The following is a 113559-nucleotide window of genomic DNA, read 5'->3' as shown; positions in this document are numbered from 1 at the left end:
CCGGCGGCCGCCAAATCCACGATGCGCAGGCGGATTTGTTCGTACGGCGGCACCGAGGATTCGGTGACGGGTTTCCAGCGGCGCATGATCAGCTCGGCGGCATTCATGGCGTGCTTGTTTCCTCCACCACGGGATCCGCAAATTGGCTCATGTACAGATCGTAGTAGAAACCGTTGTCGGAGAGGAGGTCCTCGTGGGTTCCCTGTTCCACAATCCGGCCGTGGTCCATGACGAGGATCAGGTCGGCGTCGCGAATCGTGGAGAGCCGGTGGGCGATGACAAAGCTCGTGCGGGATTCCCGCAGCCGGTTCATGGCCTGCCGGATCAGCACCTCGGTGCGGGTGTCAACGGAGCTCGTGGCCTCGTCGAGGATCAGGATGCCGGGGTCGGCAACCCAGGCCCGGGCGATCGTCATGAGCTGGCGCTGGCCGGTGCTGAGCCCCGCGCCGTCGTCGGTCAGCACGGTGTTGTAGCCGTCGGGAAGGGCCCGGACGAAGTGGTCCACGTGGGTTGCCTCGGCGGCGGCGGTGATCTCCTCCTCCGTGGCGTCGAGTTTGCCGTAGGCCAGGTTGTCCCGGATGGTGCCGCCGAACAGCCAGGCGTCCTGCAGGACCATGCCGAAGCGGCGGCGGAGGTCGTCGCGGGCCATCTTGGCGGTGTCGACGCCGTCGATCGTGATCCGCCCGGAGTCGATGTCGTAGAAGCGCATGAGCAGGTTCACGAGCGTCGTCTTCCCGGCGCCCGTGGGCCCGACGATCGCGACCGTCTGGCCGGGCTCGGCCACGAGCGAGAGGTCCTGGATGAGCGGCTCGTCCGGGCTGTAGCTGAAGTTCACGTTCTCGAACACCACCCGGCCCTTGGGGTTGGTGATGGTTTGTGCGGGCACGTGGTCGGGGTCCTGCTCCTTCGCGTCGAGCAGCTCGAACACCCGCTCGGCCGACGCGACGCCGGACTGGAGGAGGTTGAACATGGAGCCGATCTGCGCCATGGGCTGGCTGAATTGGCGTGAGTACTGGATGAACGCCTGCACGCTGCCGATCGTCAGGGTGCCGGAGGCCACCTGGATGCCACCGATCACCGCGACGATCACGTAGTTGAGGTTGGAGATGAAGTTCATGGACGGCATGATGATGCCGGAGATGAACTGGGCCTTGGCGCTGGAGGCGTAGAGGCGGTCGTTGGAGACGGCGAACTTTTCAATGGCCGCTTCCTGCTGGCCGAATGCCTTGACGATCTCGTGGCCCGTGAACATTTCCTCGACGTGCCCGTTGAGTTGGCCGGTGGTCTTCCACTGCGTGGTGAACTGCACGCGGGACCGTTTGGCGATCGCGACGGTGATCAACGCGACGATCGGGACCGTGACGAGCGCGATGATGGCCAGGATCCAGGAGATCGAGAACATGAAGGCGAGCACGCCCACCACCGTCAGCACGGAGGTCAGCACCTGCGTCAGCGTTTGGGTCAGCGTTTGGGAGAAGTTGTCGATGTCGTTGGTGACCTTCGACAACACGTCGCCGCGGGACTGCTCCTGGAAGTGCGACATCGGCAGCCGGTCGAGCTTCTCCTCGATCCGCTGCCGCAGCCGGTACATGGCCCGCTGGACCACGCCGGCGGTGATGTAGCCCTGGGACCAGTTGAAGAAGAACGCCACCAGGTACAGTGCCAGCACGCCGATGAGGATCCAGCCGAGCGCGTTGAAGTCCAGGCCCTGCCCGGGCACGAAGTTCATGCCGCCGAGCATGTCCGCGACCTGCCCCTGGCCCTTGGCGCGCAGGGCGGCCAGGACTTCGGCCTTGGTGGTGCCGGCCGGGAAGCCCTTGAACATGGTCCCGGCCACGCCATTGAAGATCACGTCGGTGGCGTGGCCCAGCAGTTTCGGCGCCAGCACGGACAGCACCACGGAGACGGCCGCCAGGATTACGACCCAGGTCATCCGGATCCGGTCCGGCGCCATGAGGCCCAGGATCCGCTTGAGGCTCTTGCCGAATGCGACGGGCTTTTGCGGCGGTCCGCCGGCAGCCATTCCCCTCATGCTCATGCCGCGTGCTCCTGGTCTTCATCGGTCATCTGGGAGGTGACAATTTCCTGGTAGGTCCCGCACCCGGCCATGAGCTCCTGGTGCGTGCCCTGCCCGACGATCCGGCCCTCGTCCATGACGAGGATGTTGTCGGCGTGCATGATGGTGCTGATCCGTTGGGCCACCACCAGGACCGTGGCGTTGGTGGTGACGGGTTTCAGGGCCGCCCGGAGCCGGGCGTCGGTGGCGAAGTCCAGGGCGGAGAAACTGTCGTCGAAGACGTAAATGCTGGGGTCGGCGATGACCGCCCGGGCGATGCACAGGCGCTGGCGCTGGCCGCCGGAGAGGTTGCTGCCGCCCTGTTCGATCGGTGCGGACAGCCCGCCGGGCATTTCGCTGACGAAGTCGGCGGCCTGGGCGACCTTCAGGGCCCGCCACATGTCTTCCTCGGTCGCGTCGGACTTGCCCACGCGCAGGTTGCTGGCCACGTCACCGGAGAACAGGTAGGCCTTCTGCGGCACCAGGCCGATGTTGCCGCGCAGGGATGCGAGCGATACGGCATGGTTCTCGTAGCCGCCCACGCTGATGGCTCCCGTGGTGCGGTCCAGGAGGCGCGGGATCAGGTTCACCAGCGTGGTCTTGCCGCTGCCCGTGGAGCCGACGATCGCCGTCGTCGTACCCGGGGTTGCGGAGAAGTTCAGGCCGGACACCACCGGCGCCTCGGCGCCCGGGTAGCTGAACGCGACGTCGGCGAAGGAAAGCTCGCCGTCAAGTTTGGGCACGGACACTGACGCCGCAGTGTCCCGCACCGACGGCTCGGTGGTCAGCACGGCCTCGATGCGCTCGGCACTGACGGCGGCACGCGGGATCATCATGAACATGAACATGGCCATCATGACGGACATTAGGATTTGCAGGATGTAGCTCAGGAACGCCGTCAGGGAGCCGATCTGCATCTGGCCGGCGTCGATCCGGTGCCCGCCAAACCACAGCACGCCCACGCTGGTCACGTTGACCAGCGTGAAGATCGTGGGGAACATGAGCGAAAGCAGCCGGCCGGCGCGCAGCTGGGAGGCCGTCAGTTCGCCGTTGGCCGTGGCGAAACGCTCCGCCTCGTAGTCGCGGCGGACAAAGGCGCGGATGACGCTGATGCCCATGATCTGCTCGCGCAGCACCCCGTTGACGCCGTCGAGCTGCTTTTGGACCTTGCGGAAGGTGGGGACCAGCTTGCGCACGATCAGCGCGATCGCCACCACCAGCAGCGGCAGCACCACGAGCAGCAGGGAGGACAGCGGGACATCCTGCTTCAGGGCCAGGATGATGCCGCCCACGCACATGATGGGCGCGGTGACCATGAGCGTGAAACTCATGAGCGTGAGCATCTGGACCTGCTGGACGTCGTTGGTGGTGCGGGTGATCAGGGACGGCGCACCGAACACGCCCACCTCCTGGGAGGAGAACGACTCGACCTTGTTGAAGAGGTCGCGGCGGATCTGCCGGCCCACCCCCATGGCCACATAGGCGCTGAAGTAGGTTGCGGCAATGGCACAGACCACCTGGCCGGCCGTGATGAGCAGCATCCAGCCGCCCAGTTGGAAGATGGTGCCGATGTCGCCCTTGACGACGCCGGAATCGATGATGTCGGCGTTCAGGGTTGGCAGGTACAAGGTGCCCAGGGTGGAGAGGAACTGCAGCACCACAATCAACACCAACGGCCCCTTGTGGGGTTTCAGGTTGCGGCTAATCAGACGAAAGAGCATGGATCCTCCCAGCACCATCCGGCCACACGGACCATAGTTCGAACAGGTAACAAACTACTCCTGCCGGAGCCCCTTGTCAGGGCATTTTTCCCACAGCGGAATGGGAGTTTCCTGTGACCGGGACGACGCCGGGCCTAGCCGTAAAGTTCGAACCGCACCATGCCGCCGCCGGTCACCATGGACACCTGCCGCCGGGCCTGTTCCAGCACCGGATCCGCGCTCAATGCCTGAAGATAGCGGCCGTGCTCGGCCAGGGATGCGACGGCCTTTTCCACGCTTTCCGCGTCAACGGCCTGGGCGTGGGTGGGGTGCGGGGAACTGATGGCCACGCGGCCCACATGGTGTTTGGCCAGGCCCTCCTCGAGCAGTTCGGGGAAGATCCAGTCGTTGTCCGCGTCGCCCACGGCATCGAGTACGCACCGGCCCACGGCGCGGTGGTCGGCACTGTTCCAGCGCCCGGGACCCCAATGGTCGGTGTGGTTCAGGGTGAGGACCAGGTCGGGGCGGACCCGGCGGATGTGCCGGGCAAAGTCCCGGCGCAGGCCCAGGCCCTCCTCGATCCGCCCGTCGGGGTGGTCAAGGAACACCAGGTCGGTGACGCCCACCCTGGCGCACGCCCTGCGCTGCTCCTCGGCGCGCAAGGGCCCGGATTCGGCCGGTGGCAGGCCCGCGATGCCGGCCTCGCCGCGCGTGGCCAGCAGGTAGTGCACCTCCTTGCCCACGGCCACCCACTGCGCCACGGCGGCCGCCATGCCGTATTCGGGGTCGTCGGGGTGTGCCACGATCACGAGCGCCCGTTGCCAGTCCTGCGGAAAATCGGAAAGTTCGGTCATTGTTTTTGTCCCACCATGAAGAGCCTTCGGAAGGGGTACACCGTGCCAAATTCGCCGGCCGGGTAGGCCTCGTCCAGGAGGGCCGAATATTCGGTTTCGAAGGCCGCAGCGTCGGCCGGGGTCAAAGCCTGGAGCACGGGGCGCAGGCCCGTGCCGCGCACCCAGTCCAGCACGGGGTGCTCCCCCGGCAGCAGCTGGCTGTAGGTGGTTTCCCAGACGTCCGCCCGGGCGCCGCCGCGCAGCAGGAGCTCGTGATACTGCTCGGGTTCCCACACGGCGTCCCCGTGCCGCAGCACCCCGCCGAGCCGGTCCCGCCAGGTGGGCGACTCCGCGAGCCCGCGCATGAGCGTGTGGGACGGCGAGCCGAAGTTGCCCGGCACCTGCACGGCCAGCCACGCCCCGGGTCGCAGGGCCGCGAGCCAGCCGGCCATCAACTCCTGGTGGCCGGGCACCCATTGCAGGGCCGCGTTGGAGACCACCACGTCGGTGTCCGGGCCGGGCTGCCATGAGCGAATGTCCGCCACCTCGAAGGAAAGATCGGGCGGCGGTTCGGCGTCGGGCTTCCGGGCGGCGGACACCATGTCCGCGGAACTGTCCAGGCCCTGCACTGTTGCGCCGGGCCATCGCCGGGCCAGTTCGGCCGTCAGGTTCCCGGGCCCGCAGCCCAGGTCCACCACCGTGCGCGGGGAATCTGCCGCGATCCGTCCGGTGAGGTCGAAGAACGGCCTGTTGCGGAAGTCGCCGAACTGGACGTATTTGGCCGGGTCCCACGTGAGCTGATTGCTTCCCATGGCGTTATCCTGCCACAGCCGCCGCCCGTAGACTGGGGGAACCATGAATCTTCTTGAACAACTCTCCGGCCTCGATGCAAAAACCTCCAGCGATGACGACGTCCTGGAGGCGTTCCTGGAATGGACCATGGACCGGGGCCTGGAGCTGTACCCCGCCCAGGAGGACGCCGCGATCGAACTGGTCAGCGGCAACAACGTGATCCTGTCCACGCCCACGGGCTCGGGCAAGTCCATGGTGGCGATTGCCGCGCACTTCAACGCCATGGCCCGCGGCGCGGCCAGCTACTACACGGCCCCCATCAAGGCGCTGGTCTCGGAAAAGTTCTTCGCCCTGTGCGAGATCTTCGGCGCCGAGAACGTCGGCATGGTCACCGGCGACTCCTCCGTGAACCAGGACGCCCCGATCATCTGCTGCACGGCCGAGATCCTGGCGAACATTGCGCTGCGGGAAGGCGAGAACGCCGACGTCGGCGTCGTCATCATGGACGAGTTCCACTACTACGCCGACCCGCAGCGCGGCTGGGCCTGGCAATTGCCGCTGCTGGAACTGCCGCAGTCGCAGTTCCTGCTCATGAGCGCCACCCTGGGCGACGTGAGCCGCTTTGAACGCGAGCTGACGGAACTGACCAACCGGACCACCACCACGGTGTCCTCCGGCGAACGCCCCATCCCGCTGCACTACTACTACGTCCAGACCGGCGTGCACGAGTCGCTGGAGGAACTGCTCGCCACGAAGCAGGTGCCCGTCTATGTGGTGCACTTCAGCCAGGCCGAGGCCATCGACAGGGCCCAGAACCTGATGAGCGTCAACGTGTGCACGCGGGAGGAAAAGGACAAGATCGGCGAACTGATCGCCGGTTTCCGTTTCTCCGCCGGCTTCGGCAAGACCCTCAACCGGCTGGTGCGGCACGGGATCGGCGTGCACCACGCCGGCATGCTGCCCAAGTACCGGCGCCTCGTGGAGCAGCTGGCCCAGGCCGGGCTGCTGAAGGTCATCTGCGGCACCGACACCCTGGGCGTGGGCATCAACGTGCCCATCCGCACCGTGCTATTGACCGCCCTGAGCAAGTACGACGGCGTCCGCACCCGCGTGCTGCAGGTCCGCGAGTTCCAGCAGATTGCCGGGCGTGCCGGCCGGGCCGGTTACGACACGGCCGGAACCGTGATCGTCCAGGCACCGGACCACGTCATTGAAAACACGAAGGCCATGGCGAAGGCGGTCGCGAAGTTCGGCGACGACCAGAAGAAGCTCCGCCAGGTGGTCAAGAAGAAGCCGCAGCAGGGCTTTGTCAGCTGGGGTGAGCCCACGTTCAACAGGCTGGCCGAATCCGTGCCCGAGCCGCTGACCTCAAGCTTCACCATCACCCACGCCATGCTGCTGAACCTGCTGGAACGCCCCGGGGACCCCTTCGCGGCCGCCAAGAAGCTGCTCACGGAAAACCACGAGTCCCCCGCCGCCCAGCGCCGGCTCATCCGCAAGGCCCTGGGCATCTACCGGGAGCTGCTGGGCGCCGGCATCATCGAGCGGATTCCCGCGGACGAGCTGGAGAGCGACGGCCGCACGGTCCGGCTCACGATGCACCTGCAGATGAACTTTGCGTTGAACCAGCCGCTCTCCCCCTTTGCGCTGGCCGCCCTGGAACTGCTGGATCCCGAATCCCCCAGCTACGCCCTGGATGTCATCTCGGTCATCGAGTCGACGCTGGAAAAGCCGCGCCAGATCCTCGCAGCGCAGCTCAAGCGGGCCCGCACCGAAAAGGTCGCGGCCATGAAGAGCGAGGGCATCGAGTACGACGAGCGCATGGCGATCCTCGACGAGGTCACGTACGCGATGCCGTTGGGCGAGCTGTTGTTTGGCGCGTTCGAGGTGTACCGGAAGGCCGCGCCGTGGGTGGGCGACTTCGAGCTGAGCCCCAAATCGATCATCCGCGACCTGTACGAACGCGCCATGAACTTTGGCGAGTACGTCCAGTACTACTCGCTGGCCCGCTCCGAGGGGATCGTGCTGCGCTACCTGACCGACGCCTACAAGGCGCTGCGCCAGACGGTTCCGCAGGATGCGCTGCGCGAGGACCTACAGGACATCATCTCCTGGCTGGGCGAGCTGGTCCGCCAGGTGGACTCCAGCCTGCTGGACGAGTGGGAGAAGATGACCAACGGCGAGGACGAAGGACCGGCCGCCGAATCCGTGCTGCCACCGACGCCGCCGCGCCTGACCGACAACCACCGCGCGTTCCGGGTCATGGTGCGCAACGAGATGTTCCGCCGGGTGGAGCTTGCCGCCGACGACGACTTCGAGGCGTTGGGCGAGCTCGACGGCGACAATGGCTGGGGTGCCGATCGCTGGGCCGACGCGCTGGACTCGTACTGGGACGAGCACGAGTTCATCGAGGCGGGCCCGGCGGCCCGCGGCCCGGCCCTGCTGCAGATCACCGAATCGGCCGATTCCTGGAAGGTCCGCCAGACGCTGGCGGACCCGGACGGCAACCACGACTGGTCGATCACGGCCACCGTGGACCTGGAGGCGTCCAACGAGGCCGGCTCCGCCGTCGTCGTGCTGGAGGACTTCAGCCGCATGTAGCGGCGCGCGGGGCGGGGCACTGAAGGGCGCGCGGCAACGGATAAGCTCGTTTCATGAGTTTGATTCGAACCGCGATACCCGCCGATGTCCCCGCCATCCTTGGCATGATCCACGACCTGGCCGTCTATGAAAAAGAGCCGGACGCCGTGAAGAACACCGAGGAGATGCTCCACGCCTCCCTCTTTGGCGACAACCCGCAGGTCTTTGTCCACGTGGTGGACAGCCCCGAGGCCGGCGAGCCCATCGCGGGCTTCGCCCTGTGGTTCCTGAACTACTCCACGTGGGAGGGCAAGCTCGGCATCCACTTGGAGGACCTGTATGTCCGCCCGGAGGCCCGCGGCGGCGGCCACGGCAAGGCGCTGCTGCGCACTCTGGCCGGGATCGCCGTGGAACGCGGCTATGCACGGGTGGAATGGAGTGTTCTGGACTGGAACACCCCCGCCATCGACTTCTACAAATCGCTGGGTGCCGAATCCATGGACGGCTGGCACGTGTACCGCCTGGACGGTGCGGCCCTGGGTTCCTTCGGCGGCACCGCAGCTGCCGCTTCGGAGGCCCGCGCGTGAGCGCCGGTGAGAAGTACGTCATCCGCGGTGTGGGCATGCGCGACCACTGGTTCAGCGCCCCCCTTGACCACGCCAACCCCGACGGTCCCGCCATCACCCTCTTCGCCCGGGAGCTCTTCGACCCGGCCAAGGGCGGCGAGAAGGTGCCGTGGCTGTTGTTCCTGCAGGGCGGCCCGGGCGGTCGCGGCAACCGGCCGCTGGGCCTCGGCGGCTGGCTGGGCGAGGCGGCCAAGAGCTTCCGGATCCTCATGCTGGACCAGCGCGGCACGGGGCTTTCCACGCCCGCCTCGCGGCAGACCCTGCCCCTCGTGGGCGACGTTGCCGCGCAGGCCGATTACCTCGCGCACTTCCGCGCCACCGATATCGTGGCCGACGCCGAGCTGATCCGCCGCGAGCTGGGCTCGGACCCGTGGAGCATCTTTGGCCAAAGCTACGGCGGCTTCTGCGCCCTGACGTACCTCTCTTTTGCCCCCGAGGGGTTGAAGGAGGTGCTGGTCACCGGCGGTTTGGGACCGCTGACCGGTCCGGCCGACCAGGTCTACGAGGCAACGTTTGGTCGCCTGCTGGCCCGCAACGCCGAATACTTTGCCCGCTACCCGCAGGACAGGGAGCTCTTCACCCGGCTCATGCGCCACGTGGTCAAGGTGAGCGAGCACCTCCCCACGGGTGAACGCCTCACCCCCGAACGGCTCCAAATGCTGGGCAACTACTTTGGCGGCAACACCCGGATCGACGCCCTCCACTACCTGCTGGAGGATGCGTTTGTCCCAACGCCCGACGGCGACCGGCTCTCCGACGTCTTCCTGGCCCAGGTTTCCGCTCAGGTGAGCCGTGCGGCCAACCCGCTCTATGCGGTCATGCACGAGTCCATCTACGTCCAGGGCGAGGCCAGCAACTGGGCCGCCGCCCGCGTCCTGGCAGAGCGCCCGGAGTTCCACCCCGACGTGGCCGAGCCGCTGCTGACCGGCGAGGCAGTGTACCCCTGGTACTTCGAGCAGGACCCGGCGCTGGTGCCGCTGCGTGAGCTGGCGGAACTGCTCGCGGCCCGCACGGACGGCTGGGGCGCCCTCTACGACGTCGAACAGCTTGGCCGCAACACGGTTCCCGTGGCCGCCGCCGTGTACTCGGACGACATCTACGTGGACCGCGACATCTCGCTCGCAACCGCCGCCTCAGTCCAGGGCCTGCACGTCTGGGAGACCGCCGACTTCCACCACGACGGCATTGCCGACGACGGCGAGGGCATCTTTGCGCGCCTGCTCAGCGAGGTCCGCACCCCGCAGGGCTAAGCCCCGTCATACGCAAATGGGTCTCGACAGGCTCGACCACCGGTGGTCGAGCCTGTCGAGACCCATTTTTGCCGCCTATGCCTCCAGGGTTTCCTTGGCGGCCTTTGCCTCCGCGGCTGCGGCACGGCCCGCCGGGCTCAGCAGGCTGGCGACGACGGCGACGATGAGCGTGCCGAGGATGACGGCCAGCGAAGCGAACGTGGAGATGTCCGGAACCCAGTGGATCGGGTGGCCGCCGTTGATGAACGGCAGTTCATTCACGTGCATGGCATGGAAGACGAGCTTGATGCCGATGAACGCCAGGATGACGGACAGTGCGTGCTTGAGGTAGACGAGCCGGTCCATCAGGCCGCCGAGCAGGAAGTACAGCTGGCGCAGGCCCATCAAGGCGAAGATGTTGGCCGTGAAGACGATGAAGGCGCTCTGGGTCAGGCCGAAGATGGCCGGGATGGAGTCAACGGCGAACAACAGGTCCGTCAGGCCGATCGTGACGAACACGACCAGCATGGGGGTGAAGATCTTCTTGCCGTCGATCTTGGTGCGCAGCTTGGTGCCGTCGTAGCGATCCGTCATCGGGATGAACTTGCGGACAATCCGGATGATCGCGTTGTCCTTGGCGGGTTCCTCGCCGGCGTCGTCGTGCTTCTCGGTGGCCTGCTTCCAGGCGGTCCACAGCAGGAAGGCGCCGAAGACGTAGAAGATCCAGCTGAACTGCTCAATGACGACGGCGCCCACCATGATGAAGATGCCGCGCAGGATCAGCGCGATCACGATACCCACCATGAGCACGCCCTGCTGGTAGGCGCGGGGAACGGCGAAGCGGGCCATGATGATGATGAACACGAACAGGTTGTCAATGCTCAGGCTGTATTCGGTGACCCAGCCGGCCACGAACTGGCTGCCGTACTCGGGGCCCGTGAATACGAACAGCAGGGCCGCGAAGATCAGCGCCAGGGTCACGTAGAAGCCGACCCACAGGCCGGATTCCTTCATGGAGGGGATGTGCGGGCGCTTCATGACCAACAAAAGGTCGGCGAGCAGGATGATGCCCAAGACGGCAAAGGAGCCGATCTCGAACCAGACGGGCAAAGTAGGCATTGAACACCTTTCAAGGCGTCACGAAGGGACATAAGTCTCTCCGCCACCTTACGGTGACCGCTACACCCGGCGCGGCAACGGTGCCGCACGTGTTGACGTGTATAGCGCTTGGGATACTCCCCTACTTGGGATTAAGCGTACCCGAGATTCCCGGCAGGTGTCGACACGGCTTCCTCCCAGGCACTGCCCGGGCGGGCGAGACCCGCCCGGGCACAGGCAGCTCAGGCGTGGCCAGCCTCGCGCATCTGGCGCAGCTCCTTCTTCAAATCCTGCACCTCGTCCCGGAGCCGTGCGGCCAGCTCGAAGTGGAGGTCGGCGGCGGCGCCGTGCATCTGTGCGGTCAGCTCCTCGATCAGGTTGACCAGGTCGCCGGCCGGGCGTGCCGCCAGCCCGTCGCTGCGGACCTTGGACTTGGCGCCCTCCCGCTTGGTGCGTGCGTCCTCCAGCAGGGCGGCGGTGTCGGCGTCCTCCCTGGCAAGCTGGTCGGTGATGTCGGCGATCTTCTTGCGCAGCGGCTGGGGGTCGATGCCGCGTTCGGTGTTGTAGGCGACCTGGATTTCCCGGCGCCGGTTGGTCTCGTCGATCGCGAACTGCATCGAGGCGGTGATCCTGTCGGCATACATGTGCACCTGCCCGGAGACGTTACGGGCGGCACGGCCAATGGTCTGGATCAGGGACGTGCCCGAGCGCAGGAAGCCCTCCTTGTCGGCGTCCAGGATGCTTACGAGCGACACTTCGGGAAGGTCGAGGCCTTCACGGAGCAGGTTGATGCCCACCAGCACGTCAAAGACGCCCATGCGCAGTTCGCGCAGCAGCTCCACCCGGCGCAGCGTGTCGACGTCGGAGTGCAGGTACTGGACCTTGATGCCGTTGCCCACCAGGTAGTCGGTGAGGTCCTCGGCCATGCGCTTGGTCAGGGTGGTGACCAGGATGCGTTCGTTCTTGGCGGTGCGCAGCCGGATCTCGCCGAGAAGGTCGTTGATCTGGTCCTTGGAGGGTTTGACGATGATCTCGGGGTCGATCAGGCCCGTGGGGCGGATGATCTGCTGGACGTAACCGTCGGCCTTGCCGAGTTCGTACTTGCCCGGCGTGGCCGAGAGGTACACGGTCTGGCCCACACGGTCCAGGAACTCGTCCCATTTGAGCGGGCGGTTGTCCATGGCGGAGGGCAGCCGGAAGCCGTGGTCAACCAGGGTGCGCTTGCGGGACATGTCGCCCTCGTACATGGCGCCGATCTGGGGCACCGTCACATGGGATTCGTCGATGACAAGCAGGAAGTCGTCGGGGAAGTAGTCGATGAGGCAGTGCGGGGCGCTCCCCTGCTCGCGGCCGTCAATGTGCCGCGAGTAGTTCTCGATGCCGTTGCAGAAGCCCATCTGCTCCATCATTTCCAGGTCATAGGTGGTGCGCATGCGCAGCCGCTGGGCCTCTAGGAGCTTGTTTTGGCTCTCCAGTTCCTTGGTGCGCGCGGCCAGCTCATCCTCGATCCGCTTGACGGCCTTCGCCATGCGTTCGGGCCCGGCCACATAGTGCGACGCCGGGAACACGTACATCTCCGTCTCCTCGCGGATCACCTGTCCGGTGAGCGGATGAAGGGTGTAGATGTTCTCGATCTCATCGCCAAAGAACTCGATCCGCAGGGCTTGTTCCTCATACATGGGGATGATTTCCACGGTGTCCCCGCGCACCCGGAACGTGCCGCGGTGGAAGTCGATGTCGTTGCGGGTGTACTGCATGCTGACGAATTTGCGCAGCAGGTCGTCGCGGTTCATGGTGGCGCCGCGGCTCAGCGTCACCATCCCGGAGACATACTCCTCCGGGGTGCCCAGGCCGTAAATGCAGGAAACCGTGGCCACCACGATCACGTCGCGCCGGGTCAGCAGGGCGTTGGTGGCCGAGTGCCGCAGGCGTTCGACTTCCTCGTTGACCGAGGAGTCCTTCTCGATGAACGTGTCCGACTGGGGCACGTAGGCCTCGGGCTGGTAGTAGTCGTAATACGACACAAAGTATTCGACGGCGTTGTTGGGCAGCAGTTCCCGGAACTCGTTGGCCAGCTGCGCGGCAAGCGTCTTGTTCTGCACCATGACGAGGGTGGGCCGCTGCACCTGTTCGATCAGCCAGGCGGTGGTTGCGGACTTACCGGTACCGGTGGCACCCAGCAGCACAATGTCCTTCTCGCCGTTGGTGATCCGTTCGGTGAGCTCCTTGATGGCTGCGGGCTGGTCGCCGGCGGGCTGGAACTCGCTGATGACCTCGAACGGGGCGACGACGCGGTTAATCTCTTGGGCAAGGCTCATGCGGTTAACGCTACCCCCGTTGACCCCGATTGGAACACATGATCGAGAACACCAGGGGAAGGACTCCCCGTGAAATATGCCGGAGAGTTAGCGCACCGCATGTAAAACTAGGGTTTGCATCATCACGTCATCGTCATCGTCATCCACCATGAACCAGAGGTCAGCATGTCATCGAACAACCCGGAAAACCCCTACGGCCAGCCCACCCCGTACCAGCAGCCCTCCTTCACCCAGCCCGCGGCACCCGCGTCACCGTACGCCACCAACGCACCGTACGGTTACGCCGTCCCGGCCGAAGACCCGGGCAAGACTCTGGGCATCGTCGGCTTCATCCTGTGCTTTGTCTGCTCGATCGCCGGCCTGATCGTCTCCATCATTGCCAAGAAGAAGTCGCGCGCGGCGGGCTTCAACAACACGCTGGCCAACGTCGGCGTGATCCTGGGCTGGATCTTCACGATCCTCGGCGTCATCGCCATCATCTTCTACATCATTGCGATCGTGGCCTTGATGAACTCGGGCGCCACCATCAACGGTAGCTACTAGGCAGTCGCAGCTACCAGACGCGGGTACTGCCAACACCGCGGCACCCGGCACCAATGATGCAGGCACCCACCCTTCAGGGGTGGGTGCCTGTTTTTTAGGCTCTCCAGCCGGTGCGCGCCATCCACGCCCGCAGATCGGGCACCATCCGCGCGAACCACGGCTCCTTCGCCTCGGCGTAGCCGGCCGTCGACGAATCTCCGGCATGGTCGGCGGCCAGACCCCGCTTGACCGTCTCATAGGAGGCCCGGGCGCCGAAATCGGCGCGCAGCCAGTCCCGGAACGCAACGGCCATCAGGGCCGCCGGGGAACCGTCAACCCGCACGTGCAGGTTCACGGGACGGCCGGGGTCCGCGGCGTTGTGGAAGCGCTTCTCCCACCGCTCCCCCGCCTTGCCCCCGGCGATGTCGTGGCCGGTGTCCCACCAGTCGCCGTCGCAAGCGGGGAAGCCGGCGACTGCCAGGGCTTCCGCCACGGAATCGGCGTCGGCCAGGGACCTGACCCGCAATTGCAGGTCGATGATGTCCTTGGCGGCAAGCCCGGCCACCGACGTCGACCCGATGTGGTCCACCCCGACGCCGGTGTCGCCAGCCGCGAGTTTGATGCGGGCGGCGAGCCGGGAGGCTTGCGCGGGCCAGGAGGGATCCGGCGCCGCCATGACCGCCGGCCCGTGCTGCGGAGCCCGGCGGCCTTCCGCAAGGTTTTGGGCGAAGGGTTCCAGCCGTTCGCGCCACAACGCGTCAATGGCGGCTATCGCGTCGCCGGGCTCCCCGCCGTTGGCGATGACGACGTCGGCCGCGGCGTAGCGTTGGGCGTCGCCTGCCTGGGCCGCCATGCGGGCGCGCGCATCGCTTTCGCTCATGCCCCGGTTGGCCACCATGCGGGCCAGGCGCTGCTCAGCGGGAGCGTCCACCACCACCACGAGGTGGAAGGCGGCGCCCTGCCCGGTCTCCACCAACAACGGAATGTCCTGGACAACAATTTGCCCCGGCAACGCCGCCGCCTTCAGTTCCCCGGCGGCCGCGCGCACCCGGGGGTGGATGATCCCGTTGAGGGTTTCCCGCTTGCCGGAATCGGCGAACACCAGGGCACCGAGCGCCGGCCGGTCCAGCGAGCCGTCCGGGAGCAGGATCCCGTCGCCAAAAGCGTCCACGATCTCGGCGAGCCCGGCCGTGCCGGGTTCCACGACGTCGCGGGCAAGCTTGTCGGCGTCGATGACCACGGCGCCCAACGCGCGGAACCGGGTGGACAGCAGGGATTTACCGGAGGCGATGCCGCCCGTGAGACCAATCGAAAGCATGCCTCCACCTTAGACTGGATCGGTGAACCTTCCATCCGCCCCGCCCGCCGCGTCGACCGGCCCCGCCACGTACACGGCCCTCGCGCCGGGCCCGGACTTCCGGCATGAGCTGGTCATCAAGCGCTCCCGCTTCATCACGGTGTTGCGGCGGGTCGGGGACGAACCGAGCGCCCGCGCGCTGCTCGGTTCGCTGCGCAAGGAGTTCTACGACGCCCGGCACCACTGTTCGGCGTTCGTGCTGGGACCCGACCGTTCGGCCCAGCGTTCCAATGACGACGGCGAGCCGTCGGGGACGGCGGGCACTCCCATGCTCGACGCCCTCCTGAAGCGTGAAACCCGGCCCGGCACCCGTCCGGCGGCCGACCTCAGTGACGTGTGCGCCGTCGTCGTACGTTATTTTGGCGGGGTCCTGCTCGGCGCCGGCGGGCTGGTGCGCGCCTACTCGGAGTCCGTCAGCTCGGCGCTGGAACTGGCCCCCATGGTGCGCAGGGAGCGGCTGGGACTGTTCACCGTGGCCGTGCCGCACGCCGATGCCGGCCGCCTGGAGAATGAACTCCGCGCCGCCGGCTACGTCATGACCGGCAACAGTTACGGTGCCGCCGAGACCCTGGTTGGGCTTGCCATGGCCGACGACGACGCCGTGATCGCGGCTGCCGTGGCCCGGTTGGCGTCCCTCACGGCGGGGCGGGCCGTGCTGACCGGCGTGGGGACCGACTGGGTGGACGCCCCGCTGTAGCCGCCCTGCCGCAACCACCGTCCGGTGGGCGCCGGAAACGCCAAAGCGGGCCCCCACTTTTCAGTGGGGGCCCGCTTTTAGTCACTTACGTGATGGTGCTTTTCGGAATTAGTTTCCGGTCAGCTTTTCGCGCAGAGCGGCAAGGGCCTCGTCGGAAGCCAGGGTGCCTGCACCGGCATCCGTTGCTGCAGGCTCGGAGGAGTAGGAAGTCCCTGCGGACTCGCCACCCTCGCCGGCGCCGTCAGCGGCTGCGTCTTCAGCGGCGTGCTGAGCAACCTGCTTCTTGTGGGACTCCCAGCGAGCCTGGGCGTCAGCGTACTGCTGCTCCCACACTGCGCGCTGGTTCTCGTAGCCCTCGAGCCATTCGTTCGACTCGGGGTCGAAGCCCTCGGGGTACTTGTAGTTGCCCTCTTCGTCGTACTCGGCAACCATGCCGTAGAGGGCCGGGTCGAACTCGGTGGAGTCGACGTCGACACCCTCGTTGGCCTGCTTGAGGGACAGCGAGATGCGGCGGCGTTCCAGGTCGATGTCGATGACCTTGACGAACAGTTCGTCGCCAACGGAGACAACCTGCTCGGCCAGCTCCACGTGGCGCACGGCCAGCTCGGAGATGTGGACCAGGCCTTCGATGCCGTCTTCGACGCGAACGAACGCACCGAACGGAACCAGCTTGGTGACCTTACCCGGAACAACCTGCCCGAGGGCGTGGGTGCGGGCGAAGGTCTGCCACGGGTCTTCCTGCGTAGCCTTGAGCGAGAGCGATACACGCTCGCGGTCCAGATCCACTTCGAGAACCTCGACGGTGACTTCCTGGCCAACTTCGACAACCTCGGAGGGGTGGTCGATGTGCTTCCAGGACAGCTCGGAAACGTGCACGAGGCCGTCTACGCCGCCAAGGTCCACGAATGCACCGAAGTTGACGATGGAGGAAACAACGCCGGGACGAACCTGGCCCTTTTCCAGCTTGTTGAGGAACGTGGAGCGAACCTCGGACTGGGTCTGCTCGAGCCAGGCACGGCGGGACAGGACCACGTTGTTGCGGTTCTTGTCCAGCTCGATGATCTTGGCTTCGATCTGCTGACCGATGTAGGGAGCCAGGTCGCGCACGCGGCGCATCTCGACCAGCGATGCGGGCAGGAAGCCGCGCAGGCCGATGTCGAGGATAAGACCACCCTTGACCACCTCGATGACGGTACCGGTAACGACGCCGTCTTCTTCCTTGACCTTCTCGATGTCGCCCCAGGCACGCTCGTACTGCGCGCGCTTCTTGGAGAGGATGAGACGGCCTTCTTTGTCTTCCTTCGTGAGGACCAGGGCTTCGACCTGATCGCCAACGGCGACAACGTCACCGGGATCAACGTCGTGCTTGATGGACAGCTCGCGGGAGGGGATGACGCCTTCGGTCTTGTAACCGATGTCGAGCAGAACTTCGTCGCGGTCAACCTTGACAACTACACCTTCGACGAGGTCGCCGTCGTTGAAGTACTTGATGGTTGCGTCGACTGCGGCGAGGAATTCTTCAGCAGTACCAATGTCGTTGATGGCAACAACAGGAGTGGTACTAGTCTTCTCGGGGGTCGTGATGGTCATGTAGTAGGGGCTCCGATGTGGATAGTTGGATTCGCCGGACCCAAGGCAGCGGGCAAATCAATTGCCTGCCGCCGGGCTGGGCCCGGAATTATTATGGTTGCAGGGGTTCCTGCGAATGGTGCACACGCCTCACCCGGGATTGACCGGCTGTAGCCGCCCAAATCCACGCATGACATGCCCATTTAGTCTAGTTGCTTGCGCCAAGGAGCGCAAAAGCTGTGAACGACGGCGATAATGGCGTTTGTGGACAACTCAACCCTGCTCGTCCTGGGCCCCAATGCCTGGGTATTGCTGGCGGTACTGCTGGTGCTGGCCGCCGTGCTGTGGCGCACCGCGCTGGGCCGTCCACCCCTGCAGATGCTGGTGGCGGGGGTTCGCGCACTCCTCCAGTTGGCCGCCGTCGCCCTGGTCATTGCCTGGCTGGCGGACCGGGGCGCCTGGGCCTTCGCGTTTGTTGCGCTCATGTTCGTGGTCGGCGTGTGGACCTCCGGGCACCGGGTGGCTCCGGAGGGAAGGTGGTGGGTTGCCGCCATACCGCTGGCGGCCGGCGTGATCCCCGTGGCCGCGCTGATGTTCGCGGCCGGCGTGCTGCCCTTCAGCGCACTGGCAATCATTGCCGTGATGGGCCAGCAGATTGGCGGCGCCATGTCCACGGTGACGCTCAGCGGGCGGCGCATCCGGGACGAGTTGGTGCTGCGCCGCGGCGAGGTGGAGGCCGCAGTGGCCCTTGGTTTCCAGTGGCCCGCCGCCCGGCTGATGGTGGGCCGGGGCGTGGCCGGGGAGGCCGTGCTGCCTTCCGTGGACCAAACCCGCACGGCCGGGCTCGTGACGCTGCCGGGTGCTTTTGTGGGCATGATTCTTGGCGGGGCCGCACCGCTGGATGCCGGACTCATCCAACTGCTGGTGCTGATCTCACTCCTGGTGGTCAACGCCACCGCCGCCACGGCCACGCTCTGGCTCAGCTGCCGGGGTGCCTGGGTTGCGGCCGGCCGCCTAAACGGCGCCTTCCCCGCTTGTCGGCGGTTTCCGGGCTTATAGGGGGTTTCCCAACCCCCTATAAGCCCGGAAAGCGCCCAATTGGGAGTTGTGCGCCGTTAGGCGAAGAGCGCCGTGCGGCGGAGGGGAAGGGCGGCACCGGCCCGCAGCAATGCGGCGTGGATGCGTTGCTCCAGGATGACTGGATCGTCGAGGTCGGCCCAGCTGATCCGGATGAAGTGCCAGCCCAACTCCATGAGGTCCTTTTCCCGTTGGCGTTCCTCGGCAATCGCCACATCGGTGGGCCGGTAGTCGAAGTACTTGCCCCAACCGTCAAATTCCAGGATCAGCCGATACCGCCGCCATGCAAAGTCGACCCGGTGCGTGCCGTGGCGGGTGGGGATCTCCACCTGCAGTTCGGGCATGGGCAGCCCGGCCGCCGTCAGGAAGACGCGGGTCCGTGATTCTCCGGCCGATTCGCTGCGCGGATCAAGGCGGTCCAGCAGCGTCCGGGCGCGGGCGGCACCGCGTTTTACGTCGCTGGCTTCGAGGAGCTCACCCAGCTCCCCCACGCTCACCCCGGACCGCACGGCGTGGTCGCCGATGATGACGGCACGCTCCAGGTCGAAGAGCCGGGCACAGTCCAGGACGGTCTGCGCCGCCGAGGTCACCGGTACGCGCAATGGCCCCACCCGCACCATCACCACCTGGCCGGCGTCGAGCATTTGTTGGTGCAGGGCTACGGCACCGGCCCGGGCGGAGGTGCCCGGCGGGTAGGCGTGGGTCAGGTGGACCGTGCTCCCGCAGCCCCATGTCCTGAATCCAAGCAGCCGCGCGGCACTTGAATGGCTGTAGATGCCGGCACTGTGCGCCGCGAGGACGTGTCCGATCAGCGTCACGTCGTCCCGGCCCCACGGCGGCAATGCCGCCCACGGCCCCGCCTCGATGTACGCGCCCCGGTGCAGGCGGACGATGATTCCGTTCCGGATCGCTGCTGTGAGCACCTTGTTCGTGAGGCCGGATGCGGCCAGCATGCCGCTGGTGGCTACACCGCGGACGGACGTTGTGGGCCACCTTGATGCGATCTGGAGCGCAAGTTGATGGTTGTTCATGCTCCATCGTGGCGCGACTCCGGCGGCCGTGGCCGGGGTGCGCGGCAAACTGTGGACACCGCGGGCGCCGCCCCCGTTTGTGGAGGACGCGCCGGACGAGGCCTACATACGCGCCTTAACGCCAAATCGGCGCTTTCCGGGCTTGTAGGGAGTTTAGAAACCCCCTACAAGCCCGCAAAGCGCCGACGAGCGGCAAAAGCGCGGCGCCGCCTAGAAGTTGGTGAGGCTGTGGGCCGACACCGGGGAGGCGAAAACGGCGTCGAAGCGCTCAATGCCGCCGGGGGCGTTCTCGGTGAGCCGCCCAGCCGCGGCGAGCGTCCGGGCGCTGACGCCGCCCAAGTACGTGCTGGAGAGCTCGCTGACACCCAGGGTGAGGTCAACCGCGTCTCCGTCCGCGCTCCGGGTAACGGTGGCGGCTCCGCCTGCCGCCTCCACGCGGAATGTTCCCGCGGCATGCCCCAGGGGGTCGGTGACCGCAATCGTGACGACGCCGTCGGCCGCATAGTGCCGGCCGGAGAGGGCCGCCTCGGTGTCGAGGATGCGCAGCCACAGGTGGTCCTCGGTCTCCGTGCGCTTGTAGTCACGCTTGGCCACCATGGCCCATTCGAGCAGGTCCACTTCGGGTGCCATTTTCCAGGTGACGCTGGCGATGAGGTCCAGCGAGCCCAGGAAGTTCCACAACGCCAGATAGGCGTCGTTGGTGGCGGCGAGGAAGTCCACGATCTGGATGGCGGGCTCGCCGGGCTTGTAGGTGACATAGCCGTCCACTTCGCCGTCATCCCCGTAGTGCAGCGCCGCGCGGACGTTCTTGACCGGCGTCATCTGGCCGTAGTTGCCTTGCCCGGAGGCCGACAGCCGGTACATCTCGTGCCGGCCGATCGAACCGTAGGTGGCCGCGTGGACGCGGGCAAACAGCGCATTGTGCAGATCCTTGACCACCAAGGCGTCGGCCACCTCCACGACGCCGCGGGATGCCGCCTCCGGGTTGTGGAAGGCCAGCCCGCCGCGGGTGGAAACCTCCACCACGCAGTTGTGGGTTGCCACGCCGAAGCCGAAGCGTCCGTAGATGACCGCTTCCGACGCCGTCAGCGCGGCCATGGGCAGGCCGTCGGCCTTGGCGCGGGCCAGGTCCGCGGTGATCATGGCGCGGAGCAGTCCGCGGCGGCGGTGGCTGGGCCGGACCGTGACCGCGGTGATCTGGTGGACCGGCAGGAGTTGGCCGCCGCCGACGTTGAGGTCCTTGCGGTGGTACGCGTAGGTGGCAACCGGATAGCCGGCTCCCCAGGCACCCGCCGGGGTTTCCCCGTTGGACAGGTATGCGCCCATGGCCATGCGCCCGTCCAGCTGCTCGAACTCGGCGTACTTCTTGGCCTCCTCGGCGCCGACGGCGTCACCGTAGAAGCCCGCCGCCACTGCCTCGGACCATTGGACGACTTCCCCGGACACCTCCCCGTCCACGAGGCGCACGGGGAAGGTGCGCAGCTCATAGGGAAAGGCCACTTCTTCGTTGCTCGGCGACACTGGTACTTCCTTTGCTGGGTGGGAGCATTCGGCACTGCAGCTACATCGGACCCAGCATTAAATCGGGTCCAAAGAAACCTTGGCAACACCCTACCGGGATCCGGCAAGGTGCTGCCGGATCCCGTCACAAAGCAGATTTAGTGGCCGGCGTCGTTCCAGCTGGAACCGACGCCCACCTGGACCTCCAGGGGCACCAGCAGGTCCGCGGCGGCACCCATCTGGGCGATGACGAGGGCCTCGACGGCGTCGCGCTCCCCCGGCCACACTTCGAGGACGAGTTCGTCATGGACCTGCAGGAGCATCCGGGACTTCAGGCCCTGGGCGTCCAGTTCGCCGGCAACCCCAAGCATGGCGTGCTTGATGATGTCGGCCGCGGAGCCCTGGATGGGTGAGTTCAGGGCAACGCGTTCGGCCAGTTCGCGCAGTTGCCGGTCGGTGCTGGCGAGGTCCGGCAGGTAGCGGCGGCGGCCCTCGATCGTGGAGGTGTAGCCGTCGATGCGGGCCTGGTCGACCACGCCGCGCAGGTAGTCGCGGACCCCGCCGAACCTGTCGAAGTAGTCCTTGACCAGGGTGCGGGCCTCGTCCACGGAGATTTCCAGCTGCTTGGACAGGCCGAAGCTCGTCAGCCCGTATGCCAGGCCGTAGGACATCGCCTTGACCTTGGAGCGCATGGCCGAGGTGACCTCTTCCGGGGCCACGCCGAACACGTGGGAGCCCACGTAGCGGTGCAGGTCCTCGCCCTCGGCGTAGGCCTGGATGAGTCCGGCGTCGCCGGAGAGGTGCGCCATGATGCGCATCTCGATCTGCGAGTAGTCGGCGGCGAGCAGGCATTCGTAGCCTTCCGTGACCACGAACATGTCGCGGACGCGCCGGCCCTCCTCGCTGCGGATCGGGATGTTCTGCAGGTTCGGGTTGTTGGAGGACAGCCGGCCCGTGGCGGCCACGTTCTGGGCGTAGGTGGTGTGGATGCGGCCGTCGTCGGCCACCGACTTCTTCAGCGTCTCCACCATCTGCTTGAGCTTGGACGCCTCACGGTGGGCCATGAGCTGGGCCAGGAACTCGTGCCCGGTCTTCTCCAACAGTGCCTTCAGGGAGGCCGCGTCGGTCGTGTAGCCGGTCTTGATCTTCTTGGTCTTGGGCAGGCCAAGCTCCTCGAACAGGACCTCCTGGAGCTGCTTGGGCGAGCCAAGGTTGACCTCGTGGCCGATCGCCGCGAACGCTGCCGCCTGGGCGGCGTCCATGGTGGCCGTGAAGTCGGCCATGAGCGTCTCCAGGCGTTCCTGCGAGATCGCGATGCCGGTGAGTTCCATCCGCGCCAGCACACCGGCCAGCGGCAGTTCCAGGTCGGTGAGCAGGTGCGCGGCGCCGCGTTCCGCCAGCATCGGGGCGAAGTGTTCGCTGAGCAACAGCGCCACGTAGCCGCGCTGCACGGCGTCGGCGAAGCCGGCATCGCCTTCCAGACCGAGGTCGAGCTGGCCGGAGGACTCCTGGTTGCCGGCGGCAAAGGTGACCTTCAGGTGGACCTGGCTCAGGTCGGGCAGGTCGTAGCTGCGGCGGTCGGGCTGGATCAGGTAGCCGGAGAGCGAGGTGTCGTCGACGACGCCGGCCAGCGACAGCCCGCGCGGAGCCAGCGATTTCAGCGCCTCCTTGTATTCGTGCGCCACCTTGGGGGCATCGGCGTTCGTCAGCCAGGCGGCCAGCGCGGTGTCCAGCTCGGCGTCGGCCTTGCCCAATTCGACCACGACGGCGGAGTCCGCGCGGACGAGCGCCACGGCGACAGCCTCGTTCATGAGCCCCACGCGCTCGCTCAGGACGTCCACGGCGGTCAGGGCGCGCGCACCGGCGGAGGTGCCGGCGTCGAGCCATGACTGCAGCGCGGACGCGTCGGTGACCAGCTGGTGCGCGGGCACCTCGTGGCCCTCGGCGTCCATGACCTCCTCCTCTTCGCCGAAGAGGTCGAAGAGGCGCTTGCGGAGCGTGTTGAACTGGAGGGCGTCGAAGAGCTCCTCCACGGCCTCGCGGTCCGGGGCCTGCAGCACGGTGTCCTCGAGGGCGACGGGGAGTTCCATGTCGCGCAGTAGGTGGTTCAGGTGCCGGTTGCGCTTGACGTCCTCGACGTGGGCGCGCAGCGATTCGCCCACCTTGCCGCCGATGGAGTCGAGGTTTTCCAGGATGCCTTCCAGTCCGCCGTACTGGTTGATCCACTTCGCGGCGGTCTTGGGGCCCACGCCGGGGACGCCGGGCAGGTTGTCGGCGGTCTCCCCCACCAGGGCCGCGAGATCCGAATACCGGTTCGGGGGCACGAAGTACTTGGCCTCCACGGCGGCGGCATCCATGGGCGGGATGTCGGAGATGCCCTTCTTGGGGTAGAGCACCAGCACCTTGTCGGTGATGAGCTGGAAGGCGTCGCGGTCACCGGAGACCACCAGCACGTCCCAGCCGGCCGCCTCGCCCTGCACGGACAGCGTGGCAATGATGTCGTCGGCCTCGAAGCCGTCCACCGAGATGGTGGGGATCTTCAGGGCGGCCATGACCTTGATGATGAGGTCGATCTGGCCGTAGAACTCCTCGGGAGTCTTGTTGCGACCGCCCTTGTACTCGGTGTATTCCAGTGAGCGGAACGTGGGGGTGTCCAGGTCGAAGGCCACCACCACGTGGGTGGGCTTCTGCTGGCGGATCATGGTGATCAGCATGGAGGTGAAACCGTGCACGGCGTTGGTGTGCTGGCCGGTGTCGGTGGCAAAGTTTTCCGGCGGCAGCGCATAGAACGCCCTAAACGCCATGGAATGGCCGTCAATCACCAACAGGCGGGGCGTTGCACCGGAGTCGGTCACAGCGGGAACAGGTGTTTGGGGGGCCGTCTTGGCAGATTCAGTCCAGCCTAGTCATCATGGATGATAATTTCACGCCGCCTCCCTTCACCGATGAACTCATTGCCGCCGGCGTCCCCGAACACCTGCACGCCCAGCTCGCCACCATGGGCGTTGGTGCGCTGGTGGTGAAGCTCGGAATCGTGTTCACCCACATGACGCCGGAGCTCATGACGGCCACCATGCCAGTGAGCGGAAACACGCAGGTGGCGGGCCTGTTGCACGGCGGGGCGCACCTGGTGCTGGCCGAAACGCTGGGCTCCTTTGCCGCCTACCTGCACGCCGGGCCGGCACGCCGGGCCGTGGGCATCGAGATCGGCGCCACGCACCACCGCGCCGTCACCGCCGGCCTCGTGACGGGCACGGCCACGGCGCTGCACCTGGGCCGGACGCTGGCCACACATGAGGTGGTCATGACGGACGACGCCGGCCGCCGGCTCTCCACGGCCCGCATCACGAACATGATCCTGGACGTCTAAGCCGTACGTTAAACGTTCGACGCCGGCACCCGCCTTCCGCTGTAAACGGGAGTCAGGTGCCGGCGTCGAACGTTCAGGCACGGTCCTATTTGTGGAAGAACGGCACAATCAGGTAGATGCCGAACAGGACGGTCAGGCCGCAGACGCCGAAGCAGGCGAAGGCGCCCCACTTGGCGGACTTGTTGGCCGCCGCGGTGCCGTCGCCGCTGAAGGCGAAGAGCCTCACGCCCAGTGAGTACATGGCAACCACAAAACCGGCGCCGACCAAGGTGGTGATGGCAACAACAACAAATGCCAGCCAGTCGATCATTTGTTATCCTCCTCGGTTACGGACACCGCGGGGGCGGCGCTCCCCACCACGGCCTCGTCGACGGCAGGCTTCACAGCAGCCGGTTTCGGAGCGGCCGGCTTCGAGGCGTGTCCGTCCGTGTGGCCCGGCTTCTTCTTGGTCTTCTTCTTGTGCTTGTCCGCGATCTTCGTCGCGTTGGCGTTGACGGCAACGGCCGTCATGGCCTTCAGCACGGCGGTGTCCGCACGGTCCAGGGCTTCCTGGGCGGCGGCGCGCAGGGCTGCCGCCTCCTCGGCACGCTTGGCAGCCTTCTCGGCAACCTTTGCGGCCATGCGGGCCTTGGCGGCGAGGCGTTCACGTTCCTTCTTGTTGGGAATGTGCAAGGCCTCACCCACGGCGTCAACGTCGCTGATGGCGTTGTTGTGGTCAACGGTCTCGCGCTGGGACAGCACGAACATGACCAGGATGGCGCTCAGGCCAAGGACCGCCACGGTGATGAAACCGGCGGTGCCGGCCTTGGAGATCAGTGCGGCCAGGCCGCCGACGACGGCCGCGGCGGGCAGCGTGAACAGCCAGCCGAGGCTGATCTTGCCGATGGCGCCCCAACGGACCGTGGACCCCTTCCGGCCCAGGCCCGAGCCGACCACGGAGCCGGAGGCAACGTGCGTCGTGGACAGGGCGAAGCCGAGGTGGCTGGAGGCCAGGATGGCGGCCGCGGTGCTGGTTTCGGCCGCGAAGCCCTGGGCGGGCTTGACGTCGGTCAGCCCGGAGCCGAGGGTGCGGATGATGCGCCAGCCGCCGGCGTAGGTGCCCGCGGCGATCGCCACGGCACAGGCCGTGATGACCCAGATGTGCGGTCCCGTTCCCGGGGTCTGCATGTTCGAGGCGATCAGCAGCAAGGTGATGACACCCATGGTCTTCTGGGCGTCGTTGGTGCCGTGCGCCAGGGCCACGAGGGAGGAGGAGAAGACCTGTCCGTAGCGGAAGCCGCCACGCTTTTGGGTCAGTTTGTCACCGGAGTCCGGATCCGCGCGACGGGTGATGCCATAAGCCATCTTCGTGCACAGATAGGCCACGCCGCCGGCAATCGCCGGTGCCAGCAGGGCCGGCAGGATCACCTTGGACAGGACCACGGCGAAGTTCACGGCGCCAAAGGACCAGGTGCCCACGATGGCCGCACCGATCAGGCCGCCGAACAGGGCGTGCGAGGAACTTGACGGCAGGCCCAGGAGCCAGGTGAAGAGGTTCCACAGCACGGCGCCCATCAACCCGGCAAAGATGAGTTGGGGGGTGATGGCGACACCGCCGGGCCCCTCGTTGATGATGCCGCCGGAGATGGTCTTGGCCACCTCCGTGGACAGGAATGCACCGACCAGATTCAGGACCGCGGCCAGGGCGACCGCCGTCTTTGGCTTGATGGCACCGGTGGCGATGGGTGTGGCCATCGCGTTGGCTGTGTCGTGAAAGCCGTTCGTAAAATCAAAGAAGAGGGCCAGTGCTATGACAAGCACGACCATGAAGGTGAGATCCACCCGCGGTCCATTTCTATTGGGGGCAAAAACGAAGCTTCGAAAAGTCTAGTCGGAGAAACACCGCGAGCGGCATTGCCGGAACGTGGCGCAGCCGGTGCGCGCGGAAGGCAACCACAGAGAATTCTATGATGATTCGCCACCGCACGGTTAGCCGCGCTTGCCCCACGCCGCCAAACCGGCCGGGCCGGGAACGCTGCCGCCGGGCCCCCGGACGCACTAGGCTTCATGCCAGGCAGGCAAATTCAAGGTGGCCGGCTCTGCACCGGAGCGGGGCCGCCGCGTGAAAGGTGGCACCCCGTGAGCAATTTGGAATCGCGTCCCGAAGAGCTGCTTTGCCCCAGCAATCCGGGCGTCGTGGAGGTCCTGGAACCGCGCAGCGTGCCGCTGGGCGGGCCGCGCGCCATGACGGTGCGGCGCACGCTTCCCCAGCGCAGCCGCTCGTTGATCGGGGCCTGGTGTTTCGTGGACCACTACGGGCCGGACAACGTTGCGGCCACCGGCGGCATGGCCGTCCCGTCCCACCCGCATACGGGTTTGCAAACCGTCAGCTGGCTGTTTACCGGCGAGGTGGAGCACACGGACAGTGCCGGATATCACGCCATGGTGCGGCCCGGGGAGCTGAATCTGATGACGGCCGGGCGCGGCATCAGCCATTCCGAGTACTCGACGCCGGGGACCACGGTGCTCCATGGCGCGCAGTTGTGGGTTGCCCTGCCGGACGGATCACGCTTTGAGGCGCCCGGCTTTGAGCACTACCGCCCCGAGCCGGTGACGGCGAATGGCGCCACGGTGAGCGTTTTCCTTGGCACATTGGCCGGGCAGAGCTCCCCCGTGCGGACCTACTCCCCCTGGTGGGCGCCGAGGTATGCATCGATGCCGGTGCGTCCGTCACCTTTGAGCTGGACCCCGCCTTTGAACACGGTTTCCTGATCGATTCGGGGTCGCTCACGGTGGCCGGTCAGGAACTCGGCTACGGCGAACTCGGGTACGTGGGGCCCGGCCGGCCCGGCGTGACCCTGCAGGCCGGCACGGAGCCGGTGCGGCTGCTGCTGATCGGCGGGACGCCGCTGGGCGAGTCGATCGTCATGTGGTGGAACTTCGTGGGGCGCAGCCACGAGGAGATCGTGGCGTTCCGTGCGGCGTGGCAGGCGGAAATCACCGCTGCCGGGCTGCCGGACGACGCCGAACCCCAATTTGGGCTGCCGGCGAACCAAAGCGATGCCCCCCTCCCGGCGCCGGGCATGCCCACCGTCACCCTCCGGCCGCGGATCAACCCGAACTGACCGCCCCCACGGTCTGTGTTGCAGTTATTCGACGAATAATGCGGTTTTGAGGCGATTTTCGTGCAACAACTGCAACACAGACCAAGCGGGGCGGGCTATGCCTGCTTGAGGCCTTCGCGGACCAGCGGGGCCACCTTGGTGGCGTACAGTTCGATGCTCTTGAGCATGGCCTCGTGCGGGAGCGTGCCATGGCTGTACTTGAGGTCGAAACGGGACAGCCCCAACGCCTTGGCGACCTTGATGATCTTCTTCGCCACGGTTTCGGGTGAGCCGACCATGAGCGCGCCGTCGGGCCCCGCCGTGGCGTTGAACTGGCCGCGGGTCATGGGCGGCCAGCCGCGGTCGCGGCCGATCCTGTTGTGCATGGCCGAGTAGTGCGGCCACAGCTCGTCGAGGGCTTCCTGGTCGGTGTCGGCGATGTGGCCCGGCGAGTGGACGCCGATGGGCTGCTCCGGCTGGCCGAATTCCTTCAGCGCACGGTGGTAGAGGTCGGCGAACGGGGCAAACTGCAGCGGCTCGCCGCCAATGATGGCGAGCATGAGGGGAAGACCGTAGTGGGCGGCCCGGACCACGGACTGCGGGCTGCCGCCCACGGCAACCCAGGACTTCAGCAGTCCCGACTCGGTGTGCGGGTACACCATTTGCTCGTTCAGCGCCGGGCGGGTCTTGCCGTCCCAGCTCACGGGCCCCTGCTTGCGGACCTCGCTGAACAGTTCCAGCTTTTCCTCGAACAGTTCCTCGTACTGGGCCAGGTCAAGGCCGAACAGCGGGAACGATTCCGTGAACGATCCCCTGCCCAGGGTGACCTCCGCGCGGCCGCCGGAGACGGCGTCGAGCGTGGAGAAGCGCTGGAAGACGCGGATGGGGTCGTCGCTGCTAAGCACCGTCACGGCCGAACCCAGCCGGATGTTCTTGGTCTGCCCGGCGATCGCCGACAGCACCATGTCCGGGGCGGAGATGGCGAAGTCCTCGCGGTGGTGTTCGCCGATGCCAAAGTAGTCAAGGCCCAGGGCGTCGGCCAGCTTGGCTTGTTCGACGACGTCGCGAATCACCTGTGCGGCCGGCTTGGGTGCGCCGTCGGCCCCCAGCGTGGTGTCGCCGAAGGTGTCCAGGCCAAGTTCAATCTCAGCTGCTGCCATGGTGGTTACCGTCCATTTCCACTAGAACGCCGGGGTCCTGCAACGCCCGGCAATGAATATGCGTTTGCATCTACATTGCAGAACCGGGACGTAGCGAAAACTATTCCCCGGCGGCCGTGCCGACCAGCGTAGCCTTGCGGCGGTACACGGCCAGGAAGACGGAAATGCGGCGCACGGCCTCCTCGATGTCGCCCACGGAGGGCAGGATCACGAAGCGGAAGTGGTCCGGCGTGGGCCAGTGGAAGGCCGTGCCGTGGCTGACCAGGATCTTTTGGTCCTGCAGCAGGTCGATCACGAATTTCTCATCCGACTCGATCGGGTACAGGGCCGGATCCAGCTTGACGAACAGGTACATGGCGCCGGCGGCGGGCACACAGGACACACCGGGGATGGCGTTGAGGAGCTCGGAGGCCCTGTCGCGTTGGTCGTGCAAGCGCCCGCCGGGCTTGGTGAGGTCGTTGATGCTCTGGTAGCCGCCCAGGGACGTCTGGATGGCGTGCTGGGCCGGGACGTTGGAGCACAGGCGCAGCGAGGCGATCAGTTCCAGGGATTCCTTGAAGCCGGCCATCGCGGCGCGCGGCCCCGACAGGGCGACCCAGCCGGCCCGGTAGCCGGGCATCCGGTACGCCTTGGAGAGCCCGCTGAAGGTGAGCGTGCAGACGTCGTCGGCCAGGGATGCCATGTGGATGTGGCTGCGTCCGTCGTAGAGGATCTTCTCGTAGATCTCGTCCGAGAAGATGACGAGGTCGTGCCGGCGGGCCAGTTCAATGAACTTTTCCAGGATGTGCCGGGGGTAGACGGCGCCCGTGGGGTTGTTGGGGTTGATGATGACGATGGCGCGGGTGTTGGCCGTGATCTTTGCCTCGACGTCGGCCATGTCGGGCCACCACTGGTTGTCCTCCTCGCAGAGGTAGTGGACGGGTACGCCGCCTGTCAACGTCACGGACGCCGTCCACAGCGGGTAGTCGGGGGCCGGGATGAGGACCTCGTCGCCGTTTTCCAGAAAGGCCTGGAGCGTCATGGAGATCAGTTCGCTCACGCCGTTGCCCACGAAGATGTCCTCGACGCCGATCTGCATCAGGCCCTTGGTCTGGTAGTACTGCGAGATGGCGGTGCGGGCGGAGAAGATGCCCTTGGAGTCGCTGTAGCCCTGTGCCCCGCGCAGGTGGTGGATCATGTCCACCACGATGGATTCGGGCGCCTCCAGGCCAAACGGGGCGGTGTCGCCCAGGTTCATGCGCAGTATTCGGTGGCCTTCGGCCTCCATTTTCTGGGCCGCGTGGAGAATGGGGCCGCGCAGTTCATACCGTACGTTGGCGAGTTTGCTGGAGTGTTGCATGGGACGCATGTGATCCATCTTCACACAATCGGCATGGCAAACGGCCGCCCTGTCCACATGTCGATCCGGTGGACAAGACGGCCGTAGCGCCCGTTACGGCGCTAGAGGGAGCGCTGGTAGCCGCCAAACGCCCGCGCGGCCAGCCAGGACATGACCACGGCCAGGCCGGCGAGCAGGCCGAGGTTGGCCCAGACGACGCCCCAGTCCGGGACGGTTTGCAGGGCGCCGCGCCCGGCCACCACGGCCCACTCGAAGGGGTTGAAGCGGGCCACCTGGCGCACCCACGCAGGGGAAAGGCCCGTGTCCATGATGGCCGAACTCAGGAACATCAGCGGGAAGGAGATCAGCTGCGAGATCCCGATGAGGGCGGTGTGGTCACCGGTCAGCAACGCCACGGCGTTGGAGAAGGCCGAGAACACGCTTGTCAGCAGCACCGCGGCCAGCAAGAGCACTACGAGCCCCAGCCAGCCGCCGTCGAACCTCGCACCGGCCAGCCAGGCAACGCCCAGCACCACGACCGTCTGGATCACCGTCAGCACGGCCTGGTACAGCATGGTCGCCACGATCATGGCGCCGCGGTTGGTGGGCGAGGCGAGGAACCGGTCCATGACCCCGCTGTCCATGTCCTGGATGTACGACGTCCCGGCCCAGGCGCTGCCAAAGAGTGCCATCATCATCACGATGCCGGGGGTCAGGAACACCAGGTAGTTGCCGCCGCCGGTGAATCCCGGAATGCTGACGACCGACTTGAACAGCTGGCCGAACAGCAGCAGCCAGATGACGGGCTGGATCAGGTTCATGGCCAGGTACATGGGGAAACGGAAGAAGCCGCGCAACGCCCTGCCCGTGAGGATGGCCGTGTGCGCGCCGGCTGTCAGGGCGCTCATGCCACACGCTCCGATTCCATGCCGGAGCCGCTGGTGGCGGAGCCTTGTGCAGCGAAGGCGTGGCCCGTGTGGCGCAGGTAGACGTCGTCCAGGCTGGGCCGGGAGACGGTGGCGGACGCGACGGGGAGGCCCGCCGCATCCAGCCGGGCCAGGAGCTGCGGGAGTGCCGCCGCCCCAGAATCGGCCCGGCCGTGCAACGTGCCGCCGTCGGCGAGCACCTCCCGCAGCAGCCCGTCGCCGGACAGCAGTTCCAGTGCGGCCATGGCGGCCTGCGCCCCTCCGGCGAGTTCGACGGCGACCGCGTCACCGTGCAGGGCATCCTTGAGTTCCTCCGGGGTGCCCTCGACCACCACCGTGCCGTGGTCGACGATGGCGAGCCTGCTGGCGAGCCGGTCGGCCTCCTCGAGGTAGTGGGTGGTCAGCAGCACCGTCATTTCCTCCGCGCGGGCCATGGTCTCCAGTTCGGCCCACATTTCGGCTCGGGCCTCCGGGTCGAGGCCCGCGGTGGGCTCGTCGAGGAACAACACCTGTGGGCGGTGCATGAGCCCCAGGGCGACGTCGAGCTTGCGTGCCATGCCGCCCGAATACGTCTTCACGAGGCGGTGCGCGGAGTCCGTCAGGGAGAACCGGTCCAGCAATTCCGTGGCCCGGGCCTTGGCGGCGGGCCCGGACAGCCCCTGCAGCCGGCCCGCCAGGACAAGGTTTTCCCTGCCCGTGTCCATGGGGTCGCAGACTTGTTTTTGGGCGACCAGCCCGATGGCGCGACGGACGCGCCCGGGGTTGCGGGCGACGTCGAACCCGGCCACGAACGCCTGGCCGGAATCGGCGCGGGACAGCGTGGAGAGGATCTTGACGGTGGTGGATTTCCCGGCGCCGTTGGGGCCCAGCAGGCCGAAGATGGTGCCCGGTTCGACGGCGAAGCTCAGTGCGGAGAGGGCCTCGACACGGGGCAAGCCGTGCCCGCCCGGGTAGGACTTGACCAGCCCGGAGGCTTCCAGTGCCGGTGTGGATGATGCGTGTGCCATGGTTGGCTCCTTGTGTGGGAGCCTCTTGTGCCGCGGGTGCTGCCGTAAACTTTAAGTGTGCCTTGAGGTTGTTAGCGCAACACCCCGGTTGGGGAGACTCAATGGTTGGTGCAGGCGGTCCGGATGCTCGAACATCCGGGCCGCTTGTTTTTGTTGTGCTACTTCTCCTTTGACTTGTGCAGCGACCCCTCTCCGGAAGGGAACAGCATCCGGGCCAGGACCAGCATGAAGACGACGAGCCCCGCGAGCAGCGCGAGCCAGGAGTAGGCAAAGCCGGCCGTGAAGCTCAGCCACACGAACAGCGCCAGCGCCACGAGCCAGATCACCGCCGTGTAGATGCCGAAGCGGGCGGCGGCCACGGGGTCCTGGGAGAACCTGTCCATGCCCTGGTAGTCGCGCTGGACCTCGCGCGCCCACGCCTTTTTCCGGTTGCTTTGGGACAGGCCCAGCTTGATGAAGATCACCACCGCGCCCAGCAGCACGAATGCGCCGGCGAACAGCAGCCCCATGCCGGCCAGGACCACCAAGGACATCAGGAACAGGCCGGCGACGGCGGCCGCGGCACCCGCGCCATAGCCCAGGGCCCGGCGCAGCGGCACGGGGTGGTCCTGGCTGGTTTCCTGGCGCAGGCTCCACGCCGTGATGGCGCCGATGGAGAGCGTCGCGGCAAATCCGGCCAGCACGGCCGCCGCGGGGCCGGTCCCCGCATCGCCGGCACCCGGATTGCTGCCGGCAAGGATCAAGATGAACCAGAGCAGGGACGCAACGGCAACGAGCGCCAGGATCACGGTCCCGATGACGAAGCCGGGGCGCGGGGTGACCTTGTTGACGGCGAATGCCTGGGCCTGGGTGGCCGCTTTGGACAACGGCTCCGCGCCTTGGCCCGACTGCACCGAGGAGATCACCTCGCCGAGGTCGCCGAACTCGTCGATGGCCCGGGCGGCGGCGTCGGCCGGGGTGGCCCCCTGCCCCGTCAGTTCCGCCACGCGTTCGGCCAGGTTGGAGCGGATCTCCTCCTTGAGGTCCCGGAGTTCGGCGTTCATGGACACGTCCGCGAAGGCGTCGTCGAGGTAGCGGTGGATGTTGGGGTTCTCGGCGCTGCTCACGGCGTGCCGCCTTTCACGTTCAGGAGCGAATTGATGATCTCTTGCGTTGCCGTCCAGTCCAGGACGTTCTTGCGGTAGACGGCGCGGCCGGCGTCGGTGATGCGGTAGTACTTCCGCCGGCCGCCCTGGGTTTCATCCCCCCAGCTGGCCTCCACGAGCCCGTCCTTGACGAGCCTGCGGTAGGTGGCATAGAGGGTGGCTTCCTTGATCTCGTAGCGCCCGCCGGTTGCGTCCCGGATGGTCTTGTAGATTTCGAAGCCGTACCGTTCGGCGTCCCGGAGCACGCCCAGGACGATCGTGTCGGTGTGCCCGCGGAGCAAATCCGCCGCGAACGGTTCGGACTGGGGAGGGGTTTCCTCTGGGTTGCGTGCCATGTCCTTTACTGTAACAGATACAGTACTTTGTGCGGAAGGGTTATTTTCATTTCCGCACCCCGGCGGCGCTCCGCAAAAAACGATGTTGAGTTTCTCACAATCGCCCACAGCGGCCACCCCTAACACAACCTCCCGAATCCCATGAACAGAGAAAGATTGGTAAGCTGAACCGCTGGACCAAGGCCCTTTTGGGGAAGCGCCTCCCACATCACTTTTACCCTCAAGGAGACCAAGCCCTCAATGACTTCCGTGGCTACTGAATCACTGCGTGAACAGCTCTGGAACCGTCGCTATGACGAGAACATTGCACCCATCACCGAGCTCTGCGATGCTCTTGCCGAGGCCCGGCCCCAGCAGCAGGTCGCTTATGTTGATCCGGTCCACGACATCGATGAGTGCCGCATCATCAGCTTGTTCTCCAATGTGGGCGAGATGGACGCCTCCGGCTTCGTCACGGCCGGCGACGAGCAGGCCGCAACGCGCCTGCTGGGCATCCACTGGCAGCTGGGCCTGCGCCCCAGCTACGTGATGCCCTGGAACGTGCACCCCTGGTTCACCCCGGGCGAACCGAACGGCCGCCTCACGGCACCGCAGATCGAGCAGGGCCTGCGCCCCCTCGTGAAGTTCATGACGCTGGTGCCCCGCGCCTCGGCCCTGGTGGCCCACGGCACCGAGGCCCACCGCCTGGCCGACCAGCTCCTGAAGGCCCAGGGCCCCATGCTCTACAAGCGCGGCTTCGGCATCTACAAGGTCCGCTCGCTGAGCGGACGAAGCTTTGCCGGTTCGCCCGAGCGCCAGGAACAGTGGCTGCTGGAGTCCGCCAAGGCCTACGCCGAGTCGATGACCCGCTCCGGCATCCCCGTCAAGGGCCGCTAGGAACAAGACGCACGAAGGGCGCCGGCGACGGCATTTCCTCAGCGACTTTCCGGCCATCGGCCGCGGGCGGCCTTTGGCCTCCCTGACGTCGCTTTCGAAAACACCGTCGCCGGCGCCTGCTTTTAACTGCGCCTGCTTTTAACTACAGCTGTCTATGCCTGCAGTTGTGGGGCCACGAGCTTTGCGTACCGCTCCTTCACGGTGTCGATCACGTCCGCGAAGGGCTGTGCCCAGATGTCCTCGTTGAAGATTTCCACCTCGACGACGCCGTCGTAACCGGCGTCGGCCACCCACCGGCCGATCGTGGCGAAGTCGATCACGCCGTCGCCCATGAACCCCCGGGAGAGCAGGGCGTCGGCGGCGATGGGCAGGTTGAAGTCGCACACCTGGTAGGACGCCAGGCGGCCCTCGGCACCGGCGCGCGCAATTTGCGCCTCGAGGTCCGGGTCCCACCAGACGTGGAAGGTGTCCACCACGACGCCGAGTGCCGCGGCCGAGTGCGGGGCTGCCAGATCGAGGGCCTGCCCCAGCGTCGACAACACCGCGCGGTCGGCGGCGTACATGGGGTGCAGGGCTTCCAGGACCAGGCGGACGCCGTGTTCTGCGGCGAACGGCACCAGTTCGGCGAGGCGGTCGGCCACCCGCCGGCGCGCCAGGACCAGGTCCTTGCCCCCGACAACGGCAGACGCGGCTCCGTCATCCCCCGCAGCAGAGTCGACGGCTCCGGGTGCCACGCTGAACTCGGGCAACCCTCCCACCACCATGATGACCTCGGTGGTGCCAAGTGCAACGGCCTCCAGGATGGCGGCCTTGTTATCGGCCAGGGCGGCAGCCTGGCCGGGCCCGTCCGCGGCCGTCAGGAAGCCGCCGCGGCACAGGCTGGAGACCTGCAGCCCGGAGGCCTTGACCATGTCAACGGCCCGCTCCAGCCCCACCTCGGCCACCTTGTCACGCCACAACCCGATGTGCGACAGGCCGGCGGCGGCCGTCAGCTCAAGGGCCTGCTCCAGGGAGGCCTTCTTGATGGTGGCCGTGTTGATGGAAAGCTTGCCAAAGGTGCTCATGCCGTGGCTCCTTCGAGGATCTCGGAGGCAATGCCGGCGGTGTTCAGGAACCCGGACATGCGGCCGGCGGCCACGTCGGGATCCAGGAGGAGCCCGGCGGTGTTGGCCAGCCGGAACAGCTTCACCAGGTGGTCCACGTCCCGCCCGGAGTGCAGGCCGCCGACCATCTGGAAGCCGGGCTGGAAGCCGTTGAGCCAGGCGAGGAACGCGATGCCCGTCTTGTAGTAGTAGGTGGGCGCCTCGAAGATGTGCAGGCCCAGGTCCCGGGTGGAATCCAGGATGGCCCGCGCCTGCGCCGGGCGGCCGGCGTCGTACTCCTGCAGCGCCGTGGAGGCGGCCGGGGCGATCGCGGCGAAAATGCCCAGCAGCGCATCCGAATGATGGGTGCCGTCGCCGTCGATGAGCTCGGGGTAGTTGAAATCGTCACCCGTATAGAGGCGCACGCCCGCGGGCAGGCCGGCCCGCAGCGCAACCTCGTGGCCGGCGTCGAGCAGGGACACCTTCACGCCGTCCACCTTTGCGGTGTGGGTCGCGATGAGCTGCCGGAAGGTGGCCGTCGCGGCGCCGGTATCGGCACTCCCCCAATAGCCCGCAAGGGAAGGGTCGAACATGGTGCCCAGCCAGTGCAGCACCACCGGCTCCTTCACCTCGGTGAGCAGCGTGCCGTATATGGCGAGGTAGCCCTCCGGGCCCTGCGCCACCTTGGCCAGGGCGCGGGAGGCCATGATGATGACCTTGGCGCCGGACGCCTCGACCGCGGCGATCTGTTCGCGGTAGGCGGCCAGTACCGCATCCAGCCCGGCCTGGCCGGGTTCGACGGCGGCCGGGTCCAGTTGGTCCGTGCCGGCGCCGCATGCCAGGAGGTCCCGGACCGTGCGCTCCGGGGTTGCAATGAGCGCAGCCTCGGCGGCACTGCGCTTGATGAGTTCCTGCGTGGCGGACCAGTCAAGGCCCATGCCGCGCTGGGCGGTGTCCATGGCGTCGGCGATGCCCACGCCCCAGCTCCAGAGCTCGCGGCGAAATGCCAGGGTGGCGTCCCAGTCAATGTCCGCCGCGGCGCCGGGCGTGTTGTTGCCCAGCACCTTCGGGGTCACATGGGCCGCGGCGTAGACCTTGCGGGAGCGGATCAGCGCCGTGGGCTTGCGCCAGGGGCCCGCCGGGTTGAGGGTGAGGGCTGCCAATTCGCCGGTGGCCAGCGGGAGGGTGATGGTGGGGGCCATGGCTACAGCTCGATCGCGGGGATGTCGAGCGTGCGGCGTTCGGCGGAGGACTGCAGGCCCAGTTCGGCCAGTTGCACGCCGCGTGCGGCGGAAAGCAGGCCGAAGCGGTGTTCGCGGCCGGCCACGACGTCGCGCAGGAATTCCTCCCACTGCAGCTTGAAGCCATTGTCGAGGTCGGCGTTGGCGGGCACCTCGGCCCACTGCTCGCGGAAGGACTCCGTGACGGGCAGGTCCGGGTTCCACACAGGCTTGGGCGTGTTGGCGCGCTGCTGCGAGACGCATTTGCGCAGGCCGGCGACGGCGGAGCCGTGCGTGCCGTCGATCTGGAACTCCACCAGCTCGTCACGGTAGACGCGGACGGCCCAGGAGGAGTTGATCTGGCCAATGACGGGGTCTCCCCCGGGCGTCTCGAGCTCGAAGATGCCGTACGCGGCGTCGTCGGCCGTGGCCGCATACTCCTGGCCCGCCTCGTCCCAGCGGGCCGGGATGTGGGTGGCGGTCTTGGCGTTGACGCTCTTGACGGTGCCGATGATGCCCTCGAGCACGTAGTTCCAGTGGCAGAACATGTCGGTGGTCATGCCGCCACCGTCCTCCTTGCGGTAGTTCCAAGAGGGGCGCTGGGCGGCCTGGTGGTCGCCCTCGAACACCCAGTAGCCAAATTCCCCGCGGATCGAGAGGATGCGGCCAAAGAAGCCCTCGTCCACGAGGCGGCGCAGCTTCACCAGGCCCGGCAGGTAGAGCTTGTCGTGCACGACGCCGGCCGTGACGCCGGATTCGCGGCCGATCCGGGCAAGTTCAATGGCTTCCGCCAGGGTTTCCGCGGTGGGCTTTTCGGTGAAGATGTGCTTGCCGGCGGCCATGGCCTTCTTCAGCGTGGCGGCGCGCAGGCTCGTCATCGAGGCGTCAAAGACGACGTCGACCGTGGGGTCCTCGATCACGGAGTCCAGGTCGGTGGTCCAGTGCTCCACGTTGTGCAGCTCGGCCAGCTCGCGCACCTTCTCCGCGTTGCGGCCCACCAGGATCGGCTCGATCGCCACCTTCGTGCCATCCTCCAGGGTCAGGCCCGAATCGCGCAACGGCAGGATGGACCGAAGCAGGTGCTGGCGGTAGCCCATGCGGCCGGTGATGCCGTTCATGGCGATGCGGATCACCGCGGGGCGGTCAGCGGCAGACCGCTTCGTGGCAGTCTGCTCCGTCGCAATCAGCTCGGCAGCAGCGGGCACGGATGCGATTGGCTCGATGGTGGCATTGAGGGTCACGGGTATCTCCATAAAAGTAGTGGCGGCCCACGCTCGTGGTGCGGCGTGGCCCAGTGATTGGAAAGCGCTTTCCAATATATGCTGAAGTCACCAGCCGGTCAAGACCCCGGTTTTGCCCGCACCGACCCCACAAGAAGGACCGCTCCGTGCCCGTCAAACTCACCGAAGTGGCCCGCCGCGCCGGCGTATCACTGGCCACCGCCTCCCGGGTCCTCAACGGTTCCGCCCGGACTCCCGCAGCGGACATCGCCGAGCGGGTCAAGGCCGCCGCGGAGGAGTTGGGCTATGTGGCCAATGCCCAGGCGCAGGCACTGGCCCGTTCCTCCACGAGCCTGATCGGGCTGGTGGTCCACGACATTGCCGACCCCTACTTCTCCGCCATTGCGCACGGCGTCCAGGAAAGCGCCGCCAAACACCGGCGCCAGGTGCTGCTGGCCGGCACCGACGTTGCCGGAGAGGGGCTGGGTCCGGGAGACGCGGAGCTTGCCGCCGTCAGCGCGTTCATCTCCTACCGCACCGACGCCATCATCCTGGCCGCTTCCCGCCCCCGGGATGAGGACCCCCGGATCAGCAAGGCCCTGGGCCGGTACATCGACAATGGCGGACGGGTGGTGGTGCTGGGCGCCACGGAGATCCCGGGAGCGGCCGCCGTCAGCATTGCCAACAAGGAGGGCGCGGCCGCCCTGGCCGATGCCCTGCTCGCCAGGGGCACTACCCGTTTCGCGATCCTGGCCGGGCCATCCGACCGCAATACGGCGCGGCACCGCGTGGAGGGCTTTGTGCAGGCCCTCTCCGCGGCGGCCGTGACACCCCTGGCGGTAGTTGGCGGCGCCTTCACGAGCCGCGGCGGCTTCGACGCCACCCTGGAGTGCCTCGACACACTCGGCTTCACCGGACCAGGCTTCACCGGGCCCGGCACAGCCGACGCCGGGCCGCTCTGCATCCTGGCCGCCAACGACGTCATGGCCCTGGGTGCCATGACGGCGCTGCGCTCCCGCGGCCTGCGCGTCCCCGAGGACGTCCAGGTGGCCGGCTTCGATGACATCCCCACCCTGCGCGACCATTCCCCCGGGCTGACCACCTACCGGCTGCCCCTGGAAGACATTGGCAAGGTGGCCGCGGAGCTTGCCCTGGACCCCGGCAGCAGGCACGAAACACGCATCACCGGTTCCGTGGAGATCCGCGAAAGCGCGGGGGCGCGCTAAGCCGCTCTTGAAGGCCGGTGGCGGAGGCGCAAATTTCCAACACTGTGTGCCGTATCACATTCTCAGCACTCTTCAACGTATTTCTATGCATTTTCTCCATCGACAACGGAATCAGAAGTAAAAGTAAAAGATTTCCACTGAATCCCTTGTAAACTGCTGAGTCCGCGGGCAGACTGATCACCACGGGCGCATCGCAGACGATGCTCCACGCCGGATCCGAGGAGCACATCATGACTCAGCAAGTGGCATCCACCGCACCAGGGCAGGACTTTCGCACGGCGGCCGACATCCGCCGCTCCGCCCACGATAACCTGTGGCTGCACTTTTCCCCCCAACCCGCCGAGGCGGCCGAACTGCCCATGATCGTCCGCGGCGAGGGCGCCTACATCTATGACGACGCCGGGAAGAAATACCTGGACGGACTGGCCGGACTATTCACCGTCCAGGCCGGTCATGGCCGGACGGAATTGGCCGAGGCGGCCGCCCGCCAGGGCGAGCAGCTCGCCTTCTTCCCCCTGTGGTCCTATGCCAACGAGCCGGCCGCCGAACTCGCCGGCCGACTGGCCGCACTGGCCCCGGGAGACCTGAACCGGGTGTTCTTCACCAACAGCGGCAGCGAGGCCGTGGAGTCCGCCTGGAAGCTGGCCAAGCAGTACTTCAAGACCCAGGGCAAGCCGGGCAAGCACAAGGCCATTTCCCGCACCACCGCCTACCACGGCACCACCCACGGCGCCCTGTCCATCACCGGGATCCCCGAACTCAAGGTCGACTTCGAGCCGCTGGTCCCCTCCACCTTCCGGGTCCCGAACACCAACATCTACCGGGCACAGGAGCACGGCGACGATCCCGCGGCCTTTGGCCTGTGGGCCGCCAACCAGATTGAGCGCGTCATCCTGGAGGAGGGCCCGGACACCGTGGCCGTCGTGTTCCTGGAGCCCGTGCAGAATGCCGGCGGCTGCTTCCCGCCGCCTCCCGGCTATTTCCAGCGGGTCCGGGAAATCTGCGACGAATACGATGTGCTGTTGGTCAGCGACGAGGTCATCTGCGCGTTTGGCCGGCTCGGACACTATTTCGGCGCCGATCGCTACGACTACGTCCCGGACATGATCACCTGCGCCAAGGGCCTCACGAGCGGCTACTCCCCCATGGGTGCACTCATTGCCTCGGACAAGCTCTACGCACCGTTCGCCGACGGCAGCAACGTCTTCAGCCACGGCTACACGTTCGGCGGGCACCCGGTCTCCGCCGCCGTCGCGCTGGCCAACCTGGACATCTTTGAACGGGAGGACCTCAACGGCCATGTCCGCGCAAACGAGGCCGCTTTCCGGGCCACGCTGGAAAAACTCCTGGACCTGCCCATCGTTGGCGATGTCCGCGGTGCCGGCTATTTCTACGGCATCGAGCTCGTCAAGGACAAGGCCACGAAGGAGACGTTCAGCGAGGAGGAGTGCCACCGCGTGTTGAAGGGCTTCGTCTCGCACGAATTGTTCGCCAACGGCCTCTACTGCCGGGCCGACGACCGGGGCGATCCCGTCATCCAGCTCTCGCCGCCGCTGATCATCGGCCAGCCCGAGTTTGACGAGATTGAACGCATCCTCCGTACGGTTCTCACCAAGGCACAGGAGTTGCTCTAACCCCATGACCTCAACAGTCTTTGAACGCGAAGTCCCCGCCGCGTCCGTGATCGACGCCGCCCTGGCCGGCTCCAAGCCGGTACCCTTCTGGCTCGACGACGTCGGCCCCACCGACGTGGGCCAGCCCCTGGGCGGGGAGCACACCGCCGACCTGGTGGTGGTCGGCGCCGGGTATTGCGGCCTGTGGACGGCCCTGCTGGCCAAGCAGGAGGACCCGGGCAGGCGCGTGCTGGTCCTTGAATCCCACACCGTGGGCTGGGCGGCATCCGGCCGCAATGGCGGCTTCGTCGAGGCGAGCCTCACCCACGGCCAGGAGAACGGCGAGAACCGCTTCCCCGAGGAGATCGACCGGCTCAACGAACTGGGCCGGCAAAACCTGGACGAAATCGAAAAGGCCGTCCGCGACCTGGGCCTGGACTGCGACTTCGAGCGCACCGGCTCCATCGACGTGGCGATCGAGCCCTACCAGGCGGCCGAGCTTCAGGCGTCCGCCGCCGCCGCAGGCCAGGTGTTCCTTGACCGGGAGGCGGTGCGGGCCGAACTCAACTCGCCCACCTACCTGGCAGGGGTCTGGCACAAGGAAGAGACGGCACTGGTGCATCCGGCCAAGCTGGCCCGGGAACTGGCCCGCGCCTGCCGGGACCTCGGCGTGGAAATCTTCGAACATTCGGCGGCCACTTCACTGGTGCCGGCGGCGGGCGGCGGGGACGTCGTCGTCCATACCGACAAGGGACGCGTGCGGGCCGGCAGGGTGGCGCTGGCTACCAACGTGTTCCCGTCACTGCTCAAGCGCAACAGGCTGTTCACCGTCCCCGTGTACGACTATGTGCTCATGACGGAGCCGCTGAGCGGGGAACAGCTGGCATCGATCGGCTGGCACAACCGGCAGGGGCTCTCCGATGTGGCGAACCAATTCCACTACTACCGGCTCAGCGCCGACAACCGCATCCTGTGGGGCGGCTATGACGCGCTGTACCACTTTGGCCGGGAGGTCAAGAGCGAATATGAGGACCGGCCGGAGACGTTCCGGAAACTGGCCAGCCACTTTTTCACCACGTTCCCGCAGCTGGAAGGAGTGAAGTTCACGCACCGCTGGGCCGGAGCCATCGACACGTCCACCCGGTTCTGTGCGTTCTTCGGCACAGCCCACGGCGGCCGGGTCAGCTATGCCGCCGGATTTACCGGGCTCGGCGTGGCGGCCACGCACTTTGCCGCCAAGGTGATGCTCGACCACCTGGCCGGGCGCGACACCGAAAGGACCCGGCTGAAAATGGTCCGCTCCAAACCCCTGCCGTTCCCGCCCGAACCGTTTGCGAGCGTCGGCATCCAGGCCACCCGGTGGGCCCTGAACCGGGCCGACCACAATGACGGAAAACGCAATCTGCTCCTGAAAACCCTCGACGCAGTCGGCCTCGGCTTCGACTCCTAACCACCGCCAAAGGAAACCACCTTGACGCAAAATACAGTCCTCCCTTCGGCGGGGGTCAACGACGACCCCGGCCGCGGTACCGGCTCCGTGCAGGTCCGCAACGTTGTGAAGAAGTACGGCTCGGCCACGGCCGTGGCCGGCGTTGACCTGGACGTCCACTCCGGGGAATTCCTGTCCCTGCTGGGGCCCTCGGGTTGCGGCAAGACCACCTTGCTGCGCATGATTGCCGGCTTCGAGGAGCCGGACACCGGCGACATCCTGCTCTCGGGCGCCTCCGTGGTGGGCGTGCCGCCGAACAAGCGGCCCATCAACACCGTGTTCCAGGCCTATGCCCTGTTCCCGCACATGACCGTCGCGGAAAACGTTGCATACGGCCTGCGCCAGCGCCGCACACCGAAGGCCGAGATCGGCAGGCGCGTCTCCGAGGCGCTCGAGCTGGTGCAGATGGCGAAGTTCGCGGACCGGAACCCGAAGATGCTCTCCGGCGGCCAGCAGCAGCGCGTCGCGCTTGCCCGGGCCATCGTGAACCGGCCCAAGGTGCTCCTGCTCGATGAGCCGATGTCGGCGCTGGACCGCAAACTCCGCGAGGAAATGCAGCTCGAGCTGAAGCTGCTCCAACGCCAGCTGGGCATTACGTTCATCTTCGTCACGCACGACCAGTCCGAGGCGTTGTCCATGAGCGACCGGATCGTGGTCATGCTCGATGGCCGGGTCCAGCAGGTGGGCACGGCCGAGGAGATCTACCGGAACCCGGAAAACTCCTTTGTGGCCGGGTTCATCGGCAAGCAAAACTTCATCGCGGCCACGGTGGGCGCCAACGGCCGGCTCACCGCGGCCGACGGCGAATTCCTCACGAGCGCGGCCGCCACCGAACCCGCCGGCACCCAGGTCCTGGCCGCGGTCCGCGCCGAGTCGATCCAGGTCAGCGACGTCCGGCCGGACGCCGACACGAACGTGGTCTCCGGTTCCGTCGGCGCCGTCTCATTCCTCGGCGACGTCATCCAGTACCAGGTGACCACCGGTTCGGGACACGAGCTGCTGGCACGGGTCCCACCGCGGCACGGCGAGCTGATCGCCGCCGGCACCAGCGTCTGGTGCAGCTGGACCCCGGCGAATGTGCAGGTCTTTCCGAACCCGCATCCAAGTGCGGGAGAGTGAGATGGCTCAAGCTTCCCATCTGAAGGTCCTGGCACCGACCGCAGCCGTGCCGAAGATCAGCCGGCGGGCGCTCCTGGGCGGCTTCGCCGTCGTTGGTGCCTCGCTGGCGCTGACCGGTTGCGGGCGCGGGAAGTCCTTTGCGGAGTCGGCCGTGCCCAACGGGGTGCTGGGCAAGCAGCTGAATGTGTACTCGTGGGGCGACTATGAGGACCCGGACGATATTTCCGCGTTCCAGGACAAGTCCGGCGTGCGGGTCCAGCTGGACAGTTTCAGCTCCAACGAGGAACTCATCGCGAAACTCGCGGCCACGCGCGGCACCAGCGGCTACGACATCGTTGTGCCCACGGGCCTGTACATTCCGCAGATGGCCGCCAACGGGCTGCTGCAGAAACTGGACCACGGCAAGCTGCCGAACATGGCAAACCTTGACCCCACCTACACGAACCAGGTGTGGGACCGCGGGAACCAATACTCGGTGCCCAAGGCCTGGGGCACCACCGGCTATGTGTACGACACAAAGGTGATCAAGGGCGAGCTGACGTCGTGGCAGGACTTCCTGACGGCGGCGACCACCACGGCCAGCGGCAAGACGGCCGTGCTGGAGGATTCGTGGGAGGTGGTGGCCATTTACCTGGGCGCCAAGGGCATCGACATGAACACCGAGGACCCCAAGGCGCTGGACGCGGCCGAGGACTACCTCGTCAATACGCTGGCGAAGAACATCCGGGCCTTCAACTCCAATGTGGTGACCTCCGGTATTCCGCAGGGCACGTTCGCACTGATGCAGTCCTTCAACGGCGACGCACGCCAGGGCATGCTCTCGGCGTCGGACCCGGAACGGTGGAAGTTCGTCTTCCCGACCCCCACGGCCAATCTGTGGATGGACAACTGGGCGCTGGCCACCGGCGCGCAGCACCCCGACGCGGCCTACGCGTTCATCAACAACATGATGACCCCCGAGGTGGCGCTGCACGAGGTTGATTACATTGGCTACCACACGGGCGTGAAGGGCTTGAAGGAGGCCGCCCTGGCCGAGGAAATGGAACTGCCGGATCTGGTGTTCCCGCCACAGAAAGTACTGGACCGGCTCACCGCCGGGGTCCTGAACAACGGGCAGGAGCGCCGGGTGCAGATCCTGAACAAGATGGAATCGAGGGCGGGCGCATGAGCAGGTTTTCACGCAAGAGTGCCGGGGTTGCGGCGCTGTCGTTCCCGACGTGGGCCTATATGGTCTTCTTCTTCGTCATCCCGGTGGCCCTGGTCATCTGGTACAGCTTCGGCTACAAGCCCGATCTGTTCACCGCCCACTCCAACGACATCCTGTCCCTGGACAGGTACTTCGAGGCGACCGACCCGACGTTCATCTCCACCTTCTGGAACACCCTGCAGATTGCCGGCATCGGCACCCTGATCTGCCTGGTGATAGGCGTCCCTTTTGCGTACTGGATGGCGGTAAAGGTGCCGGCAAAGTGGCGGGGGCTGTTGATCGCCCTCGTGCTGGTCCCGTTTTGGACCAACTTCCTGGTCCGCACGCTGGGCTGGCAGATCATGCTGGCCCCGGAGGGCTTCGTCTCTGATGCGCTCCAGAACATGCACCTCATCGGCGGGCCCATCGAGATCCTGTACACCCGGGCCGCCGTGCAGCTTGGCGTGGTCTACAACTACCTTCCGTTGATGATCCTGCCCCTGTTCGTGGCCCTGGACAGGGCCGGGGTCAGCTTGCGCGAGGCCAGCCGTGACCTGGGCGCAAACCGGTGGCGGACCATGTGGCAGGTGACGCTGCCTTTGGCGGCGCCTGGCATCGCCTCGGGCTGCCTACTCGTGTTCATCCCGTTAATGGGCGACTACATCACGGCCTCGGTGCTCGGTGGCGCCCAGGGCAACATGGTGGGCCAGCTGGTGGCCAACCAATTCAACTCCGCCCAGAACTGGGCGCTCGGCTCCGCCATGGCCGTGGTCCTGATGCTGTTCATCATGATCACGGTGGCGATGGTGGGCGTCTGCATCCTGATTGTCCGACTGATCCTGCGCTACAACCGCCGGGTGCTCATCGAGGAGAGTGCAGCATGACCACCTCAGTTCTCACCGACCGGGCCGACGACGAGGCTACGGCGATTTCCACGGCCGCGCCCGTGCGCCGCAAGCGCAGGGACCCGATCTCGATGGGCATGGCAGTGTTCGGCGTCCTCGTATTCGCGTTCTTGTTCCTGCCGATTGTGGTCATCGTCATCTACTCCTTCAACACGGGCCGGTTGCTGGCCGCATGGGAAGGCTTCGGCTTTACCGCGTATACGAATGCCGCCGGCAACGCCGTGATCCGCGGCTCCGTGCTCACCTCCCTGCAGGCGGCGCTGGGGGCCTCGATCCTGTCGACCATTCTGGGCACGCTGGGCGGGCTGGCACTTGCCCGGGCCAAGAAGAAGGCACGCTGGGCTGCCCTGCTGACAGGCCTGCTGGCACTGACCCTGGTGACCCCGGAGATCGTGGACGCCATCTCGATCCTGCCGTGGTTCGTCAGCCTCGGCACTGATTTTGGCTTCGCCCCGATCAACAACGGCATGGTCCGCCTGGTGGTGGCGCACACCGTGATGTCGGTGGCCGTGGTGACGTTCATTGTCAGGGCCCGCATGCAGGGCACCGACATGGCACTCGAGGAGGCCGCGGCGGATTTGTACGCCACGCCGTGGAACAGGTTCTGGCAGATCACCCTGCCCATCGCGGCGCCCGGCATCCTGGCTGGTGCACTGATGTCGTTCACGCTGAGCCTGGACAACACGATCGTCTCCAGCTTCGTGCAGGTGCCGGGGAACACGCCGTGGCCGGTGTACATCTTCAGCTCGCTGAAGGTCTCGCTCCGTCCCGAAATTGCGGCGGTGTCGACGATCATGTTGCTGCTGACCCTGGTGGCGTTGGCCGTGGTGGCCCTGGTGCTGCGCCGCTTTGGCGAAAGCTCCACGGACATCGCCAAGACCATCGCCGGTTCATAAGCCTCACCACTTGCGCCCGCCCTCCGTTCCCTGCCCGGCCTGCCGGTCGAGGGAACGGGAGGCGGGCGTCTTTTTGGGTAGCCTGTGCGGTGCCGCGGGTGTTTGGCTGGGTCAGCCGGCGAGGTAGTGAATCATGAGGGCTTCGGCTGGGCTGACGTCGATGGGGCCGGTACGAGGCCGAAGGTTGCCGGAACCCGCCGGGCTCGCCTGGGCGCCCGGTCCTGACGATTCCGCCAGCCCAGCCGGTTCGAGACGGCCGGCGATGGTCTTGGCAATCCATTTCGGGTATGACGGTGGGGCGGTCTCGGCTGGTTGTGGCGGGTAGTAGCGTCCGGTGGGCGAGGTCCAGCCGGGACGGCCGGATTCGGTCATGGTGGGCGTCCAGCCACGCAATTTTAGCGCGGCCCGTTCGGCTGACTGGTCCTCACGAATGCGCCCTTGGCGGGTGCGATCGTCCTTGAAGTGCTTCACGAGGTGGTGCCGTTTATCCAGGGGTTCAAGATTTTCCAGAACACTCGTACCACCGGCGCTCCATGGTTTGATGTGGTCCACCTCGGAGTGGGCGGCCTTCGCCGAACAACCCGGGAATGTGCAGAATTCGTTGGCCGCCCGCAGCATGATCCGCATCTTCCTGTCCACCCGCCGGGTTTCCGGGTTCAGCGCCAGGGCCTCCCCTGTCATCGGATCGGTGAAGGCCCGGTAGAAGCAGGATGCGTCCGCAAGGAGGCGCTTTGCCACCTCGATGCTGATGGGCCCATAGCCCTCCAGAATGGCCGGGTCGCACGAGGCGCCAACCAGCGACAGGGCCGGGATCAACAGCACGGGCATGACCTGCGGCATTGGCGGCATCCCCAGCCAGGGGACGGCGGAACGCGCGGCGCCGTCCCCTGAGCCTGAAGTCCAAGACCCAGTGCTGCTCGGGCCGGCACCGCCGACGGACTCGGGGTTCCAGAGGTCCGGCGGGGCATACCGTGGTTCGTTGTAGTTGGGCGTTGGGAAAGCAGGGATCTGCCGATCGTCCAGTGTGTAGAACCTGCCCGGTAGGCTGCCGGGATCGCAAGGATCGGGTTCCGGACCGGCACCCGTCATCGCGCAAAGCCGGGCATAGTCTTCCGGTACCGCCGGCGGATGCACCACTCCGGTCGGGTCAAAACCCGGAAAACCGAAAGCACCGGCAGGAGGAACGACAATGGCAACTTCGGCCCCCGTCGTCGCGCTCGCTTCCGGCACTGTGGCGTCCGTAAGCGCCGGTAGCGGCCGGTTGTCGTTGATGCCGTTGACGGCCAGGGACTGGCCCAGCAGCAGGGCGGCCTCGACATCGGCCCGCAACTGGGTCAAGGTGCGGGACTCCCCCGGTCCTTGGGCGTTGCGGGCAATGAAGGTGCACTGATCCCAAATGCCCTCCACCGTAGGGGCAGGAAGATGAAGGTTGAGCCAGGACATGCCGTCGTGGACGCGCTGAATCTCCACCCGCCGCCGCTCATATGCCGCCTTGGTGCGGGTTGCGATGGATTCCGGGTGGGATTTCTCCAGCAGCCTCCGTGCCTTGCCCTTGAACGAGGGCAGGGTGCAGCCGGGCGCCTTGCCCAGCAGGGCTCGCTCATACGCTTCAATGGCGTCTGCCGGGATGCCGGCGGCGCCCAGGGTGATGGTTTCCTCTGCGATCACCACCGCATGACCCCAGGGCAGGCAACCTTGCCGGACTTGATCCCATGTCCCGGGCAGGTCCCGGACCACTGTCAGGGAGTGCTCAATCAACGCGCCGACACTACCCTCAGTGATGGTCAATGCGGCAGCAATCTCGGCCCTGGCACTCATCTCGGAGACCGTGGACTGCCAGCGATCCAGGCAAAGCGCCTGTTCCTCTGCCCTGGCCGCTGAAACAAACCGCTCCACCAAGGCCGCCTTGCACCCAGCCACGCGGGCTTCCAGTATCTGGATACCGGCTAAGGCGGCGGCGCAATCATCCATCACGGACCGGGCCACATCGACCTTCGTCAACCGGGGTTCCGCTGACAGATCCGACGGGTCCTCGAACGGCGCGAAAGCCGGCAGTTCGGCAAAACCGGGAAAGTTGGATGGGAAGCTTTCGACGTCGGGAAGCCTGACAGCGGTGATGAGCTCCGCCGCACTGCGTGCGGCGGCCGAATCGCCCCGATCGCCGGGGACCAGCACCGACTTGCTCATGCCTCCATTTTACCGCAAACGTTACCCATTTGAAATCATTTCACGTATTTATGTTCTATTTATTGATCGGGGTTGTATGGACTCGAAAGATTCGACCAACGGAAGGAACCTGGTCCCGCCATGGCCCAAGGCGTAATCTTTGGATTGTGGAAACATCCACCAACAGGCGGGCGACCATCTTTATCGCGTCATCGACTGAGGCGATAGATATTGCCGTGGCCGCCAAGGCGAACTTTGATTCGGACTTCGATGTTCAAATTTGGAATGAGAATGTTTTCACCGTCAATAGAAGCTATCTCGAAACTTTGCTCAACCGGGCGAGCTATTACGATTTCGCGATAGCCATTTTCACGCCGGACGACCTGGCCGTGGTTCACCATCACCAGGTTCATGTGGCCCGCGACAACGTGATCTTCGAGTTCGGCCTTTTCCTGGGCCGATTGGGGCCAAACCGCACCTTTCTCCTGGCGCAGCGAGGCACCGGAATGTTCAGCGACTGGGACGGAATCGACGTGGCCACCTTCGAGCCGGGTGGCGATCTGGTGGGCGCGCTGAAGGAGCCCTGCGATCGCCTGCGCCACGTGATGGGGACAGCGGCAAAACGTGCCGATTTCACCATGCTTCCCTCCACCTCGTTGGCAATCGGCTATTACCAAAACTTCCTGAGGAAAGTTTTCAGCGCCTTCGAGCATTCAAAGTCCTTCCAGGTCATCGAGAAGGATGAAAACGGCGAAGAAATCGCAACAAGCTATGACCTGAAGAACCACTACCCAACCATTGAAATCAGGATGCCGGCCAACCTCATCGACCTGGAGCAGGAATCACTCAACCGGTATACGTCCTCGTACAAGCGCATCATCATCAACGCAAAATCCCGGCCGTTTCCCTTCTATGTTTCGGGAAGGCTGAGCGCGAAAGGCCAATCCCTGCACCTGTTTGACGTACCCACCACCATGCTCTCCTCGAAGCTCGCGATCGATGAATACTTCAGCGCAGATTTCCTTGCCCAGGACGACACCCGACGCACCCTGGAGAGCCGGGAAATTGCCAATTTCGAGCACACCCTGCGGGTCATGGTGCCCGACTGGATCGAGAGGAAGTACTTCAGGTTCAGCATCTGGAAAACAAGGTAGGGCAGGTCAGGACGATCGCAGACGGCATCCCGACCCGCTAACCAGCTCTCGGACCCGCCAACCAGGTCTCGACAGGCTCGACCACCGATGCGTTAGCGGGTGCCCCAGTCGTAGCGCTGCTTGTGCAGTTTCAGGTACATGAACGTCTCGGTGGACTGCACGGCGGGCAGTTCGCGCATCCTGGCCAGCAGGCGCAACAGGTGTTCGTCGTCCTCGCACACCACCTCCACCAGGAGATCGTACTGGCCGGCCGTGAGCACGATGTAGCTGACCTCGGCGAAGGACTCCAGCGCCTGGGCGATGTCGCGAACCGGGCCACTGACCCGCACCCCGATCATGGCCTGCCGGGTGAACCCCACCCGCAGCGGATCAGTGACGGCCACGATTTCCAGCAGTTTGCTGTCGATGAGCCGTTTGATGCGTTGGCGTACGGCGGCGTCGGAGAGCCCCACGGATTCGGCGATGGCGGCATAGGAGCGCCGGCCGTCCTCCTGGAGCTGTTCGATGATCCGTTTGGAGATGTCGTCCAGCTCGTTCAGGCTCGGCTCAGGATGTGTGCTCACGGGTTGCTCCTACGGCCGCGTCGAAAACAATCTCGCCCGCGAAAATGGTGGTCTCGGCCCGCACTGTGTGCAGCTCCGAGGACGGCATGGTGAATGGGTCGGCGTTCAGCACCACAATATCTGCTTGTTTGCCGGCGGCGATGATTCCACCGCCGTCATGGTGTGTCACATGGGCCGATCCGGCGGTGTAGGCCGCCAGCGCCTCTTCAAGGGTCAGTGCCTGCCCGGGTAGCAGCGGTTCCACGCCGCCCTCACCCGGCGGTTGGCGGGTGACGGCGACATGGATGGCCTGCCAGGGATCCGGCGTGGACACCGGCCAGTCGGATCCCATGGCGAGCGGTATCCCGGCCGCCGCGATCGCCCGGAACGGATATTGCCGGCCGGAGCGTTCGGCACCGAACAATGGCACCGTCAGTTCCGTCATGGCGGCGTCGTTGCACGCCCACAGCGCCTGCAGATTGGCCGTGACGCCCAGCTCCGCCATCCGCCCGATATCCGCCGGGTCCACCAGCTGCAGGTGCGCAATCTGGTGCCGGGCACCGCCAAGGTCCCCGGCCAGGCGCGCCGCCGCCAGGGCGTCGAGCACCTCGCTGAACGCCCTGTCGCCAATCGTGTGGAAATGGAGCTGGAAGCCCGCCAGGGCCAGTTGACTGACGACGGCGTCGAGCACCTCGGGCGCGAAGTGGGACGTGCCGCTGTGCCCACCCAGGTGCCCGCACTTGTCCAGGTACGGTTCCTTCAAGGCGGCGGTTTCGGCCTCAGCGACACCGTCCTGCATGATCTTGACCGTGTTGGCCGTAAACGATCCGGCGCCGTGGCGGCGGCCGGACGCCGCAATGTGCTCGCGCCGGGCCACCAGCGCGGCCACGACTTCCGGAACCCGCTCCAGGGTCAGGCCGCGGTCCAGCCACAGTGCGCCGGTGACACGGGAGTTCAGCTGCCCGGAGTCCTGCAGGCGCAGGTAGGTTCCGGTGCTGTCGCGGTGCCCGGCGTACTCGCCGACGATCGCGTCCTGCCAGCCGGTGATCCCCAGGCTGTGCAGGTAGTCCTGTGCCCGGAGCAGCGCCCGGACGTAGTCGCCGTCGGTCGGGGCGGGCGGGAGCGAACCCACCAAATCCATGGCACCCTCCTGCAGGGTGCCCGACGGCGTGCCGTGGGAATCGCGGTCGATCCGTCCGTCAGCGGGATCGACCGTGGCGGCCGTGATGTTTGCCCGGCGCAGGGCCTCGGGTGACACCCATGCACCGTGGTGGTCGGCGTTGACAAGGAAGATGGCCCGGCCCGGCGCCACCTGTTCCAGTAGATCGGCCGTGGGCAGGCCGTCGCGGAAGTGCGGCATGTGCCAGCCGCCGCCCACGATCCAGTCGAGCTCGGGGTGCGCGGCGGCGTAGTCGCCGATCAACGCCAGGCATTCGGCGGCATCGGCGGCGCCGCTGAGCTCGCAATTGCCCAACTCCCAGCCGCCCATGACGGGGTGGACATGCGCGTCGGTGAACGACGGGCATACCAGCCTGCCGCCGGCGTCGATCACCCGAAATGCCCCCGGGTGTGCGGCCAGGATGTCCGCGTCGGTGCCAACCTCGATGATCGAGCCGCCCGCCACGGCCACGGCGGAAGCCCCGGGAAGCAGCCGCCGGCCGTCAAAGATGCGGGCGGAGTGAATGACGAGCTCGGCCGTCAGGGAGTTCGCGTTCACGGGGCGCCTTTCGATAGCGTCGTTTGAGATGGGTCAGGCCTTGCCGCTGATGAGGTCCGCCGCCGTGGCGAGCGGGTGGGTGCTGCTCCGCCCGGCCGCTTCGGCCCGGTCGGCCGCGTTGTAGGTGGCGTAAAGGGACTTCACGGCCAGCCACCGCAGCGGCTCCACTTCCCAGCGGCGCACGCGCCGGCCCACCCACGGCAGGTCCGTCAGCTCGGTGGACCGGCCCAGGACCAGGTCGGCCAGGGTTCGCCCGGCCAGGTTGGTCGTGGCCACCCCGGTGCCGACGTAGCCGCCCGCCCAACCGACGCCGTCGTCGTCCAGGCCCACCGTGGCATGCCAGTCGCGGGGCACGCCGAGGACCCCGGACCAGGCGTGGTCGATCCCGAGGCCCTCGGTGGCGGGGAACAACCGGCCCAGCATGTCGGTGAGCTGGCGGACGGTCTTTTCCGGGGTGTGGCCGTCGGCGTCGGTGCGGGAACCGAATTTATAGGGGTCCCCGCGGCCGCCGATGGCGATCCTGCCGTCGGCCGTGCGCTGGGCGTAAATGTAGGCGTGCGCCATGTCGCCGAGCGTCTCGGCACCGGCCCAGCCAATCTCCGCCCACTGCGCCGCGGACAGTGGTTCGGTGACGATCATGGACGAATTCAGCGGCAGCCAGGTGCGCCGCTGGCCGGCAAGGCCGGCCGTGAATCCCTCGGTGGCGCGGATGACGTACCGGGCGTGGACGGTGCCGCGGGAGGTGCGGACGGTGCCTGGCCCCAACTCCAGCGCGGGCGTGTCCTCGTGGATCGTGACGCCGAGCCCCTTGACGGCGCCGGCAAGCCCGCGCACCAGCTTGGCGGGTTGGATGCGCGCGCAGTGCGGGTGCCAGATGCCGCCCAGGGCGCCGGCAATGGTGATCCGTTCCCGTGTTTGGGCCGCATCCAACAGCTCCGTGCCGGCGCTCGCCCACTGCGCCTCATCCTCCGCGAAGGCTCGGAGCCGCTGGAGCTGCGCCGCACTGGTGGCGACGTTCAGCTCCCCACCCTTGCGGATGTCGGCCTCGATCCCCTCCGCCGCGGCCACGTCGATGACCTCCTGCACGGTGCGGTTCATGGCGTCTTGGAAACGTTCGACGGCGGCCCGGCCGTGGGTCCGCACGTAGCCGTCGCGTCCTCCCGTGATGGAGTTCGTCAGCCAGCCGCCGTTGCGCCCGGAGGCGCCGTAGCCGGCAAACTTCGCCTCGACGATCGTGATCCGCAAACTCGGGTCGGCCTTCGCCAGGTAGTAGGCGGTCCAAAGCCCCGTATACCCGGCACCGACGATGCAGACATCGGCGCGGGTGTCGCCGTCGAGCGGGTTCTCCGGGCGGGGCACACCGGTGCCGGCATACCAAAAGGACACGTTTCCGTTGACCGGCAGCCCGTTCGCGGGGCTCCCTGCGGCCCCGCCGTTAGCGCTCAAGGTTCACCATGACGTGCTTGACGCGGGTGTAGTCCTCCAGCGCATACATGGAGAGGTCCTTGCCGTGGCCGGAGTGCTTGAAGCCGCCGTGCGGAAGTTCCGCGCTGATCGTAATGTGGTCGTTGATCCAGACCGCGCCGAAGTCCAGTTGCCGGCTCAGGTCCAGGGCCCGGGCCACGTCGCGGGTCCAGATGCTGGAGGACAGCCCGAAGGGGACGTCATTGGCCCAGTCGACGGCCTGTTCCTCGGAGTCGAAGGACTGGACGGTGATGACGGGGCCGAAGATCTCCTCCTGGATGGCGGCGTCAGTCTGGGCCAGCCCGGTCACCACGGTTGGCTCGTAGAAGTAGCCGTCCCGGTCAAGGGTGTGGCCGCCCGTGAGCACCTTGGCGTGCGCGGGGAGGTTTTCGACGAAGGCGGCCACGCGGGCCAGCTGGGCGGCGTTGTTCAACGGGCCCATGTCGGCGTGCTCCTCCGGGCCGCCCACGCTGTACCCGGCGGCTTCGGCGGCCAGGGCGGCCGCGAACTCGTCGCGGACCGAGGCCTCGACCAGCACGCGGGTGGCGGCGGTGCAGTCCTGGCCGGCGTTGTACAGCCCGGCCATAGCGATGGTCTTGGCGGCCTTGGCAAGGTCCGCGTCGGCAAAGACCAGCACGGGGGCCTTGCCGCCAAGTTCCAGGTGGGTGCGCTTGAGGTCCACGGCCGCGGACTTGGCGACCTCCATGCCGGCCCGGACGCTGCCGGTGATCGAGACCAGCTCGGGTGCCGCATGCTCCACCACGGCGCGGCCGGTGTCCCGGTCGCCGGTCACCACGTTGAACACTCCGGCCGGCAGCACCTGCCCGGCCAGTTCGGCCAGCCGCAGCGTGGTCAGCGGGGTGGTGTCGGAGGGCTTGAGCACAATGGTGTTGCCGCCGGCCAGCGCCGGGCCGATCTTCCAGACGGCCATCATGAGCGGGTAGTTCCACGGCGTCACCTGGCCCACGACGCCGATCGGCTCGCGCCGGATGAAGGAGGTGCGGTCCGGCACGTACTCACCGGCCGCGGAGGCGTCCATGGTGCGGGCGGCGCCGGCGAAGAAGCGCAGCTGGTCGGCGCACGGCGGCACCTGTTCGACGGCGACCATGTCGAAGGGCTGGCCCGTCTGGGCGCTTTCGAGTTCGACGAACTCGTCGGCGTGCTGCTCCAGGAGGTCGGCCAGTTTCAGCAGGGCGTTTTGCCGTTCGGACGGGGTGGTCCTCCCCCAGCCGCGCGCGGCGGCGCGGGCGGCAGCGTAGGCGCGGTCGACGTCGTCGGCGTCGGCGACGGCCACGATGGCGATCTGCTTGCCGGTGGCGGGATTGATGACCGGGGAGGTCTTGCCGCTGCCGGCCGGCACGAAGGCGCCGTCGATGAAGAGCCCCGGATTCTCGTACATGGTAATTGTCATTGCGGACCCTTTGGTGGTTGGTTCGTCATTGAAGTTCGTCACTCAATAGTGCTGTGCAAGTACTGGGAAAAACAGCGGCGGATGTCCTGAATCCGTGGAATTCAGGACATCCGCCACGGAATACGATGTAGGTTTTCGAGTCTACAACGCTATTCGTAGTTGTAAAGGGGTTTAGTGGGCGAATCCGTCGGCCACGCTGAGCGCCTCCTCGATCGCCGCGAGCCCGGTGCGCAGCTCCTCCTCGGTGATGACCAGGGGCGGGCAGATGTGGATGCGGTTGTTGTTGGTCATGGGCCAGACGCCGCGGGCCTTGCAGGCGGCCACCACCTCCGCCATGGGGCGTGCGGCGTCGCCGGCGGCGTTGAATGGCACCAGGGGCTCGCGGCTTTCCTTGTTCGTCACGAGCTCCACGGCCCAGAACAGGCCCTGCCCGCGCACCTCGCCAACGCTGGGGTGTTTTTCCAGCCAGGATTCAAGGATCGGTGCCACCACCCGGCTGCCGAGGTCGCGGACGTGGGCCAGGATGCCGTCGCGTTCAAAGACCTTGAACGTGGCGACGCCGGGGGCGCAGGCCAGCGGGTGGCCCGAGTAGGTCAGGCCGCCCGGGTACGCCTTCTCATCGAAGATGGCCGCGATCTCATCGCTCATGACCACCCCGCCGAGGGGCACGTAACCGGAGTTCACGCCCTTGGCGAAGGAGATCAGGTCGGGGACGACGTCGAACGCGTCCACCGCGAACCACTCGCCGATGCGCCCGAAGCCGGCCATGACCTCGTCGGCAATGTAGACGATCCCGTACTTGTCGCACAAGGCGCGCACGCCGGGCAGGTATCCGGGCGGCGGGACCAGGATGCCGTTGGTGCCCACCACGGTTTCGATGATGATGCCGCCGATCGTGGAGGCGCCCTCGAGCACAATCACGCTTTCCAGGTGTTCGAGCGCCCGGGCACTTTCCTCTTCCGGAGTGCTCGAGTGGAACGGCGAGCGGTACGCGTAGGGGCCGAAGAAGTGTGCCACGGAGGCGGCGCCGGGCTCGTTGGCCCAACGGCGGGGATCCCCCGTCAGCTGCATCGCCGTGGACGTGGCCCCGTGATAGGAGCGGTATTGGGCCAGGATCTTCGACTTGCCGGTGAACTGGCGGGCCATTCGCACGGCGTTTTCATTGGCCTCGGCGCCGCCGTTGGTAAAGAACACCTTGTTCAGGTTCCCGGGGGCCTTGGCTGCGATGAGCGCGGCGAGCTCGCCGCGCACGTCGTTGGCGAAGGCCGGCTGGATGGTGGCCAACTTGCCGGCCTGTTCCTGGATGGCCGCGACCAGGTCCGGGTGCTGGTGGCCCAGGTTCAGGTTGACCAGCTGGGACCCGAAATCCAGGTAGCTGTTGCCCTGGTAGTCCCAGAAGGTGGAGCCCTGGCCACCGGCTACGGGCAGCGGATCGATCTTCGCCTGGGCGGACCAGGAGTGCAGGACATGCGCGCGGTCGTTGTGGAGGATGGCGGTTTCGACGTCGTTCGCGACGTCCGGGATGGCGGTCATGATGGGTCCCTTTTCGAAGGTCGGCGGATTAGGAGTTGCTCGGGAAGCCGAGGTTCAACTGGGACTCGGAGGGTTGGGCCCAGCGGGTGGTGACCACCTTGGAGCGCGTGTAGAAGTGGACGCTTTCCGGGCCGTAGATGTGGGCGTCGCCGAACAGGGAGTCCTTCCAACCGCCAAAGGAGAACGCGCCGACCGGCACCGGAACGGGAACGTTGACGCCCACCATGCCGGCCTCTACGTCGAACTCGAAGGAGCGTGCCGCGCCGCCGTCGCGGGTGAAGATGGCGGTGCCGTTGCCGAACTGGTTGCTGTTGATCAGTTCCAGGGCCTCGTCGTAGGAATCGGTGCGGACCACGGCCAGGACCGGGCCGAAGATCTCGTCGGTATACACCTTCATCTCCGGGGTGACGTGGTCCAGGAGGGTCACGCCAATGAAGAAGCCGTCGTTGTCGAACAGGGTTTCGCGGCCGTCGGCGATCACGGTGGCGCCCTCGGCGGCCGCGCCGGCCACGTAGGAGGCCACCTTGTCGCGGTGTTCACGGGTGATCAGCGGTCCCATGTCGGTGCCGGCCTGGGTGCCGTCGCCGATGGTCAATGAGCCCAGCCGGTCCTTGATGGCCGTCACGAGATCGTCGGCGATGTCGCCCACCGTGACCACCACGCTGACGGCCATGCAGCGTTCGCCGGCGGAACCGTACGCGGCGGAGACGGCGGCGTCGGCGGCGCTCTCAATGTCCGCGTCAGGCAACACCATCATGTGGTTCTTGGCGCCGCCCAGGGCCTGCACGCGCTTGCCGTTGGCGGCGGCGCGCTGGTAGATGGAGCGGGCGATCGGGGTGGACCCGACAAAGCTCACGGCCTTCACGACGGGGCTGTCCAGGATCGCGTCGACCGCTTCCTTGTCGCCCTGGACCACGTTGAGCACGCCGTCGGGCAGGCCGGCTTCCTGGAACAGCTTGGCCAGGAAAACGGCGGCGGAGGGATCCTTCTCGCTGGGCTTCAGGACCACGGTGTTGCCGCAGGCGATCGCGCTGGACACCATCCACAGGGGCACCATGACGGGGAAGTTGAACGGGGTGACGCAGCCCACCACGCCAACGGGCTGCTTGATGCTGTGCACATCGATGCCGGTGGAGACCTGTTCGCTGCGTTCGCCCTTGAGCAGGTGGATCAGCCCGGCGGCAAATTCGACGTTCTCGCTGCCGCGCGCAATTTCGCCGGCGGCGTCGTCGAGGACCTTGCCGTGTTCGCTCGTGACGATGGCGGCGAGCTCGTCCTTGCGTTCCTGCAGGAGCATGCGCAGCTTGAAGAAGATGTCCGTGCGCTTCGTCAGCGAGGTGGCCCGCCAGGCCGGCAGGGCCGCGGCGGCAGCGGCGATGGCGTCGTTGGCCAGCGCCGTGGAGGCCAGCACGACTTCCTTGTCCTGGTTTCCCGTGGCCGGGTTGTAGACGGGGCCGCGGCGTTCGGCGGTGGCGTTCTCCTGGCCGGCGATGAAGTGCGGGATCAGCTGCATGTGGTTCTCTTCCTTGCTCTTTGGGTAGGGCCGGACAGTCTGTTTGACTGCCGCGGTATGCTCTCACTACCGATCCTCACATGGATGATATGGAGCAATACCCTGACAACTCAACGGAATTTTGCCTCGAACCGGACAGATCGTCCGGCGGCGCTGCCCACCGTGGCCGAGGTGCTGGCGCTGCCCGTGCTGGCCGACGGCGGCGCCCGGGTGGTGGCGGGCTCCCACGGACTGGATTCCCCCGTTCGCTGGGTCCACGTGGCGGAGTCCCGCGACGTGGCAGGACTCCTGGACGGCGGCGAGCTCCTGCTGGCCACCGGTGTGGGATGGCCCGACGGCGACGGCTGGATGGCCGGCTACATTGCCGAATTGTCCGCCGCACGGGTGGCCGGGCTGGTCCTGGAGCTGGGCACCCGCTATGCCTCCGTGCCGGAAACGCTGGTCGAGTGCTGCGCGGCGCACGGGCTGCCGCTGGCGGCATTGGACCGCCGGGTGAAGTTCGTCAGCGTCACCGAGGCCGTCCACGGCCGGATCATTGCCGAACAGATGGCCGCCCTGCGGGCCCGCGACGAGGTCCACGCCCAGTTCTCGGAACTGAGTTTGCGCGGCTCGCCCGCGGACTACATCGTGGCCCAGTTGGCGGCCGTGCTGCGCTGCCCTGTCGTGTTGGAGGACATGGCCCACCAGGTGGTGGCGTATGAGCCGGCGGGACTTTCCGAGGAGGCGCTGCTTCACGGGTGGGAAAGCCGGTCCCGCGCCGCCCACCGGGCACGGCCGCAGGAGGCGCCGCAGGGCGGACGGACGTCGCACGGCGGCGCCGAGGGCTGGCTGCTCACGCCCATTGAGGCCCGCGGCACCCGATGGGGGTACCTGGTGGCCTTGGCCGGCGAGCCGCACCCGGCGGGACGTGCACTGGTGCTTGAACAGGCCGCCGTGGCCCTGTCCCTGAGCCGCTTGGCGGACGGCACGGCCGAGAACTGGACGCCGGCCGCCCAGCATTGGCTCCTGGCCTCCCTGCTGGAGGGCCGCTACCGCAGTGACACCGCGCTCGGCGCACGGTTCGAGGCCATGGGACTGCCGGTGGCGAGGCGGCGGCTGTGCGGGCTGGCTTTACGGGCCGCCACGACCGGCCCGACGCCGGGTGCGGCGGAGGTGTCGCGGTTGGCCCGGTCCATGGGTGCGGCGGCGATCTGCGGCACCCCCGAAGCATCGGGATATCCCGGGCGGACGCTGCTCATCGCGGTTTCGCTGCCCGAACCGGGCCCCGGGCGTCCGGACCCCGGCACCGTGCTGGATTCCTTCGCCGCCCGGCTCGCCCAGCTTGGAGGGGGCGCGGTGCTGGCGGCGGGCGACGTCGTCGAGCAGGTGGGTGCGCTGGCCGCGTCGCTGAACGATGCGCTGGAACTGCTGGCGTCCATTCCCGGCGCGTCCAGTCCCGGCGGGCAGCGGGCGGGAGCACCGGTGCTGCATCGGGCCACGGACCGGCCGCTGCGCCGGTTGATCGGACAACTGCGCACGGATCCGCGGTTGCAGGAGTATCTGGAACGCAGCCTTGGCACGCTCCTTGACCATGACGCCAACCACGGCACCGACCTGGTGGCGGTGCTGACGGCGTTCCTGGCCCACCCGGGCAACAGGACCCGGGCCGCGGCCAACAGCCACCTCTCACGTTCCGTGTTTTACCAGCGGCTTGACGTCATCGCCTCGCTGCTGGGAACGGACCTGGCCGACGGCGAGGTGATTGCCGGACTGCAGGCCGCCGTGATGGCCTGGGAGGCCGGCCGCGGCGGTCAGGCCAGGTAGATCTTGCGGAAGGTTTCGCTCACCGTCCACACGGTGCGCATGCCTTCACGCAACTGGACGATGTCACCCGCCGCGGGCGTGAGCGTCACGGCGGGTGCGCCGTCGAAGGCGGCGATCTCAACGGTTGCGACGCCGGAGAGCACGATGAATATTTCATCGGCCTCGACGTCGGTCATGGCACCCGCCGTCATTTCCCAGATGCCCAGTTCCAGGCCGTTGTGTTCGCCCAGAGCCAGCATGGCCGTCGCCGGGGTGCCGGCGTGCCGCTGGGTCTCGGGTACAAGGATGTGCTCAAGGGCAACACTGGCGGCGTGCGTAATGGTTCCGGCAGCCGGGAAGAAGTGTGTGGTCATGGAGGCATCCTTGCACATTCCGCCGGGTCGCCGCGGGTGTTACCAGCTATGGGCAACGTCCAGGACAAGCCGAGAGGTGTTCCCCGGGCCGTGGACCACGCTCACCAGGAACGGCAGCCGGGCCCGCACACCCACGCCCAGCGTGGTGCGTGATTCAAAACTGCCCGCCAGTGCCACCTGCCGGAATGCGGAGTAGCCCGCCGTGCCAACGAGCTCGTTGGGGTTGGCCGGCTTGTACGTGGCCGCCCCCGTTGACACCTTGTAGGTGGGGTCCAGGACGGTCACGGCCAGGTAGGCTCCGCCACGCAGCGGAAGCACGGCGCCGCTGCCGGGCCGGTGCACGGCGCTCACGTACGCTACGTTGTAGCCGCCGCCGTAGCCGGTGATGTCCACCACGAGCCGGTCAAAGCAGGGATGCTGCCCGGCCCGGACGTTGGTGATGGGAGCGGAGGAGAGGGCGCCGCCGGTCTTGGCCAGCGAACCCCAGGTGACGGCGCACGGTGCAGCGGCGAGGGCCGGTGCGGGACCCGTGAGAACACCTGCCAGCAGCAGCCCCAGTACTGCCAGCCATACTGAAATCCTTTTCATGGGAAACAACCCCTTGTGTCTAGGTGATGGGTTATTTCACGTTAACCCCGGCCCCGTCCGAAAGGGTAGGGCGGGTGGAAAAGGTTCCTCCAACCGTTGCAAGGCAACGTCCGCCGGGCCAATCGTTACCGCTGGTCTCAAAGCGGACAAGCCGTTATGCGGCCTCACGTTTCCGGCGCCATCCGAGGGCCGCAATCCCCCACACGGCAAGGAACATCCCCACCAGCAACAGGCCGGCCTGGCCCAGGTCCAGCCCGGCCAGCCAGTTGGTGACCGGATCGTCGAGGTGCAGGGCATCATGGAGCAGGGCGGCGATGGTGAGGGCGGAGATGAACAGGGCCGACGTCGCCGACAACCCCGTGACCACCATGTTGAAGCCGATGCGCCGGGCCGGGTTCATGACGGCCGAACGGTACATCTTCATCATGGCCATGCCGTTCGCCGTGTCGCACAGGGTCATGGCGGCGGCGAACGCCAGCGGCAGCGCCAACAGTGCCGCCGGGGAGATGCCGGCCAGGGCGGCGGACGCGGTCAGCAGCAGGAACGCGATGGTCGAGGCGGTGTCAAAGCCGAGCCCGAACAGGAAGCCCAGGATGTAGATGTCCCGCGGCCGCCTGACCCGGGACAGCGGCTTGTTCAACAGGCGGGCCACCATGCCCGTGGGCGCGAGCTCGTGCTCGGCCACGGTCCCGCCGCCGCGCACCCGCCGGAACAAGGTCCCGGCCTTCAGGAACGCCAGGCCGTTGAAGAGTCCGATCGTCAGCAGGAACAACGCCGACACCCCGGCTCCCACCATGGCCAGGGCCGTGTTGGCGGCGGTGCCCTCCTGGAGCATGGAACCCATGATGGATGCCCCGCTGACCACCAGCACGCCGGCCACCATGACCACCGAACTGTGGCCCATGCTGAACGCGAAACCCACACTGACCGGTGAGCGCCCCTGGGCGGCGAACTTGCGGCTGGAGTTGTCGATCGCGGCGATGTGGTCCCAGTCGTAACTGTGCTTGACCCCGGCAAGGTAGGCCGTCAGGACCAGGCCCAGCGCCAGCGGGTGGACGTCGGTGAGCATCGAATAGCCCAGCAGCCCGGCCACCACAAGGTGCAACAGGGCAACGGCGCCGAACGTGGCCCCCACGCGGCGGGCCACGGGAAGTTGTTCGCGTTGCAGGTAGCCGGTCCGGACGGGGGCGGTCATTGCTAGTACTTCCTTAGGTTCAGCGGCTCCTGGCCGGTCCAGTGCGCGCGCAGGAGGTCGACGGCGGCGCCAATGACGGCGTTGAGCGGTTCGGTGGAGTTGGACAAGGCACGCAGGGCGAAGCCCGGACCGTCCAACAGGGTCAGGCCCAGCTCGCCGCCGGGGTCGATGGGGGCAAGCCGTTCGTGGATGGCCTGGATGAGGGCGGCGTCGACGCGGGCGTCCATGACCAGCAGTGAGCCCAGGTGGGTGAACTGCTCCATGGCGCCCATGCTGTCGACGGGCGAGCCCGTTCCGGGGCGGATCAGGAGGTTGTCCAGGACCATCAGCCTGCCCTCGATCGAAATTTCGTTGCGCAGCCGGATCTCGTCATAACGGAACAGTTTTCCGTCCGGCGACCAGCCCGGCGTGACCACCTCGGCCATGACCAGGGACGCCGTGGGGTCCATGTCGACCGTGGTCACCTGCGTGTAGCTGGCTTCCCGGTACGCGATCAACGGGTCGGGCAAATACTCCAGGCGGGCGCCGGGGCCCAGGCGGATGCTGGTGTGGGACTCCGCCCGGCTGCCCGGGGTCCGGTAGATCTTGGTGGCCGACTGGGTGGTCAGCAACAGATCGGCACCCTCGGCGACGTCGACCTCGATCAGGTACTTGTCGCCGCCCAGGTACGCGCCGCCGGGGTTGATGACCACATAGCAAACCTGGCCGGACTCGTCGAGGTAGTGCGGGCGCAGGATCCGCAGCGCGCCGTCGTGGTACTGCCGGGCAGCACGGGACTGCCCGGCCTTGGCGGCAATGTCCAGGGACAGCGTGCCCGCCCACTTGCCGTGGGATCCAAGCCGACCGACCGTGGCGGGCCGGATCTCGACAGGCTCGATCACCGCCGGCTCGATCACCGTCGGAGTGGTCACCGGGTTTCCAGGTCAAGCATGAGCACGTCATGCTTGAGCCAGTTGATGACGTGTTCGAGGCCGTCGTCGGTCTTCAGGTTCGTGAAGCAGTAGGGCTTGGGGCCGCGGAACTCGAGGGTGTCGGACTCCATGACGGACAGGTCCGCGCCAACGTAGGGGGCAAGGTCGGTCTTGTTGATGATGAACAGATCGCTCTTGATCATGCCTTGGCCGGCCTTGCGCGGAATCTTCTCGCCCTGGGCGACGTCGATGATGTAGATGGAGAAGTCCACGAGCTCCGGGCTGAACGTGGCGGAGAGGTTGTCGCCGCCGGATTCGATGAAGATGACCTGTAGGTCCGGATGCCGGGCTTCGAGCTCCGCGACGGCGGCCGAGTTCATCGAGGTGTCCTCGCGGATGGCCGTGTGCGGGCAGCCGCCGGTCTCGATGCCGATGATCCTATCCAGCGGCAGGATGCCGTTGGCGGCAAGGATCTTGGCGTCCTCGATCGTGTAGATGTCGTTCGTGATGGCCGCGGTGGAGACCTCCCCGTCCAGGGCGCGGGTGAGGCGCTCGACGAGCTGGGTCTTGCCGGCTCCCACGGGGCCGCCGATGCCGATCTTGATGGGCTTCATGGTTTTCTCCTTCGTAATAAGTTCTTGGGTGCCGGGTCTCGACGGGCTCGACCACCGGTGGTCGAGCCCGTCGAGACCCGGGTCAGGACATGAACATGCGCGCGCGTTGGCGTTCGTGCTGCATCTGTGCGATCTCCAGCCCGGGTGCGCTGACGCCGAAGTCCTCCCAGCCAAGGGAAAAGATGCGTCCGACGGCGGCGCGCACCTCCGCGTGGGCCGCGGCGAGCACGCGCTGGCCGGCGCTTTGGCCCAGCGGGATGCCACGGATGGCATTCTGGGTCAGCGTGGTGACGGTGGAAAACAGGTAGCTGGCCAACAGCTCCGGAGCGGGCACGCCCAGCGACTTGCCGGCGACGGCAAACGCGAGGGCGGGGTGCCCGGCGCAGTCGCCACGCTCCACGGCCGCCGCGTACTGCGCCAGTTCATCGCAGGGAACCACGGCGCCCGCGATCTCGAGCATGCGGGCACCCATTTTCACGCCGGCCTCCCGGATTTCCCGGGGCAGCGCCGAGGCGTGCAGCGCCCGGTCCACCCGGAAAAGCTCCGCGGTGGTGTCCGCCTCGAGGGCGAAGCGGATGGCGAGGCCGTCGCTGTGCACCAACTGGATGCGGATGAACTGCGTGAGCCAGTCCGCAAACGTGGCCTCGTCGCGGACCAGGCCGCGGTGCAGATAGCTTTCCAGTCCCAGGGAGTGGCTGAAGGCGCCCGTGGGCAGCGCCGAATCGCTCAGTTGCAGCAGCGGCAGGAGGTACTCCGGCGGTGCCGCAACGTCGACAACAAGCTGGTGGGCGGCCATGTCAGTGCGTGTGTCCGGCATGCCGGAACGGCACGGGCATGACGCGTTCCTGGCGCGAATACGGCACCCCGACGTGCACCAGGTAGTCCTCCACCGTGTGGTCGTAGGCGAGCACCATGACCTGGGCCCCGTAGTCGGAGGTCTCGTCAAAGAATTGCGCCTGCATGTGCCGGTTGCCCAGGTTGTGGGCCACCACGCCCATCTCCTTGATGGTTCCCGGGGCGATCACGAGCACGTCGGTGGATTCGACGGCGACGACGATCGCCCCGTTTCCGTCCATGAACAGCACGTCGCCGTCGCGGAGGTCGGCCACGGCGTCGCCGTCCAGGCGGATGCCGACGTCGTTCCCGTGGTCGGTGGTGACCCGTTGGATGCGCTTGACCAGCGCCGCCGACGGGAGCACCACCTTTTCCTCGTGCAGGCCCGCCAGGGAGGCCGGGTCAAAGGCCTCGGTGGCGGGGTCGAACTTGTTGCCAAGGATGGCAGTGATAATCATTAAGATCCTTTTTAGAAGAGGAAGTAGCGCTGTGCCATGGGGAGCACGGTTGACGGCTCGGCGGTCACCACTTCCCCATCCACCCGCACCTCGTAGGTTTCCGGGTCCACCTCGATCTCGGGTGTTTCGCCGTTGTGCTTCATGTCCGCCTTGGTCAGGTTGCGGATTCCGTGGCACGGGCGCACCTCGTGCTGGAGCCCCAGTTCGGCGGGCACGCCGGCGTCGATCGCGGCCTGCGACATGAACGTGATGGAACTCGAGTGCACGGCCCGGCCCAGCGCCGCGAAGTTGCTGCGCAGGGTGCGCGGCTGCGGGGTGGGGATGGAGGCGTTGGGGTCGCCCATGACGCTCATGACCATTTGGCCGCCCTTGAGCACCATTTCCGGCTTCACGCCGAAGAAGGCGGGCTCCCACAGCACCAGGTCGGCAAACTTGCCTTCCTCGATGCTGCCCACGGAATCGGCGATGCCGTGGGCGATCGCCGGGTTGATCGTGTATTTGGCGATGAAGCGCTTGAGGCGGGCGTTGTCGCCCACTGCGGGGTCGTCGTCGTACTTGCCGCGCTGGCGCTTCATGGCGTCGGCCACCTGCCAGGTGCGCAGCACCACCTCGCCGACGCGTCCCATGGCCTGGGAGTCGGAGCTGGTGATGGAGAAGATGCCCATGTCGTGGAGGACGTCCTCGGCGGCGATGGTCTCCTTGCGGATGCGGGAGTCGGCGAACGCCACGTCCTCCGGGATGTCCGGGCTCAGGTGGTGGCAGACCATGAGCATGTCGAGGTGCTCGTCGATCGTGTTGACCGTGTACGGCAGCGTCGGGTTGGTGGACGCCGGCAGCACGTTGGGCAGGCCCGCGATCTTGATGATGTCGGGGGCGTGCCCGCCGCCGGCACCTTCGGTGTGGAAGGTGTGGATGACGCGCCCGCCGATCGCCGCGATCGTGTCCTCCACGAAGCCGCACTCGTTGAGCGTGTCGGAGTGGATGGCGACCTGGATGTCGAATTCGTCGGCGATCCGCAGGGACATGTCGATCGAGGAGGTGGTGGAGCCCCAGTCCTCGTGGACCTTCAGGCCGATGACGCCGGCGCGGATCTGTTCGGCCAGCGGCTCGCGGGCGCTGGCGTGGCCCTTGCCGAGCAGGCCGATGTTGATGGGCATGTTGTCGACGGCCTGGAGCATCTTGGCGATGTGCCAGGCGCCGGGGGTCACGGTGGTGGCCTTGCTGGCGTCGGAGGGTCCGGTGCCGCCGCCGATCAGGGTGGTGACGCCGGAGGCCAGGGCCACGGGGATCTGGTCGGAGCTGACGAAGTGCACGTGGGTGTCGATGCCGCCGGCCGTGAGGATCTTGCCCTCACCGGCGATGATGTCCGTGGCCACACCGATCGTGATGGTGACGCCGTCGGAGATCTGCGGGTTGCCGGCCTTGCCGATCTTGAAGATATGGCCGTCGCGCAGCGCGACGTCGGCCTTGTAGATGCCGGTGTAGTCGAGCACGATCACGTTCGTGATGACGGTGTCGGGGATGTCCTCGTCGCGGACCAGCTGGCCGTTTTGGCCCATGCCGTCGCGAATCACCTTGCCGCCGCCGTAGACGACCTCCTCACCGTACTTGGTGTGGTCGAACTCGATCTCGGCGAACAACTCGGTGTCGGCGAGGCGGACGGCGTCGCCCGTGGTGGGCCCGTACAGGTCCGAATACTGTTTGCGGCTCAGTTCAAAGCTCATTTGCTGCCTTCCGCTTCATTGCCGGAGTTGCCGGGAGTGGTGGGCGCATCCAGCGGGCCGTTGACCATATCGCGGAAACCGTGGACGTCCCGCGTGCCGGAGAGCGCGATCAGGTTGATGGTCTTGGCGTCGCCGGGTTCAAAGCGAACGGCCGTGCCCGCTGGAATGTCCAGCCGGAAGCCGCGGGCTTCGGTCCGGTCGAATTCCAGCGCGTCGTTGACTTCCAGGAAGTGATAGTGCGAGCCGACCTGGATGGGCCGGTCGCCACGATTGGTGACCTCAATGGATTTGGCCGCCAACCCGGCATTGCAGGTGATGGGCTCGGTGCGAAGGATGTATTCGCCGGGTTTCATGGCGTGCCTTTCTTGGCGCGTGGGGTGGCAGTGGACCCGGGGCTAGCGGATCGGGTTGTGCACGGTGACAAGCTTGGTCCCGTCCGGGAACGTGGCCTCGACCTGGACGTCCTTGATCATGTCGGCCACGCCGTCCATGACGTCGTCCTGGCTGAGGATGGTGCTCCCCCAGCTCATCAGATCGGCGACGGTGCGCCCGTCGCGGGCACCCTCGATCAGTTCATAGCTCAGGATCGCGATGGCCTCGGGATGGTTGAGCTTGAGCCTGCGGGACTGCCGGCGGCGGGCCAGATCGGCGGCCACCACAATCATGAGTTTCTCTTGTTCACGGGGCGTCAAATGCATGCAATTCTCCTCAATTCAGCAACGGATACCAGTGTCCACCCGTTATCTTCGACCGGCAAGGAAACATGCCGGGAGGCCCGTGGATAGGGTTAGATTATCAGAGGTTTTTAGGAAGCAAAGACGGCATGTTTTCCGTCATGGTCCGCGGGGTCCCCCGGAGCCGGTGTTCGATGCCGGGGCGCAGCCGCCCGAGGCCGCCATGGCCGCGTGGAGCCTGCCCGGCACGGGTGCTGTGGGTAGCCCGGACGACGTCGGACCGGTGCCAAAGGCGTCGAGCATATACCCCAGGAACCGGGCCGACACCTCCGGTACGGCGTTCGAGGTCGCCTCGATGATGCCGGCGTTGGCCATGAGCAGCATGGGCAGGTCGGTTTCGGAAAAGTCGGCGCGCAACCGGCCCGTGGCCTTGGCCCGCCGAACAAGGGTGTGGAAGCCGCGGAATGCCCGGTTGCGGTGAGCCTCGATGCCCGCCGCCTGGTCCGGTGGAAAACGTGTAGTGAGGACGTTCATGAATCCGTGGTCGTCCCGCTGCATGGCGGCAACACTGTGCAGGTACCAGGCAAAGCCGTCCCAGGCATCCTCCATGCCCAGGGCCGTGTCGACGAGGTCGGCGAAGTGGGCCATTTTGTCCTCAAACACGGCGTTGATGAGGCTCTCGCGGTCGGGAAAACGCCTGTACAGGGTGGCGATGCCGACTCCAGCCCGGCGGGCCACTTCGCTGAGCGGCACCTCGATGCCGCCACTGGCAAAGGCCGCGGCCGCGGCGGTGAGGATGCTGGCCCGGTTCCTTACCGCGTCCAGTCGGAGCGGGGCGTCCGGCGCACCGGCTGCAACGCCGTCGCTCCTTCGCAGCTGCTCCATAGTCCGATTCTAGGCACAAGCGCCGGGCGGGGGGAACAGCCGTGGAATAGAATCCGGCGTAGTCCGGTTATGCCGAGTGACCAAACGGAGAACGCTCTCCATTTAGTCCCAAGTGGAACGTACTCCTTGATTGAACTCCGAAGTCGAATGAGGTCCCGCCATGAATGTTGCCTTGTGGATTGTCCAGATCCTGCTTGCCGTTATGTTCCTGGCGACCGGGGCCATGAAGGTCAGCCAGCCGATCGACAAGCTCGGCACAAGGATGCCCTGGGTGAACCATTTTCCCGTGGGCGTGGTCAGGTTCGTTGGCATTGCCGAGATCCTCGGTGCCGTGGGAGTGATCCTGCCCCAGCTGACGAACATTGCCCCGGTCCTGACACCCATTGCCGCTTCTGCACTGGCCCTCGTCATGGTGTTGGCCGCCCTGTGGCACCTGCGCCAAAAGGAATTCAGCACGATTGCGGTCAATGCCGTGTTATTCGTGTTGGCCGTCTTTGTTGCCTGGGGCCGTTTCGCCGGGCTCAACGGCTGACCAGCCCGCGCCTTCGGCGATCTTCACGGCAACTTCCAAGGTCCGGGAGCAGCGCACGGGACTAGAATTGTTAGTTGACAGAGGTAACCAATAAGCCCCTGCCCGCACGGTTGTCCGAGTGTGCAAAGGGGCTGATGAGCGTGACCGAAGCACGGGTTCGCAGGGGTATCGACACAGTGGCGGCACCGCGGGCGGGAGGCCCCGGCGGCCCCCGTTACAAGTGGATAGTGCTCTCGAACACCACGCTGGGCATCCTGATGGCCACCATCAACGCCTCGATCCTGCTCATCGCGCTTCCCGACATCTTCCGCGGGGTGGGCATCAATCCGCTCACCCCGGCCAACACGTCCCTGCTGCTGTGGTTGATCATGGGTTACCTGGTGGTGACGGCCGTGCTGGTGGTCAGCTTCGGCCGCCTGGGCGACATGTACGGGCGGGTGAAGATGTACAACGCCGGCTTTGCGATCTTCACGGTGTTCTCAGTGCTGTTGGCGCTGACCTGGATGCAGGGCACCCCTGCGGTGCTGTGGCTGATCTTCATGCGCATCCTCCAGGGCGTGGGAGGTGCCTTGTTGATGGCCAACTCCAGCGCCATCATCACCGATGCGTTCCCGGTGGAACAGCGGGGCCTGGCCTTGGGCCTGAACCAGGTGGCCGGGATCGCGGGATCCTTCCTAGGCCTGATCATTGGCGGCCTGCTGGGCCCCATCGACTGGCGCCTGGTCTTCCTGGTCTCGGTGCCCGTGGGCATCTTTGGCACCATCTGGGCGTACCTGCGCCTCCGCGACACGGGCATCCGGCAACCGGCACGGCTGGACTGGTGGGGCAACATCACCTTTGCCGCGGGCCTGGTGGCCGTGTTGGTCGGCATCACCTACGGCATCCAGCCCTACGGCGGCCACACGATGGGCTGGACCAACCCGTGGGTTGCCGGCTCCCTCGTGGGCGGCGTCGCGGTGCTTGTGCTGTTCTGCATCATCGAAACCCGGGTTCCCGACCCCATGTTCCACCTGTCGTTGTTCCGGATCAGGGCGTTTACGGCGGGAAACCTGGCCAGCCTGCTCTCGGCGATCGGCCGCGGCGGGCTCATGTTCATCCTCATCATCTGGCTGCAGGGCATTTGGCTGCCCCGGCACGGCTACGGCTTTGCCGACACGCCGCTCTGGGCCGGGATCTACATGCTGCCGCTGACGGCGGGCTTCCTCGTGGCCGGGCCGGTGTCCGGCGCCATCTCCGACAAACACGGGGCCAGGCTGCTGGCCACCGGCGGCATGGTGGTGGCGGCCCTGAGCTTCCTGTGGCTGTTGCTGCTGCCCGTGGATTTTGACTACTGGACGTTCGCGGCCGCCCTCCTGCTCAACGGCATCGGCATGGGCCTGTTTGCCGCCCCCAACCGGGCCGGCATCATGAATGCCCTGCCGTCCAACCGCCGCGGCGTGGGCGCCGGCATGAGCACCACCTTCCAAAACTCGGCCATGGTCCTCTCCATCGGCATCTTCTTCTCCCTTATGATCACCGGCCTGGCCAGGTCCCTGCCGGCCACCCTGACGGCCGGGCTCACGGCCCACGGCGTCAGCACCGCCGACGCCGCCCGGGTCGCCGCCCTGCCGCCGGTCTCGGTGCTGTTCTCCTCCCTGCTCGGCTACAACCCGGTCCAATCCCTGCTGGGACCAACCGTGCTGGCAAAACTGCCGCCCGCCGACGCCGCCTACCTGACCGGGCGCGGCTTCTTCCCGGCACTGATCTCCGGCCCGTTCTCCGACGGACTCGCCGTCGCCTTTGTCTTTGCCATCGCGGCGTGCCTCGTGGCGGCCGTCGCCTCGGCGCTGCGTGGCGGTAAATACGCCTATGGTGACACGCCCGCCGCAGCGCCCCTGCCCGATCACGGCGCACCCCTTGACCAAAGCCAACTAAAGGCCTGCAATGGAAGTAGGAGTTCCGGCCCCGCAGTGGTTCCGGACAATACTCAAGCGTCCGGAGCGGGCGGTACCGGACCGTGAAGGTGAGGTGCCGTGATGGACGTGGCAACCCTGGGCGTTCTTGTGGGGTTGGTGGTGCTGGCCACGGGTTCAACCGTGTGGCTGGTCAAGTCCCGCCCCGCCCGTGAACGGGATCCCGACACGAAATTCTGGTACGGCTTCGCCGGCGTCTGCGTACTCCTGCCGGCCATCCTGATCACCACGGCCGCCAACAGCTGGGCGGGCGCGCTGCTGGCCGTGCTTGCGGCCGGCACCTGGTTCTGGGCCGGCATGCTGACGTCCCGGCATTTGGCCGCGCAGTCGTCAATCCGGGAGCACGCCCGGGCCGCCGGCGAACACGCCGCCCTGGCCGCCAGGCACAACGCCGTCCTGGCCCGTTGGAGCCGTTATGAGCTGGACCCGGCCGCAGCCATCGACTTCCCGGCCATGACCGACGTACGGTGCCCGGAAACCTCGGCACTCGCCAAAGCGGTGGCCCTCGCCGCAGCTTTGCGCGGTGACACCCGGGACAGTGAAACGGCTTCCGCGATCGCCGAGTACCGCGAGGCCGTGGCCCTGCTGGAATCGGTGTTTGCCCTGGCCGAACAGGCCGCCACCGACCCCGCACCGGGGAGCCTGAACCGCCGCTGATTGAGCGGCCGCAGATCTGCTAGCCGTTGACGGCGCCCCGTTTGGCCAGCCACATGGTGTGTTCGCGGCTGACGGCATCCTCGGCGTCGGCCACCGCATGCGCCCAGTCCGCCTCCGTCGTTTCCTCCAGGATCCCGATTTGCCGCAGGAGCTCCGCGGCGGCCACCGAATAGGCCGCCCCGAGGGACGAGTGCTGTTTCAGGGCCAGCCAGGCGGCACCGCAGGCAATGGCCGCTGCCAGGGTGGCGGCCCAATCGACCGGCCAAACGTCCAGGGCCCGGCCGGTGACAAGCACCAGCGCGACCACCTCGCAGCTGAGCAGCGATACCCGCCACGCAGTGGAGCGCCGCTGGTTCCACACCGCCTTGGCCGCATACCACCGCTGTTGGTCCTTGGTGCGGCGGGAGATGTACACCTCGCGCCGCTGCTCAAACGGTGCATTGCGCAGCAGGGTCATGGCGTCCGTGCAGTAGGCGCCGTCGGTATCCCTGACCACGATCTGTCCGGCGATCTCCCCCGCAACCTCCTCCAGCCGGCGCCGGAGCAGTTTGACGGCCTCCCTTTCGCCCAGTTCACCGAAGAACGGGTCCGCGGCTACGCTGTACCGCCAGGCCAGGGTCTTTGCCGACTCGGCCGCCGCCCGGCCGTCGTACCAACTCTTCTCCGGTTGCGTGACCATCAGGACAAGCTCGGCGGCCAGCGCCCCGAGGAAGCCAAGGAGTGAAACAAACGCCCACACGTCCACCCGGGCCAGGTGGAAGCTGAGGGTGGCGCCCACCGTTGCAAGCAGGGCACCCACCAGCCGCAACGCGCTGATGCGCAGGGTCAGCCTTTGGCCGCGCAGGGATGCCTGGTCGAAGGCACGGAAGAAGTCGGGGAGGTCCGCCTCGGAAAATTCGATGTCCATGGTTCATCCCTCCAGCCGCCGGTCACGTACCGGTAACCGCCTGGCCCTGGATGATTGCCTCGATGATGACCAGCACGAAGAACAGGACGACTATTGCCCCCAACACCAGGGCGATCACGGCGCCCGCGGACATTCCCGAGCGGCGCTGCGGCACAATGGCCGGCACCTTGCCGGGCGGGGGCGCAAGGTTGGGCGGGGCTTGAAACCTGGGCTGGGCTTGAAACGTGGGTTGGGCCTGAACCCTGGGCGCGGATGCCGTCACCCTGGCCCCGGTGGTTTGGGCCTCGTAGAGCAGCTGGTCGACCTCCTGGCCGATCATGTGCAACAGGTCTGTCCGCCCGGACATCTGGCCCAGCAGCTCGATGGCGCCGGCCCGGTCCGCGGGGTCCCTCGGCCGGGCCAGCCGGTCCCGGAGCTGGCCGACAATGACCCTTTGCTCATCCTCCGACAGCACGGGCTTGCGGAGTTTCTGCGCGATCCCGGACATATAGGACACCGGCACGGGCGGCGGTGCGGGCAACGGATTCGGCAAGGGGGGTGCCAGGGGCAGCGCGTTGAGGGCGGAGGCCACCCGGAAGCTCGATGCGGAGTCGGGATGGGTGTGGTCAATCAGCTGGACGGCGGCAATCTCGGGCGGCAGGAAATCATAGTTGACGGGAGCCACGACGACCGGCACCAGCGGCTTGCCCAGGCGCTGGGCATATGCGCGTTCCAGGCGGGCCGCCTCCGAGTTGATCAGGGAATTGGAGACGGCAACGACCATGGCGTCGCAGGCTCGAATGCTTGCCAGGATTTCATCCCACCAGGCCTGGCCGCCGTCGAGCTTGGAATCGATCCACACCTGGTGGTGCATGGTTTCCAGGCCAAAGAGGAGCCCCGCCAAATTTTCCCTGTCGGCGCGGGCATAGGACACAAAAAAGCGCCGCGGGCGGTCGGGCTCCGGTTGCTGTCCATTGACCATGGATCCCTCAAATCTCCGCAACGGCACGCCATCGCAGAACAGAGTACGCAGCTAATAATTCAACATGGTGCGCGCCGGCCTCCGTCCTGTCAAGAAGCGGTTTTGGCGTCCCGGCAAACATCTTGCAAAAGAGGTTTTCCGATTCATTGTGTACCCCCGGGTACGGCCGTAATATCGCGAATGGGGCGCAACGGCCCCGGTGGTGCGGCCCATTCCGCACCACGATTTTTCGCCGGGTCGCAGCGGCGAAGGGGAACGATGCGTGGAGCTGCCATGGGAAGCACGAGAGGTGCGACGCAACCCGCCACCATCACGATTGAACGGTGATCTCCATGACCAGTCCCAGCAACAACTCCCACTCCCCCGGCCCCGCCCGCGTGCCCCTGCCCGGCAGCGAACGGGCCCCGGCACCCAACGCGGCGGCGGCCGCTCCGGGCGCCGCCGCCACCGGGACCGTCGAAATCAGCGTGTACCTGCGCCGGGCCGGCGACGTCCCCGACGACGCCCTTCCCGGCAAGAGCGCAGGCCCCGACGCGGCCGCCGCCTACGGTGCCAGCGCCGCGGACATCGACCTTGTCACCACCACGTTGACCGGCCTGGGCGCCACCGTCACCGAGGCCGACGCCGCCACCCGCCGTCTGCGCGTGAGCGGACCGGCAGGGGTGCTGGCCGGGATCTTTGGCACCACCCTGGAAACCGTCACGAGCACGGCACCGGACAACGCGACCGTCACGCACCGGCACCGCACCGGCGGGCTGAGCGTGCCGGCGGCACTGGACGGGGTGATCACGGCCGTGCTGGGCTTGGACGACAGGCCGCAAAGCCGGGCCCAGTTTCACGTCTCGCCCGCAAAGGCCGCCAACGTAAGCTACTCGCCACCTCAGCTGGGCACGATCTACGGCTTCCCGCAGGGCACCGACGGCACGGGGCAAACCGTGTCCATCATCGAGTTGGGCGGGGGTTTCGACCAGGCGGATCTTGACACGTATTTTGCCGGCCTGGGCATCACCGGACCCACCGTCACCGCGGTCGGCGTGGACGGCGCCGTCAATGTCCCTGGCGGGGATCCGCAGGGCGCCGACGGCGAGGTGCTCCTGGACGTGGAAGTAGTGGGCGCACTCGCAAACGGGGCCTCGGTCAAGGTCTACTTTGCCCCCAACACCGACGCCGGTTTTGTCGACGCCATCGCCCAGGCCGCCCACGACACGCCAACGCCCGCCGCCATCAGCATCAGCTGGGGCCAAAGCGAGGACCAGTGGACGGCACAGGCCCGCACGGCCATGGACAACGCCATGATCGACGCGGCCGTCCTGGGCATCACCGTGACGGCTGCGGCCGGGGACAACGGCAGCGCCGACGGCGAAACCGACGGCAACAACCACGTCGACTTTCCGGCGTCGAGCCCGCACGCCCTGGCCTGCGGCGGCACGCGGCTGGAGGCCAACCCCACGACCGGTGCGGTGCAGTCGGAAACCGTGTGGAACGACTCCACCAGCTCGGCCACGGGCGGCGGGGTCAGCGACACGTTCCCGCTGCCGTCCTGGCAGGCGAACATCACGGCCAAGGCCAAGAAAGGCGGCGCCACCGCGGCAAAGGGCCGCGGCGTACCGGATGTTGCCGGTGTGGCGGACCCGGAGACGGGTTACAACGTCCGGGTTGACGGCACCGACATGGTCATTGGCGGCACCAGCGCCGTGGCCCCGCTGTGGGCGGCGCTGATTGCCCGCATGGCCCAGTCTGCGGGGCACGGCTTTGGGCTGATCCAGCCGGCACTTTACGCCAACCTCGCCGCCGGCAGCACGACCCCCGGTTTCCGGGACATCACCAAGGGCAGCAACGGCGCGTTCCACGCCACCGCGGGGTGGGATGCCTGCACCGGGCTGGGCGTCCCCGTGGGCACGGCGCTGCTGGCCGCCCTGACCGCCGGATAGCCGCCGGCACACTCCGCCACGACAAAGGACGCCGGCAATCTCCCGTGGGGGAGATTGCCGGCGTCCTATGCGTGCTGTTCCTTGGCGTTAGCCGGAGGGGCTACTTTTTGGCGGTGGGCGGATTGGCTCCCGTGCCGCCCTTTGTCGGCGCGGGCGCCTGGGTCGGCACCGGTACCACGGGGGCCTGCGTGGTTGTGCCGGTACCCGTGCCGCCTCCGGTACCGCCGGTGGTGCCGTCGCCGGTGCCGCCCGTGGTCCCGTCCCCGTTGCTTCCGGTTCCGCCGGTGGTGCCGTCACCCGTGGTTCCGTCACCGTTCTGCGGCAGCGTGGGAAGCCCGCTGTTGCCCATGGGGTCGTTCACGCCGGCCACCAGGGGCGCCGTCTGGCTCAACATTTCCGCCGGCGGCTGGACCAGTGCAGAGGAATCGTACTTGCCGGTGTCGGCGGCCGCGTTCATGACGGCGGCCCAGTTGGAACCGGCCAGTTGGTTTCCGTCGATGTTGGGGTAGTACACGCCGTTGATCGTCAGGTCCTGGTTGATGTACTTGTCGGCGTAGCCCTTGTAACTGCCAAACCATGCGGCCGTCGCGACGCCGGAGTTGGCGCCCACGGTCCAGGTTTGGATGTTGCCGTCCGAGGTGCCCGTCTTGGCGAAGGACATGTCCTTGTTGTTCAGCGGGATGGCGTAGCCGGAACCGTTGGTGAGCATGTAGTGCAGGGCGTAGGTGACACCCGCGGCCACTTCCTTGCTCATGGTCCGCTGGCAGTCGGCCCCCGGTACCGGGTACTTCTTGCCGTTGGCGTCCGTGATGGACGTCAGGGCGATCGGCTCGCAACGGACGCCGCCGCTGGCAAACGTGGCAAACGCCGTCGCCATGTCGATCGGCGCCACGTTCTGGGTACCAATCAGGTTCGCGATGCTGGAGAGGTCGTAGGGCTTGTTCGTGTGGCCGTCCTTGACGCCCGCGGCCGTCGCCATCTTTTGGATGTTGCAGAAGTCCAGCTGGCTGGCCGTCTGAAAAGTGACCGTGTTGATGGAGATCGCAAGACCCAGGTAGGCCGTCATCGGGTAGTAGTGGTCGGGGTCGTCGTTGGGGAGCAGGTTGGTCCCGCTGACAGGATCATAGCTACCCGTCGTGCTGCCGCAGGAATTCTTCCACGGGTAGCCGATGGGATAGTCGCGCACGGCACCGTTGATCGTGGTCATCATGGAATGGCCACTGTTGAGCCACTCGGCAAAGACAAACGGCTTGAACGTTGAACCAATCTGGAAACCGCCGGCACCGTCCAGCGGATTGCCGTTGGCGTCGTTGATCGGAAGGGCAAAGTTGCCCATGTAGTTCCCGACCTTGTCGGCCGGGTTGTAGATGGTGTTTTGCGCCATGGTGAGCACCTTGCCGGTGCCCGGCTGGACGCTGACGACGGCGGCACCGCGCTGCAGCGGATCCGTTGCGGAGATGGTGCCGTTGACCTGGTCCTGGGCCACCTTCTGCAGCTTCGGATCCAGCGTGGTCCTGATGGTCAGCCCACCCTGGTAGAGGAACTTGGTCCGCTCCTCCGGCGTGGCGCCAAAGGCCTTGTCGTTGACGACGAGCTGCTGGACGTAATCGCAGAAATACGGTGCGGTGGCCGCAGCCACGCAACCCTGCTGGGGCATATTCACGTGCAGGGTCAGCGGCGCCTTCACGGCGGCCGTGTACGACTTCTTGGAGATCTTGCCCTGTTGGAGCATCTTCGCCAGGACGTCGTTGCGGCGGTCCACCACGTGCGCCGGCTGGGTCAGCGGGTCATAGAAGGTGGGGCTGTTGACCACGCCGGCCAGGGCCGCGGCCTGCGGCAGCGTCAGGTTCTTGGCGTTGGTGTTGAAGTACAGCTTCGCGGCCGCCTGGATGCCGTAGGCGCCGTTGCCGAAGTAGATGATGTTCAGGTAGCCCTGGAGGATCTGATCCTTGGTCATCTCCTTTTCCAGGCCGATCGCGAGCTTCATCTCGGTCAGCTTGTCTCCGACGGTTTTCTGCTGTCCCAGCTTGACGGCGTCGGTCTTGCCGTTGGAGACCAGCTGTTCGATGATCACGTTGTTCACATACTGCTGGGTGATCGTGGAGGCACCCTCGCGCCCGCCCTGGACGGTCGCCACCAGGGCACGCAGGATGCCCGTCGGGTCAATGCCGCCGTGTTCGTAGAACCGGGCGTCCTCGATCGAGACGATCCCGTTGCGAATGAACGGCGACATGTTGGCCAGCGACACCGCTTCGCGGTCCTGGGCATAGAACGTGGCGATGGTCGAGCCGTCATTGGCCAGCACCTTCGTGGCCTGGGCCGGCGGAGTCAGGGCCAGGGTGCTGGGCATGTTGGCAAGCAGGCTGTCGGTGCCGGAGACCGCGGCGGTGGCCGCGGCACCCGCCGGAACCAGCAGTGCCGCGACAAGGACGCCGCACAATCCGCACACCACAAAGAGCTTAAGAAGGTTTCCCAAAGCGGTGCCGCTGTCTCGCCAAATGGCGCCGATTCTTGGGCCTTGAGTTCCTGTTGGCATCCGGTATGGGCCTTCCTGGTACTGAAAATTGTGCTGCCGAGACTGGACGGCAACCATGATAGCTACCCTAACCCTGCCTCATGAAGGTGTGAAGAAGCTGAAAATGACTCCGCCGGACGTAAGCTCGTGGCATGGCCAAATTCTTTGATATCCATCCCGATGATCCCCAACCCCGGGCTGTTAGCCAGGTCGTGGCGCTGTTGCGCGACGGCGGCCTGATCGCCTACCCCACCGATTCCTGTTACGCGCTCGGCGCCCAGATCGGCAACAAGGATGCCCTGGACCGCATCCGCGCCATCCGCCAGTTGGACAGCAAGCACCACTTCACCCTGGTGTGCAAGGACTTCGCCCAGCTGGGCCAGTTCGTCATGGTGGACAACGACATCTTCCGCAGCATCAAGGCCGTCACGCCGGGCCCGTACACGTTCATCCTGCCCGCCACGAAGGAGGTGCCGCGCCGCATGGCCCACCCCAAGAAGAAGACCGTGGGCGTGCGCATCCCGGACAGCCGGCTGATCCAGGCCATCCTGGAGGAGCTGGGCGAACCGCTGCTTTCATCCACCCTGCTGCTGCCCGGCGAGGAGGCGCCGCTGACCCAGGGCTGGGAAATCAAGGAGACCCTTGACCACGTGGTGGATGCCGTCATCGACTCCGGCGACGTCGGGGCCGAGCCCACCACCGTGGTCGACTTCTCCAGCGGCTACGCCGAGGTGGTGCGGCACGGCATGGGCGACGCCTCCCGCTTCGAGTAACTTAGGGCAGATCGGCACCGCGGGCGGCAACCCAGAGCCCGTACCAGTCGGTCCGGGACATGGCGGCGGCAACACGCGGGGCATCGGCGCAGGCCGCGATCCGCGCGGGGTTCGTGGTGCCGATCACCGGCGAAATGCGGGCGGGGTGGCGCATGAGCCAACCGAGCACCACGGCCTCCACGGACGTCTCGTAACCGGCGGCCAGTTCCGCGACGAGCGCCGTCGCGGCGGCGTCGGCAGGGGCTGGCTGATTCTGTCCCGCGTAGCGGCCCTGCGCCAGCGAGCCATAGGCCTGCAACTCGATCCCGTTCGCTGCGGCGTGTTCCAGGGTGCCGTGCGGGAAGCCGGCCGCGCCGTCGTCGTCGCGGTTGACCAGCACGGTGCTCTCCACCCAGGCGCGCTTGGCCAGGCTCATCTCGAGCTGGTTCACCACGATGGGAGTTTCCAGGTTGTCCTGCAGGTAGGCGATCTGCACCCCCGACATGTTGGAAACGCCAAGTGCGCGGATCTTGCCGTCGGCCAGGAGGTCCCGCACGGCGCCGGCCACTTCGGCCACGTCCATGAGCGGGTCGGGGCGGTGGAGCAGCAAAGTGTCAAGGTGGTCGGTGCGCAGGCTCCGCAGGCTGTGGTCCACGCGGGCCAGGATGTTTTCCCGGCTGAAGTCGTAACGCCCGGGCAGGCCGTTGCCGCCGTGCCGGATGCCGCACTTGGACTGCACCTGGATCTTTTCGCGCAGCCCCGGCGTAGCGGCAAGGACCTCGCCAAAGACGGCTTCGGCCTTGCCCATCCGGTAGATGTCGGCGTGGTCGAACAAGGTGATCCCGGCGGCGAGGGCGGCCTCGATGACGGCGGCCGCCTGCTCGACGTCCGCGGCACCGTACGGGGAGGTGTCCCAGCTTCCGCCGAGGCCCATGCAGCCGTAGATGAGTCGTTGCGGGGAATGAGTTGCTTGGTTGGTCATGGCCCCACTTTGCCATCAACGGGGCGCCGGGTTTCGGAATGTTTCAGGCCCCGGCGCCCATATTGCGCCGCCCTGCGGCGCGGGGCCCGTCCGTGGTAGTGCGGCGGCACGCCGTACGCGTGACGCCGTAATGGACCGACACGGTTCGGGCAACCCTAGACCTGACCCGTCCTGGTGGCTACCGTGGAGCCAACGCCGGGAACCTGCCGGCGGGCAGCAAGGACACATGCCGTCAATGAAGATGCCAACGAAGGAGTCGCACATGGTTGTCAAGAGGACCTTACATGCCGGATACACGGTTCCCGGGCTTTCCTTGCAGGACGGGCACCGGGTGGCCGAGCTCCTGCAGTCCAGGCTGCACGCCCTCAACGATCTCCAACTCACGCTCAAGCACGCGCACTGGAACGTGGTGGGGCGCGACTTCATCAGCGTCCACGAGATGCTCGACCCCCAGATCGACGTCGTGCGGGCCATGGTTGATGCCACGGCCGAACGCATCGCAACCCTGGGGGTCTCCCCCAACGGCCTGCCCGGCGCCCTCGTCGCCGCCCGCAGCTGGGACGACTATGCAATTGGCCGGGCGGGCACGGCCGCACACCTTGCCGCCCTCGACGTGGTCTATACGGGGTTCCTCTCCAGCCACCGCAAGGCCCTCTCCGAGGTTGGCGCGCTCGATGCCATCACCGAGGACATGCTGATCGGCCAGTGCGCGGCCCTCGAACTGTTCCAGTGGTTCATGCGCGCACACCTGGAGGACGACGACGGCGACCTGCTGACGGCCGGCGCCAAGACTGAGCGTTCGGCCGCCAAGAAAGCCAAGTAGGCGCTCCCCATGGAGGCACCCGGTCACGACGGCACGGCACACTACCCGCGCACCGCCGTCGTGACCGGTGCCGACCGCGGGATCGGCAAGGCTACCGCGATTGCCCTGGCCGGTGCCGGCTTCGACGTCGGCTTCACCTGGCATGACGACGAAGCCGGCGCGGCCGACACCGCCATGCAGATTGGGGAACTTGGCCGGCGCAGCGCGTCACTGTGGCTGGACACCACGGACCTGCCCTCCTGCGCCCCGGCGGTCAACACCCTCGCCAAGGAGCTGGGCGGGCTGGGCGTTTTCGTCAACAACGTGGGGGTGGGATTGACGGCGTCGGTCCTGAACACGAGCCTCGAGGACTGGCGGCAGATCCTTGACACCAACCTCAACGGGGCGTTCATGTGCCTGCAGGAGGCCGCCCGGCTGCTCGTGGCCGGCGGCTCGGGCGGGCGGATCGTGGCCGTGACCAGCGTGCACGCACAGCAGCCTCGCTTTGGCTTTGGCGCCTATTGCGCCTCCAAGTTCGGCCTGGACGGGCTGCTGCGGGTCATGGCCGTGGAACTGTCCGGGCACGGAATCACCGTCAACGCGGTGGCCCCCGGCGAAATTGCCACCCACCTGCACGCCACGGAAACCCGCCACCCCCATGACATTCCCCGCCCCGGCATCCCGCTGGGCCACGCCGGAACGGCCGCGGAGATCGCGGCGGTCATCGCCTTCCTTGCCTCGCCCGGGGCCGGCTATGTCACGGGCGCCAGCTGGGCGGTGGACGGCGGCATGTCCCAGATGGGGGCGCAGGCAAGTTCCCTGCTGCCGGACGACTCCTGGCGCCAGGCCAGCCAAAGGGGCACCAGCAACGGGCCCTGAACACGCAAAGCTACCCGTGAGGCAAACCGGGCGGTAGCGTATCCATGGCGCGCCGAAGCGCTCTACCATTGGTTTCGTTGAATGAATTGCGCGCGGGCAAGGCCTTTGGGGGGAGAAACGAAGGCCGCGAGGGACCGCCGGCAAGGCGGACCCACCCACCTAATTCTCTTTGTTGGAACCACGCATGCAGCCGGTCCTTGGGGGCAGAACGCATGGGCATGGGAGCGCACCGCCATGACTACATTGGATATTCACGAACTATCGGCAACCCTCAACGCGGCAAAGGCTCGCTGGAGCCCCCGCATCACACCCCAGTCGCTGCTCAGCGACGACGACAAGAAGGCCCTCCTGGGAGTGGTCTTCACCCCGGCGGACAAGGCCCTGCGGGCTGCGGGGCCGCAGGCAGCCGCCCCTCATGACACCGGCGCCTTCGCGCCGGAGGTCGACTGGCGCAACAAGAACGGCAACCACGTCACGCCCGTGGAGGACCAAAAGTACTGTGGCTCGTGCGTGTCCTTCGCGTGCACGGCCGTGGTGGAGTCCATGGCCTCGATTGAGCTGGGCCAGCTCCTTGACCTCTCGGAGGCGGACTCGCACTTCAACTCCAGCCACGGACCGTCCTGCGGCGGCTGGGATTCGGATTCGTGCATGGCCCAGCTGCAGGCCCGCGGGCAGGTCACCGATGCCGCGCTGACGTACATGAGCGCGTTCGACAACCCGCCCGTGATCGATCCGGCCACCACGCTGTGGAAGCCGTATGTGCGGCCCACCCCGAACCGGCCCGCCAGCCAGGTGTCCGTCAGCCGGCACGGCCTCATCGGGGACATCACCGCCCGGAAGACGTACCTGGACACGACGGGACCGTGTGCGGCGTCCTTCGATGTCTACGACGACTTCTACAGCTACTCGACCGGCGTCTACCACCACGTCAGCGGCAACGCGGTGGGCGGGCACTGTGTTGAGGTGATCGGCTATTCGGAGTCGGAGCAGTGCTGGATCGCGAAGAACTCCTGGGGCACCGGATGGGGCATGGCCGGGTTCTTCAAGATCGCCTACGGCCAGTGCAACTTCGACGTCTACGCGTTTTCCAGCGCCGGTGGCGTCACAGTCCCGGTCACGCTCGGCTGGAGCGGCTGGGAGTCCTTGGGCGGCATCATCACCTCCAAGCCCAGCGCAGTCTCGTGGGGGGCCAACCGGATCGACGCCGTGGCCCGCGGCACGGACTCGGCGATCTGGCACAAGTGGTGGGACGGTTCGTCCTGGAACGGCTGGGAGTCGCTGGGCGGCGGCTGCCAGAGCGGCCCGGCCATCTGTTCCTGGGGATCGGGGCGGTTGGATATGTTCGTGGTGGGCACGGACCACCAGCTCTACCACAAGTGGTTCCAGGCAGGCTGGAGCGGCTGGGAGGCCCTGGGCGGCATGCTCTCCAGCGACCCGACGGCCGTGAGTTGGGGACCCAACCGGATCGACGTGTTTGCCCGCGGCATGGACTCGGCCATGTGGCACCTGTGGTGGGACGGCAGCCACTGGGGCGGTTGGGAGAGCCTGGGCGGGGTCTGCGATTCCGCCCCCGCCGTCGCCTCCTGGGGCACCAACCGGCTCGACACCTTCGTCAAGGGCACCGACAGCCAGCTGTACCACCAGTACTGGGCCGGCGCCGGCTGGAGCGGCTGGGAGGCGCTGGGCGGCTACGTCGGCGGGGACCTCTCCGCGGTCTCCTGGGGTCCGAACCGAATCGACATGTTCTACCCCGGGGCCGGGTTCGCCATGATGCACAGGTGGTGGGACGGCGCCTGGAGCGGCGAGGAGAACCTGGGCGGGCTGCTGTCCTCCGGGACGGGCGCGTCCAGCTGGGCGTCCGGACGCCTCGACTGTTTTGTCGAGGGCACGGACTCCGCCATGTATCACAAGTGGTACGCGTAGTCAGGAGCAGGAATTGATCACGGTCAAGGTGGGAGAACTGTTCACGGTGGACTTTCGGGCGACACCGGCCACGGGCTACCAATGGTCCGCGGTGGACGTGCCCGACGGCGTCGAGTACGTGGACGGCACCTTCCTGGCCGAATCGGCCGGCACCACACCCATGGTGCCGGCCTCCGGGACGCAACGCTTCCATTTCATGGCCGCGGCCGCGGGGCGGGTCGAGTTGGGTTTCGTGCTCAAGCGGTCCTGGGAAAGCGGGGAGATCCAGCGGCACAGTGAGGTCGTGGACATCACCGACTGAACCCGCCCGGCTACATCCGGCTCTTGACCTTTGCCGTGGCCGGGGCCGTCCAGGGATCCTCAGGCCACGGATGCTTGGGGTAGCGCCCGCGCATCTCGGCCCGGACCTGCGCGTACGGCCCGGACCAGAAGGACGCGAGATCGCCCGTGACGGCCAGCGGGCGGCCCGCGGGCGAGAGCAGGTGGAAGAGCACGGGCACACGCCCTGCAACCAGCCGCGGGGTTTCGCCCCAACCAAAGCACTCCTGGAGCTTGACGGCAACGACCGGGAGGCCGTCGGCGTCGTCCGCTTCGGGATAGTCGATGCGGACCTGCGAACCGCTGGGCACCGCGAGGCGTTCCGGCGCCAGTTCCGCCAGCTTTGCGGCCTCGGGCCACGGCAGCAACCGCCGCAGGGGTTCGGCCAGGTTGACCCCGGATGGTTTGGCGCCCCCGGCCATCGCCTCGAGTTCGGGGGCGAGCCAATCCTCCAGGCGGTCCAGCAGGGCGCGGTCACCGACGTCGGGCCAGGGCCCGCCCAGCACCCGGTGCAGCAGGGCCAGCCGGCGGCGCAGGTTGTCCGCACTCGGCGAGAACGCCAGCAGGCCCAGTCCTTCGGCTTGCAGGGCCACGGCGACGGCGGCCCGGCCCTGTGCCGCCGTGGCCTTGACGGGCGTGGAGGACAGCACGATCGCGCCGAGCCGTTGTTCGCGCCGCGCGGTGAGGCGCCCGTCGCGGAATTCCGCGGCGGTGGTGTCAGTGGCAAGATGGCTGGTGGCGCGGCCTGCCAACTCGGCGTCCAGGGGTGCCGCGCTGCGGATCACCGCTCCCGTGCCTGCCGTGTTCCTGCCGTGCGCGCGGGACACCTCGGCCACGGCCAGCCATGCGTGGCCGGACAGCGGACTGCCGGCGGGCAGGCCCGCCCGCGTGCCGGAGGTGAGCAGATACTGGGGCGCCCCGTCGCCGGGCACCCGCCGGGCCACCCGGTCCGGATACGCCAGGGCGACGACGAAGCCAAGCGACTCCCCCGCCGTCACCGGCCCCTCCGTTTGCTGGGTGGATTGTGCCGTGTCGGTGCGGGCCATGGCGGCCAGCCGCCTGACGTCCTCGGCCCAGCGCCGGGTGCCGGGGTCCCGTCCCGAGCGCAATGCCGTCAGGAGTTGGGTGAGGTCGGCCCCGGGTGCGCGGCGGTCGCTCGAGACAAGCGCCACGGCCTCGGCCGCCGCTTTCACGCCGACCACGGCGGCCCCGTCCAGGAGGGCCCGGGCCAGCCGCGGGTCCGCGGGGACCTTGGCCAGGGTCTTGCCGATGGGCGTGGCCATCCCGTCCGCCCCGACGGCGCCCAGTTCGCGCAGCACCTCCACGGCGTCGTCCATGGCGGCCGCGGGCGGCGCGTCGGGCAGTGCCAGGCCGCGACCGGCCGGGGCCCCCAGCAGGCCAGCACCAGGGCCGCCTGGGTGAGGTCGGCGACGGCGATCTCCGGGGTGGGGTGGGCCGGGGCGGCAGCATACGCCCGCTCGTCGTAGCAGCGCACCACGGTGCCCGGTCCCTGCCGGGCGGCCCGGCCGGCGCGTTGTTCGGCCGAGGCCCGGGAGCAGGACACCGTCACGAGCCCCGACATGCCGCGGGCGGCGTCGCGCCGCGGTTCGCGGGACAGCCCGGAGTCGATCACGAGCCGCACGCCCGGCACCGTCAGGGAGGATTCGGCCAGGGACGTGGAGACGATGATGCGCGGCGGATCCCCCGCCCGGCGCCCGGAGACGGCACGGTCCTGTTCGGCGGCGGGGGCCTGGCCGTGCAGTTCCAGCACCTCGGTGCCGGGGCGGCCGGCGCGCAGCCGCCCCGCAATCTGCGCAACCTCCCACCCGCCCGGGGCAAAGACCAGGGCATCGACCCCGGGGTCCGCGGCAAGGGCGTCGGCGTGCGCCGCGGCGGCCGTGTCCGCCACATGCTCCAGGAAGGCGCGGGTCACGCCGCGTTCATCCAGCCGCGGACGCGTTGCCGGCCGCCACTGCACGGTCAGCGGGAACAGGGCCGACGGCGAGTCGACCACGGGGGCGGGTACGCCGTCGTCGTCGGCCAGCAGGGCGGCAAAGCGGGGCGCGTCGAGGGTGGCGGACATGGCCACCACGGCCAGCTCGCCGCGCAGTTGGCGGACCTCGGCGAGCATGCCCAGGAGCAGATCGGTTTCCAGGCCGCGTTCGTGGACCTCGTCCAGGACTACTGCGGCCACCCCGTCGAGGCCGGGATCGGCCAGGAGGCGGCGCAGCAGGATGCCGGGCGTCACGAACTCCACGACCGTCTTGGGACCGGCGTGGTGTTCCCCGCGCACGGTGTAGCCCACCCGTTCCCCGAGCGGGCCGCCGTCCAGGGACGCGAGCCGGCGCGCCGCGGCACGGGCGGCAACCCGGCGCGGCTGGGTCACCACCACCCGGCCGCACTCCCGGGGCAGGAGGTTTGCCAACAGCGGCGGCACCAGGGTGGTCTTTCCGGAACCCGGCGGGGCCTGGACGACGGCGGCTCCCGTGGCCTCCGCGCCCGTCAGGGCACCGGTGAGCGCGGCCAGGGATTGGCCAAAGACCAGACCCGCGGCGATGGCGTCCAGGTCAAAGGTGTGGCCGTGCTTGCTGGATTCGGGAGTGCGTGGAGTGCTCACCACTCCATTCTCCCCGCAATCGCTTTGCGGCCGGCAAAGTGCCGGCTGCCAGCGCCCTAACATATGGGTCACAGCGTCTGTTCAGGAAGGAATTTCGGGTTCATCATGGGGGTATGGGCAGGCATCGATGGGGAAAACGTTCAGCCGGGGTTGCGGAGCCGTGTGAGCCGCCGCCCGGTTCGCCGGACACCACCCGGCATCTGATCACCGACCCCAGACAGCCCGTGGGCAAACCCGACCACGTGCTGGTGCTGGTGCACGGCATGGGTCCGGAGTTGAAGGGCGGCACCCTGCAGGAGTGGGCGCAGCCGTTCCTGCAAAGCCTCAACGATATCGCCCTGGACCACAGGGACGCGTTGCCGCGGGGATCGCTGTTCCATGACTATCCGGCGTTGATCGTGGATGCCGCCGATGCCGTATCGGATGCGCCCACCACCTGGGTGCGGGTGCTCAAGGCCCATCCCGTCGTTGGGGATGAATACCTGGACCTCGTCATCACCGAGGCAAGTTGGGGCAACGACTTCATTCCGGCCACGGTCCGCGCCACTTATGACTGGTCGTGGGGCGTCATGGTCACCGTGGTCAGGCGGGCCGCCCGCATGGTCTGGTGGAACATGTACCCCCGGGCCCATGCGGGGCTGTGGGGGTGGATCCTGCGCCGCCTGCGGGATGGGGCCATGGCACTTATTTGTGCCGTGGCGTTTCCGGCAATCATCCTTGGCATGATCCTGCTGGCCCTGGCGATCCTGGGCACGCCGATACCCGCGGTGGGCAGGCTGGTCGGAAAGCTCCTGACGGCCTTCGCCGACTTCCTGGGCGATCCCGCAACCTGGCAGCGCAAGCAGATGCAGGCCGCGGCGATGCGCCAACGCGTCGCCGAAACCATTGAACGCTGGCCCGACGACCACCTCGCCACGACGGCGAAGCCGACGAGGGTGTCGGTGCTGGCCCACAGCCAGGGCGCCGCGATCAGCGCCCAGGTGTTGTTGCAGGGACGGGTGGCGGCCAGCAACTTCATCTGCGTGGGAAACGGGCTGCCGCTCCTCGGATACGCCCGCTGGGGCGGCCGCAGCCAGGCCGGCGGGACCACCATGGCGCCGAAACGCAATCCCGTCCAGGATTGGCTCGAATGCAGCCCGGGGTTGCGGTGGATCAATCTCTGGGCAAAGTTCGATTTTGTCCCGGCCGGCCCCGTTGCTTCCGATGCCGGGGCGAACAACACCGAGGCCTTCAGGGAACTGTACGGGCGCTCCCCCGAGGAATCACCCGGACCCGAGGAACACCCGATCTACAACAGTTCGGCACTCATCAAGGACCACATTGTGTATTCGCAAAACCGCATCGAGGTGATCGACCCCGTGGCCCAGCTGATCTACATCGCCGCCGATCAGCCGGCCACGACGCCCGGGCAGTTGTGGCTGCCCCCGCTGACCGTGCCCAGGAACTCCCTAGTGCCGGCGCTGCAAACCCGGGTAAAGGTCCATCGCCTGCTGGTGCGGTGCCTGGGCATGGCCCGGCTGCTGGCCTTCATCAGCGGCGCCATCATGGTGGTCCCGCTCCTGGCCAAGGTCACGGCGTGGCCGTGGGTCGGCAGGCTGACGTTTTGCAAGATCACCGCCCTGAACAACCAGATCGTGCTGTGGCCGTGTACGCAGGCGCCCGAGTGGCACCGGCCCGGCGACTGGTGGATCCTGATTGTGGGCATCATCGTCCTCGGCTGCCTCACGCAACAGGTGGTCAACGGCTGGATTTGGGGCATGCTGCACGGGCGGGTGGAGCGCCGCCGGACGCTGATGGGCGCGCACGTGCCGCAGGCCGGGTTCGGCGCCCTGGTTTGCTACCTCGCGTGCGTGTTGTTGCTGGCCGTCGCGCTGCCCCTGGCAGTGGTGGAGCTGCTTTCGGCCCACCCCGCAACCGTTTCGGGGGCCGGCCTTGCCTGGGCCGCCGGCTACGTGGCGCTTGCCATCGCTCTGACGGTGCTGTCGCTGGTGGGCCGGCCCATTGCGGCCCGCCCGGCCAGGCGGAATCCGCCCGCCTGAGGTGCCAGGTGCCAGGTGCCGGAGATCAGCCGATCTGCAGCTCGCCCATCTCACCCCAGGAATCGCCGTCGACCTTGCGGGAGACGATCCTGGGCGTGGCGGTCAGGGCCGGGCGCATGGAGTCCAGGCCGGCCTTGAAGTGGGCGCTGTTGACGTGGGCGCCGGCGGCGTCGTCGTCCAGGAACGCTTCAACCAGGACGAATTCGTCAGGGTCCTCCACACTGCGCGACCAGTCGAACCACAGGTTGCCGGGCTCCCGGCGGGTGGCGGCAGTGAACGGACCCACGAGGTCCATGAACTGGTCCGTGTAGTCGGGCTTGGTTTGGAATTTGACGACGATGAAGTACATGCGATCAACCCTATCCGACCGCCCCGCGCCAAGTTTGGGGCTACCGAGTGCTGATTTCACCAGCCGCGTTCGCGCCACTCCGGCAGTGCCGGGCGTTCGGTGCCGAGGGTGGTGGCGTCACCATGGCCGGGCAGCACCACGGCGTCGTCGCCAAAGCGGCCGAACAGGCGCTCCTGGACATCGTTGAGCAGCGAGGTGAACCGTGCCGGGTCCTTCTCGGTGTTGCCCACGCCGCCCGGGAACAGTGAATCGCCGCTGAAGATCACCGTGGCACCGGCGTCGGACAAGACGTAGGCGATGGAGCCGGGCGTGTGGCCGCGCAGGTGGACGGCAGAGAGGTCCAGCCCGTCCACGCCGAGCACGTCGCCGTCCCCGAGCAGCCGGTCGGCAGACACGCCGGACTGGGCCTGGATGCCGGCGTCGTCGTCGGTCCCGGCGGCGGTCGGTGCTCCGGTCAGGGCGACGACGGCGGCCAGCGCCCGCACGTGGTCCCAGTGCTGGTGCGTGGTGGCAATGAACTTCACGGCGGTGGGGACCGGCGCGTCCGCGGCGGCGTCGGCGAGCAGTGCGGCGATGGCGGGGGCGTCGTCGGCGGCGTCAATGAGGATCTGCGCGCCCGTGGCCTTGGCCGTGAGCAGGTAGACGTTGTTGGCCATCTCCGAGACCACCGCGCGGCGGATCGTGACAGACGGCAGGTCATGGATCAGGGTTGAATTCTCGCTCATGGGCCAAGCCTAGCGTGAGCACGCAGGGTGCGGATCGAAGGGTGGATCGTGGTGGTGCCCGGTGGTCCGCGCCCGGTAGCCTTGGGGCAATCCCGCCCCCGCACCAGGAAGTCCTCCCATGATCACCCGCGCCGACGTTGACCAAGCCGCCCTCCGCATTGCCGGACTAGTGCGCGCCACGCCCCTGCTGAAACTGGATGAGCGGCACTCCCCCGGCGACGTCTGGCTCAAATGCGAATTCCTCCAGCACACCGGCACGTTCAAGGCCCGGGGCGCGTTCAACCGCGTGCTGGCGTGCCGTGAGCGCGGCGAGCTCGATCCGGACATCGGCATCGTGGTCGCCTCGGGTGGCAACGCCGGCCTGGCCAACGCCTACGCGGCCGCCACGGTGGGCGTGCCGGCCACCGTATTCGTGCCGTTGTCGGCACCGGCCGTGAAGGTCAAGAAGCTCCGGGCCGCCGGTGCCACGGTGGTCCAGGAAGGCAGCGAGTACGCCGTGGCCTACGAGGCCGCCATTGCGTTTGCCGAAAGCACGGGAGCCGTCTACTGCCACGCGTACGACCAGGCGGAGATCGCCGCGGGGGCCGGCACCGCGGGCAGCGAGCTCCTTGAGCAACTCGACGGCGTCGACACCGTGGTGGTGGCCGTGGGCGGCGGCGGCCTCATGGCAGGGATCGCGGCGGCCGTGGAGGGCCGGGCCACAGTGGTGGCCGTGGAGCCGGAGACTGCGGCCACCCTGCACTCGGCGCTGGCCGCCGGCGCCCCGGTCGATGTGCCCGTGTCCGGCATCGCCGCCGATTCCCTGGGGGCGCGCCGCATTGGTGAAATCGGCTATGCCGTGGCGGTCCGCACTGGGGTCCACAGCGTGCTGGTCAGCGACGACGACATCGTCGCCGCCCGTTCCTTCCTGTGGGAGAACTACCGGATTGTGGTGGAGCACGGCGCGGCCGCGGCGTTTGCCGCCCTGCAGTCCGGCGCCTACGTTCCGGCCGCCGGGGAACGCGTGGCCGTGATCCTGTGCGGCGCCAATACCGACCCGTCGGGGCTGTAGCCGGGCCCGGCTGTCGTCACGGACCAGGCGCATCCGTTCCATGCCTTCGAGGCCGCGTTCGGACGGCACATCCGTGTCACAGTTGGTGATCTCAATCCCGGGAACCGGGTTCACGACACCCTCGCCGCCCAGGGCGGTGACCAGCGCCGTTCTTCACGCACACGACTGGGACGCCTGGTTTGCTGGTCATGGGTTGGATACTTCTTTCAGCCGTGGGAATGAAAGTGGCGTTGCACATCCGGGGAAGGAATACCCAACACTGGGATGGGCTGGGTCATGAGGAGCCGGTGCAGGAGTGAACCGGAGACGAGTTCATCGACTTTCGCCATGAATCCGGACCGCCGGGCCCCGATCACGATGGTGGACGCGTTCGCGGCGGCGGCCAGCCGGCCCAAAGCCAGTGCGGGGTCACCGCCAATGACCCGCAGGGACCAGTCCACCCCGTAGCCGGACGCCGCGGCGGCGAGTGCTTCCGTGAGCCGTGCTGCGGCAATGGCGGTGTCGTCCTCCGGATCCAGGACAGTGTCCAGGGAGATCGGCAGGACCTGGTTGCCGGGGGTCCATTCGATCAGGTAGCTGGCAGGGTCTTCGATCTTCCTGCCAAGATACCGCTTACAGGGGCACATCGGGCAGGAATCCCCGCAGGCCACGGTCATGTCGACGTCGGCTGTGCGGAGAACGTCGTCGGCGAGGCGGGTCTGTGCGGTTTCGCAGTACCCGGCCTGGGCTGCTCCTCTTCCTCTATTGCCCGGTGAAGGCGGCGCGGCCGTGGGCCAGGCCGGTGGGTAGACCGATCAACACCGGCTCCGGGGATGCGCAGCACGATGATGCCGCCTCGTCCTCGCCCTGGCTGGTCTCGGTGGGGGTGTCGCAGCTGCCGCCCAAGTCCGTGGAACAGACCCCGGTTTCCGGTAGTTCCAGGTGAACCGAGTTGGCCGCTTCATGGTCTCCGGCCAGGGCTGCGACGATCGAGCGGACCTGCTCATAGCCCGTGGCGAGCAGGAACGTCGGCGCACGGCCATAGGATTTCATCCCGGCAATGTAGAAGTCCTTCTCCGGGTGAGCGAGGACCTTCGCCCCGTGGGCGGGGACGGTGCCGCAGGAGTGGAACTCCGGATCGATCAACGGACCCAGGTCCCGGGGCGCTTCCACGGCCGGGTCGAGTTCCAACCGAATTTCGCGCAGGATATCCAGGTCGGGGCGGAACCCGGTGGCCGGGATCAGCAGATCCACGCCCAGGGCCACGTCCCCGTCCGGGGTGCTGCCGGTGACGGCCAAGCCCCGCCCGTGGTGGTGAACGAGGTGGTGGTGAAGGAGGTGTGCAGCTCGATGTGCCCATCCCCAACCAGCCCGCGCAGGCGGATGCCGAGTTGGCCGCGGGCCGGCAAACCGTCGAGGTCGCCCCCGCCGTAGAGGCGGGACGCGTCGGTACCGCGGACGGCCCAGCTGATCCTGGTGCCGGGCTCATTTTTGGCCAGCTGGCCCAGACTGATAAGGGTATTGGCGGCGGAGTGGCCGGCACCTATGACGAGGACGTGCTTGCCGGCGAAGCGGGAACGGTCGGCACCCGTGACGTCGGGCAAGGGCTCGGTGATGAGGCCGGCCGCGATTGCTTCAACCTCGCCTGGTGCAGGGAGCCCGGCCTGGCCCAGGGGGTTGGGTTGGGCCCAGGTACCCGAGGCGTCGATGACAGCTCGCACCTGGTGGTCGGTCACGGTGCCATCGGCAGTTTCCACGCGGACCAGGAAGGGGCGTGCGTCGCGGTCACGGGAATGGGTTTTGTCCATGCCTGCCCGGCTCACCGCCGTCACGGTGGAGGAACAGTGCAGGGCGGCACTGATGGCCGGAGTCACGGCCAGGGGTTCAAGGTACTGCTCGACGAGCTCGGCGCCGTACGGCAGGGACGTCAGGCGTGGTTCGCTCCAGCCAGTGGGTTCCAGGAGGCGGCGGGAGGCGGGGTCGATGTTGTGCTCCCACGAGGAGAACAGCCGGATGTGGCCCCACTGCCGGATGGCTGCCCCAACGCGCTCGCCGGCCTCGAAGACCAGTGGTGTGAGGCCGCGTTCGATCACGTTGGCGGCCGCTGCCAGACCTACCGGGCCGGCCCCGATGATGGCAACGGGCAGTTCATTTCGTTGGTCCGTCACGTCAGGGATCCTTTACAGATTGGACGGCAGCAGCTCGGCGATGAGCGCCTGGATGCGGGCCTTGATGTCGTCGCGGATGGGGCGGACGGCTTCGACGCCCTGGCCGGCGGGGTCCTCGAGTTCCCAGTCCTCGTAGCGCTTGCCGGGGAAGATCGGGCAGGTGTCTCCGCAACCCATGGTGATGACGACGTCGGACTCCCGCACGGCATCCGTGGTGAGGACCTTGGGGATCTCCGCGGACATGTCGATGCCCTCCTCGGCCATGGCGGCCACGGCAGCCGGGTTGACCGAAGTGGCCGGTTCGGAGCCCGCGGAGCGGACCTCGATGGCCCCGTTGGAGAGGGTGGTCAGGTAGGCGGCGGCCATCTGCGAACGGCCGGCGTTGTGCACGCAGACGAACAGGACGGAGGGCTTCTTGGCGGTATCGGTGGTGCTCATGGGTGCATGCTCCCGGAGGTGGTAGTAGGGGTCAGTTGGTGAAGAAGCGTTTGCGGGCCCAGAGTGCGGCGTAGACCAGGGCTACCAGTGCGGGCACCTCGATCAGCGGGCCGACGACGCCGGCAAGTGCTTGCCCGGAGGTGACTCCGAAGGTGCCAATTGCGACTGCGATGGCGAGTTCAAAGTTGTTTCCGGAGGCGGTGAACGCCAAAGTGGTGGTCTTGGCGTAGCCGAGCTTCAGGGCGCGGCCGATCACCATGCCGGCGCCGAAGACAACCACAAAGTACACCAGCAGCGGCAGGGCGATCCGGAGGACGTCCAACGGCCGGGCCGTGATGGTGTTTCCCTGCAGGGCGAAGAGCACGGTGATGGTGAAGAGCAGGCCGTAGAGCGCCCACGGGCCCAGCTTGGCCAGGAATTTGTGCTCGTACCAGTCCCGGCCCTTCACCTTTTCACCGACGGTCCGGGTGAGGAAGCCGGCCAACAGCGGGATGCCGAGAAACACGAGGACGGAAACGGTGATGGCCCCGAAGGAGAAGCCGGCGCTCGTGGTGGGCAGTCCCAACCAGGAGGGCAGGACTTGCAGGTAGAACCAACCCAGGGCGCCAAAGGCGATGACCTGGAAAACGGAGTTGATCAAGACCAACACGGCGGCAGCCTCCCGGTCACCGCAGGCAAGGTCGCTCCAGATCATGACCATGGCAATGCAGCGCGCCAGCCCCACAATGATCAGCCCGGTCCGGTACTCGGGCAGGTCCGGAAGGAAGATCCAGGCCAGGGCAAACATGAACGCCGGAGCCGCCACCCAATTGATGATCAACGAGGAAATGAGCAGCTTGCGGTCCGCCAGCACCCGGCCGGTCTCGTTGTAGCGGACCTTCGCCAGCACCGGATACATCATGACCAGCAGGCCCACGGCGATCGGCAGGGACACCGAGCCGAGCTTCACCGCGTCCACTGCGGTGTTCAGGCCCGGGACGAACTTTCCCAACAGGAGGCCCAAAGCCATGGCCGCGATGATCCACACCGGAAGGAATCTGTCCAGGGTGGAGAGCTTGACCACGACGGCGGCCTCCCGGGGTAAAGCGGTGGTGCTGGTGTGGGTACTCACGGGGCTCCTAAACCAACACGGCGTGGGATTGATGGATGTCGATATAGAAAGTATTGGGCGCTACATCGACAAATGTCAATCTATGGACATAATGGATGTATGGACACCGCACAAACACTCCGGCTGACCGCCGCCGACGCCTGCTGCACATCGTCGGGGCTCCCGGTTCTGGGTGCCGCGGATGCGCAAGGCAGGGCACGGACCCTCAAGGCGCTCTCGGATCCGAACCGCCTCCGACTGATCTCGATCGTCAAGGCGGGCGACGGCGACGGGACCTGCGTGTGCGACCTCACCGAACCCCTGGAGCTGGGCCAGTCCACCGTCTCCCACCACTTGAAAATCCTTGTCGACGCCGGGCTGCTTGCCCGCGAGCAGCGCGGCACCTGGGCCTACTATTCGCTGGTGCCGGGCGCGTTGGAGGCTGCCTCCGCGAGCATCCTGACCCTGTGACCTTTGGCATGCGGGACATGATCCCGGCCGACTGGAGCGAGGTTGAGCGGATCCACGCCGCCGGGATTGCCGGCGGCAATGCCACCTTCGCCGAGGCACCGCCGTCGAAGGCCGAGTTCTTCGCAAGCCGCATCCCGGGGCTCAGCGTGGTGGCCACCGACCCCCAAGGCGCCGTGTGGGGATGGGTCGCGGCAACCCCCACCTCCGCCCGTGAGGTGTACCGCGGCGTGCTTGAGCATTCCGTCTACGTTGACCCGGCGGCTGCCGGTCACGGCGTCGGGCTCGGCCTCCTGCGGGAGCTCGCCGACCGTGCGGGCGCCGCCGGGTATTGGACGATCCAATCCGCCATCTTCCCCGAGAACCTGGCCAGCCTGGCCCTGCACGACAAGGCGGGATTCCGGCGCGTGGGCCGCCGCGAACGCATAGGCCGGATGGGCTATGGCCCCTTCGAAGGGATTTGGCGGGACACTATTTTGGTGGAGCTGCGCCTGTAAAACTGTGCGCCTGTAATACTGCGCTGCTGCAATACTGGGGGCATGGCTAATTCCCAGGACGTGAGCTGGCAGTTGGATGACACCACGATGGAGGGCACGGTGGTCCGCCCCGAGGGTGAGGGGCCGTTCCCGGCCGTGGTTTTGGTGGCGGGCAGCGGCCCAACGGACCGCAATTGGTGTTCGCCGCTGCTCCCCGGCGACAACGGCAGCGCACGGCTTTTCGCTGAGGCGTTTGCCGAAGCCGGCATTGCCTCCATCCGCTACGACAAGCGGGTGACCGGGCCCCACGCCAGGGAAAACGCCATGAAGCTCATCGGGAAACTGAGCATGCAATCCCATCTTGACGAGTTGGCCGCCGCAGTCCGGGTGCTCGCGGACCTCGACTATGTTGACGCGGCGCGGATTGCCGGGCTCGGCAACAGCGAGGGCACCCTCCACGTACTCCACTACGCTACGAGCAGCCAGGACGTCCCCTTGGTGAGCCTGGTGCTGGCCGCGCCGCCCGGGCGGCCGATCGAAACCGTGTTGCTGTCCCAGCTCCAGCTCCAGTCCGCCCAGATCCCCGGCGGGGCCGCCCTGATGCCAAAAGTCAGGGAGGCGGCCGCCCGTTACTCCGCGGGAGAGCCGATGAACCCGGACCCGGCGCTGCCGGAGAGCGTGCGGATGGTGCTCGCGAGCTTCGAGGCGCCGGCAAACCTTCCGCTGGCCCGCGAACTGTGGCTCGAATCCGGCGTTGACTCCCTGCAAAAGGTGCGCATCCCCACGCTGGTGTTGATCGGCGGGCGGGATGTCCAGATCGACGCCGAGGCCGACGGCGGCCCGCTCCGGGAGGCAGCCGCGGGCATGGCGAACGTGACCTTCGCGTTTCCGCCCAACGCCAACCACGTGTTCAAGGAGGACTCGCGCACCCCGGCCGAGGTGGCGGCGTCGCCCGGCAACGGCTACAACGATCCAGATACGCACCTTGACCCCGAGGCCCTGGCGACAATCCTCGAATGGCTGGCGGACAGATTTGCCCCGGTTACGCCGTCGCCCTGACGGGCGGAACCCTTAGGACAGTACATCCTTCGTGGCAAACCGCCCGTAGGCCAGCGCCCCGAACAGGGCAATATAGCCAAGCTGCAGGACCCCGTTGTTGCCGAACGACGTCCACGCAATGGGTTCGCGCAGGAGGTCGGCAAACCCCAGCCAGTAGTTGCTGAACAGCCAGGGGTGCAGCCAGGCCAGCTGCGGCAGCGCGTCCATGACCTGGGCGGCAATCGCCAGCGCCACCGTGGCCGCCATGGCCCCCACGGGGACGTCCGTCAGCGTGGAGATGAACAAGCCGATGGCGCTCAACCCCAGCAGCGAGACGCAGACGTAGGCGCCCACCAGCAGGATCCGCCCTTCCGCCACCCACGCGCTGACCGTGTCCCCGGAGAGCAGCGGCACGGGGCCCACGGGAAACAGCAGCAGCCCGATGACCGTACCCGCCAGGACGACGGCGGCCACGGCGGCCACGGCGAAGGCGGCCGCACCCACATACTTCACCACCAGCAGACGGAAGCGGCCGGCCGGCGCCACCAGCAGGTATCGCAGCGTACCCTGCCCCGCCTCCCCCGCGATGGTGTCCCCCGCGACCACCCCGACGGTCAGGGGAAGGAACAGGGGCGTGCACAGCACGAGGGCCGTCAGCACCACGAAGAGCCCGTTCTCGCTGATCCGGTCCAGGAACGCCGGGCCGCCGCCGTCGTTGTGGCGGCTGGTCAGCCGGACGGCCACGGCAACGAGGATGGGGATGGCGGCAAGGGCGGCCAGCATGGCCCACGTGCGCCGGCGGCGGAACAGCACGGACAGTTCGGAGCGGAGCAGCGGCCAGGTGGAACGCCGGGCTACTGCGATCCCACCTGCTTCATTCTCATTGGGCGACATCGAAGCCCTCCCCCGTCAGCGCCACGAACCGCTCTTCCAGGCTGCCGGCGTCGACGCTGAAGCCGCGCACCCGGACGCCCGCCTCGACCAGGGCGTCCACGATGTCCTCGCCCGGCAGTGCCACGGTGGGCATGGCCGCCCGCACCACGGCCCCCGCCGGATTCTGCGCTCCACGTGTCGGCGCGTCCCCGGACGCGTGGACATGCTCGGGCTCCAGGCCCAGCCGCAGCAGGACGCTGCGGGCGGCCCCGTCGTCGGGCGTGAGGACCGTGATCCGCGCCGTGCCCGCGGCCCGCAACTCGTCAAGAGTCCCCTGGGCCACCAGTTTGCCGGCCCGCATGATGGCGGCGTGCGTGCAGATCTGCTCCACCTCGGCCAGGAGGTGGCTGGAGACGAACACGGTGGTGCCGCCGGCGGCCAGCGACCGGACGAGGGAGCGGACCTCGCGGGTGCCCTGCGGGTCCAGGCCGTTGGTGGGTTCATCCAGGACCATGAGCTCGCGCGGGCGCAGCAGCGCATTGGCCAGGCCCAGCCGCTGCTTCATGCCCAGCGAGTATGCCTTGACCTTCTTGCCGGCCGCCGCCGCCAATCCCACGCGCTCTAGGGCCGCCTCGACCCGGGCCTTTCGGGTGGCGGTGGCGGCATGCGGGTCCGCCGTGTCCAGGCGAATCAGGTTGGCCCGGCCGGAGAGGAACGGGTAGAACGCCGGGCCCTCCACCAGCGCACCCACCCGCGGCAGCACGGCGTCGAGCTCACTTGGCATGGCACGGCCCAGGACCCGGGCGGTGCCGCTCGTGGCCGCGGCCAGGCCAAGGACCATGCGGATGGTGGTGGTCTTGCCGGAGCCGTTGGGTCCCAGGAAGCCAAAGACCGCGCCCGCGGGAACCAACAAGTCGAGGCCGTCGACGGCGGTTTGGGAACCAAAGGCCTTCGTCAGGCTGCGGGTTTCAATGGCGGGTGTATCGGGCGCCCCCTGCCCGACGCTCACCGGCGCGTCACTTGCCGGCCGCGGCGGCTTGCAGTGCCGCCAGGGGCACGGCGCCTGCGTACAGCCGCCCGTCGGGAGTGATCAGTGCCGTGAACAGCGTGGTTTCCAACGCGTGTCCGCCCGGGACGCTTTGCAGCAGCTCGGCAAGCTGCGGTGAAGTCGCCAGATTGGACGGGACCGTGCCGGCGGGTGCCTCAACGATGGCGGACCAGCCCGTTCCGGTGGTGGTCAGCTTGGGCGGCGCCGGTGCCGCCGGGGTGGTTCCGGGCGCGGGCAGGATGCCCGGCAGCTTCTTCATTTCACCCTTCGCCACGGGCCCCGTGGCCGGCAGCGTCTGCCGGGTGATGACGGCGCCGGCGGGCGGACTGAAGTTGAAGGTCGACGCCGGCGGGGCTGCCAAGGTGATCTGGCTGAAGGCCACCTGGAACGCCGCGGCGTCGCTGCCCCTGGCCTGCACGGTCACCTTCAGCGGCAGGCCGGTGGCGGCGTCGACGGCGATGGAGACCTTGCCCACGAGGGTTGCCGTGGTGCGCGGCGCCAAGACCAGGTCGTAGGCGCTCCGGCCGGCCACCCGGGTGTTGGGGCCGACGCTGACCTCGGTGCTGGGGTCAAGGTTGGCCAGGAATTTCGCCGCGAGTTGCGCCGGGGTCAGCTGGGCCGGGGTCAGCGGGTTGGCGCCCGCCGACGGGACGGGCGTGGCCTTGGGGGTGGTGTCAGTGCCGGCCGCGCCCGGGTGGACCATATGCGGGGCCGTTGCGTAGGGGACCTCGCCCGCCGCCAGGGTCAGCATGGTGGCGGAATTCGTGGCGGAATCGTAGGTCCACACCGTGTTGCCGTGCCGCACCACGTCGCGTTCGGCCAGCGTGTCCAGGATTTGCACCCGCTCGTTGGCGGAGCCGTCAAGGTAGATGCGGGCGGTGTGGGGCGCGGTCAGCAGTCCCACCAGGTCGGTGATGCTGGTGCCCGTGCCACCGCTCGACGACGGCGCCTGGGATTTCCCCGAACCCACGTCGGGCAGTTGGGGCAGCCCCAAGGCGACGGTTTGCTCCAAGGTGCCCGAGAGTGCGTTGACGTCGTTGCCTGCCACAAGGGCCACCAGCTGCTCCGCCGTCTTGGCGGGCAGTTTCACGGGGGCCGCGGCCTGCAGCGGCGCTGCCAGCACGACGGCGGCAATCACCACCGGCACTGCTGCCGCCGGCATCCACCGCAACCAACGGGCGGTCATGACACTTTGTCCCGGGGCATGATGTCCCTGTCGGGAATACGCATAGTCCCAGATTACGCCCGCCGGGGCCCCGCGAGCCTGTGAATTCACCGACTTTCTCATTCGGCCGGCACGGCCCGAAATCCCCTGCGGTAGGGTGGGCCGCATGGGGAACAAACGACTTTCATGGTCTTCCTGGCTGCTGACGCGCTGCATCTATGTCGCGGGCACCATGGCCACCTTATTCTCGATTGGCAGGCTCGTTGCGGGCGGCGGATCCGGCTTCTGGCTGGGCATTGCAGCCGGCCTCCTGCTGCTGGCGCTGGCGACCCGCGGCCCCTGGGACGCGGCCGACAGTGGCCGGAACAGGTCCGTCTTCGGCTTCCGGGCGCGTCCCGAACCGGCCGATCCACAGCGGCAGTAGGCCCGCACCCGTGACCAGCATCGCCGTCGTCATTCCGTCCCGCAATGATGCGCCGATGCTGGCCGCCTGCCTGGCCCACCTGGCCGCCCAGTCCCGCCCTGCCGACCAGATCATCGTGGTGGACAACGGCAGCACCGACAATACTGCGCAGCTGTGCGAGGCGGCCGGCGTACGGCGCATCCACTGGCCCGTCCCGGGTGTGGCAGGCGCCTCGGCCGCGGGATTCGATGCGGCCGGCACGGACATTGTGGCCCGGATCGATGCCGATTCGCGGCCCGCACCAGGCTGGCTTGCCCGGGTGGAATCGGATTTGGCCGCGGCCGGACCGCTGACGCTGGTGACGGGCCCCGGCGACTTTTACGACGGTCCCCAGCTGGTCTGTTGGCTGGGCCGCACCCTCTATCTGGGCGGGTACTTCCACGTAGTCGGCTTCCTGCTGGGCCATCCCCCGGTCTTTGGCTCCAACTATGCGATGACGGCCGAGGTCTGGGCCAGGCTCGGGCCAGGCGTGATCCGTGATGCGCCGGGCATCCACGACGACCTTGACGTCTCCTACCGGGTGCGCCCGGACATGACGGTCATGTACGACGCCGGCCTGCGCATGCCGGTCTCGGCCCGCCCGTTCCACTCCTGGGGCTCCCTGGGCCGGCGCCTGGCGATGTCAGGGGAGACGTTTACCGCGGAGTTTCGCGAGGAGGGCCCGCTGCGACGACGGCGAGCGCGCCGCCAAGAGGTTCTCTAGTCAGGGCGGTTTCATGGCTTCCGTTCCTTGATCGGGTGGGGTTTCAGGAGTGCGACTCGGCGAACAGTGCCAGCAGATCCCGGGACAACTGGTGCGGGGAGGTTTCGCATGGGCTGTGGCCGGATCGGTAGACGGCAAGCCGGGCGCCGAGGGTGTCGGCAAATTCGGCATGCATCTTGGTGGGCCAGAGGTCATGTTCCCCTACGGCCACGAGCTTGGGCACGGGTATGCCTGCGAGCGCCGTGGCGAGTTCGGGGTTGCGTTTCATCAGCCCCACGATGTCGCGCACTGATTGGCGCCGGGTCAGCGCGAAGCGTTCCTTGACGAAGCGGAGCCTCCCGGGCGGGACGGGGATGAAGTTGCGTCGGATGCCCCAGATCATGAGTGCGGCGCCTATGCGTCCGTTGGCAAGGTCCGTGAATGGGCCGATCCTACTGACGCCCCTGAAGCTTTGCCCGGCCAGTGGCGGGCAGCTGAGCAGGGTGAGGCTGGCAAACAGTTCCTGTTCGCGTGCCAGTGCCAGCCCGGCCACCGTGCCGGCAAAGGAGTACCCCACTACATGGGCGGGCCGGCCCAGGTCCTGCAGTACGGCCAGGAGGTCCTGCACGAACAGTTCGTAGTCGTAGTGAGGCCGGGGCGGGTCGAGGTTTTCCGGGCCGGCTCCGGCCGATTCGTATTGGCCGGCCAGGTCATAGCTGCGGGTGAAGTATCCGGCCGCCGCCAGGATTGGCATCATCAGCACGAAGTCCTCCTTGGAGCCGGTGGCTCCCGGCGCCAAGACCACGGGTGTGGCCGCCGGATCGCCGCTGCTGATCACGGCCAACGGCCCGCTGGGTGCTGCGAACGTTGAGCGGTGGATTCCTTCGGGCAGTACGGCCCAGTCAATATCGGGGAGTTCTGTGTCCGCCTGTTCCGCGGCGTCCGGCGCCTTGTCGCGGGTTGTTTCCGAGCCGGGGACGACAGCCGGGTTTTCCGCCGCACCCGGCCGGGTCCCGCCGTCGTCGTTCCCCCGGTCAACCCTGAACCGCACAGTCGCACCTCCGCACCAACAGCGGGACGGGCGCCAGGAGCTAGACCGTCACCTTCGTTATAAAGGATTGTAGGCGCCGGTACACTTCCTGGGATTCCGGGTATCGAAAGTTTTGCTGCCAGGTGTGTTCGGTGTTTGCACTGCCCCAGCCGTACACCAAGGAGTCGACCGGGACGCCGTGTCCCGCCAGGCGCTTGATCAGGTTCATGTTGGAGGCGTAGAAGAAGTCGCGTTCGGAGGTGGTGATGAAAACCGGCGGGCACCGTGAATCGAGCCATTCGATCGGCGACATGAAGTGGGCGGCCTCGCGGAGCCTGTGCCGGCGTTCCCGTCCGGTTCCTGTGGCCTCCCCTCCGTGGGGCAGCAACATGCGGACGAAGTTCAGGCTCATGACGAACCCCCTGTCGAAGAACACGGAGAAGTCCACGATGCTGCAATGCTGCACCAGGCCGCGCAGCTGGCCGAGCCGCAGCGCGGGCTCCAGGGCGTAGTGCCGGGCCAGTTCCGGGCGGAACGTGGCGGCCGTCATGAGTGCGGAGATCTGTCCGCCCGCGGAATCCCCGCCCAGCACGATGCGCCCCTTATCTCCGCCGTACTCGCCAATGTGTGCCACCACCCACCGCAATGCCGCGTTGGCGTCCTCCAACACGTGGCCCAGGTGGAAGTGCGGCGCCATGCGGTAGTTGACGTTGACCACCACGGCGCCGCCGGCAGCCTGGCCGGCGCAGTACTTGGTCAGGGACGCCTTGTCCCCCGAGGTCCAGCCGCCGCCGTGAAAGTACACGTACACGGGGAGGGGTTGTGCATCCCCGTTGTGGTTGGCAGGGGCCATGACGTCCAACCGGTGCCAGCGGATCCTGTCGCCCACGAAGTCAAGGTCATGCCAGTACCGGACGTCCGTGAAGGGTTCTGCGTTGAAGCGCCGGAGCTCCCCGCGGCTGACGGCGTGCATGAGCAACCGCCACGCCCAGACCGGCACGCGGCTCAAGACTCCCCTGACGCGGCGGCCCACGGCAAACATGCCCCGGGGCGCCACCGGTCCCGGCCCCTCCATGCCGCCAGACTACGCCGATGCACTGGGACACGCCTGAGAACGCTGACTGCGGGCACGGCGGTATGACCACGGGCCTGCGCTAAATGCCCGATTTGCCGCCACTTAAGAAATTCGAACATATCTTCGAAAAACTGTTTCCAGTGGGGCCCTTGCGGACCAAAATTGACGTATGGGTGCGTTGGACCGGCCCGAAGCCACGAGGGACTCCACCCTTTTCGGACCGCCACTTGTGGAGGACGCTCCCGGCCACAGCCGGGACCGCGATCCCGGCAGCACCCTGACCGAACTCAGCGACGCTGACCTGGCCAGGCTGATTGCCCTGGACCCCGGTGACGCGGATCTGGCCGGCGCCACCGCGGTGTCATCCCGGGAACTTACCGCCGCAGAGTGGGCATACTTGACGGCGAGCGCCGATACCACTGCGTGTGTGGAGGCCGTTCCCGCCGGAATCTTTGACACCGGGGCATCTGTGCCATCCGCCGTGGCGCTGCGTACCTCAAGGATCCAAACACTGCGCGCCTCCGTGCCCGCCCTGCCGGAAGCACCCCGGGACAACAACCCAATCGGCGTCCAGTGGTCACCCTCCGCAGGTGTGGACGCGCTCGCCGGCTTGGACCCGGCAGGACTCTGCGACAACGACCTCCTCGACTACCTGCACGCGGCAAACCGGCTGGCCGCCTTTGCCCGGGCTGTGGAAGGCGTCGCCCTGACCGAGTTTGCCGAACGTCACCCACCGCTGGCCAGCGAGGGCGCCACGGACTCTGAGTACCTTTCGAAGTGGGCAGCCGCAGAGATCATGGCGGTCTACGCGATGGGTGAAGGCGCCTCCCTGCACCGGATGACCGAGGCCGGGATCCTGGTCAATGACCTGCCCGAGAGCTGTGCGCTGTACCGGGACGGTTTGCTGGACACCATGCGGATCGAGGCGATCCTGCGGGGAGTCATCGGCTTCCCGGCGGAGCTCAGCCACACCCTGGAGCCGATGTTCCTCCCCGGCGCGTCCCGCATGAACCCGGCAGCGCTGACCCGCAGGATCCGCAAGCTGGCGCAGGCACACCATCCCGACTCCCACTCCGCACGGCACGAGCGCGCCCGCCGCGAACGCCGGGTCTGGTTTACCCCGCTCGACGACGGAATGGCCCAGCTTGGCGCCATCCTTCCCGCGGTGCAGGCCAAGGCGCTCTTCGAGACCCTAGGGTTGTGGGCCCGCAACGCCCGGCGGGAAGGTCTGCCAAGCCAAGGCAATACACCCACTGGGCGCCCGTCCAGGAGCCTGAACAACTACATGGCGGATGCCCTCCTGGATCTCCTCCAGCTGGCATTGCAGAACCCGACCGGACAAGATGCCTGCGGCAATCCGAACTGCGGAGCGGAGCATCGGCCCGCAGCCAAGTCCTGGGTGGTAGCCACCATCAACGTGGAGGTCCCGGCGTTCACGCTCCTGGGCCGCTCGGAGGAGCCGGGCATGCTGGAAGGCTACGGCCCCATCCCGCCGGACCAGGCCCGGGAGCTCGCCGCCGGTTCTCCCGGCTGGATCAGGATCCTCACCCACCCGGAAAAACGCACCCGACTCAGCGTGGGGCGCAGCCGTTACCGCCCGCCACCGGATATGGCCCGATTGGTCAGGCTTCGTGAACCGGCCTGCACGGGAATTGGCTGCGACGTCCCGGCCTCCCGATGCGAGCTCGACCATATCGTGCCATTCCACCTCACCAGCTACTCCCCCGACGGCTGGCCCCTGCCCAGGGGAGAAACCAGCGTTGCCAACCTGCTGCCCCGATCCCTGTACTGCCACCAGCTCAAGGACGATCCCTCCACAGGTTGGCGCGTGGAACCGGAAGGCCCCGGCGTCACCAGGACCACCACCCCCACCGGGCGCGTCTACCGCCACGTCCGCGACGACGACGCCGCCCCGTTCTAGGTTCGGGCAGCCCCCGCCCACCCCTGCGCCGCGCCGACCCTTGCATCCTTTGCGCCCGGCCGCGACGGTCCTAAGGTGTGAAGGTGGACGCAGCGCAATCCCGGACCATCCGCCAACCCCGAAGGGCCACCCCAACCATGCAACATTTTGACCTCGTCATCATCGGCACCGGCTCGGGCAATTCCATCCCCGGCCCCGAACTGGAACACCTGAACATTGCCATCGTTGAGGACAATCTGTTTGGCGGCACGTGCCTGAACGTGGGCTGCATACCGACCAAAATGTTCGTCCACCCTGCGGAACTGGCCGACGCGCCCCGGCACGGACGGCCTCTGGGCATCACCTCCCACTTGGACGCCGTCGACTGGCCGGGGATCCGGGACCGGATCTTTGGCAGGATTGACGCCATCGAAGCCGGCGGCCGGGCCTACCGGGAAGGCCCCGAGTGCCCCAACGTCACGGTATTCGCCGGCCACGGACGCTTCACGGCGCACAAGACCCTCACGATCGCCGGGCACGACGGCGCCACCCGCGTCATCACCGGGACCCGCTTTGTCCTGGCGGCCGGCTCCCGGGCCGTGATCCCCGACATCGACGGACTGGGCGACGGCGGGACACCATTCCACACCTCGGACACCATCATGCGCATCGACACCCTCCCGGCCAGCGTCGCCATCCTGGGCGGCGGCTTCATCGCGGCAGAATTCGCCCATGTCTTCGCCTCGTTCGGGGTTGCCGTGACACAGATCGTGCGCGGACCGGCCCTCCTACGCCACCTGGACGCCGACGTCAGCGCGCAATTCACCAAGGACGCCTCGGCCCGCTACGACGTCCGGCTCGGCACCACCGTGACCCGGGCCGCCGCCGCAGGGCCCGGCGTCATCCTCGAGCTCCAAGGCCCCGACGGCCCCGCCAGCGTGACGGCCGACCTCCTGCTGGTGGCCACGGGGAGGATCCCCAATGCCGACGAACTGGAGGTCTCCGCCACCGGCGTGGAGGTGGACGACGCCGGGCGCGTGGTGGTGGACGACTACCAACGCACCACGGCGGAGGGCATCTTCGCCCTGGGAGACATCTCCAGCGAACACCAGCTCAAACATGTGGCCAACCACGAGGCCCGGGTGGTGGCGCACAACCTGGCGAACCCGCACAACATGATGGCCGCCGACCACCGCTTCGTCCCCGCCGCCGTCTTCAGCGACCCGCAGATCGCCTCCGTGGGGCTGACCGAGGAGGCCGCCGCCGATGCCGGCATCAACTACGCCGTCAAGGTCCAAAAGTATGCCGACATTGCCGCCGGCTGGGCCCGCGAGGACCAAGGCCACTTCCTGAAGGTCCTCGCCGATCCCGCAACCGGGTTGCTGCTGGGCGCCCACGTGATCGGCCCGGAGGCGGCCACCGTGATCCAGCCACTGATCCACGCCATGTCCTTTGGCCAAAAGGCCCATGACGTGGCCCACGGCCAATACTGGATCCACCCGGCCCTGAGCGAACTCGTTGAGAACGCGCTGCTGGGCCTCCCCCTGAAACACCAATAACGGAAACACCAATAGCAACCGCCCGCACAGGACCTGGACGCGAAGGCGCCGTCAGGACACGGCAATCCCTTCCATGCCGGAGCCGTTGTTTGCCGGCAGTCCCGTCACGGCGCCGATCGGGGTCAGCGCACCGTTCCAGGCCACGGCAAACTCATCGATCGCTCCTGCCCCGGCGGCGAGCTCGTACACGTACCGGCCGCCGGGGGTGGCAGCGAGGTCAACGGGGCCTGCCCCCGTCGTGGCGGAGACTCCCGTCGGCTGCAGCAGGGTCAGTGCGCCGCCGGCACCCACCCGGTAGCCGGTGATCGTGGCACTGCCCGCGTTGGCCGCGTACAGATAGCCGCGCGCCGTCGTCGACCAGCACGTGGCAGCCTGGCCGTTGGCGACCGGGCCGGAGACCACGGCGAGGCTCCCGTTGTCCCGCACCCGGTAGGAGGTGACGCTGCCGCTCGCATTGGCCACCTGGAGCCGCCCGTCCGCGAACGTCATGGCAAAGGGAACGGCGCCGACCGACGGGTTGACCACGGGGGCCGCAGACGGTTCGCCAAAGCGTCCCAGGCCAAAGACGTCGATCGTGTTGTTGGCCTTCGTGGTCACCACAACGTGCGCCCGGTCAGGGGTGATCGCCACCTGGGCCGGGGCCTGCAGGAACGCGGGCACGTCAGCATTGGAAAGGCCCAGGGAGCGGGTGGAACCGGGCAAGGGGGCAAGATAGCCGCCAAACTCCCGGTAGCCCGAGATCGAGCCCTGGCCGCCGGCATTGAGGACGTACACCAGCTTCCCGGAGACCGAGACGGACGTCGGGAAGCTCCCGTGCGAGGGGAGCACCTGCCGCAATTGCAGCCGGTCACCCTGCACACCGAACACGCTGAACGTGTTGCTGCCGGCATTCACGGCAAACAATTCATGGGCCGCGGGGTCATAGCTGAGCGAGCCCTGCGAGGCCAGGGGGTCCACCACGGAGCCCGCCTCGGCGCCGCCGAGGCCTCCCGTCCAGTACGTGCCGGCCCGGGACAGGGTGCCGTCGGCGGAGCGATCAAAAACGGTCACCGAGTTGCCGCCGGCGCCGTTGTTCTGGACAAACACCTCCCCGGCCGGCCAGGACCCGGACTGTGGCAATGCTGCCGCCGTCGCCGGACCGGCCAGCAGAACGCCGGTGCCAAGGGTGAGCGCCGCGGCGGCGGCAACGCCAAGGAACGTTTTCATGGTTGTGCGGTGCGTGAACATGTGATCTCCTCAGATTATGGTTTCACTGCAGGATCAGTGCGCCCCCGCACCGATTCGTTACACCACCCATGCTCCGTGCCCTCGCTAGAGCCCTCCGGGTTGGTACCATCCGGGCTGGGGCCGTCCGCGAGCGCGTGCCCGGAGACTGACCTGCTCATGGTGGGCCGCCTGTTGGCCGGGGACCAGGGCGCATTCGCCGAGGTGGTCTCGGCCTACTCGCCCCTGATGCTCCATGTGGCCCGCGGTTTCGTTTCCACCAGGGCCTCCGCCGAGGACGTGGTCCAGGAAGCCTGGCTGGGCGTGTGCCGCGGCCTGGACGGTTTCCAGGGGCGCTCCTCGCTGCGCACCTGGGTCCTGGCGATCACCCGCAATGTGGGGCGCCGGCGCGGCGTGGCGGACGCCAGGGAGCTGGCCTGGTCCCAGATTGACGACGACGGCGACGGCACCGTCGATCCGGCCCGGTTCCGGGGCCCGGCAGATCCGTGGTGCGGGGGCTGGACCGAGGCCGGCGCGCCGGTTCCCTGGAGCCCGGAGCAGCTCGCCCTCGACGGGGAGGCCCTTGCCCTGGTGACGTCGTACCTGCGGGAGTTGCCCGAGCGCCAACGCACCGTGGTGACCCTGCGCGACGTCGACGGCCTTGACGTGGGCCAGGTATGTGAGATCCTCGGAATCAGCGCGGGCAACCAGCGCGTCCTGCTCCATCGCGGCCGGGCCCGCCTGCGCGGGCTGCTGGAGGATTACTACAACCGTGGGGAGGTGCGTCGATGACACCGCCGCCAACCCTGAGCTGCCAACAGGTGGTGGAGCTTGTCTCCGACTACCTCGACGGCGCACTCGATCCGTCCACCGCCACCCTCGTCGAGGAGCACCTCGCCCAGTGCCCCGGCTGCGCAACGTACCTGGAGCAGATGCGGCAAACCATCGGCCTGCTGGGCGCGGTGCGCGAGGACCAGCTGTCCGAGGCAACCCGTACCGGCTTGATGGCGGCGTTTCGGGACCTCCGACCGCCGCGTCCATGACGGCGTCCCCTACAGTGGCCTCATGACGAGCGCTTCAACACAGAGAACGACGGCGGTGCTGCTGGCGGCGGGCGCCGGGACCCGGCTGGGCCGAGGCCCCAAGGCCCTGTTGCCGTACCGCGGCACCACCCTGGCAAACCACGTGGCCGGGGAGCTTTTGCTGGGCGGCTGTGACGAGGTGGTGGCTGTCCTGGGTGCTGGGGCGGCGGACGTGGCGGACGCCGGGCTCCCGTCAGGGTCCCGCACCGTGGTGAATCCGGATTGGGCGAGCGGCCTGGGCGGCTCTTTCGCCCTTGGCGTGGCCGCCTGCCCCGCGGAAGCGGACGTCCTGGTGGCCCTCGTCGACCAGCCCGGGCTCTCGGCAGAGGTGGTCGCCCGGCTGCTCGCGGCGCACCGGCCGGGCAGGATTACGGCAGCCGGCTTCCGTCCCGCGGCCGGCGCCCCGCTGGATCGCGGGCATCCGGTCCTCTTCGATGCCGGGCTTGCCCGTGCGGCGGCCGCAACGGCCCGCGGGGACAAGGGCGCCGGCCCCTTCCTGCGCAACCACCCGGAGCTCGTGGACGTGGTGGACTGTTCCGATCTTTCCGACGGCGCCGACGTGGACACCCCCGCCGATCTGCACCTACTCGACCGGCCGGAATAACCCAGGGGGAACGGCGCGTTGTGACAGGCGAACCCGCCTACACACCAGGAGCCGTCTTGAACTTGTTTTCCCCCGTCACCCTTGGCGAACTGCAGCTGCCCAACCGGCTCGTCATGGCGCCCCTGACCCGTTCCCGTTCCGGCGAAGACGGCGTCCCCGGCGACATCGTCGTCGAGTACTACCGGCAGCGGGCGTCGATGGGTCTCCTTGTCTCCGAGGGCGTCTACCCGAGCTTTGCCGGGCAGGCGTTCGTACGACAGCCCGGCCTGGTCACGGACGCCCAGATCGCCGGCTGGCGCCGCGTCACCGACGCCGTCCACGCCGATGGCGGCCGGATCATCGCCCAGGTCATGCACTCCGGCCGGGTCACCCACCCGCTGACCAACGGCGGGCACCAGGTGGTGGCCCCCAGCGCGGTCGCCATCGACGGCGTGACCCGCACCTATGACGGCAAACTGCCCTACCCCGTGCCCCATGCCCTGGGCACCGAGGAACTGCCGGGGATCGTTGCGGAGTTCGTCACCGCTTCAGTCCGCGCCATCGAGGCCGGCTTCGACGGCGTCGAACTCCACGGCGCCAACGGTTACCTTTTGCATGAATTCCTGGCGCCGTCCAGCAACCTGCGCACCGACGGTTACGGCGGCAGCCCGGAGAACCGCGCCCGCTTCGTCATCGAGACGGCCGCGGCCGTGGCGGACGCCATCGGCGCCGGCCGGACCTGGCTGCGCATCTCCCCCGAACACAACGTCCAGGGCGCGCTGGAAACAGACCCCGCCGATGCCAGGGCCACGTACCTGGCGCTCGCCGAAGGCCTTGCCCCGCTGGGCCTGGCCGGGCTGAGCATCCTGCACCACGAACCGGCCGGCACCCTGGTCCGGGACCTGCGCAGCAGCTTTGCCGGTCCCGTGCTGCTGAATACCGGCTTCGGCACCGTCACCACGCTCCAGGACGCCCTGGACGTGGCCGGCAACGGCTGGGCGGACGCCGTGGTCGTGGGCAGGCCTGCGCTGGCCAACCCCGACCTGGTGCGCCGCTGGCGGGACGGGCTGCCGCTGAACGCACCCGACGCCGCAACGTTCTACACCGACGGGGCGGCCGGATACACCGACTACCCGTTCTGGGACAACTAACAGCACGACGCCGGCACAACGGCACCGGGCGAAACATGGCGCAACATTGTCTCGCTTTTGTGCCGGCGTTGGGCGCACGCTGGAGGTATGAGCACACCACGGACCTCAATCCCCGTGTTGGACCTGTCCACCGCCCGTAACCCGGACGGCAGTTTCAACACAACCTTCATCGACGCCCTGCGCATTGCCGCCCACGAGGTCGGCTTCTTCCAGGTGACCAACTACGGCTCGGCCAGCGGCCAGGTCGCCGAACTCCTGGACACGGTTGCCGGCTTCTTCAAGTTGCCGCTGGAGCAGCGCTTGGAACTGGACAACCGCAGCTCCGCACAGTTCCGCGGCTACACCCGGCTCGGCACGGAGATCACCCGCGGCCGGGCCGATTCCCGGGAGCAGATCGACTTTGGCCCGAATCGGGAGCCGCTGGACGACGTTCCGGCGGACCGCTTGTACCGGCACCTCCAGGGCCACAACCAGTGGCCCGACGGCTACCCGGAGCTGGAACGCGCGGCGGAGGCCTGGGCGCACTTGATGTCGGGCGTGGGGGCCGAGCTGCTGGCCGGGATCAGCGTGGCGCTGGGCCTGCCCGAGGACTATTTTGCCGAACCGTTCGCCGGCACTCCCGCATGGATGGCCAAGCTGGTGCACTATGTTGGCGGCCAGGTCCCGGCGGCGGGCACCCAGGGCGTCGGCTCGCATGCCGACTACGGCTTTGTGACCCTGCTGCTCCAGGATGCCGTGGGTGGCCTGGAGGTCCAGCCGCACGGCCGGGAGGATTGGATTGCCGTGGCCCCGATCCCCGGCGCGCTGGTGGTGAACCTGGGCGAAATGCTCGAGGTCGCCACGAACGGCTACCTGATGGCCACGGTGCACCGGGTCACGGCTCCCCCTCCCGGGGTGGACCGCTACTCCGTGCCGTTCTTTTGGTCGCCGCGGCTCGACGCCGTCATCGATCCCGTGACGCTGCCGGCCGCCCTGGCGGCGGAGGCGCCCGGGGTCAGCCAGGACCCGGACAACCCCATGTTGTCCTCCTACGGGGCCAACGTGCTCAAGGGGTGGGTGCGCGCCCATCCGGAAACCGCGCGCCTGCACTACCCGGAGCTGATCGCATGAGCACCACAGCGGGAGCAACCGCGGCCGCCGTCATGGACTGGCGGCTCCAGACGTTCGGGCTTTACGCCGATGTCCGCAACACCGCCCACACCGAGGGCGCCGCCGCGGCCCATGCACTGTGGGTGCGCGGCCGGGACGCCCTGTTCGCCCATCATCCGGCGTCGGCGCTCAATGAGGCAAAGAAAACCCGGTTCACCGGCTTGTCCGTGTCACCCTACGATCCCGCCTTCCGCCATGAGGCCACCCTGGACGGCACGGGCGCCGGGGAGGAAATGCTGGTCCAAACCGGCACCGACGGCACCGTCCCGTTCCTGAGGATCGGCAGTTTTGACGTCCCCGGCATTGGCCTGCTGGCCGCATGGAAGCTGCAAAGCTACGGCGGCGGCATCTTTGTCCCGTTCCGCGATGCCGGTTCCGGGCGCACCGGCGGCAGCTACGGTGCCGGCAGGTACCTGCTGGACACCATCAAGGGCGCCTACCTGGGCGGCAGCGGCGAGACGTTCATCCTGGACTTCAACTTTGCCTACAACCCCTCCTGCGCCTACGACGAGACCTGGGCCTGCCCGCTGCCGGGACCGGACAACCGGCTGGCACTGGAGATCCCCGTGGGCGAGCTGTACCTGGCAGATCTGGCGGACTAGGGGCGCTCTTCCTAAGAAGTCGCTTCCCTGGCTTGGCCCAGGGCCGTTTCACTCATTTCCTGGGCGAGCTGTACCACGTCGTACATGCCGATGACGGTCCGGCCCTGGCTGTAAGCCTCAATGGCGGCACCGTCGTCGTCCTCCTTGAAGTCCAGCCGAATTGCGGGCCGGATCTTCATGAACCGGGCGGCGTCACCGTGTCGCCAGGGCCCGGCGTGCCAGTCCCGGCCCATCTCTATCCAGAATTGCTCATCCACAATGTTGGTCGAGAGGCCGGGCTGGTCGAACACGGCAGCCAACCTGTCCCACACCAGGTCCCGAGACAAGCCGGTGCGCCACTTGTCCGCCAGCTGAAATATCTGGATGTCCGAACGAAATTGAGTGGGAAGTGAATTAGCAATGAGCAGCGGCCACAGAGCCGCGTTGGCAAGGTGGTGTGGGTCAACGATCAGAAGGTAAGCAAAGTAGGAAACGCCCAGGATAGAAACGACCCCACTGAAGATCCTTCGCCACCGACTTGGGGCAAATATCATTCCTCGGTTCTTCGGACTGGCGAAGTAGATCCCCACGGTAAGTGAAACGAGCGCAGACACCACGAGGAAGATCTTGAACACCGCACTTGCCGTGCCTGTTGTGGTGGACGTCAGGCTCATGGCCAGCGAGAGGACAGCCAATCCTGCCATGATGCAACCGGCCCGGATTCGAATCTTCTCGTCCTGCGCATGTGTCCGCATCCTTTCATCCAAGGCGCGCCGCCGGTCACTGTCAATCATTCCCTTATTGACCGGCGTCCAAGGTGGAGTTGCCGGCAGCGGCGAGGACACCTGCGAGCCCCATGGCCCTATGCTGGTGCCATGACGAAGACGTCGATCACCTCAGCGGCCGAGCTGGCCCGCGTTCTGGCTTCCACCGGGTACCTGGCGGACGACGGCCTGGCCACCATCGGCTTCTTGGCGCTGGGCATGGAGCGGCCGCTGCTGCTGGAGGGTGAGCCCGGCACGGGGAAGACCGCCCTGGCCGAGGCCCTCGCCGAAGCGTTTGGGCTCCCCCTGATCCGGTTGCAGTGCTACGAGGGGATCGACGCCTCCCAGGCACTGTATGACTGGGATTTCACGGCGCAGATCCTGCACCTTCGCAGCGTGGAGGCCGGCGGGCGCGGACAGTTGAGCGTCGCGGAGCTGGAAAGCTCGCTGTACGACGAGCGGTTCCTGCTGGCCCGGCCCATCCTGAAGGCGTTGCAGCAAAGCCCCGCGGTGCTGCTCATCGACGAGATCGACCGGGCCGACGACGAATTCGAGGCGTTCCTGCTGGAGGTCCTCTCCACCTACCAGGTCTCGATCCCCGAGTTCGGCACAGTCACGGCGGCCACGCCCCCCATCGTGGTGCTGACCTCCAACCGCACCCGCGATTTGCACGACGCCCTGAAGCGGCGCTGCCTCTACCACTGGATCGACCACCCGGGACTGGCCCGCGAGGTGGAGATCGTCCGCACCCGGCTCCCGCACATTCCCGCCCTGCTGGCCGAACAGGTCGTGGCCGTGGTGCAGCAGATCCGCGCCTCCGAGGACATCCTCAAGCCGCCCGGCGTCGCCGAAACCCTCGACTGGGCCCGGGCCCTGCACCAGCTGGGCCGGCCCGAGCTGGATCTCGCGTCCGCCGCCGCCAGCATTGGCGCCCTGTGCAAGTACCGGGAGGACACCGAACGGGTCACGGCCGCCCTCGCCAGGATGCTGGGCTAGCCCGTGGACACGGCAGGCCACACGGCAGACCACACCGCAGAGGAATTCCTGCTGGCCTTCGCCGCCACGGTCCGCGCGGCCGGGGTGAAGGTGACGGCCGACCGCTCCCGCAGCTTCGTCCAGGCAGTGGGCATGCTGGACCTGGGCCGGCGCATGGACGTCTTCTGGGCCGGGCGAGCCACCCTGTGCACAGCGCCCGAGGACCTGGCCCCCTACCAGCGCGCCTTCGAGGCCTGGTTCACCCCTATCCACTCCACCGCCGCACGTGCGCCCGGCACGGCCGCATCGGTGCGCCAGGCATCACTGGAGGACGACGCCGGCGCCACCGCGGGCACGGAAACCCTGCGCGCAGTCGCCAGCCGGACGGAGCTGTTGCGCCACCGCGACGTGGCCACGCTCGAGGACGCCGACAGGGCCCTGCTGAACCAGCTGTTCGAAAACCTTGACGTGCACCTGCCCACGCGGCCCGGTCGGCGCCGCCGGCTGAACCGGCACGGCGACGTGGACCGCGTCCGCACCCTCCGCGAACAGCTGCGCCGCGGCGGCGAACCGGGGCCCCTCCGACGGGCAAAGGCCCCGCGTAGGAACCGCCGGCTCGTCTGGCTCATCGACGTCTCCGGGTCCATGTCCCCCTACGCCGACAGCCTGCTCCGGCTGGCCCACCGCGTCATCGCGGCGGCCCCGACGCAGGTGGAGGTGTTCACCCTGGGCACCCGGCTGACCCGGGTGAGCGGGGCCCTGCGGGTGGCCGACGCCGAACACGCGCTGGCGCTCGCAGGCCGCACCGTCCCCGACTGGTCCGGCGGCACCCGGCTGGGCGAGGTCCTGCGGGCGTTCAACGACAGGTGGGGGCAGCGGGCTGTGGCGCGCGGCGCCGTCGTCGTTATTTGCAGTGACGGCTGGGAGCGGGGCGATCCGGCCCTGCTGGGGCGGCAGGTGGAGCGCCTGCACCACCTGGCCCGGACCATCATCTGGTCCAACCCGCACCGGGGCAAGGACGGCTACG

Annotated in this window: 100 protein-coding genes and 3 pseudogenes (2 of these 103 only partly in view); 44 read left to right on the top strand and 59 right to left on the bottom strand. The window is 67.4% G+C overall.

What is annotated here, in order from left to right; all coding sequences use genetic code 11:
• The 5 genes from AL755_RS11345 to AL755_RS11325 all read right to left on the bottom strand — a co-directional run.
• Positions 1-107, bottom strand: the 5' portion of a protein-coding gene (locus AL755_RS11345; RefSeq protein WP_202813561.1) for a GntR family transcriptional regulator. The gene continues 286 nt to the left of window position 1, outside the view; only the first 107 of its 393 coding nucleotides appear in the window; it begins with the start codon at positions 105-107; the stop codon falls past the left edge of the window.
• Positions 104-2032, bottom strand: a complete 1929-nt coding sequence (locus tag AL755_RS11340) for an ABC transporter ATP-binding protein (protein ID WP_445290513.1) — start codon at positions 2030-2032, stop codon at positions 104-106. The genes AL755_RS11345 and AL755_RS11340 overlap by 4 nt, the downstream gene beginning before the upstream one ends.
• 2 nt (positions 2033-2034) lie before the next feature.
• Positions 2035-3777, bottom strand: a complete 1743-nt coding sequence (locus tag AL755_RS11335) for an ABC transporter ATP-binding protein (RefSeq protein WP_054013015.1) — start codon at positions 3775-3777, stop codon at positions 2035-2037.
• A 134-nt stretch (positions 3778-3911) separates the two neighbouring features.
• Positions 3912-4610 (bottom strand): PIG-L deacetylase family protein, encoded by a 699-nt coding sequence (locus AL755_RS11330; protein WP_054011093.1) that lies wholly within the window; start codon positions 4608-4610, stop codon positions 3912-3914.
• The gene (locus AL755_RS11325; RefSeq protein ID WP_054011092.1) at positions 4607-5401 is read right to left on the bottom strand and encodes a trans-aconitate 2-methyltransferase; all 795 of its coding nucleotides are present in this window, start codon (positions 5399-5401) and stop codon (positions 4607-4609) included. The genes AL755_RS11330 and AL755_RS11325 overlap by 4 nt, the downstream gene beginning before the upstream one ends.
• Positions 5402-5444: 43 nt before the next feature.
• On the opposite strand from AL755_RS11325, the gene AL755_RS11320 reads away from it, so the two are divergent.
• From AL755_RS11320 to AL755_RS11310, 3 genes are read left to right on the top strand one after another with little or no spacing between them, the layout of a single operon-like run.
• Positions 5445-7982 (top strand): DEAD/DEAH box helicase, encoded by a 2538-nt coding sequence (locus AL755_RS11320; RefSeq protein WP_054011091.1) that lies wholly within the window; start codon positions 5445-5447, stop codon positions 7980-7982.
• Positions 7983-8035: 53 nt separating this feature from the next.
• On the top strand, positions 8036-8548 hold the full coding sequence (locus AL755_RS11315) for a GNAT family N-acetyltransferase (RefSeq protein ID WP_054011090.1): 513 nt from the start codon (positions 8036-8038) through the stop codon (positions 8546-8548).
• Between the two features lie 35 nt (positions 8549-8583).
• A complete protein-coding gene (locus AL755_RS11310; protein ID WP_082369558.1) occupies positions 8584-9837 on the top strand; it encodes an alpha/beta fold hydrolase in 1254 nt (417 codons plus the stop codon).
• Positions 9838-9912: 75 nt separating this feature from the next.
• Here the strand turns inward: AL755_RS11310 and AL755_RS11305 are convergent, their stop codons facing one another.
• Together AL755_RS11305 and uvrB are read right to left on the bottom strand one after the other, a co-directional pair.
• Positions 9913-10935, bottom strand: coding sequence for a TerC family protein (locus AL755_RS11305; protein WP_054011088.1), 1023 nt, complete (start codon positions 10933-10935; stop codon positions 9913-9915).
• 221 nt (positions 10936-11156) lie between these two features.
• Positions 11157-13232, bottom strand: coding sequence for an excinuclease ABC subunit UvrB (gene uvrB / locus AL755_RS11300; protein WP_054011087.1), 2076 nt, complete (start codon positions 13230-13232; stop codon positions 11157-11159).
• Positions 13233-13397: 165 nt separating this feature from the next.
• On the opposite strand from uvrB, the gene AL755_RS11295 reads away from it, so the two are divergent.
• The gene (locus AL755_RS11295) at positions 13398-13775 is read left to right on the top strand and encodes a DUF4190 domain-containing protein (protein ID WP_054011086.1); all 378 of its coding nucleotides are present in this window, start codon (positions 13398-13400) and stop codon (positions 13773-13775) included.
• A 94-nt stretch (positions 13776-13869) separates the two neighbouring features.
• Here AL755_RS11295 and coaE read toward each other — a convergent pair whose 3' ends face one another.
• The gene (gene coaE / locus AL755_RS11290) at positions 13870-15072 is read right to left on the bottom strand and encodes a dephospho-CoA kinase (RefSeq protein WP_054011085.1); all 1203 of its coding nucleotides are present in this window, start codon (positions 15070-15072) and stop codon (positions 13870-13872) included.
• Between the two features lie 22 nt (positions 15073-15094).
• Here coaE and AL755_RS11285 point away from each other — a divergent pair, with 22 nt between their 5' ends.
• Positions 15095-15808, top strand: a complete 714-nt coding sequence (locus tag AL755_RS11285; protein ID WP_054011084.1) for an IMPACT family protein — start codon at positions 15095-15097, stop codon at positions 15806-15808.
• A 108-nt stretch (positions 15809-15916) separates the two neighbouring features.
• Here the strand turns inward: AL755_RS11285 and rpsA are convergent, their stop codons facing one another.
• Positions 15917-17398, bottom strand: a complete 1482-nt coding sequence (gene rpsA, locus AL755_RS11280; RefSeq protein ID WP_054011083.1) for a 30S ribosomal protein S1 — start codon at positions 17396-17398, stop codon at positions 15917-15919.
• Between the two features lie 243 nt (positions 17399-17641).
• On the opposite strand from rpsA, the gene AL755_RS11275 reads away from it, so the two are divergent.
• Complete coding sequence (locus tag AL755_RS11275) at positions 17642-18436, top strand: ABC transporter permease (RefSeq protein ID WP_160318894.1); 795 nt, start codon at positions 17642-17644, stop codon at positions 18434-18436.
• A gap of 56 nt (positions 18437-18492) precedes the next feature.
• Here AL755_RS11275 and AL755_RS11270 read toward each other — a convergent pair whose 3' ends face one another.
• From AL755_RS11270 to polA, 3 genes are all read right to left on the bottom strand, one after another.
• Positions 18493-19485 (bottom strand): type IV toxin-antitoxin system AbiEi family antitoxin domain-containing protein, encoded by a 993-nt coding sequence (locus AL755_RS11270; protein WP_054011082.1) that lies wholly within the window; start codon positions 19483-19485, stop codon positions 18493-18495.
• A gap of 210 nt (positions 19486-19695) precedes the next feature.
• Positions 19696-21006 (bottom strand): GNAT family N-acetyltransferase, encoded by a 1311-nt coding sequence (locus tag AL755_RS11265; RefSeq protein ID WP_054011081.1) that lies wholly within the window; start codon positions 21004-21006, stop codon positions 19696-19698.
• A 137-nt stretch (positions 21007-21143) separates the two neighbouring features.
• Positions 21144-23840: a DNA polymerase I gene (gene polA / locus AL755_RS11260; RefSeq protein WP_082369178.1), complete on the bottom strand. Its 2697-nt coding sequence runs from the start codon at positions 23838-23840 to the stop codon at positions 21144-21146.
• Between the two features lie 56 nt (positions 23841-23896).
• On the opposite strand from polA, the gene AL755_RS11255 reads away from it, so the two are divergent.
• A complete protein-coding gene (locus tag AL755_RS11255; RefSeq protein WP_054011080.1) occupies positions 23897-24355 on the top strand; it encodes a hotdog fold thioesterase in 459 nt (152 codons plus the stop codon).
• A gap of 85 nt (positions 24356-24440) precedes the next feature.
• Here AL755_RS11255 and AL755_RS11250 read toward each other — a convergent pair whose 3' ends face one another.
• Entirely contained in the window at positions 24441-24665 is a 225-nt protein-coding gene (locus tag AL755_RS11250; RefSeq protein ID WP_082369176.1) for a hypothetical protein, read from the bottom strand.
• Positions 24662-26161, bottom strand: coding sequence for an anion permease (locus tag AL755_RS11245; RefSeq protein WP_445290512.1), 1500 nt, complete (start codon positions 26159-26161; stop codon positions 24662-24664). The genes AL755_RS11250 and AL755_RS11245 overlap by 4 nt, the downstream gene beginning before the upstream one ends.
• A 312-nt stretch (positions 26162-26473) precedes the next feature.
• Here AL755_RS11245 and AL755_RS11240 point away from each other — a divergent pair.
• Positions 26474-27459 (top strand): annotated as a pseudogene (locus tag AL755_RS11240) (pirin family protein).
• A 95-nt stretch (positions 27460-27554) separates the two neighbouring features.
• Here AL755_RS11240 and AL755_RS11235 read toward each other — a convergent pair.
• From AL755_RS11235 to AL755_RS11210, 6 genes are all read right to left on the bottom strand, one after another.
• A complete protein-coding gene (locus tag AL755_RS11235; RefSeq protein WP_054011079.1) occupies positions 27555-28598 on the bottom strand; it encodes an LLM class flavin-dependent oxidoreductase in 1044 nt (347 codons plus the stop codon).
• A gap of 100 nt (positions 28599-28698) precedes the next feature.
• Positions 28699-29946: a pyridoxal phosphate-dependent aminotransferase gene (locus AL755_RS11230; RefSeq protein ID WP_054011078.1), complete on the bottom strand. Its 1248-nt coding sequence runs from the start codon at positions 29944-29946 to the stop codon at positions 28699-28701.
• A 92-nt stretch (positions 29947-30038) separates the two neighbouring features.
• Complete coding sequence (locus tag AL755_RS11225; protein ID WP_054011077.1) at positions 30039-30824, bottom strand: ABC transporter permease; 786 nt, start codon at positions 30822-30824, stop codon at positions 30039-30041.
• Complete coding sequence (locus AL755_RS11220; RefSeq protein WP_054011076.1) at positions 30821-31849, bottom strand: ATP-binding cassette domain-containing protein; 1029 nt, start codon at positions 31847-31849, stop codon at positions 30821-30823. Before AL755_RS11220 ends, AL755_RS11225 begins: the two co-directional genes overlap by 4 nt.
• Positions 31850-32007: 158 nt before the next feature.
• Positions 32008-32955: a permease prefix domain 1-containing protein gene (locus AL755_RS11215; protein WP_054011075.1), complete on the bottom strand. Its 948-nt coding sequence runs from the start codon at positions 32953-32955 to the stop codon at positions 32008-32010.
• Positions 32952-33329: a PadR family transcriptional regulator gene (locus tag AL755_RS11210; RefSeq protein ID WP_054011074.1), complete on the bottom strand. Its 378-nt coding sequence runs from the start codon at positions 33327-33329 to the stop codon at positions 32952-32954. The genes AL755_RS11215 and AL755_RS11210 overlap by 4 nt, the downstream gene beginning before the upstream one ends.
• A gap of 240 nt (positions 33330-33569) precedes the next feature.
• Between AL755_RS11210 and AL755_RS11205 the strand changes: the two genes are divergently transcribed.
• Positions 33570-34205: a hypothetical protein gene (locus tag AL755_RS11205; RefSeq protein ID WP_054011073.1), complete on the top strand. Its 636-nt coding sequence runs from the start codon at positions 33570-33572 to the stop codon at positions 34203-34205.
• A gap of 152 nt (positions 34206-34357) precedes the next feature.
• On the opposite strand, the gene AL755_RS11200 is transcribed toward AL755_RS11205, so the two are convergent.
• The 3 genes from AL755_RS11200 to AL755_RS11190 are packed head-to-tail and all read right to left on the bottom strand — an operon-like array spanning position 34358 to position 37625.
• Positions 34358-35269, bottom strand: a complete 912-nt coding sequence (locus AL755_RS11200) for a sugar phosphate isomerase/epimerase family protein (RefSeq protein ID WP_054011072.1) — start codon at positions 35267-35269, stop codon at positions 34358-34360.
• Positions 35266-36489 (bottom strand): dihydrodipicolinate synthase family protein, encoded by a 1224-nt coding sequence (locus tag AL755_RS11195; protein WP_082369172.1) that lies wholly within the window; start codon positions 36487-36489, stop codon positions 35266-35268. The genes AL755_RS11200 and AL755_RS11195 overlap by 4 nt, the downstream gene beginning before the upstream one ends.
• A gap of 2 nt (positions 36490-36491) precedes the next feature.
• Complete coding sequence (locus AL755_RS11190; protein ID WP_054013010.1) at positions 36492-37625, bottom strand: Gfo/Idh/MocA family protein; 1134 nt, start codon at positions 37623-37625, stop codon at positions 36492-36494.
• A gap of 269 nt (positions 37626-37894) precedes the next feature.
• On the opposite strand from AL755_RS11190, the gene AL755_RS11185 reads away from it, so the two are divergent.
• The 7 genes from AL755_RS11185 (at position 37895) to AL755_RS11155 (ending at position 46161) form a co-directional block, all read left to right on the top strand.
• On the top strand, positions 37895-38953 hold the full coding sequence (locus AL755_RS11185; protein ID WP_054011071.1) for a LacI family DNA-binding transcriptional regulator: 1059 nt from the start codon (positions 37895-37897) through the stop codon (positions 38951-38953).
• Between the two features lie 230 nt (positions 38954-39183).
• Complete coding sequence (locus AL755_RS11180; RefSeq protein ID WP_054013009.1) at positions 39184-40587, top strand: aspartate aminotransferase family protein; 1404 nt, start codon at positions 39184-39186, stop codon at positions 40585-40587.
• Positions 40588-40591: 4 nt separating this feature from the next.
• Positions 40592-42016, top strand: a complete 1425-nt coding sequence (locus AL755_RS11175) for an NAD(P)/FAD-dependent oxidoreductase (RefSeq protein ID WP_054011070.1) — start codon at positions 40592-40594, stop codon at positions 42014-42016.
• Between the two features lie 21 nt (positions 42017-42037).
• Positions 42038-43174, top strand: coding sequence for an ABC transporter ATP-binding protein (locus AL755_RS11170; RefSeq protein ID WP_054011069.1), 1137 nt, complete (start codon positions 42038-42040; stop codon positions 43172-43174).
• Between the two features lies 1 nt (position 43175).
• Positions 43176-44342, top strand: a complete 1167-nt coding sequence (locus AL755_RS11165) for a polyamine ABC transporter substrate-binding protein (protein WP_054011068.1) — start codon at positions 43176-43178, stop codon at positions 44340-44342.
• A complete protein-coding gene (locus AL755_RS11160) occupies positions 44339-45244 on the top strand; it encodes an ABC transporter permease (RefSeq protein WP_054011067.1) in 906 nt (301 codons plus the stop codon). The genes AL755_RS11165 and AL755_RS11160 overlap by 4 nt, the downstream gene beginning before the upstream one ends.
• Complete coding sequence (locus AL755_RS11155) at positions 45241-46161, top strand: ABC transporter permease (RefSeq protein ID WP_082369169.1); 921 nt, start codon at positions 45241-45243, stop codon at positions 46159-46161. The genes AL755_RS11160 and AL755_RS11155 overlap by 4 nt, the downstream gene beginning before the upstream one ends.
• Before the next feature lie 111 nt (positions 46162-46272).
• Here AL755_RS11155 and AL755_RS11150 read toward each other — a convergent pair whose 3' ends face one another.
• Positions 46273-48348 (bottom strand): HNH endonuclease signature motif containing protein, encoded by a 2076-nt coding sequence (locus AL755_RS11150; RefSeq protein ID WP_054011066.1) that lies wholly within the window; start codon positions 48346-48348, stop codon positions 46273-46275.
• A 146-nt stretch (positions 48349-48494) separates the two neighbouring features.
• Here AL755_RS11150 and AL755_RS11145 point away from each other — a divergent pair, with 146 nt between their 5' ends.
• The gene (locus AL755_RS11145; RefSeq protein WP_160318893.1) at positions 48495-49481 is read left to right on the top strand and encodes a TIR domain-containing protein; all 987 of its coding nucleotides are present in this window, start codon (positions 48495-48497) and stop codon (positions 49479-49481) included.
• A gap of 92 nt (positions 49482-49573) precedes the next feature.
• Here AL755_RS11145 and AL755_RS11140 read toward each other — a convergent pair whose 3' ends face one another.
• The 6 genes from AL755_RS11140 to AL755_RS11115 all read right to left on the bottom strand — a co-directional run bounded on the left by AL755_RS11140 (position 49574) and on the right by AL755_RS11115 (position 57661).
• Positions 49574-50044, bottom strand: a complete 471-nt coding sequence (locus tag AL755_RS11140; protein ID WP_054011064.1) for an Lrp/AsnC family transcriptional regulator — start codon at positions 50042-50044, stop codon at positions 49574-49576.
• A complete protein-coding gene (locus tag AL755_RS11135; RefSeq protein ID WP_160318892.1) occupies positions 50028-51740 on the bottom strand; it encodes an amidohydrolase in 1713 nt (570 codons plus the stop codon). Before AL755_RS11135 ends, AL755_RS11140 begins: the two co-directional genes overlap by 17 nt.
• A 33-nt stretch (positions 51741-51773) precedes the next feature.
• Positions 51774-53186, bottom strand: coding sequence for an NAD(P)/FAD-dependent oxidoreductase (locus AL755_RS11130; protein ID WP_237762666.1), 1413 nt, complete (start codon positions 53184-53186; stop codon positions 51774-51776).
• On the bottom strand, positions 53176-54615 hold the full coding sequence (locus AL755_RS11125) for an aminobutyraldehyde dehydrogenase (RefSeq protein ID WP_054011063.1): 1440 nt from the start codon (positions 54613-54615) through the stop codon (positions 53176-53178). Before AL755_RS11125 ends, AL755_RS11130 begins: the two co-directional genes overlap by 11 nt.
• Positions 54616-54786: 171 nt before the next feature.
• A complete protein-coding gene (locus tag AL755_RS11120; RefSeq protein ID WP_054011062.1) occupies positions 54787-56148 on the bottom strand; it encodes an aspartate aminotransferase family protein in 1362 nt (453 codons plus the stop codon).
• Between the two features lie 28 nt (positions 56149-56176).
• Entirely contained in the window at positions 56177-57661 is a 1485-nt protein-coding gene (locus AL755_RS11115) for a CoA-acylating methylmalonate-semialdehyde dehydrogenase (protein ID WP_054011061.1), read from the bottom strand.
• An 84-nt stretch (positions 57662-57745) separates the two neighbouring features.
• On the opposite strand from AL755_RS11115, the gene AL755_RS11110 reads away from it, so the two are divergent.
• Positions 57746-59464, top strand: coding sequence for a PucR family transcriptional regulator (locus AL755_RS11110; RefSeq protein ID WP_082369165.1), 1719 nt, complete (start codon positions 57746-57748; stop codon positions 59462-59464).
• On the opposite strand, the gene AL755_RS11105 is transcribed toward AL755_RS11110, so the two are convergent.
• The 11 genes from AL755_RS11105 to AL755_RS11055 form a co-directional block, all read right to left on the bottom strand.
• Positions 59452-59817 (bottom strand): cupin domain-containing protein, encoded by a 366-nt coding sequence (locus tag AL755_RS11105; RefSeq protein ID WP_054011059.1) that lies wholly within the window; start codon positions 59815-59817, stop codon positions 59452-59454. The two genes, AL755_RS11110 and AL755_RS11105, sit on opposite strands and share 13 nt — an antisense overlap.
• Positions 59818-59856: 39 nt before the next feature.
• On the bottom strand, positions 59857-60405 hold the full coding sequence (locus AL755_RS11100; protein WP_054011058.1) for an AMIN-like domain-containing (lipo)protein: 549 nt from the start codon (positions 60403-60405) through the stop codon (positions 59857-59859).
• A 154-nt stretch (positions 60406-60559) separates the two neighbouring features.
• Positions 60560-61600, bottom strand: coding sequence for a HoxN/HupN/NixA family nickel/cobalt transporter (locus AL755_RS11095; RefSeq protein ID WP_054011057.1), 1041 nt, complete (start codon positions 61598-61600; stop codon positions 60560-60562).
• A gap of 2 nt (positions 61601-61602) precedes the next feature.
• Positions 61603-62511 (bottom strand): urease accessory protein UreD, encoded by a 909-nt coding sequence (locus AL755_RS11090; protein ID WP_337589590.1) that lies wholly within the window; start codon positions 62509-62511, stop codon positions 61603-61605.
• Positions 62508-63125: an urease accessory protein UreG gene (ureG, locus tag AL755_RS11085; RefSeq protein WP_054011056.1), complete on the bottom strand. Its 618-nt coding sequence runs from the start codon at positions 63123-63125 to the stop codon at positions 62508-62510. Before ureG ends, AL755_RS11090 begins: the two co-directional genes overlap by 4 nt.
• A gap of 82 nt (positions 63126-63207) precedes the next feature.
• Positions 63208-63942: an urease accessory protein UreF gene (locus AL755_RS11080; RefSeq protein WP_082369163.1), complete on the bottom strand. Its 735-nt coding sequence runs from the start codon at positions 63940-63942 to the stop codon at positions 63208-63210.
• On the bottom strand, positions 63923-64417 hold the full coding sequence (gene ureE, locus AL755_RS11075; protein WP_054011055.1) for an urease accessory protein UreE: 495 nt from the start codon (positions 64415-64417) through the stop codon (positions 63923-63925). The genes AL755_RS11080 and ureE overlap by 20 nt, the downstream gene beginning before the upstream one ends.
• 11 nt (positions 64418-64428) lie before the next feature.
• Positions 64429-66141, bottom strand: a complete 1713-nt coding sequence (ureC, locus tag AL755_RS11070; protein WP_054011054.1) for an urease subunit alpha — start codon at positions 66139-66141, stop codon at positions 64429-64431.
• On the bottom strand, positions 66138-66494 hold the full coding sequence (locus tag AL755_RS11065; protein ID WP_054011053.1) for an urease subunit beta: 357 nt from the start codon (positions 66492-66494) through the stop codon (positions 66138-66140). Before AL755_RS11065 ends, ureC begins: the two co-directional genes overlap by 4 nt.
• Positions 66495-66536: 42 nt before the next feature.
• Complete coding sequence (locus AL755_RS11060) at positions 66537-66839, bottom strand: urease subunit gamma (RefSeq protein WP_054011052.1); 303 nt, start codon at positions 66837-66839, stop codon at positions 66537-66539.
• A gap of 135 nt (positions 66840-66974) precedes the next feature.
• Positions 66975-67700 (bottom strand): TetR/AcrR family transcriptional regulator, encoded by a 726-nt coding sequence (locus AL755_RS11055; RefSeq protein WP_082369161.1) that lies wholly within the window; start codon positions 67698-67700, stop codon positions 66975-66977.
• 160 nt (positions 67701-67860) lie between these two features.
• Here AL755_RS11055 and AL755_RS11050 point away from each other — a divergent pair, with 160 nt between their 5' ends.
• The 3 genes from AL755_RS11050 to AL755_RS11040 all read left to right on the top strand — a co-directional run bounded on the left by AL755_RS11050 (position 67861) and on the right by AL755_RS11040 (position 70841).
• Positions 67861-68232 carry a DoxX family protein gene (locus tag AL755_RS11050; RefSeq protein ID WP_054011051.1) on the top strand — a complete coding sequence of 124 codons (372 nt, stop codon included), beginning with the start codon at positions 67861-67863 and terminating at the stop codon, positions 68230-68232.
• Positions 68233-68366: 134 nt separating this feature from the next.
• A complete protein-coding gene (locus tag AL755_RS11045) occupies positions 68367-70232 on the top strand; it encodes an MFS transporter (protein ID WP_082369159.1) in 1866 nt (621 codons plus the stop codon).
• A gap of 12 nt (positions 70233-70244) precedes the next feature.
• Positions 70245-70841, top strand: coding sequence for a hypothetical protein (locus AL755_RS11040; protein ID WP_150117097.1), 597 nt, complete (start codon positions 70245-70247; stop codon positions 70839-70841).
• A 19-nt stretch (positions 70842-70860) separates the two neighbouring features.
• Here AL755_RS11040 and AL755_RS11035 read toward each other — a convergent pair whose 3' ends face one another.
• On the bottom strand, positions 70861-71748 hold the full coding sequence (locus AL755_RS11035) for a DUF4231 domain-containing protein (protein WP_054011049.1): 888 nt from the start codon (positions 71746-71748) through the stop codon (positions 70861-70863).
• Between the two features lie 22 nt (positions 71749-71770).
• Entirely contained in the window at positions 71771-72709 is a 939-nt protein-coding gene (locus AL755_RS11030) for a toll/interleukin-1 receptor domain-containing protein (protein WP_054011048.1), read from the bottom strand.
• A 332-nt stretch (positions 72710-73041) separates the two neighbouring features.
• Between AL755_RS11030 and AL755_RS11025 the strand changes: the two genes are divergently transcribed.
• Positions 73042-74640: a S53 family peptidase gene (locus AL755_RS11025; RefSeq protein ID WP_054013003.1), complete on the top strand. Its 1599-nt coding sequence runs from the start codon at positions 73042-73044 to the stop codon at positions 74638-74640.
• A gap of 100 nt (positions 74641-74740) precedes the next feature.
• Here AL755_RS11025 and AL755_RS11020 read toward each other — a convergent pair whose 3' ends face one another.
• Positions 74741-77116: a transglycosylase domain-containing protein gene (locus AL755_RS11020; protein WP_237762665.1), complete on the bottom strand. Its 2376-nt coding sequence runs from the start codon at positions 77114-77116 to the stop codon at positions 74741-74743.
• Between the two features lie 191 nt (positions 77117-77307).
• On the opposite strand from AL755_RS11020, the gene AL755_RS11015 reads away from it, so the two are divergent.
• Entirely contained in the window at positions 77308-77928 is a 621-nt protein-coding gene (locus AL755_RS11015; RefSeq protein ID WP_054011047.1) for an L-threonylcarbamoyladenylate synthase, read from the top strand.
• A gap of 1 nt (position 77929) precedes the next feature.
• Here AL755_RS11015 and AL755_RS11010 read toward each other — a convergent pair whose 3' ends face one another.
• A complete protein-coding gene (locus tag AL755_RS11010) occupies positions 77930-78889 on the bottom strand; it encodes an aldo/keto reductase (protein ID WP_054011046.1) in 960 nt (319 codons plus the stop codon).
• A gap of 262 nt (positions 78890-79151) precedes the next feature.
• On the opposite strand from AL755_RS11010, the gene AL755_RS11005 reads away from it, so the two are divergent.
• The 4 genes from AL755_RS11005 (at position 79152) to AL755_RS10990 (ending at position 82794) form a co-directional block, all read left to right on the top strand.
• A complete protein-coding gene (locus tag AL755_RS11005; protein ID WP_054011045.1) occupies positions 79152-79712 on the top strand; it encodes a Dps family protein in 561 nt (186 codons plus the stop codon).
• A gap of 9 nt (positions 79713-79721) precedes the next feature.
• Positions 79722-80570, top strand: a complete 849-nt coding sequence (locus AL755_RS11000; RefSeq protein WP_054011044.1) for an SDR family oxidoreductase — start codon at positions 79722-79724, stop codon at positions 80568-80570.
• A 234-nt stretch (positions 80571-80804) separates the two neighbouring features.
• Positions 80805-82493 carry a C1 family peptidase gene (locus AL755_RS10995; protein WP_160318891.1) on the top strand — a complete coding sequence of 563 codons (1689 nt, stop codon included), beginning with the start codon at positions 80805-80807 and terminating at the stop codon, positions 82491-82493.
• A gap of 13 nt (positions 82494-82506) precedes the next feature.
• A complete protein-coding gene (locus AL755_RS10990) occupies positions 82507-82794 on the top strand; it encodes a protease inhibitor I42 family protein (RefSeq protein WP_054011042.1) in 288 nt (95 codons plus the stop codon).
• A gap of 10 nt (positions 82795-82804) precedes the next feature.
• Here AL755_RS10990 and hrpB read toward each other — a convergent pair.
• Positions 82805-85491, bottom strand: a pseudogene (hrpB, locus tag AL755_RS10985) (ATP-dependent helicase HrpB).
• Between the two features lie 161 nt (positions 85492-85652).
• On the opposite strand from hrpB, the gene AL755_RS10980 reads away from it, so the two are divergent.
• On the top strand, positions 85653-87467 hold the full coding sequence (locus AL755_RS10980) for a hypothetical protein (RefSeq protein WP_054011041.1): 1815 nt from the start codon (positions 85653-85655) through the stop codon (positions 87465-87467).
• A gap of 25 nt (positions 87468-87492) precedes the next feature.
• Here AL755_RS10980 and AL755_RS10975 read toward each other — a convergent pair whose 3' ends face one another.
• Positions 87493-87816, bottom strand: coding sequence for a putative quinol monooxygenase (locus AL755_RS10975; RefSeq protein ID WP_054011040.1), 324 nt, complete (start codon positions 87814-87816; stop codon positions 87493-87495).
• Between the two features lie 56 nt (positions 87817-87872).
• Entirely contained in the window at positions 87873-88541 is a 669-nt protein-coding gene (locus AL755_RS10970; protein WP_054011039.1) for an MBL fold metallo-hydrolase, read from the bottom strand.
• Between the two features lie 118 nt (positions 88542-88659).
• Here AL755_RS10970 and AL755_RS10965 point away from each other — a divergent pair, with 118 nt between their 5' ends.
• The gene (locus tag AL755_RS10965) at positions 88660-89592 is read left to right on the top strand and encodes a threonine/serine dehydratase (RefSeq protein WP_054011038.1); all 933 of its coding nucleotides are present in this window, start codon (positions 88660-88662) and stop codon (positions 89590-89592) included.
• A 206-nt stretch (positions 89593-89798) separates the two neighbouring features.
• Here AL755_RS10965 and AL755_RS10960 read toward each other — a convergent pair whose 3' ends face one another.
• The 4 genes and pseudogenes from AL755_RS10960 to arsB all read right to left on the bottom strand — a co-directional run bounded on the left by AL755_RS10960 (position 89799) and on the right by arsB (position 93288).
• The gene (locus tag AL755_RS10960) at positions 89799-90218 is read right to left on the bottom strand and encodes a universal stress protein (protein WP_054011037.1); all 420 of its coding nucleotides are present in this window, start codon (positions 90216-90218) and stop codon (positions 89799-89801) included.
• A gap of 115 nt (positions 90219-90333) precedes the next feature.
• Positions 90334-91748 (bottom strand): annotated as a pseudogene (locus AL755_RS10955) (FAD-dependent oxidoreductase).
• Between the two features lie 3 nt (positions 91749-91751).
• A complete protein-coding gene (locus AL755_RS10950; protein ID WP_054011036.1) occupies positions 91752-92177 on the bottom strand; it encodes an arsenate reductase ArsC in 426 nt (141 codons plus the stop codon).
• Positions 92178-92208: 31 nt separating this feature from the next.
• Entirely contained in the window at positions 92209-93288 is a 1080-nt protein-coding gene (gene arsB / locus AL755_RS10945) for an ACR3 family arsenite efflux transporter (protein ID WP_054011035.1), read from the bottom strand.
• Between the two features lie 99 nt (positions 93289-93387).
• Here arsB and AL755_RS10940 point away from each other — a divergent pair, with 99 nt between their 5' ends.
• From AL755_RS10940 to AL755_RS10930, 3 genes are read left to right on the top strand one after another with little or no spacing between them, the layout of a single operon-like run.
• Complete coding sequence (locus tag AL755_RS10940) at positions 93388-93738, top strand: ArsR/SmtB family transcription factor (RefSeq protein WP_054011034.1); 351 nt, start codon at positions 93388-93390, stop codon at positions 93736-93738.
• A gap of 8 nt (positions 93739-93746) precedes the next feature.
• Positions 93747-94232 (top strand): GNAT family N-acetyltransferase, encoded by a 486-nt coding sequence (locus tag AL755_RS10935; RefSeq protein ID WP_054013002.1) that lies wholly within the window; start codon positions 93747-93749, stop codon positions 94230-94232.
• Between the two features lie 42 nt (positions 94233-94274).
• Positions 94275-95270, top strand: a complete 996-nt coding sequence (locus tag AL755_RS10930; protein WP_054011033.1) for an alpha/beta hydrolase family protein — start codon at positions 94275-94277, stop codon at positions 95268-95270.
• Between the two features lie 12 nt (positions 95271-95282).
• Here AL755_RS10930 and AL755_RS10925 read toward each other — a convergent pair whose 3' ends face one another.
• From AL755_RS10925 to AL755_RS10915, 3 genes are read right to left on the bottom strand one after another with little or no spacing between them, the layout of a single operon-like run.
• The gene (locus tag AL755_RS10925) at positions 95283-96143 is read right to left on the bottom strand and encodes an ABC transporter permease (protein WP_054011032.1); all 861 of its coding nucleotides are present in this window, start codon (positions 96141-96143) and stop codon (positions 95283-95285) included.
• Positions 96130-97131: an ABC transporter ATP-binding protein gene (locus AL755_RS10920; RefSeq protein ID WP_054011031.1), complete on the bottom strand. Its 1002-nt coding sequence runs from the start codon at positions 97129-97131 to the stop codon at positions 96130-96132. Before AL755_RS10920 ends, AL755_RS10925 begins: the two co-directional genes overlap by 14 nt.
• A 7-nt stretch (positions 97132-97138) precedes the next feature.
• Positions 97139-98356, bottom strand: coding sequence for a LolA family protein (locus AL755_RS10915; protein ID WP_237762664.1), 1218 nt, complete (start codon positions 98354-98356; stop codon positions 97139-97141).
• Positions 98357-98501: 145 nt separating this feature from the next.
• Here AL755_RS10915 and AL755_RS24030 point away from each other — a divergent pair, with 145 nt between their 5' ends.
• Both AL755_RS24030 and AL755_RS10905 read left to right on the top strand, forming a co-directional pair.
• Complete coding sequence (locus AL755_RS24030; RefSeq protein WP_054011029.1) at positions 98502-98759, top strand: hypothetical protein; 258 nt, start codon at positions 98502-98504, stop codon at positions 98757-98759.
• Between the two features lie 10 nt (positions 98760-98769).
• Positions 98770-99501 (top strand): glycosyltransferase family A protein, encoded by a 732-nt coding sequence (locus tag AL755_RS10905; protein ID WP_082369140.1) that lies wholly within the window; start codon positions 98770-98772, stop codon positions 99499-99501.
• Between the two features lie 43 nt (positions 99502-99544).
• On the opposite strand, the gene AL755_RS10900 is transcribed toward AL755_RS10905, so the two are convergent.
• Together AL755_RS10900 and AL755_RS10895 are read right to left on the bottom strand one after the other, a co-directional pair.
• A complete protein-coding gene (locus tag AL755_RS10900) occupies positions 99545-100387 on the bottom strand; it encodes an alpha/beta fold hydrolase (RefSeq protein WP_054013001.1) in 843 nt (280 codons plus the stop codon).
• Between the two features lie 184 nt (positions 100388-100571).
• On the bottom strand, positions 100572-101585 hold the full coding sequence (locus AL755_RS10895; RefSeq protein ID WP_237762663.1) for an alpha/beta hydrolase: 1014 nt from the start codon (positions 101583-101585) through the stop codon (positions 100572-100574).
• A 169-nt stretch (positions 101586-101754) separates the two neighbouring features.
• Here AL755_RS10895 and AL755_RS10890 point away from each other — a divergent pair, with 169 nt between their 5' ends.
• Together AL755_RS10890 and AL755_RS10885 are read left to right on the top strand one after the other, a co-directional pair.
• The gene (locus AL755_RS10890; RefSeq protein WP_054011027.1) at positions 101755-103506 is read left to right on the top strand and encodes an HNH endonuclease signature motif containing protein; all 1752 of its coding nucleotides are present in this window, start codon (positions 101755-101757) and stop codon (positions 103504-103506) included.
• Between the two features lie 137 nt (positions 103507-103643).
• Entirely contained in the window at positions 103644-105044 is a 1401-nt protein-coding gene (locus AL755_RS10885) for a mycothione reductase (RefSeq protein ID WP_054011026.1), read from the top strand.
• 51 nt (positions 105045-105095) lie between these two features.
• Here the strand turns inward: AL755_RS10885 and AL755_RS10880 are convergent, their stop codons facing one another.
• On the bottom strand, positions 105096-106271 hold the full coding sequence (locus tag AL755_RS10880) for a lactonase family protein (RefSeq protein WP_054011025.1): 1176 nt from the start codon (positions 106269-106271) through the stop codon (positions 105096-105098).
• 156 nt (positions 106272-106427) lie between these two features.
• Between AL755_RS10880 and AL755_RS10875 the strand changes: the two genes are divergently transcribed.
• The 6 genes from AL755_RS10875 (at position 106428) to AL755_RS10850 (ending at position 110814) form a co-directional block, all read left to right on the top strand.
• Positions 106428-107039, top strand: a complete 612-nt coding sequence (locus AL755_RS10875; RefSeq protein ID WP_054011024.1) for an RNA polymerase sigma factor — start codon at positions 106428-106430, stop codon at positions 107037-107039.
• Positions 107036-107290, top strand: a complete 255-nt coding sequence (locus AL755_RS10870; RefSeq protein ID WP_202813559.1) for an anti-sigma factor family protein — start codon at positions 107036-107038, stop codon at positions 107288-107290. The genes AL755_RS10875 and AL755_RS10870 overlap by 4 nt, the downstream gene beginning before the upstream one ends.
• Before the next feature lie 22 nt (positions 107291-107312).
• Complete coding sequence (gene nboR, locus AL755_RS10865; protein ID WP_054011023.1) at positions 107313-107933, top strand: nicotine blue oxidoreductase; 621 nt, start codon at positions 107313-107315, stop codon at positions 107931-107933.
• Between the two features lie 56 nt (positions 107934-107989).
• Positions 107990-109063, top strand: a complete 1074-nt coding sequence (locus AL755_RS10860) for an alkene reductase (protein WP_054011022.1) — start codon at positions 107990-107992, stop codon at positions 109061-109063.
• A gap of 87 nt (positions 109064-109150) precedes the next feature.
• Positions 109151-110173: an isopenicillin N synthase family dioxygenase gene (locus tag AL755_RS10855; RefSeq protein WP_054011021.1), complete on the top strand. Its 1023-nt coding sequence runs from the start codon at positions 109151-109153 to the stop codon at positions 110171-110173.
• On the top strand, positions 110170-110814 hold the full coding sequence (locus tag AL755_RS10850) for a DUF1684 domain-containing protein (protein ID WP_054011020.1): 645 nt from the start codon (positions 110170-110172) through the stop codon (positions 110812-110814). Before AL755_RS10855 ends, AL755_RS10850 begins: the two co-directional genes overlap by 4 nt.
• Before the next feature lie 11 nt (positions 110815-110825).
• On the opposite strand, the gene AL755_RS10845 is transcribed toward AL755_RS10850, so the two are convergent.
• Positions 110826-111587 carry a hypothetical protein gene (locus AL755_RS10845; RefSeq protein WP_054011019.1) on the bottom strand — a complete coding sequence of 254 codons (762 nt, stop codon included), beginning with the start codon at positions 111585-111587 and terminating at the stop codon, positions 110826-110828.
• 81 nt (positions 111588-111668) lie between these two features.
• Here AL755_RS10845 and AL755_RS10840 point away from each other — a divergent pair, with 81 nt between their 5' ends.
• Both AL755_RS10840 and AL755_RS10835 read left to right on the top strand, forming a co-directional pair.
• The gene (locus tag AL755_RS10840; protein WP_054011018.1) at positions 111669-112553 is read left to right on the top strand and encodes an AAA family ATPase; all 885 of its coding nucleotides are present in this window, start codon (positions 111669-111671) and stop codon (positions 112551-112553) included.
• 3 nt (positions 112554-112556) lie between these two features.
• Positions 112557-113559: the 5' portion of a vWA domain-containing protein gene (locus tag AL755_RS10835; RefSeq protein WP_054011017.1), read on the top strand. Its footprint extends 110 nt past the window's final position; 1003 of the gene's 1113 nt are visible here — the first part of the coding sequence; its start codon is at positions 112557-112559; its stop codon lies beyond the right edge, outside the window.

It is taken from the genome of Arthrobacter sp. ERGS1:01 (assembly GCF_001281315.1).
Taxonomy (GTDB): Bacteria; Actinomycetota; Actinomycetes; order Actinomycetales; family Micrococcaceae; genus Specibacter.
Note: the sequence above shows the minus strand (reverse complement) of the source record. Positions and strands in the feature narration are given on the sequence as shown.

What these genes read in the sequence shown, in the direction of transcription:
- AL755_RS10850 (WP_054011020.1), top strand. Translation starts at nt 110,170, where the DNA reads ATGAGCACCACAGCGGGAGCAACCGCGGCCGCCGTCATGGACTGGCGG.
- AL755_RS11270 (WP_054011082.1), bottom strand. Translation starts at nt 19,485, where the DNA reads ATGAACAACCATCAACTTGCGCTCCAGATCGCATCAAGGTGGCCCACA.
- AL755_RS11335 (WP_054013015.1), bottom strand. Translation starts at nt 3,777, where the DNA reads ATGCTCTTTCGTCTGATTAGCCGCAACCTGAAACCCCACAAGGGGCCG.
- AL755_RS11250 (WP_082369176.1), bottom strand. Translation starts at nt 24,665, where the DNA reads ATGATCGACTGGCTGGCATTTGTTGTTGTTGCCATCACCACCTTGGTC.
- AL755_RS11030 (WP_054011048.1), bottom strand. Translation starts at nt 72,709, where the DNA reads ATGGTCAATGGACAGCAACCGGAGCCCGACCGCCCGCGGCGCTTTTTT.
- AL755_RS11295 (WP_054011086.1), top strand. Translation starts at nt 13,398, where the DNA reads ATGTCATCGAACAACCCGGAAAACCCCTACGGCCAGCCCACCCCGTAC.
- AL755_RS11045 (WP_082369159.1), top strand. Translation starts at nt 68,367, where the DNA reads ATGAGCGTGACCGAAGCACGGGTTCGCAGGGGTATCGACACAGTGGCG.
- AL755_RS11065 (WP_054011053.1), bottom strand. Translation starts at nt 66,494, where the DNA reads ATGAAACCCGGCGAATACATCCTTCGCACCGAGCCCATCACCTGCAAT.
- AL755_RS10970 (WP_054011039.1), bottom strand. Translation starts at nt 88,541, where the DNA reads ATGAGCGAGAATTCAACCCTGATCCATGACCTGCCGTCTGTCACGATC.
- ureG (WP_054011056.1), bottom strand. Translation starts at nt 63,125, where the DNA reads ATGAAGCCCATCAAGATCGGCATCGGCGGCCCCGTGGGAGCCGGCAAG.
- AL755_RS11190 (WP_054013010.1), bottom strand. Translation starts at nt 37,625, where the DNA reads ATGAACGGCATCACCGGCCGCATGGGCTACCGCCAGCACCTGCTTCGG.
- AL755_RS11035 (WP_054011049.1), bottom strand. Translation starts at nt 71,748, where the DNA reads ATGGACATCGAATTTTCCGAGGCGGACCTCCCCGACTTCTTCCGTGCC.
- AL755_RS10895 (WP_237762663.1), bottom strand. Translation starts at nt 101,585, where the DNA reads ATGGAGGGGCCGGGACCGGTGGCGCCCCGGGGCATGTTTGCCGTGGGC.
- AL755_RS11230 (WP_054011078.1), bottom strand. Translation starts at nt 29,946, where the DNA reads ATGCGTCCCATGCAACACTCCAGCAAACTCGCCAACGTACGGTATGAA.
- AL755_RS11115 (WP_054011061.1), bottom strand. Translation starts at nt 57,661, where the DNA reads ATGCAGCTGATCCCGCACTTCATCGCCGGCCAGGAGAACGCCACCGCC.
- AL755_RS10840 (WP_054011018.1), top strand. Translation starts at nt 111,669, where the DNA reads ATGACGAAGACGTCGATCACCTCAGCGGCCGAGCTGGCCCGCGTTCTG.
- AL755_RS24030 (WP_054011029.1), top strand. Translation starts at nt 98,502, where the DNA reads ATGGGGAACAAACGACTTTCATGGTCTTCCTGGCTGCTGACGCGCTGC.
- AL755_RS11245 (WP_445290512.1), bottom strand. Translation starts at nt 26,161, where the DNA reads ATGGTCGTGCTTGTCATAGCACTGGCCCTCTTCTTTGATTTTACGAAC.
- AL755_RS10975 (WP_054011040.1), bottom strand. Translation starts at nt 87,816, where the DNA reads ATGTACTTCATCGTCGTCAAATTCCAAACCAAGCCCGACTACACGGAC.
- AL755_RS10995 (WP_160318891.1), top strand. Translation starts at nt 80,805, where the DNA reads ATGACTACATTGGATATTCACGAACTATCGGCAACCCTCAACGCGGCA.
- AL755_RS10940 (WP_054011034.1), top strand. Translation starts at nt 93,388, where the DNA reads ATGGACACCGCACAAACACTCCGGCTGACCGCCGCCGACGCCTGCTGC.
- AL755_RS10950 (WP_054011036.1), bottom strand. Translation starts at nt 92,177, where the DNA reads ATGAGCACCACCGATACCGCCAAGAAGCCCTCCGTCCTGTTCGTCTGC.
- AL755_RS10855 (WP_054011021.1), top strand. Translation starts at nt 109,151, where the DNA reads ATGAGCACACCACGGACCTCAATCCCCGTGTTGGACCTGTCCACCGCC.
- AL755_RS11165 (WP_054011068.1), top strand. Translation starts at nt 43,176, where the DNA reads ATGGCTCAAGCTTCCCATCTGAAGGTCCTGGCACCGACCGCAGCCGTG.
- AL755_RS11210 (WP_054011074.1), bottom strand. Translation starts at nt 33,329, where the DNA reads ATGGCACGCAACCCAGAGGAAACCCCTCCCCAGTCCGAACCGTTCGCG.
- AL755_RS10915 (WP_237762664.1), bottom strand. Translation starts at nt 98,356, where the DNA reads ATGACCGCCCGTTGGTTGCGGTGGATGCCGGCGGCAGCAGTGCCGGTG.
- AL755_RS11015 (WP_054011047.1), top strand. Translation starts at nt 77,308, where the DNA reads ATGGCCAAATTCTTTGATATCCATCCCGATGATCCCCAACCCCGGGCT.
- AL755_RS11180 (WP_054013009.1), top strand. Translation starts at nt 39,184, where the DNA reads ATGACTCAGCAAGTGGCATCCACCGCACCAGGGCAGGACTTTCGCACG.
- AL755_RS11000 (WP_054011044.1), top strand. Translation starts at nt 79,722, where the DNA reads ATGGAGGCACCCGGTCACGACGGCACGGCACACTACCCGCGCACCGCC.
- AL755_RS11010 (WP_054011046.1), bottom strand. Translation starts at nt 78,889, where the DNA reads ATGACCAACCAAGCAACTCATTCCCCGCAACGACTCATCTACGGCTGC.
- AL755_RS11105 (WP_054011059.1), bottom strand. Translation starts at nt 59,817, where the DNA reads ATGACCACACACTTCTTCCCGGCTGCCGGAACCATTACGCACGCCGCC.
- AL755_RS10870 (WP_202813559.1), top strand. Translation starts at nt 107,036, where the DNA reads ATGACACCGCCGCCAACCCTGAGCTGCCAACAGGTGGTGGAGCTTGTC.
- AL755_RS11320 (WP_054011091.1), top strand. Translation starts at nt 5,445, where the DNA reads ATGAATCTTCTTGAACAACTCTCCGGCCTCGATGCAAAAACCTCCAGC.
- AL755_RS11100 (WP_054011058.1), bottom strand. Translation starts at nt 60,405, where the DNA reads ATGAAAAGGATTTCAGTATGGCTGGCAGTACTGGGGCTGCTGCTGGCA.
- AL755_RS10845 (WP_054011019.1), bottom strand. Translation starts at nt 111,587, where the DNA reads ATGATTGACAGTGACCGGCGGCGCGCCTTGGATGAAAGGATGCGGACA.
- AL755_RS11150 (WP_054011066.1), bottom strand. Translation starts at nt 48,348, where the DNA reads ATGAGCAAGTCGGTGCTGGTCCCCGGCGATCGGGGCGATTCGGCCGCC.
- AL755_RS11225 (WP_054011077.1), bottom strand. Translation starts at nt 30,824, where the DNA reads ATGAGCGCCCTGACAGCCGGCGCGCACACGGCCATCCTCACGGGCAGG.
- AL755_RS11055 (WP_082369161.1), bottom strand. Translation starts at nt 67,700, where the DNA reads ATGGAGCAGCTGCGAAGGAGCGACGGCGTTGCAGCCGGTGCGCCGGAC.
- AL755_RS10875 (WP_054011024.1), top strand. Translation starts at nt 106,428, where the DNA reads ATGGTGGGCCGCCTGTTGGCCGGGGACCAGGGCGCATTCGCCGAGGTG.
- AL755_RS11060 (WP_054011052.1), bottom strand. Translation starts at nt 66,839, where the DNA reads ATGCATTTGACGCCCCGTGAACAAGAGAAACTCATGATTGTGGTGGCC.
- AL755_RS11200 (WP_054011072.1), bottom strand. Translation starts at nt 35,269, where the DNA reads ATGAGCACCTTTGGCAAGCTTTCCATCAACACGGCCACCATCAAGAAG.
- AL755_RS11235 (WP_054011079.1), bottom strand. Translation starts at nt 28,598, where the DNA reads ATGGCAGCAGCTGAGATTGAACTTGGCCTGGACACCTTCGGCGACACC.
- AL755_RS11125 (WP_054011063.1), bottom strand. Translation starts at nt 54,615, where the DNA reads ATGACAATTACCATGTACGAGAATCCGGGGCTCTTCATCGACGGCGCC.
- AL755_RS10965 (WP_054011038.1), top strand. Translation starts at nt 88,660, where the DNA reads ATGATCACCCGCGCCGACGTTGACCAAGCCGCCCTCCGCATTGCCGGA.
- AL755_RS10880 (WP_054011025.1), bottom strand. Translation starts at nt 106,271, where the DNA reads ATGTTCACGCACCGCACAACCATGAAAACGTTCCTTGGCGTTGCCGCC.
- ureC (WP_054011054.1), bottom strand. Translation starts at nt 66,141, where the DNA reads ATGAGCTTTGAACTGAGCCGCAAACAGTATTCGGACCTGTACGGGCCC.
- ureE (WP_054011055.1), bottom strand. Translation starts at nt 64,417, where the DNA reads ATGATTATCACTGCCATCCTTGGCAACAAGTTCGACCCCGCCACCGAG.
- AL755_RS11255 (WP_054011080.1), top strand. Translation starts at nt 23,897, where the DNA reads ATGGATGATAATTTCACGCCGCCTCCCTTCACCGATGAACTCATTGCC.
- AL755_RS11340 (WP_445290513.1), bottom strand. Translation starts at nt 2,032, where the DNA reads ATGAGGGGAATGGCTGCCGGCGGACCGCCGCAAAAGCCCGTCGCATTC.
- AL755_RS10930 (WP_054011033.1), top strand. Translation starts at nt 94,275, where the DNA reads ATGGCTAATTCCCAGGACGTGAGCTGGCAGTTGGATGACACCACGATG.
- AL755_RS11110 (WP_082369165.1), top strand. Translation starts at nt 57,746, where the DNA reads ATGATATGGAGCAATACCCTGACAACTCAACGGAATTTTGCCTCGAAC.
- AL755_RS10890 (WP_054011027.1), top strand. Translation starts at nt 101,755, where the DNA reads ATGGGTGCGTTGGACCGGCCCGAAGCCACGAGGGACTCCACCCTTTTC.
- AL755_RS11155 (WP_082369169.1), top strand. Translation starts at nt 45,241, where the DNA reads ATGACCACCTCAGTTCTCACCGACCGGGCCGACGACGAGGCTACGGCG.
- AL755_RS11080 (WP_082369163.1), bottom strand. Translation starts at nt 63,942, where the DNA reads ATGCCGGACACACGCACTGACATGGCCGCCCACCAGCTTGTTGTCGAC.
- AL755_RS11330 (WP_054011093.1), bottom strand. Translation starts at nt 4,610, where the DNA reads ATGACCGAACTTTCCGATTTTCCGCAGGACTGGCAACGGGCGCTCGTG.
- coaE (WP_054011085.1), bottom strand. Translation starts at nt 15,072, where the DNA reads ATGCTTTCGATTGGTCTCACGGGCGGCATCGCCTCCGGTAAATCCCTG.
- AL755_RS10935 (WP_054013002.1), top strand. Translation starts at nt 93,747, where the DNA reads ATGCGGGACATGATCCCGGCCGACTGGAGCGAGGTTGAGCGGATCCAC.
- AL755_RS11205 (WP_054011073.1), top strand. Translation starts at nt 33,570, where the DNA reads ATGACTTCCGTGGCTACTGAATCACTGCGTGAACAGCTCTGGAACCGT.
- AL755_RS10885 (WP_054011026.1), top strand. Translation starts at nt 103,644, where the DNA reads ATGCAACATTTTGACCTCGTCATCATCGGCACCGGCTCGGGCAATTCC.
- AL755_RS11050 (WP_054011051.1), top strand. Translation starts at nt 67,861, where the DNA reads ATGAATGTTGCCTTGTGGATTGTCCAGATCCTGCTTGCCGTTATGTTC.
- rpsA (WP_054011083.1), bottom strand. Translation starts at nt 17,398, where the DNA reads ATGACCATCACGACCCCCGAGAAGACTAGTACCACTCCTGTTGTTGCC.
- AL755_RS11095 (WP_054011057.1), bottom strand. Translation starts at nt 61,600, where the DNA reads ATGACCGCCCCCGTCCGGACCGGCTACCTGCAACGCGAACAACTTCCC.
- AL755_RS11175 (WP_054011070.1), top strand. Translation starts at nt 40,592, where the DNA reads ATGACCTCAACAGTCTTTGAACGCGAAGTCCCCGCCGCGTCCGTGATC.
- AL755_RS11310 (WP_082369558.1), top strand. Translation starts at nt 8,584, where the DNA reads ATGCGCGACCACTGGTTCAGCGCCCCCCTTGACCACGCCAACCCCGAC.
- AL755_RS11025 (WP_054013003.1), top strand. Translation starts at nt 73,042, where the DNA reads ATGACCAGTCCCAGCAACAACTCCCACTCCCCCGGCCCCGCCCGCGTG.
- AL755_RS11305 (WP_054011088.1), bottom strand. Translation starts at nt 10,935, where the DNA reads ATGCCTACTTTGCCCGTCTGGTTCGAGATCGGCTCCTTTGCCGTCTTG.
- AL755_RS10925 (WP_054011032.1), bottom strand. Translation starts at nt 96,143, where the DNA reads ATGTCGCCCAATGAGAATGAAGCAGGTGGGATCGCAGTAGCCCGGCGT.
- AL755_RS11195 (WP_082369172.1), bottom strand. Translation starts at nt 36,489, where the DNA reads ATGGCCCCCACCATCACCCTCCCGCTGGCCACCGGCGAATTGGCAGCC.
- nboR (WP_054011023.1), top strand. Translation starts at nt 107,313, where the DNA reads ATGACGAGCGCTTCAACACAGAGAACGACGGCGGTGCTGCTGGCGGCG.
- AL755_RS11315 (WP_054011090.1), top strand. Translation starts at nt 8,036, where the DNA reads ATGAGTTTGATTCGAACCGCGATACCCGCCGATGTCCCCGCCATCCTT.
- AL755_RS11160 (WP_054011067.1), top strand. Translation starts at nt 44,339, where the DNA reads ATGAGCAGGTTTTCACGCAAGAGTGCCGGGGTTGCGGCGCTGTCGTTC.
- AL755_RS11120 (WP_054011062.1), bottom strand. Translation starts at nt 56,148, where the DNA reads ATGACCGCCATCCCGGACGTCGCGAACGACGTCGAAACCGCCATCCTC.
- uvrB (WP_054011087.1), bottom strand. Translation starts at nt 13,232, where the DNA reads ATGAGCCTTGCCCAAGAGATTAACCGCGTCGTCGCCCCGTTCGAGGTC.
- AL755_RS11220 (WP_054011076.1), bottom strand. Translation starts at nt 31,849, where the DNA reads ATGGCACACGCATCATCCACACCGGCACTGGAAGCCTCCGGGCTGGTC.
- AL755_RS11005 (WP_054011045.1), top strand. Translation starts at nt 79,152, where the DNA reads ATGGTTGTCAAGAGGACCTTACATGCCGGATACACGGTTCCCGGGCTT.
- AL755_RS11325 (WP_054011092.1), bottom strand. Translation starts at nt 5,401, where the DNA reads ATGGGAAGCAATCAGCTCACGTGGGACCCGGCCAAATACGTCCAGTTC.
- AL755_RS10960 (WP_054011037.1), bottom strand. Translation starts at nt 90,218, where the DNA reads ATGTGCCCCTGTAAGCGGTATCTTGGCAGGAAGATCGAAGACCCTGCC.